Below are 115,343 nucleotides of genomic sequence, written 5' to 3' on the forward strand. Positions count from 1 at the left end.
GGCGCGGCATCGTCCATCTCACGCAACACCGGCGTCAGCCCGGTGGTCTGGGACGGGCAGGCGTTCCGCCTGGCCGGCGAACACGACTACCGGCACCTCCTGATCGACGGGGTGGAGTACACCGGCGAGAAGGGCCGGCTCATCGGGCACATCGGCCGCGCGGGTCTGCCCGGTCTGCCGCTGGAGCCCGAGCAGGCCACGCGCCTGCTGCTCCACTCGTCGGCGGTGGATTCGGCGTGGGTAGACGGCCGCCTGGTGGGCTACGTGCGGGCCTTCACCGACCGGGTGCGGCACGGCTACATCGACCTGCTCTACACCGCCCCCGGCTACGGCCGGATCGGCGAGGTAATGCGCCGCCGGATCACCGAACGCTTCCCGGGCGTGCAGTTCGAGGTTGTGGCCGGCGCGGCCGGCGAAGCCGGCGAGGCCACGGGGGACTGATTCCCAAGGAGTCCTGCGCAGGGGCATCACGAGCAGAACCCCGGAGCGCTCCGGGGTTCTGCGCGCGTATGGCCGTGCACGCAGCCGCCCTCCGTGGCACGAAAGCCCAGCGGCACAAGAGATTGCCACGCAGGGGCGGTTTGCAGGTCTGTTATACTAAATCGGTATGAATTTCACGTTTAAGGAGGTGGAGCCCATGTCGCATTCCCCCGACGCACAGCAGAGAAAGACAGGACAGTGGATCCGCAGGACGGTCCTGGGCCTGGCCCTCGTCATCGCCGTCTGGCTGCTCTACTGCGCAGGCTCCGCCGTTTACATGTTCACCACCCTGCCCCCGGTGGGGCTGCAGCCCGGCCGGCCGTCTATGGTCTACGCCTTCGACGGCAGCGAGATCGGGCCCCTCACCGGCGATGTCTACCAGGTGCCTGTGGACCTGGCCGGGCTGCCGCCTCACGTCCCCCAGGCATTTGTCGCGTCAGAGGACAGACGCTTCTACCAGCACCCCGGCGTGGACCTGCGGGGCATCGCCCGCGCCCTGGTCACCAACCTGCGGGAGCGCACCATCGCCGAGGGCGGCAGCACCATCACCCAGCAGGTGGTGAAGAACACCTTCCTCACGCCGCAACAGACCCTGACCCGGAAGATGCAGGAGGCCGTGCTGGCCCTGCTCCTGGAGACGCGGTATGAGAAGGACGAAATCCTGGGTCTCTACCTGAACCAGCTCTACATGGGCCACGGCACCTACGGGGTGGGCGCCGCCGCCGAGCTCTACTTCAACAAGGACGCCGGCGACCTGACGCTGGGCGAGGCGGCCGCGCTGGCGGGCATCGCCCCCTCGCCTGAGAACTTCAGCCCGCTGCGGGACCCGGAGGCCGCACAGGCGCGGCGCGACCTGGTCCTGGACCGCATGGTCGCCGCCGGCTACCTCTCGCCGGAGGAGGCGGAGGCCGAGAAGGCGCTGCCGCTGAACGTGGTGCAGGGGGAGCTGGACCTGAACAACCCCTACCCGTGGTATCTGGACCAGGTGCGGGCGGAGCTGCAGGAGCGCTACGGGCTTGACCCCCAGGTGGTCGCGCTGATGGGGCTGGAGATTCACACCGGGCTGGACCCGGCGCTCCAGCAGGTGGCCGAGGCGCGGCTGGCCGCCCGGATCTTCCCGGCCCACACCCCCGATGGGGTGGAGGCTGCGTTCGCGGCCGTCGACCCCCGCACCGGCGAGGTGCGGGCGCTGGTGGGCGGGCGGGAGTATCCGGTCGGCGGCGGCCTGAACCGGGCCACCCACGGCCGCATCTCCCCCGGCTCGGTCCTGAAGCCCGTCATCGTGTACGGCCCGGCAATCGAGTATGCGGGGCTCACCCCCGAGAGCACCGTGGTCGACGAGCCCATCGACATCAATGGCTGGCAGCCGCAGAACTGGGACTTCCGGTTCAGGGGCGAGGTGACCCTGCGGGAGGCGGCCCGGCTCTCGCTCAACATCCCGGCCGTCAAGCTGCTGGACCAGGTGGGCGTCGACCGGGCCAGGGCGTTCGCGGAGGCGCTGGGCATCCCCTTCGCCGAGGCCGATCAGGACCTGACCCTCGCCCTGGGCGCGATGGCCGAGGGGGTGAGCCCGCTGGAGATGGCCGGCGCCTACCAGGCCTTCGCCAACGGGGGTGTCTACCGGGAGCCGCACACGATCACCCGGGTGGTCGCGGCCGGCGGCCAGCTCCGGGGCCGGCCCGTCATCCAGCGGCGGGCCATGCGCCCCGAGACGGCGCATGCGGTCACCGACATCCTGCAGACCGCCGTCACCCAGGGCACGGGCACCGGCGCCCTGATCGACCGCCCGATGGCAGGGAAGACCGGTTCGGTGGAGCTGCCGCCGGGCCCCGCCTTTGAGGGCCTGGCGGGCAACAGCGCCGCCTGGTTCGTCGGGTACACGCCCGACGTGGTGGCCAGCGTGTGGGTCGGGTACGACCAGGTGGACCCCGACCACTACCTGCCGCCGGAGGTAAACGGCTCCACGTACCCCACCTGGCTCTGGCGCCAGGTGGTGGGCGCGGCCCTGGCCGGGCGGCCCGTCCTGGCCTTCCCCGGCCCTGACGGCGGCCCGCCCCAGGTGGTGGAGACTCCGCCTGCGGAGCCGGCAGAGCCGCCGGATTCCGCGCCGCCTGAGGAGCCGGCCCAACCCGCCCTGCCGGCGATTGCGGGCCTCAAAGCATCGCCGGGACCGCAGCCAGGCTCGGTCAACCTGACCTGGCAAACCGAAGGCGGCGACGCCGCCGGCGAAAACCTCCGGTTCCGCGTCCTGCGGGGCACCGATCCCGACGTGCCCGCGGACGACCAGCACACCATCGCCACGGTGGCCTCCTCCCCCTACCTGGACGTGCTCTCCGAGGCCGGCACCTACTACTACCGGGTGGTGGCCGTGGACGCGGCGTCGGGGGCGGTCGGCGAGCCGTCGGCGCCGGTTGAGGTGGTAGTGGAGCTGGAGGAGCCGGGCGATGGCGGCCCGGGCTCCGGCGATGAGCCTGGCGATGGCGAACCCGGCGACGACGAGCCCGGGTCCGGCGATGAGCCGGGATCCGGCGGCGAGCCCGGGTCCGGCGGTGAGCCGGGGTCCGGCGGCGAGCCTGGGTCCGGCGGCGAGCCTGGGTCCGGCGGTAAGCCGGGGTCCGGCGGTGAGCCGGGGTCCGGCGGTGAGCCGGGGTCCGGCGGTGAGCCGGGGTCCGGCGGTGAGCCGGGGTCCGGCGGTGAGCCGGGGTCCGGCGGTGAGCCGGGGTCCGGCGGTAAGCCGGGGTCCGGCGGGTCTGGATCCGGCGGTCAGCCTGAGGCTGGTGGAGAACCCGGTGAGCCGGGGGATGATGAGGATCCCGGCGACGGCGGATCTGCTTAAGCCGGGGAGGATGGGGGACCCGGCCCCGGCTCGCCACAAGGCTGCGAGGAGCTCCTCGATGCCGATGAGGATGCCGAAGACTACGGCTGCGAAAACCTGAAAGGGGCGATCCCGGCGGTGCACGATGCCGGGATCGCCCTTTCCTGTGTAGATCTGCGGGCCCCTACGAGCCGACAGGCCCCCGATTCCGTCACGCTTCAACCATCCGGCCCCTCTGCCGCCGACCAACTACGGCCAGTTTCCACTTCGCACGCGAGCCAAGTCGTAATCCGCCGCACTTCCCATCCGTTGCCCGACCCCTGTACGCCTCAACCACCCGGCCCGGACCGCCGCCGCCGGCCAACTGCGGCCAGGTTCCACTTCGCACGCGAGCCAAGTCGTAATCCGCCGCACTTCCCATCCGTTGCCCGACCCCTGTACGCCTCAACCACCCGGCCCGGACCGCCGCCGCCGGCCAACTGCGGCCAGTTTCCACTTCGCACTCCAGCCAAGTCGAAATCCGCCGTACTTCCCCTTCGTTGCCCGACCCCTGCACGTCTCAACCATCCGGCCTAGGCCACCCGTCGCCGACCAACTGCGGTCAGTTTCCACTTCGCACGCGAGCCAAGTCGTAATCCGCCGCACTTCCCATCCGTTGCCCGACCCCTGCACGTCTCAACCATCCGGCCCGGGCCGCCCGTCGCCGACCAACTGCGGTCAGTTTCCACTTCGCACTCCAGCCAAGTCGAAATCCGCCGCACTTCCCATCCGTTGCCCGACCCCTGCACGTCTCAACCACCCGGCCCGGGCCGCCGCCGCCGGCCAACTGCGGCCAGTTTCCACTTCGCACTCCAGCCAAGTCGAAATCCGCCGTACTTCCCCATCGTTGCCCGACCCCTGCACGTCTCAACCACCCGGCCCAGGCCACCGTCGCCGGCAGACTGCGGCCAATTTCCACTTCGCACACGAGCCAAGTAGTAATCCGCCGCACTTCGCGCCCGGCGCCACACCTCAACCACCCGGCACGGGGCTACGCAGCCGGTTGATCCCCGAAAGGTGATTCACTGAACCACGGCCCCGATACAACGCAGGGGGCCATCCCACGCGGGATCGCCCCTGTCCAGTATGGATCACCGAGATCCGTATCCCTACGGCCGGATCAACCCCCGCTCCGCCGGTTCACCCGCCTCGGCCTTCCACACGATCACCTTCACGGTGGGTTCCAGCCCCAGTTCCTGAACGGAGGTGAAGTCAATTTCCGGGATCACGAACTGCGCCTCGCTGAGGTCAACCACCGCTGTTCGCATGCCCCCCGCTTCGCAGATGTGGACGGAGACGGTGCTCCCGCGAACCAGAAGGTGGCTTGATCCCTCCCGGACCGCCGTTTCGATGAGGCCGGTGACATCGAGCGTCACCCTGACGTCGTCCGAGAGGTCGATCACACGCGTGTCCCGGGACGGCGCCGCCATGGCCAGCAGCGATGCCGCCGCCACGAAGACCGTCGCCATCACCATAACCCCGAGCAGGCCCTTTCGCACGGGTGCTGCCTCCCAACCTCGATCAGCCGGAGAAGTGCTTCTATTCTATAACCCTCCCCCGCAGCGATCAAGATACCCGGCTCCCCCATGCGGGCAACGGACTTGGTCAGGATTGAGGCCGGTTGCAAGCGACGGGACAGTGCGAGCGAGGTAGTTGAACCCCGAAGGGTAACCAGATGAGCCAGAGATACCCCCCCGGTGGCTCATCCGTTCACCATCTCAACCGAGTGCGGCGGCTCCTCCGAACGCCCATGGTGAGCCAATGAGCCAGGACCCCGGAACGGGGTGGCTCATTTCCTCACCACGAGCCGGGTCGGGCCCGGGAGACAGCGTAAGGGCTACCCGGTCAGCACAAGCTGCCCGGATAGCCCCTTCTGCGAGGATCCCCCACCGCCCGGACCGCCTACAGCAGCCCCACCCACTGCCAGTAGGTGGCGGCGAACAGCAGGATCATCAGGTAGCCGATGACGGTCAGCGGCACGCCGGTCCGCATCAGGTCCTTCGCCGTGAACGTGCCCGTGCCGTAGGCCAGCATGTTCTGCGGCGCGTTCACCGGCAGGATGAAGCCGAAGCTGACCACGAACTGCTGAATCAGCACCATCGCCAGCGGCGAGACGTCGGGCCGGTTCATCGACGTCATCATGGCGATGATCACGGGGATCAGGGTCGAGCTGAGGCTGGTGGCGCTGGCGAAGCCGAAGTGGATGACGATGTTGAAGATCGAGAGCAGGGCGATCATGGCCAGGACCGGCATCATCTTCAGTCCGGTGGCGCCGATGAAGGCGTCAGCCAGCCAGGAGGCGGCGTTGGTCCGGAGCAGCGTGGTGCCCAGCGAGATGCCCACGGCAAACATCACGATGGTTCCCCAGGGCACCTTCTCCTCCGCCTGCTTCCAGTTCATCACGCCGATGCCCGGCGTCAGCATGACCGCGACCGCCGCCAGGGTGGTGGTCGTGGTGTCCAGCGGGTGCAGCACGCCCTCGGTCGCCCAAAGGAAGAGCAGCGAGGCGGCGATGATGATCAGACGCTTCTCCGCCGGGGTGACGGGGCCCAGCGTCGCGAGCTGCTCCCGGATCATCTGCTGCCCATTGGGGATCTCCTCCACCTCCGGCGGCAGCACCCGGAGCATGATGAAGTAAAGGATGACGGTCATGATGAGGGCCCAGGGGCCCGCGTAGAGCAGCCACTGCCCCCAGGTCACGGAGATGCCGAAGGTCTCCTCCATGAAGCCGATGGCCACCATGTTCTGGGCAGCGGCGGTCTTCACGCCGATGTTCCAGATGGAGGCCGTCTGCACGGTCGCGATCATGAGGAGCGCTGCCAGGCGCGAGTTCTTCTCCATGCCAAACGCGGCCACCATGCCCAGCATGATCGGGACGATGGCGCCCACGCGGGCGGTGGTCGACGGGACGAAGAAGGCCAGCACGATGCCCACCAGAATCGATCCCACCAGGACCGCACGGGTCCGGGAGCCGACCCTGGAGAGGATCAAGAGGGCGATGCGCCGGTCGAGCCCGGTGACCTGCATGGCCACCGCCAGGAAGAGGGCGCCGGCCACCAGCATCGCCGCGGAGTTGCTGAAGCCGCCCAGGGCCCAACCCAGGGCCGCCTTGGTGCCCAGCAGGCTACCCGGGGCGTCCGGGTTGGGCGCGAGGCCGAGCAGCAGCGAGATCAGGCCGATGATCAGCGCCGCGCTCACCGGGTAAGAGACCGCCTCGGTCACCCACAGGATGACGGCGAAGGCGAGAATGGCCAGCGCGCGCTGCCCGATGACGGGGAGCGAGGCGGGAGTGGGCAGGAGCAGGATGCCCACCATGACCAGCGTCGCCACGACCAGCGGGATCCACTTCCGATCGAACTGCAGGGATACGGGTCTTGCCGGTGCGGGTCGGGTAACCTCCATATGTCCTTACCTCCGATCCAAGAAGATTCCCCTGTCGGTGCACCTTCTTGGCTCCGGCCTGCCCGGCAACCTATTTTTGATTCATTCCCCGCGCTGTTCCCATTCGAACTGTTTGTCCCATAAATTTCGCAGTGTGCCCTGCGCGGCTCAGCTGCCCACAGGCCGCGGCGGATCACTCCCCCCTCCTCCGGTAGCGCAACTCGGGCCGGCCCACCGACCCGTAGCGCGGCTCCACGTCGATCTCCCCCGTGCTCGCCAGGTAGCGCAGGTAGCGGTGCGCGGTGGAGCGGCTGACCCCGGCGCTTCGGGCCAGTTGCTCGCTGGTCAGCCCCTGCGGGTGCTGGTCGAAGACCTGGCGGATGCGCTGCAGCGTCACCGCGTCGACGCCCTTGGGCAGGTCCAGTTCTGCCGACCCGGCCTGCGGCCGGCCGAGCAGCCGGTCGATCTCGTCCTGACTCACCTCCGCCTGGTCCTCCCGCTCCAGCTCCGCCAGCCGCTTCTGGTAGGCCTTCAGCGACTCCATCAGCCGGTCGACCCGGAAGGGCTTCAGCAGGTAGTCCACGGCCCCCGCCCGCAGGGCCTCGCGCACCGTGTCGGGCTCCCGGGCGGCCGAGATCACGATGACGTCGGTGCCGAGCCCCGCCGCGCGAATCCGGCGGAGCACCTCCAGCCCGGGCACGTCCGGCAGGTAGATGTCCAGCACCACCAGCTTCGGCCGGTCCTCCAGCACCCGCTCGATCGCCTCCCGGCCGGTGTGGGCGACGCCGATCACGGCGAAGCCCGGCACCCGCTCCACCACCCGCCGGTGGACCATGGCGACGGTGCGGTCGTCCTCCACCACCAACACCGAGATCACGCTTCCACCTCCATCGGAATCATCACGCAGAAGCAGCTCGGATCCTGCTCGACGGTGATCTGCCCGCCCGCCTGCCGCACCAGCAGGTGCACCAGGGCCAGGCCGAAGCCCCTGCGGCCGCCCTGGCGGGTCGAGTAGCCGTCCTGGAAGATCCGGCTGCGCCGTTCCGGCGACACGCCGGGCCCGCCGTCGGTCACCTTGATGACCGCGGCGGGGCCGGCGTCGTGCACATACAGCCGGACCCAGCGGTCCGGCTCCGGCAGATCGGCCACCGCCTCGATGGCGTTGTCCAGCAGGTTGCCCACCACCGTCACCAGCATCTCCACCCCGAGCTCGGCCCGCGCCCGCTCCAGCCGGCTTTCCGGGTCCAGGTCCAGCCGCACGTGCAGCTCGGCGGCGCGGTGGTACTTGCCCAGGATGATCGCCTGGATCATCGGCTCCGAGATGGTGCGCACCAGCTGGTCCAGCAGGTCCTGCTCCTGCCCCTGCACCCGCATGATCAGCTCCAGGGCCTCGTCCAGGGCCCCCAGTTCGATCAGCCCGGCCACGGCGTGCAGCCGGTTGCGGAACTCATGCGCCTGAGCCCGCAGGGCGTCGCTGTACCGGCGGACGGCGGTCAGCTCGCCGGCCAGCTGCTGGAGCTCCGTCCGGTCGCGGAACGAGGCGACGGCCCCCATCGGCTGCCCCCGGTGGCGCAGGGGCATCTGGTTGACCACCACCACCCGGTCGTTCACGATGATCTCCCGGTCGAAGATCGCCTCGCCGCTGGCGAGAATCTCCGTGAGGCGGGCGGGCAGGACCTCGCCCATCGGCCGGCCCACCGCGTCCGCCGGCAGGCCGAGGATCGCGCTGGCCTCGTCGTTGATCACCGTCAGCCGGCCTTCGCCGTCCACGGCCACGATCCCCTCCCGCACCGCCTGCAGGATGGCCGTGCGCGACTCCAGCAGGGCCGCGATCTGCCTCGGCTCCAGCCCGAACATCTGCGCCTTGGTGTGGCGGGCCAGCAGCACGGCCCCGACGACGCCGATCACCAGGCCCACCACCGCCGCCCACGCCACCCGCTGAACGACGCTGCGGATCCAGAGGTCGACGGCCTCCAGCTGAAAGCCAACGGAGACCAGGCCCACCAGCTCGCCGCCGGGCCGGAACACCGGCGCCACGCCCGCCAGGGCCGGCGTGCGCCCCTCCTGCACCCGCGCGTAGAACGCCCGCCCTTCCATGAGGGCGGGACCGTAGTCCAGGCCGACCGTCGCCTTTCCCAGTTCGGTGGGGTCGCTGGCCGCGTAGCGGCGCCCCGCCCGGTCCATCACGATGACGAAATCGGCCCCTGTGGCCTGCCGGATCCGGTCCGCCAACGGGGCGATGGCGGCCACCGGGTCATCGCTGGCGAACCCGGCCTGCAGGGCGGGGCTCACGGCGAACGTCCTGGCGATGTCCCGGGCGCGGGAGCCCATCTCCTGCTCCAGGGTCTGCGCGACCAGGTACATCACCGGCACGGCAGTGGCGGCCAGCACCACCAGGACCAGCAGGGCCGCCAGCAGGATGTTCTGGGTCTGCAGGGACCCGCGCCACAGGGGAGGCTTCTCTGGAGCACCCCAGCGCCGCATCACAGCATCCCAGCGCCTCATGGCAGAATCCCAGGGCCTCATGGCAGAATCCCAGCGCCTCATTGCAGCACCCCGGCCTCCTTCAGGAAGCGGGCCGCGCCGGGATGCGGCTCGATGACCCCGGTCAGGCCCCGCATCGCCTCCTCCAGGCGGAGCTCCGCCGCGGGGTGGGCGGCCGCCAGCTGCGACGGGTCGCGGTAGAGCGCCTGCATCAGCCGGTAGACCAGGTCCTCGGGCAGGTCCGCACGGACCACCAGCACGTTGGCGACGGCCACGGTGCCCACCGACTTCTCCTGGTTGGGGTACGTGCCCGGCGGGATGACGAAGGGCTCATACCAGGGGTAGCGCTTCATGACCGCCGGGGCGTCCACAGGCAGCAGCTTCACCTCGCCCGACTCGAGCATGCGCACGACAGAAGGCGTCAGCAGCCCACCGGGAATCATGGCGCCGTCCACCTCTCCGGAAATGAGCGCGTCGGCGGCCTCATCGTAGTCGTAGTAGAACAGCCGGGTGTCGGTGAGCTTCACGTCGTAGAGCGACAGGATCTCCGCGGAATTGATCTCGGCCGCGCTCTCCCGGGGCCCGGGGATGTACCGTTTCCCGGCGATGTCGGCGGGGTAGTCGATGCCCGCGTCCTTGCGTACGACGAGGTGCATCACGTTGGGGTAGAGGTAGGTCATGCCCCTGAGCACGCGCTTCGTCTCGGCGCCGGTCACGGGGTTCACCAGCGCGTTGTAGAGCACTCCCGCCTGCACGAAGGCCAGTTCGGCCTTCCCTTCCTCGAGCAGCCGGATGTTCTCAGGCCCGCCCCCGGTGACCAGCACCTCGGGCGTGAGCTCAGGCAGCGCGTCGGCGAAGAGCTCGGCCATGCCCTTTCCCACGGGGTAGTACACCCCGGCCGTGGTCGCCGTGGCGATGCGCAACCTGCCGTCTTCCGCAGGATTCGGCGGTGTCTGCCGGGCCGCGCCGCACCCGCGGAGGGCCGCGGCCAGCAGCAGGACGCCGGCTGACAGCAGGACACAGGCTGTCAGCAGGAAGGCGACCCGTCTTCTGCGCACGTCGCCCCCCCTTTCCATGTCGCACTATCGAAGATTTCGGTCTTTGAAAGAAACTTCCCTTCTTAATTCTGGCGCGGATCCCACATCGGGGGGCTGCATCGTGACAACCTGCGGTTGGCGCGCCCGCTGAGATGAGCAAACGCGCAAAAAACCACCGCAGCGCGTGCGGTGGTTTTTCTTACTCTCGCGCCCAATCTTCCAGCATCGCCTTCACCGAACGGGACATCTCGATGCTGAAGTCCGAATCCCACTTCCGACGGCGGAAGGCGTCGATCCAGCGGGCCAGCTCCGGCCCCTCCAGGCCGCCCCGCGCGGCGATCATCGCGTACATATCCCGCGGCCGATAGCGGTTCTCGTGCACGATGTCCTCCACCCGGAAGCGGGGCGGCTTCCGCCGCCGCTTCTGCTGCTCTGTCGGATAGCCGAAGCAGAGCAGCGTCACCGGCGCCACGTACCTGGGCAGCCCCAGGAGTTCCTTGTGGATCTCGTAGCGCTCCATGATGTCGCCGATGTAGCAGGAACCCAGGCCCAGGGCCTCCGCCGCCACCACGGTGTTCTGCGCGGCGATCAGGGCGTCGCAGCAGGCCAGCAGGAAGTCGCCGTAGGAGGGCCGGCGGGTCAAGGGGTCCGCCTCCGCGAACACGCCGTACCACCGGCTGTAGTCCGCGCAGAAGACGAGCACCATCGGCGCCGTTGCGATGAAGGGCTGATTGTCGCAGGTCTCGGCGAGGGTCGCCTTCAGGTCGGGGTCCGTCACCTCGATGATGGAGTAGAGCGCCATGTTGCCGGCCGAAGGGGCCTGGAGCGCCGCTTCCAGCACGGCCTGCCGCACCTCGGGCTCGATGGGGCGGTCGGCGTACGCCCGCACCGACTTGCGGCTGTGGAGGGACTGCAGGATCGGGTTCAAGACTTCTCCCCCCCAAAATACAGCGAAAGGCGGTGCCCTGCACCGCGCTGACGCCGGCCCGCCTGGCGGGCCGGTCTCGCTCTTGTCGCTGGAGGTGGGTGTGGGATTCGAACCCACGAATAACGGTTTTGCAGACCGCCGCGTTACCACTTCGCCAACCCACCGGTTCTGGTGCGAGGGCCGGGATTCGAACCCGGGACCTCACGGTTATCAGCCGTGTGCTCTGGCCAACTGAGCTACCCTCGCATCAGGCCCCGCAGCTGTGCGGGGCCGGATCTCATCCGCAGGTTCTTATCATACCGGATTTCCGGTCATATTACAACCCCGTAATTTTCGCCAACCATAACTTTCGACAGCGTTACGCCGCCTGCCGCTGTGTCCCGGCACGCGGGCGCAGCGAGAGCGAGACCCCGGCGTAGAGCAGCAGGATGCCGGCGGTCTGCGTGAAGGCAAAGATCTGCGAGAACTCCAGCAGCCCGGCAGATGCCCCGCCGCTGGCAAACATGAAGACGCCGCCGGCGATGAGCAGCGCAAAGGCCGCCCGGGTGCGCACGAAGGAGATGATGGCCGTGATCAGGATGATCAGCGAACCGCCGATGTTCTGCAGCAGGAAGGGCAGCTTGATGGCCGCCGTGGGCGCCGACCGGAAGGCCTCGCTGGCTACCACCGCCGGCCCGGTGCCGGCCGTGAGCAGGGTCGCCGCCAGCACCCAGGCGCTGGTCAGGGCCGCAGCCGCCAGGACGACCTGGCCGAACCGCTGCGACATCAGGTACGCGCTGCCCACGCTGAGGAACGCCACGCAGCCGCTGGCCGTGGCCCAGTACAGCCACCAGAGCGCCGCAGGCACCCGCCCGGTCAGCTCGTAGAACAGCTCTGGGAATGCCGCGCAGGCGATCAGGATCAGGCCGACCCCGTACCAGAGCGAGTGGGGCCGCGGCCGCCTGCGGTAGTGCACCAGCAGCCGCCCGCCCAAGAGCAGCGACAGCACCACCAGGACCGAGTTGGCAACGGTCATCATCTGTCTGACTCCCCTCTCCCCCGAGCATTTCTGATCCTTATGTTTTGCATGTTAGCTTCCCGTGGGAGCGGTGTCAAACCGGCCCGCCCGGTATTTCCATCCGGCGTCCCGGGCGGCGGCACTAGGGTCGCCACCCGATCTGCAGGGCAGAAGATAAGCCCCCGACCCGGTGCGGGCGGGGGCCTGTGCGCTGTCTGCGTTTCAGTTGGCCTTGTTGATGCGGGCCGGACCCGGGTCATCGATCCCGAAGTACGCCGCGAACACGGCCCGGGCCGGCGGGGCCACCCACGACCCGTGGGCGCCGCCCTCCACGAAGACCGCCACTGCGATCTGCGGGTCATCGATGGGGGCAAACGCCACGGTGATGGCGTCGGAGTACGACTTGCCCGTCTCCGCCGAGCCGGTCTTCACGGCCACCGGGATCGGGAAGTCCTGGAACACCCAGTAGGCGGTGCCCAGCGGGTGCGAGCCGCCCTTGCGCATGCCCTCGAAGGTCTGGCGCCAGGCCTCGTCGGTGGCCTCCACCACCGACGCGACCACCGGCTCCCGCCGCTCGATCACCTCGCCGGCGCTGCTGCGGATCTCCTGCACCAGGTAGGGCTCGTAACGCACGCCCCGGTTGGCGATGGTGGCCGTGTACACCGCCAGCTGCAGCGGCGAGACCAGCACGTCGCCCTGGCCGATGGCCACCGAGTACACATGGCCCGGCTGCCACCGGTCGCCGTACGACGCCTGGGTGGGCAGAAGCCCGGCGTGCTCGAACGGCAGGTCGATGCCGGTCTTCTGGCCGAAGCCGAACTGGGTCAGGTACTCGGCGAGCCCGTCGATGCCGAGCCGGTGGCCGATCTCGTAGAAATACGGGTTGCACGACTGCGCCAGCGCCATGTCCAGGGCCAGGTGCCCTTGGTCCACCGGGTACCAGTTCTTCCGGGTGGGATCCCGGAAGTAGGTGGTGCTGCAGTGCACCGTCTCGTACGGGCCGATCACGCCGGTGCTGACGCCGGCGAGGCCCACGCCCATCTTGTAGGTGCTGCCCGGCGCGAACCCCTGAATCGACCAGTTGATGAGGGGCGAGCCGGGAATATTCACGTTCTCTTCATATTCCTGCGCGGAGAGGCCCACCGTCATCGCCTTGATGAACAGGTTCGGGTCGTAGCTCGGGGTCTGGGCCATGGCCAGCACCGCGCCGGTCTTCACGTCGAGGGCCACCAGCGAGGCCCGGATGGGCTGCGCCTCCGGGTCGTTCTGGGCCTTGATCCACTCCAGGTTGGCCACCAGGGCCTCCTCGGCCACCCGCTGCAGATCAAGGTCGAGGGTGAGCGTCAGGTCGTGCCCCGGCTCGGGGTCGATCTCCTCCACCATACCCAGCGGCCGCCCCGCGGGGTCGACCGCCTTCACCCGCTTGCCGTGCCTGGCCTGCAGGACGGCCTCGTAAGACAGCTCGATGCCGTCCTTGCCGACCACGGAGTCCGGGTGATACCCCTCGAAGGCCTCGCTCTCCAGCTGCTCCTCCGAGATCGGCTGCACGTACCCGATGACGTTGCCGGCCACCTTGCCGTTGGGATACCGCCGCACCGACTGCGTGACGATGGCCACGCCGGGGAACTCGCCCTGCCGTTCGATGAACTCGGCGACTGTGGACTGCGAGAGGCCCGTCTTGATCACCAGGTCCTCGGCCTGGCGGCCCCACTTCTGGTGCAGCCGCACCCGCTCCATGACGTACTCGCTGATCTCCTCGGCCAGGGCGGCGTCGCCGTCCGCCAGCAACTTGCTCAGCTCCGGCAGGATTTCGGCCACATGCTCGGGATCCTGATCATACAATAGGGCAGCATAGACCGGCTCGCTGGTCGCCAGCGGCCGGCCGTTGCGATCGAAAATCGCCCCTCTGGGGCCGAAGCTGGGCAGCTCAACGTAGTTCTGGGTGACAGCCCGGCTCGTCCAGGCTGCCGCCTCCACGACCGTCAGACGGTAGAGCCGGGCGCCCATCAGACCGATCGTCAGAACCATGGCCCCCAGCAGAATGAGCACACGCTTCTGCTCGCTGCGCATCTCCACCGCCTCCCTGATGGATCAGGGCAGCCACCCCCACGGGTCCACCGGCTCGCCCCAGACGAGGACCGTGAAGTGGAGGTGCGGCCCTGTGGAATTGCCCGTGCTTCCGGAGTAACCCACGAGTTCGCCCGCCTCCACCCACTGGCCCTCCCAGACGGCCACCTCGCTCAGGTGCGCGTACATCGTCATGATGCCGTCGCCGTGGTCCACCTTCACGGCGTAGCCGTACCCGCCCAGCCATCCGGCGGTGGTGACGGTGCCGGACGCCACCGCGGCCACCGGCGTGCCGGTGGGCGCGTTGATGTCGATCCCGTCGTGCAGGTGCCAGACCCCCGTGACGGGATGGGTCCGCCAGCCGAACCAGTCGGTGACCGAGTCGTAGACCGGCCAGATGGAGAAGCTGCCCGTGACCGCGGGCGTGCGGGAGCCCCCGCGGCTGGCCAACATGGTGCGGCGGGAGGGCGGCGTGCCGCCGGGCACGAAGAGGATGTCGCCCGGCTGCAGGGCGTCGGCGTTCACGTCCGGGTTGGCTGCGACGATCTCGTCGAAGTCGGCGTCGAACGCGTCGGCCACGCCCCACATGGTGTCGCCCTCGACGACGGTGTAGACCAGGGCGTCCATCGCCGGAATCAGGAGCTCCTGCCCGATCTGCAGGATGTCCTCAGAGTGCATGTCGTTTACGTACAGCAGGGTCTCCGTGGAGAGGCCGTGCCGCTGGGCGATCTCCTCGATCGTGTCGCCCGCGACCACCGTATAGGTGGTCACCTTCGGCCTGGGCTGCTCTTCCTCGGGTTCCGAATCGGGCTCCGCCGCGGCGGCAGCCGCCTTGTTCATCACGACAGTCTCGGCGCCCACCGGCAGGATGGGGCCGACAAATTCCTCAGGAGTTTGCTCCGCAGCTGCGTCTTCAGGTTCGGCCTGCTCCCGTGCGGAGGTGGGAACCGCCTGCGGCCGGGCAGCCATCCCGACGCCGCTGACCACCAGCGCAGCCAGGGCAGTGGCAAATACACGACGACGTAATACGGACGAGGGGAGGTGCAAAGAGAAGCCCTCCTTAGACAGGTCATCTCGCGAAAACACTTCTTAATTATAGCGGGTGAACCGGTCGCGCGGTATGGTCTTTCGACCCCATCTGCAACCTAGTTCCGGTGAATCGGCTGCAGATCGGGCCCGACCAGGGCTGTCCCCACCTCTTCGACGACGATGCGGCCCGCCGACGCTTCAGCCAATTCCTGGGTAACGGTGGCCTGGCCGTCCTGCAGTACCCGGAAGTCGATCACGACCTCCTCGCCGAAGTCGATGTTCAGGGTCAGGGCGCCGTGCTGCTGCAGCAGGTACTGCACCTTGCCCAGCAGGGCGTAGTCCACCCGCGCGCGCAGGTCCACGGCGGGAAGCGCCTCGGCCACGCCCGCGGCCTCCACCCCCGCCACAGCCGCCTGGCTGTAGGCCCGCACCAGCCCGCCCGCCCCCAGCAGGATGCCGCCGAAGTAGCGGGTCACGACGATGGCCGTGTCCGACAGCCCCTGCTTCTCCAGCACGTCGAAGATGGGCCGGCCGGCCGTGCCGCTGGGCTCGCCGTCGTCGGACATGCGCTGCACGTTGCCCACGGTGAAGGCGAAGCAGTTGTGCGTCGCCTGGGAATGCTCGGCGCGGATCTCGTTGATAAAGGCCCATGCCGCCTCCTCGGAGGCGACCGGGGCCACGTTGGCGATGAAGCGCGACTTGCGGATGACGATCTCAGCCTGACCGCGTCCGGCCACCGTTCGGTACGACACCACTTCACCCCTCAAGTCAAAACTCGACACCCAACAATTCTAGGAGTGCCCCGCACACACCTGCCTCAGACTAAATAGGCAATGGGAACACCTGCGGAGGGATGCCGGTTGCCCGAATCACATGACGCGTACGACCTGGAGCGGGGCAGCGAGCTGCTCAGGCAGGCGGCCGAGGCCTGCGGACGGCGGCTCACGCCCGAGGAGTACTGGTGGCTGGGCGTGGGGCTCGCAGCCACGACCCTGGCGGAGATGGACGGGAAAGAGTTCGCGGTGCGGCGCATCCAGCAGCTGCTGGACCGGCTGGGTCGCGCCGGCAGCGATGACGACTGGTTCGAACAGTTTCACAACGAACTGGCGCTGCTGGACGCAGAGGGGCTCCTCTGGCCCCTCTACCAGCGGGACGACCATGGGAAGATGGCGCGCACGGATGTGGCGGTGGCCGAGGGGTTCAACGCCGAGGCCGGCTACGTGCTGGCCCTGGCCCACCTCGCCATCGCCCGGGCGGTGAACCACGATGAGCCCGAAGCCATCGCCCCGCTGGCGGAGATCGTCGGCGACCTGGTGGAGGGCAGCCCGGCTACAGACCACCTGCCCCGCGTGCGGGCCGCGCTGGGGCTCGATCAAGAAGAGCCGTGACCGGAACTCGCGTCACGGCTCAGGCCTGTTTGCAGGCGTACATGCGCTCGTCCGCCCGGTCGAGCAGCTGCTGCCACTCCGACTGCGGCGCGGTGTCAACGCCAATGTCCAGGATCAGCCGGGGTTCGTCCTCCCCCTGCCGGGCGTTCCACTCGGCCACCCGCTGCTGGAGCCGTGCGGCGATCAGCTCCGCCTCCTTCCGGCCGGTATTGGCCAGCACCACCAGGAACTCGTCGCCGCCGTAGCGCACCACCAGGTCGCCGGAGCGCACGCTGCCTGTGATGAGTTCAGCGCACTGCTGCAGCACCCAGTCTCCGGTCAGGTGCCCCCAGCGGTCGTTGATCTCCTTGAACTTGCGGCAGTCGATCAAGAGCACCGAGACCTCGCGCGCCTCCCGGATGGCGTGCTGCGACCACTCGTTCAGGTAGTGCCGGTTGTAGACGCCCGTGAGCGCGTCCCGGCGGGCCAGCCGCTCCTCCAGCTGGGCCCGGGAGATGGCGTCGGAAACGTGCGCCGCCATCAGCTCCAGCAGGTGCAGATCGCTGAGCGCGTACTGGCCCACACCCTGCCGGTCCACCCGCAGCACGCCGTAGAGCCGGCCGTCGGTGATGAGCGGGACCACCAGAATCGACTCGTCCTCCCGCGGCGTGCCGGGCACCTGAACGGAACGGGGATCGCGCGCCGCGTCGTTGGTCAGGATGGACTGGCCGTGCTTCGCGACCCAGCCCGACAGCCCCACGCCCACCTCGACCGTCGTCGTCATGATGGCCTCTTTCTCCTCGGGCGGGAGCGGCGGTTCGCTGTAGAGATAATGCGGGCGGAGCACCTGGGCATCCTCGTCCAGCAGCAGCACCACGCCGGTGCGGCTGCCCGTGGCGCGCACGATGTGGCGCACGGCCGCCTGCACCACGTCCTCCACCCCGTGGGCCTTCAGCACCGGCAGCAGCTCCATCAGCCGCCGCAGGTGATCGGTCTGAATGGCCTGCTCCCGGAAGCGCAGGTAGATGGCGCGGATGATCGCGACCACGCCGACGAGCCCGGAAACGAGGAAGAGCAGGCTGACGGCGTCGGCCCCCAGGACCCACGCCCCGACCAGGGCCATCACCATGATCCAGAGGTGGGCCATCAGATACCATTTCCGGAACCGGCCGGCCACCACCGCGGAGAGCAGCAGGAGAAGCAGCGGCCCGAAGGGCGAGTGCGGGTCGGTCCAGTAGAGCGCGATGGCCAGCCCGTCCAGGGCGAGGAACGCCGCCGGCAGCCAGCGCAGGGTCGTATAGACCCGCCAGAACGCGGTGAAGGTGAGCCCGAAGGCCGCGGCGGCGCCGACTGCCGCGCCCCACCAAACCATGGACCACATCGGCGGGCGGTGGGTGAGAAGCCACCCGACGAAGGCCGCGGCCAGGGCGAACGCCGACAGGACGGCCATCACGACCCGTCCGCTCCAGTGCAGGCCGGTCACCGCACCCACGTCGTGCGGCTGTCTGTGACCCATGCCCTCACCCCCGATCCCGCAGCGGCGCTGTGGCACTTTTGCGCGGGGATTCGCCGCCTCGGGATGATTTTCCTGCTCTCCCCCCCGGGCTCCCAATGTCAAAGGCCCGGCCGCCGGGAAGCGGCCGGGCCGTTGTGGTGAATCAGTTTCCGCCGTCTGGGTCAGTTGAGCCGGGTCGGGGGCTGAACGGACCGGGTGGGATGTCATCTCTGAGCAGGGGAACGACCTTGCCGGATCGCCCGCCCCGGTGATTCGGCCGGGGGGTGCGGATCCGCCCGCTCAGGAGCTGCTCGAGACGGTGTACCCGGTAGATCAGGTAAAGCACCGCAGCGAGCAGGAGCAGAACCAGCAGCCGCAGCGTCTCCATCTGCAACGCCTCCCCGCGCCAGACTTCAGGTCGCAATGTCCACCTATTTATATAGACGTTCCGGGTCCCGGTTTCGTTCGCCCGTCCGTCGCTTCAGGATCTGCGGGCCGGACCAGGGCGCTGATCAGGCAGCGGGTGCACTGGCCGGAACAGCCCCGGGGCACCGCCAGGGCCTGGCCGCAGCGCAGGCAGCGGGCCTTGCCGGGGCCGTTTTCGTAACCGCAGCGGGGGCACTTGCCCGCAGGATCGCAGGAGGGCACGGCCATCGTCATCGCCTCCCCACCTACCAGACGAGGATGCGGTGGAACAGCCCGCCCAGCAGGATGGCCAGCACGATGTCAGCCAGCCAGATGGCGGCCCCCTGCCGCTTCCCCCGCTCCTTGAACATGATCATGATCGATGCGATGCACGGGGTGAACAGGGTGATGGTCAGCACGGCCACCATGGTCTGGTGCGCGTCGAGGGCCATGTTGAACAGGCCGGCTGCGCCGAAATCGCGCCGCACGAAGCCCATGATGAACGCCTGCGCGGCGTCCCGCGGCAGGCCCAGCCACCCTTCCGTGATCGGGGCCAGCGCGCCCGACATGGCCGCCAGGGCGCCGGTCTGGTCCAGGATCGAGATCAGCAGGGCGCCGACCACAAAGAAGATCCAGGCTTCGGCGAGGAAGCTCCTGGCCTTCAGGAACGTCTTCTGCAGCACGTTCTTCATGCGGGGCAGCCGGAGCGGCGGCAGGTCGATCAGCAGGTCAGACGACTCGCCGGGCAGAATGCGGTTCAGCACCGCCCCGGCCGCGCCGTAGACCAGCAGCAGCACGCCGATGAAGGTGAACAGGTAGGCCGGCCCCAGGGGCACCAGCATGACGGTGATCACGGCGAGCTGCGCCGAGCAGGGGATGGCCAGCGAGAGCAGGAAGGTGGCGATGGTCCGCTCCCGCTGGGTGCCCATGAGCCGGGTGGTCACGGTGGCCATGGTGACGCAGCCGAAGCCCAGGATCGTCGGGATGATCGCCCGGCCGTTCAGGCCCACCACGGTCATCAGCCGGTCCACCAGCACGGCGACCCGCGGCAGGTAGCCCGAGTCCTCGGCCAGCGCCAGGAACAGGTAGAATCCCAGCACCAGGGGCAGCAGGAGGCCCACCAGATAGGCGACCGTCATAGTCAGCAGGCCGAACTCGCCCACCAGAATCTGCCCAAGGAATGACTCCACCGGTATGAACCGGCCCACCAGATCCGTCATCCAGGGCACGTAGTACTCGCCCATCCAGATCTCCTCGGTCACCGCGACCACGTCCTGGGCCACCCAGACGCCCAGCACCTGGTACATCACCAGGAGAAAGGCGGCCATGAGCACCAGGCCCCCGAGGGGGTGCAGCGCCAACCGGCCCAGCCGCGCGGAGAGGCTGGCCCCGGCCGTGGTCTCCGAGATGACCCGCTCGGCGATCTCGTCCGCCCGCCGCCTGCGGGCCCGGTAAATCTCCTCCTGCAGGCCGGGCCCTTCCCGGCCGATGCGCGTGCACGTCTCCGGGTCGTCCTCCAGCCACAGCACGCCGTCCACCTGCGGCAGGTCCCCAGGCAGCCGGCTCGCCACCTCCGGCGTCGGCCGGCCCCGGCGCGCCCGCTTGATGGCCGCCTTCAGCTCGGCGATCCCCTCGCCCCTGACGGCGACGGTGGGAATCACCTCCACGCCCAGCTCCGCCGAGAGCCGCTCCACATCGATCGCGAGCCCGTTGGCCCTGGCCTCGTCCATGAGGTTCAGGGCCACCACCACCGGGAAGCCCATGTCGATGATCTGCAGCGTCAGGAACAGGTCGCGGTTCAGGTGCGCGGCGTCGACGACGTTGACGACGATGTCCGCCTCAAGAATCATCGCCCGGGCGACGCGCTCCTCCTCGTTGAAGCTGGAGACGCCGTACACGCCCGGGGTGTCATAGATTCCCAGATCGCCCATGCGGCCCGATGAGACGTCGACAGTGGTGCCCGGGTAATTTGAAACTTCTACATAAATGCCCGTTAGTGCATGGAAGACTGCGGACTTCCCGACGTTCGGGTTGCCGACCAGGACCACCTTGGTCGCCTGCTGGGGAAGGTCAACGCTGGGGTTAGGGCCGTGGCAGTGTGCCTGGGCCATCGCTTTATCCCTCCACCAACTCGACGGTGATGCGGTGCGCGAGGCTGCGTCCCAGCGCCATCTCCTGCTTTCCCTTGCGCACGACCACGGGACCGCCGGGGAGCACGGTCTGACAAGCCGCCCGGCTGCCCTCGGCAATGCCGAACCGGATGGCAGCCAGCCGGGCGCGGGGGTCATCAATGCTGCGAATGAGGAACGTCTGTCCAGGCTTCGTCTGATCCAGCGTCATGTGTACCCCTCCGCTAATGAGAATCGTTATCGTTTGTCAACATTGTCCCAGGTTTGTACATGAAGATTCAAGACCCCAAGAGGAGCATTTGCGGATAGGCTCATAGGGTGCTCAGACTAGTTAACCGGAACTGTGTCTACCCGCACCCATGTACATTAGCACTGGATTCCGGGGCCGAGACGGGCTGATCTACCAGCACCGTCTACATCGGCAATAGTACTTTTGTGCCTCCCTCATGTTTCATTCATTGGACTACAATGAAAAGACAAATGCGACGTCAGGAGGGAGACACGTGACATTCGGGGAAGCGCTCGTAGCGCCCGCCGTTGCGCTGGGCGTGGGCTTCCACCTGGCGGTCAGCTGGGCCCTGCTCTGGCGTTATTACCAGGCCCAGGAGCGCTCCCTGCTCATCTGGGGCCTGGGCTGGCTGGTGCTGACCATCCACGTGCTCGGCATGTTCCTGACCGAACTGGGCGTGCAGGGCGCGCCCCTCCTCAGGGACATCGCGCTTGCCGCGGCGGCCCTGGCCTTCATGGGCGGCCAGGTGGAGCGCAGCGGGCGCAGGACCGGCGTCATGCGGAGCCTGGCGCTGGTCTGCATGCTGTGTCTCGCCGCCGCCTTTGCGCTGGGGATCGCGCAGGGCGATCCGGTCGGGGTCACCGCAACGGCCGTGGTCATGATCGCGCTGGGGGCCGCCGGCTGGCTGGCCTACCCGGTCACCGCCGAGGATCGGCGCAGTCTCCCGCAGTGGCTCCTGTTCACCGGCTTCTGCGTGGGCGCCCTGCGGGCCGCCATCAGCGCGCTCCCCGTGCCGACCGTGACTCCGGAAATCGTCACCCATGCCCTCTTCTCGCTCCTGTTCTCCGCCGCCGTCACGTGGCAGTCGTGGGAGCATGAGCGGGCCGTCCGCCTGTTCTCGCGCACCCTGGAGCGACTCAACCGGCCGCTCAACCTGCAGGGGGCCCTGGACGAGGCCCTGCGCCTCGTGGCCGAGATGCTCCAGGTGAAGGAGGGCTGGATTCTGCTCCGCACCGAGGGGCGGGGCGGCGCCGAGGGGGCGTGGACCATCGGCGCGGCCTACGGCTTTCCGGAGTGGGCGCAGGTGGGCGTGCGGGCCCAGCACTTCCCCATCGACCGCTGCCTCTGCCTCAGGCACCTGAGCGGGCCGACGCTGGTCACCCAGGTGCGGGACCTGGCGTGCGTCCGCGCCACGGCGGAGGTGGGGCATCCCAGCGGCCGCCACATCACCATCCCCCTGGGGCAGGACGGAAAGGTGGCCGGCATCATGGTGCTCATGGTCCCCCCTTCCCGCTGGCTGAGCCCGTCCGACCGGGAGATCCTCACCGCCCTGGGCGAGCAGATCGGCCTGGCCATCGACCGGGCCCGGCTGTACGATCAGCTGGCCGAGAAGGAGCGGCTGCGGGGCCGGTTGCTCGCCCGGCTCATCACCGCGCAGGAGGACGAGCGCCGGCGCATCGCCCGCGAGCTGCATGACGAGATCGGACAGGCGCTGACCGCGCTGGTCGTCACGCTCGACTTCCTGGTGCGCCACCCGATGGGCGAGGAGCAGCTGCGCCAGCGGCTCTCGCAGGTGAAGGACATGGCGGAGACGGGGCTCGCCGAGGTCCGGCGCGTCATCCACGAGATGCGGCCGACCGCGCTGGATGACCTGGGGCTGGAAGCCGCCATCCGCTGGCTGGTGCGGCGCTACGAACACGCGGGGCTGAAGATTGACGTGGAGATTTCCGGGCTGGAAGAGCGGATGGCCGACCACATCGAGATCACCGTCTTCCGCCTGGTTCAGGAGGCGTGTACCAACACGGTGAAGCATGCCGCGGCCAAGACCATCCACATCGCGCTGCGGCGCAGAGGCAACTGGCTGACCGTTGAAGTGAAGGACGACGGCAAGGGCTTTGACATCAAGCGGCGGGGCGAGGGCATCGGCCTTGCCGGCATCCGGGAACGGGTGGGCCTGGCCGGCGGAAAGCTGACCATCGAGTCCAGCCCGGACAGCGGAACCCGGGTGTACGCCGAACTGCCTGTGGAAGGAGCGATGCAGCGTGACGATACGGGTGCTGATCTGCGACGACCACATGATGGTGCGCGAGGGCGTGCGCATGGTGCTGCAATCTGAACCCGACCTGGAGCTGGTAGGCGAGGCCGGCCGGGGCGAAGAAGCGGTGGAACTGGCCAAGTCGCTGAAGCCCGACGTGGTGATCATGGACATCTCGCTGCCCGACATGAGCGGCATCGAGGCGACCAAGCTGATCAAGGAGGCCGTGCCGGAGACCCGGGTCATCGGCCTCACGATGCACGAGGAGGAGCCCTACGTGCTGGAGTTCCTGCGCGCCGGGGCCGACGCCTACATCGTGAAGCGGTCTGCCGCCGCCGACCTGGTGGGGGCGATCCGCGCCGTGATGGAAGGCCAGGCCGTGCTGGACCCGGCCGTCACCCGGGCCGTGGTCTCGGGCTACGTCTCCCGCCCGGGCCGCGTCGCCGGCCAGCCGGAGGAGCCCTGCCCGCTCACCCCCCGGGAGCGCGAGATCCTCGTGCTCATCGCCGACGGGCTGACCAACGCCGAGATCGCCCGCAAGCTGTTCATCAGCGAGAAGACGGTGCAGACCCACCGCTCCAACATGCTGGATAAGCTCGGCATCCACGACCGCACCGAACTGGTGCGCTACGCGATCCGGATGGGCCTGGTGGAGCCGTAGCGGCGGCCCGGGCCTCGCTGGGGCCTCGATTGACAGAAGCCGCGGGGTGCCTTAGAATCAGTTGCGAAATCGGTTCGAACAGTTAGGGGTCGCGCATGGACTGGACCACCGAGATCATGGAAGCCTTCGGGTACCCCGGCATCATCCTGGTCATCCTGATCGAGAACCTGTTTCCCCCGATTCCGTCTGAGATCGTGCTGCCCTTCGCCGGCTTCATGACCACGCAGGGCAGCCTGACGCTGTTTGGAGTCGTCGTGGCGGCAACGATCGGCTCCGTGCTCGGGGCGATCGCCCTTTACGGCGTGGGCCTCTGGTTCGGCCGCGAGCGCATCTACTGGATCGTGCGCCGGTACGGCCGCTGGCTCACCATCACCGAGGCGGACGTGCAGCGCACGGAGGACTGGTTCGGGCGCTACGGCATGTGGACCGTCTTCTTCTGCCGCATGGTGCCGGTGATGCGCAGCCTCATCTCCATCCCCGCCGGCCTGGTGCGCATGAACATGGGGCTCTTCATCCTCTATACGGCCATCGGCTCGGCCATCTGGAACGTGCTGCTGGCCGGGGTCGGTGCGGCGCTCGGCGCCGCCTGGGACCGGGTGTCGCACTGGGTGAACCTCTACCAGGACGCGGTCATCGCCCTGCTGCTGATTGCGGCGGCTGCGTTCCTGCTCTACCGGCTGGTGCAGAAGCGAAAGTCTGCGTAAGAGGCTCGACGTGCAACGCCAGGGGCCGGTGCCGCAAACCGCGGCACCGGCCCCTCTCATGCTTCTTACAGCGCCTCAGCGCCTGCGGCGGGAAGGCCCCGACCGCAGAACCAGCTCAACGTTGCCGTCCTCGCCCACCTCGGGTGTGTAACGGTTTCCGTCGGAATCGCTCACCTGGAGCCGCTCGATGTACCAGGAACCCCGGCTCTCGACCAGGGCCTGCAGCTTGCTCACCACGTCCTCGCGGCTGATCGCAAGCGTCTTGCCGCCTCCATGCTCCAAGATCGACCAAACGTCCACCGGAACTCCCCCTTTCCCCACAGATCCGGCCCGGCCTGATGGAGGAACCCCTCCCCCGGCCGTCCTGCGGAATGCACGCGTCGCTAGCGTGACCGATGACCCCCCTATCTTACACCAGTCGCTGTGGCAAACACAACCCTGAGCCGCACCGCGGGGCGTCATTGCAACGTCTCAACGATAAGGAGGTGTGGGCAATGGTCGTCATCATCGGCGGAGACCATCTGGGCTCCATCGGCCAGAACCTGCGCCAGCTCGGCTTCAGCGCCATCAGGCACGTCAAGGGGCGCAACGAGCGGCGGGTCGAGATTCCCGCCGGCACGGAACTGGTCGTGGTGCTGATCGACTACGTCAACCACAACCTGGCCCGGTGGGTGAAGCAGCAGGCCAAGGCGCGGAATGTGCCGATCATCTTCTGTCGCCGGTCGTGGAGCTCCATCTGCTCCTCGCTGCGGGCCTGTGCGGACTGCCCGCACCGGGAAGGGTGTCTGGAGTCGTCAGCTGCGTCATAGCGCGAAAGAAGCCGCCGTCCCTGCGGGGACGGCGGCCATTTTCATGCGGTTCCCTCCCGGCACACCTGCTCGAGGCGTTCATGCGGTTCCCTCCCGGCGCACCTAATCGACGGCGGCCATGAACGTCTCCAGCGCCCCCGGGTCGAACATCTCCCGCATCGGACCCGCCATCATGGCCAGGGCCTCGGTGGGATGAATTCCCTCCCGGTAGACCCGGTCGGCCGTGAGGGCGTCGTACACATCCGCCACCATGCAGATGCGGGAGAACAGGTGAATCTGCTCGCCGGCCAGCTGGAGGGGATAGCCCCGTCCGTCCCAGCGCTCGTGGTGCTGCAGGGCCACCAGGGCCACCTCAGGCGGGAGGTCGGGCTGCTCCCGGAGCATCACCCACCCCAGGGTGGTGTGCCGCTTCATGATCGCGAGCTCCTCGTCGGTCAGCCGGTCGGGTTTGTTGAGGATCGCCGTCGGGATCCCGACCTTGCCCACGTCGTGCAGCAGCGCGCCCATCGCCAGGTCGACCAGGGCGGTGCCGCGGATCCCCATCGCGCGGCCGAGCATCGTGGACAGCAGGCAGACCTCCACCGAATGGAGGAGCGTGTACTCATCGGCCTGCCGCAGCTCCTGCAGGGGCAGGGCAGCCGCCGGGTGCGTGATCACCTCGCTGACCACGCGCACCACCGCCCGGCGGATGCCGCTGGTGTCCAGGTGCAGCTCGGGCAGCTGCACGGCCGCGGCAGACTGCTGCATGGTCCGCCGCAGGTTCGCCGTGAGCTGTCTCAGCTCGTTCGTCACCTCGCGGCGGAGCCTCCGGGAAACCTCCGGCGCGGGCGGGCGCGGCGGGGCCGTGTCCGGCAGATAGACGGCTTCCACGCCGTGCTGCGCGAGATGATCGATGTAGGTGCGCGTGAGCCTCACACCGGTCGAAAGGAGGATGCGTCCGTCTTCGCTCAGCACATCTCTTGCCACGAGATCACCGGGCTGCAGCTCCGTTACCGGTACCCGTCGGACTTTCGCCACGGCGCGTCCCTCCCCCGGGACGGTTCAGCTATACAGCCAGCTCCCGCATGTACTGATCGGCGTCTTCGTGAAGCTCCCGTATAATCTCCACGTGCCGCTCCCGGAACAGGTCGATCTCATAAGGCTGCGGTGTACGGGTTCCATCGGGTTCCAGCAGCACCCGCACCCGGGGCCGGTCCGCGCGGCCGCGCTCGGCGGCCACCACCACGGCCTTGCGCCCGCCGGTCAGCTCCACCATCGAGCCCACCGGCCACGGGGCGATGCAGTTGAGAAACGCCAGGAGAATGTGCGGATCGAAGAAGCCGTGCATCGGCCCCGAGAGCGATTCCAGGGCCATCACCGGACTGAGCCCCTTGCGGTAGATGCGGTCGGAGATCATCGCGTCGTAGCAGTCTACGATGGCGCACACCCGGGCGTACCGGTAGATCTGGTTGCCGGATAAGTTGTGCGGATACCCGCCCCCGGCCCAGCGCTCGTGGTGCTGCAGGGCGACCACGGCCGCGGTGGGCGGAATCTCCGGCTGGTTCTTCAGGATCTCCCAGCCCAGCACGGTATGCCGCTTCATGATCTCGGCTTCTTCGGCCGTGAGCCGGTCCGGCTTGTTCAGGATCTCCGGCGGGACCGCCACCTTGCCGATGTCGTGCAGCAGGGTTCCCAGGGCGAGGTCCCGCAGGTCGTGCAGCGGAAATCCCAGCTCGATGCCCAGCAGGGTGGACAGGATGCAGACATTGACGGAGTGGCTGAGGGTATAGCTATCGGCCGCCCGGATGTCCTGCAGGCTCACCGCCACCTTGGGGTTGCTGAGGAGTTCCGTGATGATCTGGTCGATGGTCTGTTTCAGACCTTCAGTCTGGATGGTCGGCGAGAAGTGGCGCAGGCCCGAGTGGGTCGCCTCGGCGACGGCCGCACGCACCTGCTCCATGGTCCTGTGCATCTGGTCCTGCAGCTGGATCCGGGTCTCGTCGGAGACCACGTCCAGCGGCTCCACATCGGGCGCCAGCTCGTTGACGATGTATACCGTCGTAATGCCATACGAGAGCAGAGGGCCGATGAATGACTCTCGCAGCACCGTTCCCGCTTGCAGCAGCACCTGGCCATTTGCAGCAAAGATCGTCTTCCCCAGTCTCATGCCGGCGCGGATGTCGGTGGTCGGGACCCGGTACAATGCGGACACCTCCGGATTGGAAGGACAGATGAGCGCCGCATCGCGGATGATGCACCGTCCGCCTCCCCTGTTGCATACACAAAAGGCGAAAACATATATGTATGTGTTATACGCAATCGCAAGCTAATCCTTCTCCAACCCGGACCTTCATGCCCTGCTTTACCGGATTTTTCTAAAGCGCCATCCCCTCCAGCCGCCCGACGCAGTCCATCCACCCGGCGCGGTGATTCTCGGCGACCGCCGCGTCGGCGAAGCCCTCGTGCCTCAGGACGAGTTCGGTGCCCCCCTCCACCTCCCGCAAGGTGAGCGTCACCAGGGTCTCCTCCCCCGACGGGTCGCCTTCCCAGCGGAAGGTGAAGACCAGCCGCTCGGGCGGGACGATCTCCCGGTACTCCCCCACGCAGACCATGGGTCCCCAGTCAAACTGCATCGACAGCCGGTAGCGGCCGCCGACCCGCAGGTCCACCTCCGCCTCCGCGCCGGGCCCCCACCAGCGCACAAGCAGCTCCGGCTCGGTCCAGGCCGCGAACACTCGCTCCCGGCCGGCCTTCAGGTGCATCCGAATCGGTTCCATCTCCACTGTGCATCCCCCCACGGTTTGTTCAGTTGGAGCAGGCGCCTCAGCCACTCTTTCCGCTCACGCGCTCGCCGCAACCTCCTTCAGGGCGGGCAGGCTGTCACCGTCTGCCCAGCCCCGGCGGTAGCTGTCGAACTCCTTCTGTCGGATCGCGACGGGAAGATTTTCGAAGCCCGAGTGCGTGATGTAGACACGCGTGCCCCGGCCCTCCGGCACGAGCTCGATCGTGATAATGAGCGGCTCCGGTTCGGGCCAGCCCGCTCCCTCCTCGGTCCACGAGAAGCGGAGGAGGTTCCGGGGAAGCACCTCCAGAACCCGGCCCCGCAGCCGACCGCCGTGCGCCTCAAGGGCCACCGGGCTCCCGACCTCCGGCCGAATGCGGATGTTGCCGGCGAACCAGCGGCGGAGCCCCTCCTGTGTGCTCACATGCGGCCACACCCGCTCCGGTGGGATCACCCGGGTGCGTCCGCCGGGAAGCGCCTCGAGACGCCACGTGACCGTGGTGGCCGGCTGCTCCAGCTCGAAGGCGCAGACGAGCAGCCGTCCCTCCTCGCGCCGCAGCTCCTTCCCCAGGGGAACCGTCAGCCACCGCTCCCGGACCGCAGGATCCACCAGAGCCGACCACACCCGGTCCGGCGGCGCGTCGATCTCCACGGCGCGCTCGACCACTGCGCCGAACGGCGGGCGGAAGGAGAAGCGCAGAAGCGCCTCCGCCCGCTCCAACCATCCTTGGAGCAGTCTGAGCCACAGCGCCCACATGCACTGCCAGCTCTCCTCGGGCCACCGGGCCGGCAGCACATCGGCCGGGATGCCCCGGTGATGGACGGCAACCCGCGTGAAATCGGCCGGCGGGTTGTCCACCTGGGGCACCGGCTCCAGGGTGATCTTCACCGTCGACACCCGGGTGCCGAGAGGCCACTCGAAGCGCAGGCCGCGCTCGCTGCGCTCCAGCAGCCGGCCTCCCAGGACCCGGTGGGAAAGCTCTCCCCCCGCAGGCGGTAATGAGACGCCGTCACCTCAGCCTCCGCGCCGCACCACCGGGCGAGTTGCGTCAGATCCGTCAAGGCCAGGAGCACTCGTTCAGGAACGGCCGCGATCAGTCGTGATGCCCGAACCTCCACCTTCCGCCTGTCCCTCCCCATTGCCCTCTTCGGACTCCACCAGCCGCTTCAGGTCGGCCAGGCGGTCGTCCCCAGAACCGCTGGTAGCGTGAGAGCCAGCCTTCCCAGATCTCCCGGAGCGGCTCAGGCTCCAGCCTGTAGATCCGCCGGCGCCCCTCCCGGCGCTCCCGCACCAGCCCCGCCTCACGCAGGACGGCCAGGTGCTGCGACACGGCGGGGCGGGAGATCGAGGGAAAATGGCCGGCGATCTCTCCCGCCGCCATTTCGCCCTGTGCAAGCAGGTCCAGGATGCGGCGGCGGGTCGGGTCGGCCAGGGCTTGCAGCGCCCGCTCCAACCGCCTCACCCCCATATGTAAGCCCGGACTTACATAGCTGAGTTTACATTTGTGTTGCATATCTGTCAACGCGGTGTTGGGGCCACTACGATGCGATACGCTGGCGAGGTGTGGTGTGGTTGCCCGGGGATCGCCGGGCCGGATTGGCGGCGCGCACGGGCAGTCGGGAGACTGTCGACTCGCCCCGGGCGTTGGTAGCAGTGTGCAGTTTCGTAGAGTCCAGGTACCATGCGGCATGCAGGGACTGCGCTACTGGAAACGCTTGTGGGACAAGGACCTGGGGTAAGTGCACATTCATTCGCGTGAGACCCGGCCATGGGGGCGGGGCTATGGAGGCCAGCCGGCAGCCTGGGGTGAGCCGGGGTTGCCCAGGCAGGTTGGCAGCGTGCAAGGCACTCGTGCTCCTATAGATCGCCGGCGGGCTGATCGCCACGTGGGTTGGTAACAATGTGCACTTTCGTAGAGTCCAGGTGCCATGCGGGATGCAGCGACCGCGACGCTGGAAACGCTTGCGGGACAAGGACTTGCGGAAAGTGCACATTCCTTCCCGAAGACGCCGCGCCATGAGGAGCGAGGCCACAAGAAGCAGCCGGCAGCCTGGGGTGAGCCGGGGTTGCCCAGGCAGGTTAGGAGCGGCAAGAGCAGTTGGTGGATTCGGGAGAGTGTCAGCTAGCTCACCGCCCCGGGCGTTGGTAACAATGTGCACTTTCGTAGAGTCCAGGTGCTATGCGGGACACGGCAATCGCAGCACCGGAAACCCTTGCGTGACAAGGACTTGCGGAAAGTGCACATTCATTCCCGTGAAGCCCCGCCATGAGCAGCGGGACTTCGAGAGGCAGCCGTCGGCCTGGGGTGAGCCGGGGTTGCCCAGGCAGGTTAGGAGCGCGCAAGAGCAGTTGGTGGATTCGGGAGAGTGTCAGCTAGCTCACCGCCCAGGGCGTTGGTAACAATGTGCACTTTCGTAGAATCCAGGTGCTATGCGGGACACAGCAATCGCAGCACCGGAAACCCTTGCGTGACAAGGACTTGCGGAAAGTGCACATTCATTCCCGTGAAGCCCCGCCATTACAACGCCGCAATCGGCGTTGCCCCTTGCCAACCGGAAGCCAGTGGAGTAGTCGTAGATACAGAGGCCCGCGACGACTGCGAGGAGGTACGCGCATGCGTTGTCCGCTCTGTAATGTACCGATGCGGGAGGTTGAACGCCGCGGCGTTCGCATCGATGTGTGCCCAGAATGCCGCGGCGTTTGGCTGGACGGCGGTGAACTGGACAGGCTGCTCGCCGCCGGGGAAGCGTGGGATGAGGAGTACGGATACGCTCCCCGCCCGCCGCATCACGACCGGGACGACCGCAAGTACAGCGATCGTGACCGGTATGACGACCGGGATTACCGGCGCAAGCGGAAGAGCTTTCTGAGTGAGATCTTCGACTTCGACATCTTCGATGACTGAGACACAGACAGGCCACACATGCAGGAGGTAAGGCAGGCTGTGCGGCAGGTTGACGTGGTCGGCGCAGTGATCGAAAACGAGGCCGGCGAGGTGCTCTGCGCCCACCGGGACCCGGAGATGGCCCGGGGCGGGCTGTGGGAGTTTCCCGGGGGCAAAATCGAACCCGGCGAGCGACCCGAGGAGTCGCTGCGCCGGGAGATCCGCGAGGAACTGGGATGTGATATCGAAGTAGGAGCTCCGGTGGCCGAGGCCACGCACCGGTACCCGGACATCACGGTCCGGCTGTTCACTTTCCGGGCGCGGCTCGTCGGCGGCCAGCCGAAGCCGAGGGAGCATGCGGAGCTACGTTGGGTGCGCATGGCCGACCTGGATCAGCTCGACTGGGCCCCCGCCGACCTGCCGACCGTCGCCCGGCTCCGGGCGGAGGCCCGCGGCGACGGCGAGCGCCCTCTCGACCCAGGTGGATGACGCCCATGCGGCGACGGCGAGCGCCCTCCCGACCCAGGTGGATGACGCCCATGCGGCGACGGCGAGCGCCCCCTCAACCCAGGTGGATGACGCCCAGGTGGACGGCGCCGCCGTCTTCCCAGAGGGGCCCCCTGAGCTCCTCGGGATAGACCGGCTCGTCCAGCGCGGCCACCTCTTCCCGCGCAAACCAGCGGCACTCCCGCACCGGCCCGTCCGGGTCCTGGATGCGCCACGCCTGCCAGGGCCGCGCCGCCGGCCCGGCGTGCTCCACCCTGCGCCCGCCGGCCGATGCGGCGGTCGGATGGGCGGCCGCGGCCTCCGCACGGAAAACCACCTCGACCACGTGCTCCGAGCGGCGGGCCGCGCGGAATTCCTGCACGTAGGCCAGGCCGCCGACCCGCACGGGCACCCCGGCCTCCTCTGCCGCCTCCCGGACGGCGGCGGTCTTCAGATCCTCGCCGGGGTCCAGCGTGCCCCCGGGCAGCACCCACGCCGACCCGTCCCGACTCCGGCAGAGCAGCAGCTCGCCGCTTTCGTTCAGCACCATCACCCGAGCGACGACCCGGATCTGTCTCACTCGCTCGCCCATCCTGTCATACACCCTCTTCTGCCCGTGATCAAATGTCCCAGTTGCTGCGCCATAATAGCACGAACTGCACGCGCCATCAAAGCACCAAGGCACGAACTGCACACACCATCAAGGCACCAATCGCCCGTGCCCGGCCTCTTGAAAGGGGGGGATCCGCCTGAACCCGCGCACGCAGCCCGACCTCGAACGGCTGAAGGCCGAGATGAAGGCCCACGCCCGGGAGATCGGCATTGACCTGGTGGGAGTGGCGCCGGCGGAGCCCTTCCTGCGGGAGCGAGAGCTGCTGGAGGAGCGGGCGGCACGGGGCCACGGGCCCAGCCCGTACGAGCACCCGGTCATCGCCGAGCGGGTCTACCCCGAGCAGTGGCTGCCCGGGGTGAAGGCCATCATCGCCTGCGGCATCTCCTACTACCACCCCGATGCCCCGCTGCCGCCCAACGACCAGCGCGCCTTGCGCGGGTGGCTCTCCCGCTACTGCCGGGGCCGCGACTACCACCAGATCCTGAAAGCGCGGATCGAGCAGCTCGCCGCCTGGCTGGAGAGCCGGGCGCCGGGCCACCGCCACCTGGCCTACGTGGACACCGGGCCGCCCCTGGACCGGGCGGTCGCCGAGCGGGCCGGAATCGGCAAGTTCGGCAAGCACACCAACCTGATCACCCGGGAGTACGGCACCTGGGTCTTCCTCGGGGAGCTGCTCACCACCCTGCCGCTGCCGCCCGACGAGCCCCAGCCGCCGGCCTGCGGGTCCTGCACCCTCTGCATCGACGCCTGTCCCACACAGGCGCTCACCGAGTGGCGGCTGGACGCCAACCGCTGTCTCTCCTACATCACACAGATGAAGGGGATCATCCCCCCGGAACACCGGGAGGCCATGGGCAACCGCCTCTTCGGCTGCGACGACTGCCAGGACGTCTGCCCCTACAACCGGCGGGCGCGCCCCTCCCCCCATCCCGAGTTCGCCCCGTCTCCCGAGTTGGGCTGGGGCGAGCCGGACCTGCTGAAGCTGATGGCGATGACCAAGGGCGACTTCCGCCGCTGGTTCCTGCCCACGGCCGCGGGCTGGCGGGGCAAGACCACCATCCAGCGCAATGCGCTCATCGCCCTGGGAAACAGCGGCGACCCGTCGGCCCTGCCGGCGCTGGCCGAGGCCCTGCAGACCGAGAGCGCCGTCCTCCGCGCACACGCAGCGTGGGCCCTGGGGCGCCTGGCGCGCCTCTCGCCCGCCGTTCGGGAAGACGCCCGGGCCGCCCTCACCCGGCACGCCGCGCGGGAGACGGATCCCGCCGTGCTGCTCGAAGTGAATGCGGCGCTGGAATCGCTGGGAGCCGATGAATAGGTCCGCCAGGTTCCGGCCAGAATAGCAGGCAGAGGCAGCCCATATTTCGGCGCCTCTGCTATGCCCATTCTTGGTAGCAGGGGGCCGTCCCAGCGGTGAGGGACGGCCCCCTGTCCGTGTTGTCAGTCCCCGGTCTGTGCCGCGCGCTGCGTTCCCAGCCGGCGCGCGACGGCCTGCGCCGACTGCTCGTCCGCGTGGTAGGAAGAGCGCACCAGCGGTCCCGATTCGCAGTGGGCGAAGCCCCGCTTCAGGGCCTCCTCCCGCAGGTGGTCGAACTCGGCCGGCGTGTAGAACTTCTCCACCGCCAGGTGGCGGGCGGTGGGCCGCAGGTACTGTCCGAAGGTCACGATGTCCACCCGGGCCGCGCGCAGGTCGTCCATCGCCTCGTACAGCTCGCTCATGGTCTCGCCCAGGCCAACCATGATGGAGGACTTGGTGGCGATGTGGGGCTTCATCTCCTTGGCCCGGCGGAGCAGTTCCAGCGAGCGGTCGTACTCGGCCCGGGACCGCACCCGGTCCGACAGCCGCCGCACGGTCTCGATGTTGTGGTTGAGGACGTCGGGCTCCGCCTCCATCACGACGGCCAGGGCGTCCCAGTTCCCCTTGAAGTCCGGAATGAGCACCTCCACGCCCGTGGAGGGGTTCTTGCGCCGGATGGCCCGGATGGTCTCGGCGAAGATGCTCGCCCCTCCGTCGCTCAGGTCGTCCCGGGCCACCGAGGTGACCACGACGTGGCGCAGGTTCAGCTGTGCGCACGCGTCGGCCACCCGCTCCGGCTCGGCCAGGTCGAGCCCCGTCGGCCTGCCCGACGTGACCGCGCAGAAGCCGCAGTTCCGCGTGCAGATGTCGCCCAGGATCATGAACGTCGCCGTGCGGCGGTTCCAGCACTCGAAGATGTTCGGGCACCGGGCCTCCTCGCAGACGGTGTGGAGCCCCTGGCTGCGCATCAGCCGCTTCAGCTCCACGAACTCGGGATCGGTATGCAGGTTGATCTTCAGCCATTCGGGTTTCCGGCTCACATCCGCCCGCGCGCGGCTGGGCAGGACGGGCAGCTCCAGCTCGGGGTCCATCCTGAACTCTGCCATCCTCTCACCTCGTCTTGCCCAAAGTCTACCCGGTTTTGCCCGGACGCGCAACGTGAGGAGAGCCGGCCCGGGCGCGCAAGAGGATGCGGCCGCCCATGGGAGCGGCCGCATCCCCTGCGCGCCCGGCAAAGCTAGAAAGGCGTGTGGGAACCGATGTAGCAGGCTATGCCCCTCTGCATGAACATCTGCTGCATGGGTGCGAGGTAGCCGAGCGGCATGGAATCGACATCCTTGTAGGCGTACTCCAGCCCCAGCTGGCTGTACTTGGAGTCGCCCATGCGGTGGAAAGGCAGAAGGTTGATCTCGTGCAGGCCCACGTCCTGCATGAAGTCGGCGACGGCAGCCATGTTCTCCATGTCGTCGTTGAAACCGGCGATCACGGGTATGCGCAGGACGAGCCGTCCCGGCCAGGAGGAGGCCGCCAGGGCACGGATGTTCTTCAGGGTGAGGTCATTGGAAACCCCGGTCCCGGCCCTGTGCTTCTCGGGGTCCATGTGCTTGACGTCGATGAAGGCGAAGTTCACGTACCGCAGCGCGTTCAGGAAGTGTTCGGTGTCGACGTACGCGCTGGTCTCGATCGCCGTGTGCACGAAGCCCTCCTGACAGCGCTTCAGGATCGCCACGATGAACTTCCGCTGCAGCAGCGGCTCCCCGCCCGTAAATGTGACGCCGCCCGAGTCACCCCAGTACTGCCGGTCGCGGTCGATGATCCGGTAGAGCTCCGCGACGGTCATCTCCTTACCCGCCACACCCAGCGCGTCCCAGAGGCACCCACTGGCGCAGTCGAAAGTGGTGCACGTGTCGCATAGGACACGGTCGATGGCCAGCTGGTTCTCCCTGTCGCCCGTAGGAGTCAGCGCCCCGTACGGACAGCGCTTCACGCACTGCATGCACCCATTGGCCACCTGTTTGCACCTGGCATTGAGGAACATCAGCCGTTTCCTCGGCTCCAGGCCCTCCGGGTTGGCGCACCAGGCGCACCGCAGGGGACAGCCGCTCAGGAATACCAGCGTCCGGCAACCCGGTCCGTCGTGCACCGAGTAGCCCTGAATGTCGAAAACGAGCCCAGTCTCTTGCTGCATGGCATCACCCCCGTGTCCCTGTGCTTACGCCGTCGGGGCGACCTCCTCTGCCGCCTCCGGCGCACCGGCGGAGCGCGGCAGGACCAGGGCGAACAGGGCGGAGGCCACATAAGCGCAGAGCGCGAAGATCACCGAGTTGGTGTAGCTGCCCGAGATGTCGTAGAGGAAACCGCCCATGAAGCTGCCGACCGCCGGGCCAATGCCCATGACGATCAGTGTGGCAAGGCCCCAGATCTTGCCCATGGACTTGCTGCCGTAGACAGCGCCTGCGTACCCGGCCACGCCTCCCGGCTCGATGGCCCAGTAGATCGCGAACAGGATGCAGGCGATTACGGCCATCACCATGGAGCGGGCCGACGCGAACAGGAACAGGCAGGCGAGGACGCCCATGGTCGGCGCGAACACCAGCATGAGCTTCCGGGCCTTGATCTCGTCCCCCGTCCGGGAGACCAGCCGGTCTGCCACGATCCCCATGATCGGCATGGTGAAGATGCCGGCGATGCCGATGACGATGTAGAGGTTAGTCGCCGTGGCCGAGTCGTACCCTGCGTTGATGATCCAGTAGCTTACGATCTGGCTCCAGATCAGGAACTCGGCGAGCATCGAGGTCAGGAAAGCGATGATCGCTCCCCAGATGGCGAATGTGGAAAAGGCCTCCTTCAGGGTCCAGTCCCGCAGGTTTCGGGCCGCGGCGCGGGTGTCCCCCTCCTTCAGCCCGAAGGGCTTAGCCCCGTAGTCACCCGGGTTCTTGCGGGCCAGCAGGCCGGCGATGATCAGCGCCACGAAGACCACGCCGGACAGGTACAGCATGGCCGCCCGCCAGTCCATGGTCTGCAGGACCTGTTTGACAATCTGGCTCAGCACGACCTGGGCGATCGGTGCGCCAGCGAACGCGATGCCCCACATCGTGGCATACACCTGGCCGACGTACCACTTGCGCACGGAGACCGTGGAAGACACCCAAAGCATGCCGGTGCCGACGCCGGCGAAGATCGCGTAGGTGGCCAGGTAGGCGGCGTAGCTCTGCACCCTCGACGTGAGCAGGAAGCCCAGGGCGCAGAAGACCGCGCCGAGCAGGTAGGCTGGCCGGGTCCCCCAGCGGTCGACGATCACGCCGCTGAAGAAGGCCGTGATCGCGTAGACGGTCATCATCAGCGAGTACCCGAGCGAGGTCTGCGCCGTGGTCCAGCCGGTAGCCTCCCGCATCGGGTTCAACAGCACGGAGAACGTGGACCGGAAGCCGAACAGACAGAACAGCGCCAGGAAGGCCGCTGCGACCACCATGTATCCGGTGCGCCGGATCTGCTGCTCAGTCAGCTGGGTCTGCATGGCTCGAATCCTCCTCGTGATGCCGAGCCCCGCCGGGCCCGCCGTCCAGCGGCCCCGGCGGGGCTCCGCTACCCCTACTTGTGCGTGTACCAGGCGCAGGTGACCGCCGTCAGCTCCGGATAGGTCCAGTGCTCGGTGGCCTCTGCCCTACAGGTGCCGATGTTCTCCTCGTTGCCTGCCACGTAGGCCGCGCAGTTCTTGCACTTGGGCAGTTCGATGAAGTGCTCGCAGGTGTTGGTATCGATCAGGATCAGGTCGCCGGTGCGGCGGCAGATCCCCTTGCTCACATCAACGGTCACGAAGTTGCGGCAATCGTTGTGCTTACGCAGCACTCTTCATCACACCCTTTCGTACTCAGTGCGGGCGATGACCTCGTCCTGGATGGCCTTGCCGATCTCGACCCAGTACTGCGTGAACCCGGCCACACGCACCATCAGGTCGCGGTACTCGTCGGGCTTCTGCTGGGCCTCCCGCAGCACACGGGAGTCGACGATGTTGTACTGGATGTGGAAGCCGCCCTTCCGCATGTAGGACCGGGTCAGGTCAAGCAGCTTGCGGGCGCCCTCCAGGCCCTTGACGGCCGACGGATGGACCTTCATGTTGAGCTGCGAATTCTGGGAGTTGGAGTGATCCCAGACCGTTGCCGAGTTGAACACGGCGTACGGGCCGTTGACGTCCGTGCCCGGGTACGGCGACATCGAGGCGTCGGCGTACGTCGTGCCGGCCAGGCGGCCGTCCGGCGTCGCCAGGGTTGCCGCGCCCTGCGGGGCGTGGGTCGAGACGGAGATCTGGCACACGTATAGCGGCTTGCCGTACAGCGACAGGAACCGCCGCGGCACCTCGCAGACGTACTCCTCGTACGCCGCGAGGATCTCGTCCACATACGGATCGTCGTTGCCCATCTTGGGCGCCATCAGGCAGTCGCCGTGGATGTCGTCGTAGGCCTGGCCGCCCTCCCGCTTCTCCTGCTGCAGCAGCGAGTAGGAGCCGACTTCCTCGGCGGTCTTGAAGCCGAAGTTGTTGAGGATGGCGTCCTTCATCTGCTCCAGCGTGTACTTCTTCTCCTCGAAGACCAGCTTCTTGATGGCTGCGAGCGAGTTGATGAAGTTGGCGGTGCCGCAGGTCTCGACGTTGAACGTGGCGTTGTAACGGTAGCCGCCGTTGCCGATATGCCTGCCGCGCTCCAGGCAATCGGGCTTCAGGATGGAATGCCAGACCGCCATGTTGTTCTTCCGCCAGATGTCGTGCTGGATGTTGTTGCACTTGTTGAGGACATCAATGGCCTTCTCGAAGTAGTCCTTCCAGATCTCGACCAGCGTCTCGTAGCTGTCGATCTCGCGGTTGTGCGGCTCGAAGACCTGCTCGCCGGTCCGCATGTCCTTGCCGTTGAAGAGCACGCACTCGAGGATCTTCGGCAGCGCCAGGAAGTGCACGCCGACCGAGGTGGGCTGGCCAGAGCCGCCCGGGATCCAGTAGGTCTTACCCCTCAGGGTGAGCGGCATCCAGGAGCCGGGCGAGGTTTCGAGGCAGCCGCCGATCGACCAGGCGCGGGCCTCCTCCACATTCATGCCCTCCGGCCCGTACTGCTTCAGGATGAACTCCATCGCGACCCGGTTGTTCATCCACGCCGGGTAACCCGTGCCGGTCTTCACGCACTCGATGGCCTTCAGCAGGAACTCCTCAGGCAGCTTCTCGTCGTAGAGGACCGACAGCGTCGGCTGCGGGCACGCACAGGTGATGCCGGCCTCGAGGATCAGCATCTCGAGCCGGTTGCTGGCCGGCTTGCCGTCCTTGGTCAGGCCGCCCACCGCCAGGTTGTTGAACGTGTTGCCCGACAGCACACCGCCGACGACACCCGCCGAGGCGAACACGTCGATGCAGGTGAACTTCACCCGGTGGCATTCCAGCAGCTCGAGGACCTCTTCCTCGGTGATCCGGCCGGCCTCGATGTCCTGCTCAAAGTACGGGTAGAGCACCTGGCCGATGCGCCCCGGGGACAGGCCCGAGATGGCGTCCTCGTTCAGCACGCCGATATGGATCGTGTACTGCATCTGGAGCGCCTGCCGGAAGGTCTCGGGCGGCTTGTGGGCGATGTGCTCCAGGACCTCGGCGATCTCCTCGTACTCCCTCCGCTGAACCGGATCCTCAGTGACCTCGACCAGGCGGCGGGCCTCCTTGGCGTAGTTCAGGATCCAGGCCTGGATGCCCTCGAGCACCAGCTTGGCCGCCTCGTAGAAGTACAGCCGGTCCATGCCGCTGACCAGGTCGCCGCCGGACTCGCCGGCCACCTCCGCCTTCTTCTCCTCGCACATCCGGATGAGGCCGTCGAGGCCGTACTGCAGCGGATAGTAGTAGTTGGTCACCTCACGGCCCTGGGGCAGGGTGAAGCCGGACTCGAACATACAGATGACCGAGCGCATCAGCGCCGTCTTGAACGGGTACCCGGGCACCATGGCCTCGTACTTGGCGGCCTCGTCCTCCACGGACTTGCCGACCCACCAGCGGGCGGTCTTCAGAAGTGCCGGCACCTCTTCCTTGCGGATGCCGAACTTGCCCGCCAACGAGACCACGTTGCCGAAGGACTGAACTACGTTGCCGCCGCCCTGGCCCCACTTGACCAGCTCGTCGGCCGAGGTGGAGCCCCGCTGCTTGGCCTCCTGGTACAGCTCGTCCTCCTTGGCCACGAAGAAGCTCTCAGAGAGCCACGGCATCGGGAAGGAGCCGCGGTAGTAATGGGTCTTGCCCATCACCAGCTTCTCGCCCGGGAAAATCATGGGGGTCAGGTGGGAGTAGGCTGCCTTCAGGGCCTTGGCCCGCCGGATGATCGGGACGTCGTGGATGTTGTCGGCGTACGTCCGGGTGTACCAGTAGGGGAACTCCATGTTGGCACTGGACAGGGTCTGGTAGTACAGGTCGCGGAGCTTCTTGGCGCGCGGAGTGGGCTCTTTCTTGACTTCCCGGTCGACCATGTCGGCCGGCGGCTCACCGCCGTACCGCTGCTCGAGGGATATGCCCTTCTCCTTCAGGATCTCGGCCAGTGTCACGGTCTTGCCCATAGAACTCCTATTCCCCCTTCGAAGCTGAGCGTATTGCCGCGGGCTGCGTCTCCCCGGCACCTCGAACGTACCAATGGCGATCCCCCCGCCGCATCGGCCGGGGGGATTACGACCAGTATGATCTTTCCGGGCAAGATCGACGAAAAGCAAGCGGCTCACCGAAAAGGACTAAGCCGGCTGACAGCGAGACTAGTCCTTTGGCCTGGTTTTCGTACTGCCGCCCTAGGCCCGCATGAACGGGGATACCGGCATGTGTTATACTTTGCGCGAAGGGGGGAGGGCCGATGGCATCCGAGCAGCAGATCCGCTGGCTGACGCTTCTGCAGCGCGTCCAGGATCAGTTGTCGCGCTACCACGACTTCGCCCTCGTCGTCCTGGACAGCGAGTGCGATGAGGTCACCGTCCCCTCCGGTCTGCCGCCCATCTGCAACACGGTGAACCCCGATCGTTCCAACCGCTGCTGGACCCTGCGGCGCCAGGCCATCGCCCGTATCGTGGGAACCCGCCAGGCAGTGAGCCTCCCCTGCCCCAACGGGCGCTGCTGCTTCGTCAGCCCGGTGGGCGTGGGTGACGACGACTATGACACCCCCGTGCAGTACGTCGTGGCGGGGAGCGGCCCCCCGCACGCCGCGGAGAGCGTCCGCATGATCCAGGATATCTTCCGGCTGGTGTGCCCGCCCGCGGCGGTAGCGCCGGAGGACCGGCCGGCGGCGCCGGCGGCTGTGGTCACAGCGCCGCAACCGGCTTCGGTGCGGGGCGCGTACGGCACCCTGACCAAGCGGGAGATGGAGGTCCTCGCCCTCATCGGCGCCGGGCTCTCCAACCGGGAAATCGCCGAGCACCTGCACGTGTCGCAGTCCACCGTAAAGACCCACATCACCCACCTGCTGCTCAAACTGGGGTTAAACAACCGCACCGAGGCAGCCCTGTACGCCCTCCGGGAGTCCATCCGGCCCTCGCCCACCCCACGTCGCCGCTGAACCCCGCGCACCGCAAGGGAAGGCAAGCCAGATGAACGAAAGACTGCCATCCATTCAGCGCAGGCTCCTGTCAGCTTTCGCCCTGGTCCTTCTGACCCTCTCGCTCCTGCTCACGGTCACATCGGCGCTCATCAGCAGCCGGCTCTCCCAGAGCAACCTCGTCGACCGCATGCAGATCGCCATCCAGGTGGCGTGGGACGCCTACGACGAGGGGCCGAACCGGCTGGCGGCGGCCATGGAGTCGCTGGCCAGGCTGGAGCCGGCCGCGGGTCTTCTCGATGCGCAGGAAACGGCAGCCCCCCTCCTGCGCGCCCTCCCCGGCGCCGATTTTGGCCTGGTCGCCAGTCCGGACGGGCTTGTGCTGGCGCACACCGCCGATGCGCAGGTGGGGCAACCGGCTCCGTGGCAGCATATCGCGGCAGAGGCGCTGCGCACAGGCCGTGTCCGGTACACCACCGAGTTGGTCGGCCCGGACCTCGTCGGTGCCCACATGCCGGACGATCTCGATCGGCTGTACCTGCCTGAGGGCTGTACGCCGGGTGATGAGGGGTGCGCCAGCATCGGGCTGGTCCAGGTGGTCGCTGTCCCGGTGCGCCGGGATGGCCTCGACCGGGTGCTGATGGCGGGCATTCTGCTCAACAATACCGATGACGTCCCTCGTGCGGCTTCGGAACGCATTCCTGGCGCGTTCCTCTCGGTGGCCGGCGGGGGCATTCGCGTCTCTACCAACATCTGTACCCGTGAACTGGGGCGAATCGAGACCGGCGGACAGCAGAGCATGCAGCTCCGAACCACCGTGCAGCAGGGCCAACGGTACTATGGAAAGGTCCCGGTGGGGAAGGAGATGCACTACATCGCCGCCGACCCGATTGTCAACGCCAGGGGCGAGGTGATCGGCGCCCTCAGCATCGGCCTGCCGCCCAGCAGCTTCAGTGCCTACAGCCGCGGCGCGCAGCTGCTCATGCTCGTGTTCAGTGCCGTCGCGGTGCTCGTCAGCCTCGCGATCGCCCGGGCGATGGCCCGGCGGCTGGCCCGGCCGATCATCGGCCTTGAGCGGGACGTCACCAGCCTGACCTCGGCTGCCCGCTCCCACGACCTGGCGCGGGCCACCCAGCTGATCGACCCGCACCCCGTCCTTTACAGCCGGGAGGTGCAGAGTCTGCACACCGCGTTCCGCACGCTGGCCGAGGCCCTGGTGGACCAGACCCGCAAGACCGAGACCTACCTGCACCAGCTGGAGGACGAGCGGGCAGAACTGCAGGCGATCACCCTGGAGCTGCAGCAGACCAAGGCAGCCCTGGAAACGGAGGTCGACCAGCGCACCCAGGAGCTCAGGCAGGTGGTGTCCCAGCTGCGCGAGGCAAACAAGCTGAAGAGCAACTTCCTGACGATGATCAGCCACGAGCTGCGCACGCCGCTCAACTCCATCATCGGCTTCTCGGAGATGCTGGTAGACGAGCTCGCCGGGCCCGTGAACACGCGGCAGCGGGAGTATCTGGAGCACATTCTCTCGTCCGGCCGGCACCTCCTCCAGCTCATCAGCGATCTCCTGCAGTTGTCCCGGATCGAGCAGGGCCGCCTGACGCTGGAGTTCCAGGAGGTCTCCCTGCAGCAGCTCATCGAAACCACCCGGCAGCGGCTGCTTCCCCAGGCCGCATCCGCGGGTCTGACCCTGGAGGTAAGCTGCGACGAGACCGTGCCGCTCATCCAGGCCGACCCGACCCGGGTGAAGGAGATCCTGGACAACCTGCTCTCCAACGCGATCAAGTTCACGCCGGCTGGGGGCACCATATGGATCCGGCTGCGGCGGACCGAGGACATGGCCCTGATCGAGGTGGAGGACACGGGTATCGGCATGCGTCCGGAGGAGCAGGCGACCGTCTTCGACGAGTTCGTCCAGGCGGAGTCGGGCTACAGACGCCGCCACGAGGGTGCGGGGCTCGGGCTGCCGCTGTCCAAGAAGCTGGCCGAGATGCACGGCGGGAGGATCGCGCTCTCCAGCCAGCTGGGCGTCGGCACGCTGGTGCAGGTGTACCTCCCGCTGCAGAGAGGAAGTGAGCCGCAATGGCCGCGCGAATCCTGATCGTGGAGGATAACGCCCTGAACATGAAGCTCGTATCTGACCTGCTGTCCATCCACGGCTACGAGGTCATCCAGGCCAAGGCCGGCGAGCAGGCGCTGGACCTGGCGACGACCCTCAACCCCGATCTCATCCTCATGGACATCGCGCTGAAGGGTATGACCGGGCTGGAGATCACCCAGCGGCTGAAGGAGGATCCCAGGACGGCCGCCATCCCCGTCGTTGCCCTGACGGCCTACGCCGGCGAGGAGGACCGGCGGCGCGCTCTCCTGGCCGGGTGCGATGGCTTCATCGCCAAGCCCATCAACACCCGGGCGCTGCCCCGCCTGATCGCCGAATATCTGAAGGGAGGATCGGCCCGTGGAATCGCGTCAGAACGCACGGATCCTCATCGCTGAGGACGACCCCTCCTCGGCCCGGATGTTGTCCGAGATGTTGGCGGCCGCCGGGTACGAGACCACGGTCGCTCCCGACGGACAAACCGCTCTGGCGATGGTGGCCGCCCACCGGCCCGACCTGGTACTGCTGGACGTGCGTATCCCCGTCCGCAACGGCTTCGAGGTGTGCGACGAGATCAAACGTTCGCCGGACACCCGGCACATCCCCGTCCTGATGATCACAGGACTCAGCGAGGACCGCTGGCGCCTCCTCTCCATCGAAGCCGGCGCTGATGACCTCCTCACCAAGCCGGTCAACCGCCCCGAGTTGTACGCCCGGGTGCGCGCCCTGCTCCGTACCCATCGGCGGTTCCTGGAGCTGGAGCGCCCAGAAGACGTGGTGAACAGCCTGTTCGCCCTGATCGAGTTGAAAGATCCGGAGCTGGCCGAGCACTGCCTGCTGGTGTCCACCCTCTGCGGGGGAGCGGCCCGGGCGCTCGGGCTGCCGCCCGACGAGGTGGAGCTGGTCTCGCGCGCCGGACTGCTGCACGACCTGGGCAAGGTCGTGGCGGCGGAGCCCGTAACGGCGCACCCCGAACACGGGGAGCAGGTCCTCCGCCGCCTGGGTCCCCTGTCCCGGCTGGCCCCTCTGGTGCGCGGCCACCACGAGCGCTGGAACGGCACGGGCTGGCCCGACGCGCTCCCGCCCCAGCAGCAGTCCACGGCGCTGCAGCTGGTCGCCCTGGCCAACGGCCTCGCCCATCTGCTCGCCGAAGGAAAGGGCCCGGAGGCCGCAGGGGAAACCCTGCGCCGCCAGGCCGCCATGGGCTGGTGGAACCCCGCGCTGCTCGCGCCAATGCTCGGGGCCATCCCGCGCTGAGTGAACGCCCCGGGGGCCCGCCGCCTCAGCGCAAGGCTCGCCACCACCAGCTCCACCAAAGGAGAAGACCATCCATCCAATTATTACCCGTTTCGAATTTCTATTCATAATTCCGGTCAGCATGGAACGACGCGGCGGGTTCCGGCTGCGCCGCCTCCCCCTCGGCCCCCGGGTCTTCCCGGTCCCGGCACCACTCCTGCACGGTCTCCACCAGCACGTCCCAGGCCCGCTCCACGATGACCGGGTCGAACTGCGTGCCGCTGCACCGGCGCAGCTCGTCCAGCACCTCCTCGGCGCTCATCGGCTCGCGGTACCGGCGCCTGGCGCACATGGCCTCCACCGCGTCGGCCACCGCGAGGATGCGGCTCATGTACGGCGTCTGCTCGCCGATCAGCCCGTCGGGGTAGCCCTTCCCATCCCAGCGCTCGTGGTGGTGGCGCACCACCTCGGCGACACAGGCCATGCCGGCCACCTCGCCCAGGATGCCGGCGCCGATCACCGCGTGCTCCTGCATCTGCAGCCGCTCCTCCGCGGTAAGAGGGCCCGGCTTCAGCAGGATGGACTCGGGCACGCCGATCTTGCCGATGTCGTGCAGGTTCGCCGCCAGAATCAGCCGGCGCTGTTCGGCCTTGCTCATGCCCAGGGCCCGGGCGATCTTGCCCGCCAGCTCGGCCGTGCGGTTGCCGTGGCTGGCCGTCATGCGGTCCCGGGCGTCCAGGGCCTTGGCGAGAGCCGCAGCCGTCTGCTGAAACGAGGTCTCCAGGGCCTGGTACGCCTGCGCCAGCTCCTCCGTGCGGACCGCAACCTCCGTCTCCAGTTCGGCCCGCTTGGCCAGGGCCCGGTGCCGCACCTCCATGAACCCGGCGGCCTGCTCCTCCAGCTCCCGGACCCCCTGGTACGCCGCCGGGTCAAAGACCACCGGCTCCTCCCAGCGCACCACCGCCGAGCGCAGCCGCTCCAGCGGACGGGTCATGCGCGCCGTCACCCGCCAGGAGACCAGCGTGGTGATCGCCGTCGCCAGAACCGTGATCAGCAGGACAGCCTGCACCCAGGGCCGCAGCAGGTCGGCGCCGAAGGAGCGGAACACGGCCACCTCCACCGTGCCCAGGTGCTCGTTGAAGTACCGGACCTGCGCCTGCTCCACCCAGACCAGCGCCGGATCGATGGCCGGGTCGCCCGCGCTGAACCGCAGGCTGCCGCTGGGAAAGCGCACCTTCACGAACGCGACGCCGGGCTCGCGCGACGCCAGGTGTACCGGCGTCTCGATGTGCGGGGTATCCTCCCACTCGGAGGCGATCGTCACCGCCAGAGTGGACGCGACCGCCTTGGCCATGGCCCGCACCTGCCCCTCTGTGCGGACGGCAGTCCACCAGAGGAACAGGGCCGCCGCGGCCCAGACGATCAGCATCGACACGACCCACATCGCGCTCCCGAAGTACACCTGCAGCGACAACGAGCCCCGCTTCATCACGAGTTCCCCTGTCTCACCCACGTGGACCACTGCTGGTACGCCCGCTTCTGCGCCTCGCGCCCCAGCGTTTCCGTGATGTTCTCCCATTCCTCGGCCGCCTCCCGCAACGCCTCCTCGGCCGCGGCCTCGCCCCGAAAGACCTTCAGGACGGCCCGGTCGAGCGCCTGCGTGTACTGCCAGCCGCCGGGGATGGTCAGGTCAGCCACCGGCCGCTCCAGCGAGCGCAGCATGATCGCGTACAGCTCCTCCGCGATCGCAGGGTCCGGGAAAAGCACCTGGTGTTCCGGATGGGCAAAGTGGCTGTACCGGTACGGGTCGTTGATCGTGTCGGCCCGGGTGATCATGTGGCCGCTCACCTCGGGACTGGTGACGTACTTGGCCACCGCGGCCGCCACCTCCGGCTGCCGGGACTGGGCCGCGATGACCAGCACCCGCCCGAAGAAGATGCCGCCCCTGGGGGCTCCCTCGACCCCGCCGGGCACCTCGCCCCAGCCCAGCCGGCCGGCCACCTGGGAGTTCCAGACCTCGGAGTCATAGGAAAACCGGGCCGTGTCCGAGAACTGCACCGCCATCGGCACGGTGCCGGCAAACAGGGCCCGGTTCAGATCCTCCCAGTCGTACAGGGCCTCGGGGGCCACCTCCTGCTGCAGCGCGGCCAGGTCGCTCAGGACCTTCACCCCGAGCTCACCGTGGATGAGCGGCCGCATCTCCTCATCGAAATAACTGCCGCCCAGGCTGGCATACCGCTGGGCGAACCACATGTACGACTAGTTTTCCCGCCCGATGAACGCGGTACCGTACCGGGTTCCGCCGGGAAGCGCCTCCGACTGCGCCAGGGCCCGGGCCGCGTCATCAAACTGCTCCCACGTCTCGGGGAACGGCAGGTTCAGCTGTTCGAACAGGTCTTTCCGGTAAAACAGCAGATGGAGGTCGCCGTCGTACACAAATCCGTAAAACCGATCGCCGAACCGCATGTAGAGGTTGCGGTAGACCGGAAGGATGTCGGTGTACCACGGATCGGTGGTGTCGATCCACGGGTCGATCGGCTGGATCAGCCCCTGGGAGATGAACAGGTCCAGGTGACGGGGCGGGATGATGACCAGGTCCGCCTGGTCCTGCGCCTCGGACACAAAGCGGTCCAGCTCCGTGGCCAGGTGGGGCGGATGGCGCAGCACGGGGCGCACGCCGAAGCGCCGGCAGATCTCCTCCGCCTCCAGTTCGAACGACCGGGTGGCCTCTGCGGAGTCGCCCACGATGTAGAGGGGGGTGCAGGGAGCCAGCGGATCTGCGGGGCCATTCGCCGGGTCCGCTGACGCTGAGGGGCCCGGGCTGGCGGGACGGACGCCGCCGCAGCCGGCGCAGACCGCCAGCGTCAGCGCGAGCGCCAGCCCCAGCGCGGATCGGTGTCGCATGCTCGTCACGCCTCCTCGGCTTTGACAGGGGGCCTGTACGACACACCAGAATGTTCGTGGGGCCAAGTTTATATTACCATACCGTTCATGCGAAATTACCTGTCCGGGCGGCCCTTGCGGGCGGCCGCCCCCCCGTCACCGGCCGCTGCAGCCCGGCCCGCTGCTGTGCCGAACAATTTCGTCCGCGAATTATCAGCTTCTCCAAATGGATCTGATTTCCTGCCCCATTGGGGCCGGGCGGCAGCCCAAAAGGAAGGACCCGGGTGGGCCCCCGGGTCCTTCCGCCTTCTCCTAATACAGCTGCACCGTTCCTGGGCCGTACGACTCCAGCCGGCGCTTCACCGCCTGCAGGAACCTGCCGCAGACCAGCCCGTCCAGGATGCGGTGATCCAAGGACAGGCAGATGTTCATCATCGACCGGATGGCGATGGCGTCGTTCTCCAGCACCACCGGCATCTTGGTGATGGCCTCAAACGACAGGATGGCGGCCTGCGGGTAGTTGATAATCGGCGCCGACATGAACGAACCGAAGGCGCCGGTGTTGTTGACCGTGAAGGTGCCGCCGGTCACGTCGTCCAGCGTCAGCTTGCCCGCCCGCGCCCGCTCGGCCAGGTCGGCCACCGCGTGGTTCAGCCCGGCGATGGAGAGCCGGTCGGCGTGCTTGATCACCGGCACGGCCAGGGCGTCTTCTGTCGCCACGGCGATGGAGATATGGATGTCCTGCTTGATGACGATCCGGTCGCCTTCCCACGTGGAGTTGAGGATCGGGTACTCCCGGAGCGACTCGACCACGGCCTTGATGAAGAACGGCATGTACGACAGGGTGCGACCGGTCTTCGCCCGGAACTCGGGCCCCACCTGCTCCCGCAGCTTCACCAGATTGGTGACGTCGACCTGCATCATCGTCCAGGCGTGCGGGGCCTCGTGCTTGGACTGGACCATCTTGGCGGCGATGCGCCGGCGCACCGGGTCGACGGGGATGATCCGGTCGCCGGGCGCGGCGGCGACGCCGCCCGCCGCCGCGGGGGCCGAAGACGGCGCGGGGGCGGCAGCGGGTGCGGGCGCCTCTGCCCCCGCAGGCGCAGTCACCGGCGCAGTCGCAGGCGCGGTCACCGGCGCAGTCGCAGGCGCGGCCGCACCCCGGGCGGCGATGAACGCCTCCACGTCCTTTCGGGTGACCCGCCCGCCGAGGCCGGTGCCCTTGACCTGGCTGAGGTCAATGCCGTGCTCCTGCGCCAGCCGGAGCACCGCCGGGCTGTACCGCCCGGCGCCGGCCTTCGGTGCGGCGGCGGACGGGGCGACCACGGCAGTAGCTGTACCGCCGGCAGACGGCGGCGCACCACCGGGCGTTGCGGCGCCGGCAGATGCTGCGGCCGGTGCCGGATGGGCCCCTGCGGCCGGCGGCGCGGCCGCAGGCGCCTCCCCCGCGCCCTCCCCCGCAACCTCCATCGTCGCGATGCGGGCGCCTACCGGCACGGTGGTCCCCTCCGGCACGTCCAGCGTGAGGATGCGCCCGTCCGCCGGCGCCGGGATCTCCGCGTTCACCTTGTCCGTGATGACCTCGGCGATGGGCTGGTACTTCTTCACGACGTCACCGGGGGCTACCAGCCACCGGTTGATCGTCCCTTCCGTCACCGACTCGCCCAGCTGCGGCATGGTGATTTCCAAGGCCATAACCCCCCTCGCCTAGAACTGCGCCAGCTCACGCATGGCCGCGAGGCACTTCTCCGTCGACAGCATGTAGAACTTCTCCATCGGCCCGGCGTAGGGCATCGCCGGCACGTCGGGGCCGCACAGCCGCTGGATCGGCGCATCCAGGTCGAAGAGGCACTCCTCGGCGATGATGGCCGCGACCTCGGCGCCGACGCCGTGGGTCTTGCCCGCCTCGTGGGCGATCAGCACCTTGCCCGTCTTGCGGGCGGCCGCGACGATGGCCTCCCGGTCCAGCGGCAGCAGGGTGCGCAGGTCGAGCACCAGCGCGGAGTACCCCTCCTGCGCCAGCAGCTCCGCCGCCTCGAGGCAGAAGTGCACGACCTTGCCGTAGGTGATCACCGTGATGTCGGTGCCGTCCCGCTTCACCTCGGCCTTGCCGATGGGGATGACGTAGTCCTCCTCGGGCACCTCGCCCTTCACCGCGCGGTAGAGCCCCTTGTGCTCGAAGAAGAGCACCGGGTCGGGGTCGCGGATGGCGGCGGTGAGCAGCCCCTTCGCGTCGTACGGGGTCGACGGCACGACCACCTTCAGCCCCGCCGTGTTGGTGAAGTACTGCTCGACGGACTGCGAGTGGTAGAGCCCGCCGTGCACGCCGCCGCCGAAGGGGGCGCGGATCACCATCGGCACCGTCCAGGCGCCGTTGGAGCGGTAGCGCATCTTGGCCGCCTCAGACACGATCTGGTTCATGGCCGGGAAGATGAAGTCCGCGAACTGGATCTCGCAGACGGGCTTGGTGCCGTAGAGCGCCGCGCCGATGCCCACGCCGACGATGGCCGACTCGGTGAGCGGCGAGTCCTGCACCCGCTGCGGGCCGAACTCGTCGTACAGCCCCAGCGTCGCCCCGAAGACGCCGCCCTTCCGGCCAACGTCCTCCCCCACGATCCAGACGTCGGGATCGCGCCGCATCTCCGACCGCAGCGTCTCGCGCACGGCCTCCACCAGGTTCATCACCGCCATAGGCTCACCCCTCCTCGTACACGTGGCGCAGGGCCTCTTCCGGCGCTGCGTAGGGCTGGGCCTCGGCCCAGTCGGTGGCATCGTCCACCACCGCCGTCACCTTCCGCTCCAGCTCCTGGTGGCCCGCCTCGTCCAGCAGGCCGTGGTCCATCAGATACTGGCGCGCCTTCAGGATGGGGTCGCGGGCCTGAACGGCCGCGATCTCCTCGGGGTCCCGGTAGCGCCGCTGATCGTCGTCGGACGAGTGCGACGTGATGCGGATGCACTTGGCCTCGATCAGGGTCGGCCCCTCGCCCCTGCGGGCCCGCTCGTGCGCCGCCTTGACCACCTCGTAGACCGCCAGCACGTCCGTGCCGTCCACCTCGATGCCGGGCATGCCGTACCCCTGCCCCCTGGCGGCCACCGACCCGCCTGCCACCTGCTGGTCGAGCGGCACCGAGATGGCGTACTCGTTGTTCTGCACCATGAAGATCACCGGCAGCTTGTGCAGCCCCGCCCAGTTCAGGGCCTCGTGGAAGTCGCCCTGGTTGGAGGAGCCCTCGCCGCAGGCCGTGTAGACCACCACGTCGTCGCCCCGCATGCGGGCCGCCTGCGCGATCCCCACCGCGTGCAGGAGCTGCGTCGTCACCGGGCTGGAGCCCGAGACGATGTTCAGCGGCCGGTTGCCCCAGTGCGACGGCATCTGCTTGCCGCCTGAGGCCGGGTCGGCCCCCCGGGCGAAGGCGCTCAGCATCACCTCACGGGGCGTCACCCCCACCACCAGATTGACGCCCAGATCGCGGTAGTACGGCGTAAACCAGTCCTGCCGCTTGCGGAAGGCGTAGGCCGCACCTACCTGCGCAGCCTCCTGCCCCTGCGGCGAGATGACGAACGGGATCTTGCCCCCCCGCTGGAGCAGCCAGAGCCGCTCATCCAGCCGGCGGGTAAGCAGCATGTAGTAGTACATCTCGCGCATCTGGTCCGCCGTCAGGCCCAGGGCCTCGTGCCGGGCCACAGTCGCCTCCGTCATCGCTCTCCCCCTCCCGTATGCGTCCTCGCTGCCCTGCAGCGAAACCGCCTGCACGAGCCGGCGGCCGCTCCCCCGCCTCTGCGGGCGCGTGCCGCCCGGTCCGGACGCCGCCGACCGCCGGCAGGCCGGGCTTCTGCAGGGAATCGCCTACATGTGAATCGCGCGCCCCTCCACCGCCAGGGCCGCCTCCCCGAAGATCTCGGAGAGGGTCGGGTGCGGGCGGATCACCTGGCCCAGCTCCCACGCCGAGGCGTTGAGCGTCAGGGCCAGCCCGGCCTCGGAGATGAGGTTGGTGGCGTCCGGCCCGATCAGGTGCACCCCCAGCACGTCGCCGGTGGCGCCGTCGGCGACGATCTTGGCGAAGCCGTCCAGCGAGCCGTGCACCAGCGCCTTGCCGATCCCCCGCCAGGGGAAGGTGCCCACCCGCACCTCCCGGCCCTGCTCCCGGGCCTGGGCCTCGGTAAGCCCCACAGACGCCACTTCCGGCCGTGTGTAGACGCACCGCGGCACCCGCGCCGGGTCGAAGGGCTCGGGGTTCAGCCCGGCGATGTGCTCCATCGCAATGATGCCCTGGTGGGACGCGACGTGGGCCAGCCCCCCGCCGGCCACGTCGCCGATGGCGTAGATCGCCGGGTCGCCGGTCCGGCCGAAGCCGTCCACCTGGATGAAGCCGCCCGGACCGTAGGTCACGCGCTCCCGGTTCTCCAGCCCGAAGCCCTGCGTCACCGGTTCGCGCCCCACCGCGATCAGGAGCGCCTCGGCCTCGAACGCGCGGGTCTCGTCGCCCACCCGGGCCTGAAGCGTCACGCGCCCGTCCGCCACCTGCACCGACTCAGGCAGCACGGCGGCGCCGGTCACGATCTGTACCTTCCTGCGGCTCATCAGCTTATGCAGCTCGGCCGCCACGGCCTCATCCTCCGTGGGCAGGATGCGGTCCAGGAACTCGAGCACGGTCACCTTCACGCCGAAATCCGCGTAGAGGCTCGCCCACTCCATGCCGATCACGCCGGCGCCGATGATGATCACCGACGCGGGCAGATCCGGCCGGGCCAGGGCCTCGTCGGACGTCATCACGTGGGTGCCGTCCACGGGAATGCCCATGGTCTTCGGCCGGGAGCCGGTGGCGACGATGATCTTGTTGAACTCCAGGAGCTCCTGCTGGTCGCCGACCATCACGGAGACCAGTCCGTTGGGCGAGAAGATGGACGGCGGCACCAGGGCGCCCCGGCCCGGGAAGACTGCGACGCCGTTCTTCTTCAGCAGCCCCTGGATGCCCTTATGCAGGTTGTTCACGATCTTGTCCTTGCGCGACCGGACCGCGGTGAAGTCGAGGCCGGCGCCCTCGGCCAGCACGCCGAACTCCCGGGACTGGCGCAGGGTGTGCAGCAGCTCCGCGCTGCGCAGGTAGGCCTTCGTGGGAATGCAGCCCCTGTGCAGGCAGGTGCCGCCAACTTTCTCCTGCTCCACCAGGGCGACCCTGAGCCCCAGCTGGGCGCCGCGGATCGCCGCGACGTACCCGCCGGGCCCGCCGCCGATGACGGCGACATCGAAGGAGTGACTCATGGCAGATCGCGCCCCCTTTCGCGGCCGCACGGGCCCGATGCCCGCGCGTACCGAGGTACCAGACAGGTGATGCAACTTTCGTGCCAGTGTCATGGCACCTTTGGCGCAGCCGCCAATCCGCGGTCTCTGCAGGGCGTTGCAGACCGTGCAAGTGGTTGCAGGCACTCTGGTGCAGGTGCCGAAGCCGGAGACCCGCCGCCGCACTTCCTATAGAGGGACTCGATAACCCGCATCGGGATGATCGATTAGCATGATCACAATTGGCGTGCTATGGTGAAATCGATGGCACTTATGGACTACGGGGCCCCGAGCCCCGCGGCAGGAGGTTTGATGAAGTGAAGGCGAACGTGGCGATCAACGGCTTCGGACGCATTGGCCGCATGGTCTGCCGCAGAGTTCTCACCCATCCTGACCTCAACCTGGTCGCCGTCAATGCGTCGTATCCGGCCGAGACCCTTGCCCACCTGCTGAAGTACGACACCGTACACGGCCGGCTGGATGCAGAGGTGCTCGCGGGCGACGGCGAGATCCTGGTGAACGGTCGCGCCATCCGCCTGGTTTCCGAGCGGGATGCATCCAAGCTTCCCTGGCGGGAGCTGGACATCGACATCGTCATCGAGGCGACGGGCAAGCACAAGGAGCGGGAACGCGCCGCACTTCACCTGGCATCCGGCGCGCGGAAGGTCATCATCACCACGGCCACCAAGGACCCCGACGTCACGGTGGTGATGGGCGTCAACCAGGGCGACTACCGCCCCGACAGGCACCACGTCATCGCCGCCGCCTCCTGCACCACCAACTGCCTGGCGCCGGTCGCCAAGGTGCTGCACGAGGCCTTCGGCATCCGCACCGGGCTCATGACCACCGTCCACGCCTACACCAACGACCAGAACATGCTGGATAACCCCCACCGCGACCTCCGGCGGGCCCGGGCGGCCACCGCCTCGATCATCCCCACCACCACCGGCGCCGCCCGCGCCGTGGCCCAGGTGCTGCCCGAGCTGAAGGGCCGCCTGAACGGCTTCGCCCTGCGGGTGCCCACGCCCGACGTCTCCGTGGTCGACCTGGTGGCCCAGCTGGAGCGGCCGACCACCCGCGACGAGATCAACCAGGTCTTCCGCGACGCGGCCGCCGGGCCCCTGAAGGGCATCCTCGCGTACAGCGAGGCGCCGCTGGTCTCCGCCGACTTCATCGGCGATTCCCACTCGGCCATCGTCGACGGCTCGCTGACCATGGTCGGGCCCGACAATCTGGCCAAGGTCATGGCCTGGTACGACAACGAGTGGGGCTATTCGTGCCGGGTCGTGGACCTCGCCGCCCTGGTGGCGCGGGAGCTGACCGCGGCGCCGCCCCTGACGGGCGCGGCGGATTAACCGGCTGTCCGGCCCCGGAAAATCGCGCAGACTACCCCGCAGGAGGTGATCTGCGTGGGCCAGGGGCAGCCGCCGCGGGGCCGCACGGGCGAGAAGGTCATCGAGTCGGGCACCTACCAGTGCGAGGACCAGACCCGCTGGACGTACTTGGCGGGCGACCGGTTCCGGGAGTGCCCGTCCACCGGCAAGTCCACCGTCTGGGAGAAGACCGCCGAACCCGACCATGCGGACAGCCGCTGAAGAACCCAGGACGCGACAGAAGGCGGCCGTGCGTGAGCCAACAGGCTCCGCACGGCCGCCGTGTTTCGTTTGACCGCAACCGCTGACCGGACGCGGCCGCCGACGGCGCTAGTAACCCCGCTCCCGGTCCACCGCGCCGCGCAGCGGCTCGCCCTGCTCGAACCGCCGCAGATTCTCCGCGAAGTACGCCGCCACCTCCTCGGGCCGGCTCGGGCCGCTCAGGTGCGGCGTGACGGTGATGCCCGGCTCCGTCCAGAATGGGTGGTCCGCCGGCAGCGGCTCGACGGCGAAGACGTCCAGCACCGCCCGGATGCGGCCGCCGCGCACCGCCCGCAGAATGGCGCCCTCGTCGATCGTGGCGCCCCGGCCCACGTTGATGAGCAGCGCACCCGGCTTCATCGCCTCGGGGTCGATGAGCCCCCGGGTCTCCGGCGTGTCCGGCAGGGTGCTGACCAGGTAGTCCACCCCGGCGGTGAAGACATCGGCCTCGGCGGGGGTGAACATGCGGTCCACGTGCGCCCTCGGCCCCGGCGTGCGCGCCAGGCCCCAGACCTCCATCCCGAAGGCCCGGCCCCGGGCCGCCACCGCCCCGCCGATGGACCCGACTCCGGCAACGCCCAGCCGCTTGCCCCAGAGGGTCTCCGCCGTGAAGGGCTCCCAGCGGCGGGCCGCCTGGGCGGCGTAGAGCCGCGGCAGCTGCTGGGCGTGGGCCAGCATGTGGGCGAAGGCGTATTCGCTCATGGCCGCGCCGAAGAGCCCCTCCACCCGGGTGACCAGCACCCCTTCCGGCACCGGCGCCGCGACCAGGTCCTCCACCCCCGCGCCCATCGCCTGGATCCAGCGGAGGCGGCGGGCCCGGGGCAGCAGGTCCGGGGGAAACCGCCAGCTGAAGAGAATGTCGGCCTCCCCGATGGCGCGGGCGGCCTCTTCCCTTGTGTTGCAAGGAATCAGCGTGTAATCGGCCGAATTGGGGATCAGGCGCTTCAACAGGTCTGCATACGTAGCGGCACGCGTTGCTTCGTAGATTAGAATCACCCTGGCGATACCGATCCCTCCTTCTCAGTTTCCCGGCGGGTCTGCGCCACAACCTTCCGGCGCATCCGGTCCGAGGCGACGCCAATGCCCGCGCCCAGGGCGAGCACACACGCCACCGTGATCGCGATGTACCGCCCTCCCGGGTTCCAGGCGAACATCGCCGCAGGGCTCTGCCCCCTCAGCAGCTCGATGCCCATGAAAACCAGGGCCAGCAGGACCCAGCCAGCCAACGTGATCAGGAAGCCAAGCAGTCCCCCACGCACAGGTCATCCCCCCTGCTGGCTGAAAATTCGCCGGACGCCGGACCCTCTCCTGTTCCGTTCACGGTGAGATTCCAGGCAAGGGGGAACGCGCATGTCGGATCCGCTCACCCTGCTGCTCCTGACCCTCTTCGGTTACGCCGGACTGCCCACACTGCTGGCGCGGACGGGGTTCAGCCGTGTGCTGAAACGGCTGCCCGCCGCCCTGCCGCAGGTCGCGCTCACCTTCGATGACGGGCCCGACCCGGTCTGGACCCCGCGGATACTGGAGATCCTGGACCGCTTCGGCGTCCCGGCGACGTTCTTCATGCTGGGCAGCCGCGCCGAGGCGCACCCCGACCTGGTGCGGCAGGTGGCCGACGCCGGCCACGAGGTGGGGGTGCACGGGTACCGGCACCGGGTGCCCGCCCTCCAGGGCCTGCGGGCCACCCTCACCGACGTGGGGGCGACCGTCCGGATCCTGACCGATATCCTCCAGCGGCGGCCCCGTTACTACCGGCCGCCCTGGGGCATCTTCAACCTGTGGACCGGGCTCGCGGCCCGGCGCCACAACCTCATCCCCGTGGTCTGGTCTCTCTACGTGGCCGAATGGTCCCGGTCCACCACGGCGAACTCCATCTACGTGGACGCCATGCAGAGCGCCGGACCGGGCACCGTGCTCCTGCTGCACGACGCCGCGGGGCCGGGCTCACGGCCCGACGCGCCGGCGGTGGTGGCGCAGGCCCTGCCCCGGCTCATCACGGGGCTGCGGCGCAAGGGGCTCTCGCTGGTCAGTCTCTCAGAATTGCTCGCGCCGGCGGGAAGGGGGCTGTCGCATGCGCCGCCTGGTCAGAACGTGGGATCGCATCGTCCGTAGGTTTCTCGGCATCCGCCCCGCCCGCCCGGAGGGCGTTCTCGGCTACGCCCTGCGCCGCTACCGCGGGCGGGGCATCGTCGCGCAGGATGGCGCGGCCCTGCGCCCCGGCGACCTGGTGCTGGAGCTGCACCTGGACAGCCGGCGCCTCGCCGAGACGACGGCGGGCGCCAGCCCGCACCGGCGGATCCTCTGGCTCCGGCGGGCGCTGCTGGCCGACCTGCGCGCGCTCGCCCGGGCGGCGGAATCGGATCCCGCCCTGGCGAAAGCCGCCGGCCTCTGGGGGCTGACCGTGCTGCACCGCGGGCTCGACGCCCTGGGCTTCGCGGTGTCCGCGCCCGCCTCCGGCCCCTTCGGCCGGCTCGCCACCTGGTACATGCGCCGGCTGCTGGCCGCGTACCATCCCGACGGCGCCGGCCGCCTGCAGCAGCGCGACGAGGCGCTGGTCGCCCGCGAGATCTTCCTGCCCATGGCCCGGCTGCGGGCCATGGCGCGGCCCGCTAGGTCAGCAGAGCCAGCAGAACCGGGGGCAGAACGATCTTCACCACCATCGCCACCGGATACACCGTAGCGTACCCTACGGTGGGCAGGTCGTTCCCGGCCTGGTCCAGGGCAAACCCCAGGGTGGCCGACTGGGTCTGCATGCCCGCCACCATGCCGGTCAGCAGCCCCATGGGGATGCGCAGCCACCGGTAGCCCACGTAGAGCATCGCCCAGGCCACCAGCACGATGACCGCCAGGCTGGCCCCCAGGATCGCCCACCCGCGCACCTGGGTGAGCATCTGGGCGAACTCGTAGCCGGACCGCGTGCCCACGGCGGCCAGGAAGATGGTCAGCCCCAGCTGCCGGAGCAGCAGGTTCGCGCTGTACGGCAGCACCCACACCAGGGGGCCGGTCCGCTGCCGCGCACCCAGGAACAGGGCGACGATCAAGGGCCCTCCGGCCAGCCCCAGCCGCACGGTGATGCCCCCGGGCAGCGGGATGGGCACGAGGCCGAGCCCGATGCCCAGGGCCATGCCGAACCCGAGGACGGCGATGTCGATCTCGGAGATGGCCCGGTACGAGTCGCCCAGGTACTCGGCCACCTCCTGCTGGCGCTCACGGCGGGACAGCACCCGCACGCGGTCGCCCAGCTCCAGCGGCATGTCGGCATAGGGCAAGAGCTGCAGGTCGCCGCGCCAGACCCGCGACACCACCGCCCCGAAGCGGTTGGGCAGGTTGAGCTCTCGGAGGGTGCGCCCGGCGACGTCGGGGTTGGAGACGAAGACCTCCCGCATGTCCACCTCGGAGCGGTCGAGGTCGGCCTGAATTTCGCTGACGGGGCCGATCACCTCCACGGCCCGCTTCAGCTGTTCTTCCGTGCCGACGGTGGTGACCAGGTCGCCCTCCTCCAGGTGGCTCTCCCAGCTCACGACCTCGGCGTGTTCGCCCCGCCGGATCCGGCCGAACACCACGTCCAGCTTGTGCTCGGCCACCAGGTCGGCGATCGTCCGCTGAACCGCCTCGGGCCGTTCCACCCGCAGCGTCCAGCAGGTGATGTCCGGCGACACGCCCGGAACGTCCTTCAGTGTGCGGGCCTCCGCCTGATAGTCGATGCGGAAGAACCGCTCGGCCAGGTAGATGGCCAGGATGACCCCGAGAACGCTCGCCGGGTAGGCGATGGAATAGCCCACCACCGGATCGGCCACCTGCCCTGCCGCCCCGGTCCGCGCCAGATACTCCACCGCAGCCGCCAGGGCCGGCGTGGTGGTGAGCACGCCGGCAAAGACGCCGGCCGTCTCGGCGGGCCGCATGTGCAGCAGGTAGTGCGGAATGAGCAGCAGGAGCGCAGCCAGCAGGATCGCGCCCACCGACAGCAGGTTGTAACCTATGCCCTTCCCCCGCAGCGAACGGATGAAACCGGGGCCGCTGCTGAGACCGACGCAGTAGACAAACAGGGCCAGTCCGAACTCGTAGACGATCTCCGGCAGCTTCAGGTCGGGGTCGAGCGCGCCGAAAAAGAGCCCGACGAACAGGACCGCGGCCACGCCCAGGTGCACCCCGCCGATGCGGACGCGCCCCAGCGGATAGCCGATCCCGGCGACGATGAAGAGCAACAGTAGCGGATTCTCTTGCAGAATACTCAGCATTGCGAATGGAGCCTCCAGGGGAATCATGATTACTTCGGGTTGCGAACCACTAACTTAGACACCGGCTCCCCCTTCTTCCTGCTCCATCCACGTCAGCAAACCCGGTCGGGTGTGCCCACGCCTCACTGAAGCCAGGGGGGCGATCTTACATGAGAACAGACTGCCGGCTCGCCAGGAAGTGCAGGTAGGCCTCCTTCACCGGCCGGCCGAGTATCTCCTCGACCGCCTGCCGGTAGAAGCGGATCTGGGTCACGTAGCGCCGGGCCGCCTGCTCGGGGTCGCGCCGGTCGGTCTTGTAGTCCACCAGCACGTACCCGTCCTCCTCCGCCAGCAGCAGGTCGATCATCCCCTGCACGATGACCACGTCGTCCGCGGCGACCTCCGGCGGCAGGTCGTTGTAGACCTCCCTGGCCGGCACGGCCAGGGTGAAGGCCAGTTCCCGGCTGATCCGGCCCGGCGCCTGCAGGATGCGCCTGCCCAGAGGCGACGCGAAGAAGTCCGCGATGGCCTCCACGTCCACGACGTCCGCCTGCTGCCGGGTTAGCAGATCCCGGGCCTCCATCTCTGCCACCTGCTGCCGCACGCCTTCCGCATCCAGCGGGCGGGAGAGATCGAGGTGCTGCATGACCAGGTGGGCCACGGTGCCCCGCTCCGCGGGCGAGAGCGTCCGCCGGTCCTCCTGCAGGAACCGGGGGCGGCTCGTGAAGCCGGTGGCCGGCGCCTCCTGCCCAGCTGGGGCGCCTCCCTCGTCCTGGGGCACAAGCTGCTCCCCGGGCGCCTCGGCGTCCGGATCGAAGTAGCCCTTCAGTTCGGTGACCGACAGCTTGCCGAACCGGCGCACCACCGGCTCGAACGGGTAGCGCCAGCCGAAGCGGCCGCGCAGGGCATCGCCCAGAGCCTCGTCCAGGGGCCGGTCCAGCGGTTCCGCGGCCCCGATGCGCGCCCAGTCCAGGGCCGGCGGCGCCTCCTCCCCCGCAGGCTGCAGCAGCTGCTGGAGCGACCCCTGGTCCCAGATCGTGACCGCCCAGCGGGAGGCATCGCCTGCGATCTCGGGGTTCAGGCCGGCCGCGCCGGTCCCGGCGGCATCGCCGGCGAGATCCCTGAGCGGTTCGCCGCCCGCGTGGCGCATGACGGCCGGGCCGATCCAGTCCAGATACCCCTCCGCTGAGAGGAGGAGCGATTCGGGCAGGGGCCAGCCCGGCGCCGCGGTCCCCCGGGCCCAGCGCGCACAGCGGGCCCGCAGACTGTCGACGCTGCCGACGAGCACGAGGCGCTCCCGCGCCCGGGTGAGGGCCACGTAAAGCACGCGCAACTCCTCCGCCAGGTTGGCGAGGCGGGTGGCCTCCCGCACCGCGTGGTAGGCCAGCGTCGGGTACTTCAGCCGCGTGTCCGGATCCACCACCTGGGGGCCGAACCCCAGCCCCCGCTCCAGCAGCAGGTCGCCCCGCAGGTCCTGGTCGGAGAACCTGCTGCCCAGCCCGGCCACGAAGACCACCGGGAACTCCAGCCCCTTGCTCTTGTGAATCGACATGATCCGCACGACGTCCTCGCCCTCGCCGAGCGCGGGGGCGGTGCCCATGTCGGCCTTCTCCGCCTGGAGCCGCTCGATGAAGCGCAGGAACCGGAACAGCCCCTGGCGGGCGAACTGGTCGAACTCCCGGGCCCGCTCGTACAGGACCAGGAGGTTCGCCTGCCGCTGCGCCCCGCCGGGCATGCCGCTCACGTAGTGCAGATAGCCGGTCTCCTGGAAGATCTGCCAGACGACCTGGCTGAGGGGCCGCCGGCGGGCCAGGGTGCGCCAGCGGTCCAGGGCCGCGAGGAACCCCGCCAGCACGCGTTCCAGCCCCGACGCAGTCTGACCGGCCGCGCCCGGGTCGGCCAGGGTCGCTTCCGCGGTGGCTGCAGCCTCGCGCCATTCTCCGCCCGCCACCGAGGTCGCCGCCGCGGGTTCCAACTCCGCCGCCGAACCCGGTGCCGATGCCGGGGCCGCAGCAGGCGGCCACTCCGGTGCCGCCGCCGCCACGAGGGCGTCGTAGAACGACCCCCTGGGCGCCGCCAGACGGATGCGCGCCAGATCTGCAGCCGACAGGCCGACGATGGGGGAGTGCAGCACAGCCGCCAGCGGGATGTCCTGCCGGGGGTTGTCGAGGATCTGCAGCAGGCTGAGGAAGACCTGCACCTCGGTGGCCTGGAAGTAGCCGGTGGCCATCTGGCCGTAGGCGGGAATGCCGGCCTGGCTGAGCACCTCGATCACCGTGTTGACCCGGCCGGTCGTCGCCCGGAGCAGGATGACGATGTCCCGGTACCGCAGGGGCCGGTACGTCTTCAGCTTCCGGTCCCACACCTGCACCGGCGGCTCGCCGTCGGTGCCGTCCACCATCGCCCGGATGCGGGAGGCGATGAACCGGGCCTCCCGCTCCATCGCCGTCAGGTCGGCGAGCTCGGCCGCGGCAGCCGCGGCCGGGTCGCCGGACGTGCCGTCATCATCCGCCCCGGCGCCGGCAGGGAACGCCTCACCGTCGCCAGCCGGGGCGTCCTCCTCCCCTCCGGCCAGCGCTTCGCCATCCAGCAGGTGCAGCTCCACGGGCGGCTCCGCAGCCTCCCCGGACTCGCCGCCGGGCAGTGGCGGGTAGCCGGCCCGGTAAACGAGCTCGGCGTCCTTGTCGTAGTCGAGTTCGCCGGCCTCAGCGGTCATGATCTGCCGGAAGATGAAGTTGACGGCATCCACCACGCCCTCCCGGCTGCGGAAGTTCGCGCCCAGCACGATGCGGGCGCCGGCCCCGCCGGGATCGGGCGCTCCGCACCAGGGCCTGTACGCGGCGTACTTGGCCAGGAACAGGCCGGGGTCGGCGTGGCGGAACCGGTAAATGGACTGCTTCACGTCGCCCACCATGAACCGGTTGGGCGGCCCCTCCTCCCCGCCGCGGGCGACCAGGGTCAGAATGGCGTCCTGAACCCCGTTGATGTCCTGGTACTCGTCCACCAGGATCTCCCGGTAGCGCAGCCGCAGATCCCGGGCGACGTCGGAGGGGACCAGCCGCCCGGGGGTGGATGCGGGATCCCGGAGGAGCTGCAGCGCGAACCGCTCCAGGTCGTTGAAGTCGATGGCGGACTGGGCGGCCTTCGCCTCCCGGAAGGCCTCGCCGAACTCCCGCACCACCTCGCCCAGCGTGCGCAGGTGCGGCGCGACGGCCCGCAGGTCGTCCAGCCACTGGTCGGCCGTCCGGCAGAACCAGCGGTCCTGCACGGTGCGCACCGCTTTCTTCGCCTGGTCCCGCAGCTTGGAGACCGCCTTCTTCAGCTCCTCGTCCACCTCGCCCCGCTTCGTCCCGGGCAGCCGTTCGAAGGCGATGGCCTCTACCGCCCGGGCCAGCTCCTGGTAGGAAGCGGTCTGCGCGCCCGCGGCGGCGGCCCGGATCGCCTGCTCCTCGGCGGCCAGCACATCGGCGTACGCGGCGGGGCCGCCGGGGCGGCCGGCCAGCTGCCGGGCGGCGGCCAGCGCGTCGGCCGCCAGCTCCAGCTCCAGCCGAATCCGCCGCTGCAGCGGCGGCCACCAGGGCAGGTCCTCAATGGCCGCGCCCGGCGGCACGTCAAACCGCGCGAGGCTCTCCGCGAGCCATTCCTCGGGCCAGGGCAGGGCCTGCATGTGGTCGTAGATGGCCAGAACCAGCTTCCGCAGCCCCTCGTCGTCCCGGCCGCCCCCGTAGCGGTCCACCAGCGCGTGGAACGGTCCGTCCTCCTCCTCATCGAAGCGGCGGGCGAACAGCTCGTCCAGCACCTCGTGGCGCAGCAGAAGGGCCTCGTGCTCCCCCATCACGGTGACCGCCGGATCGAGCCCCAGGCGGTAGAAGTACTGGCGGACGAGGCTCAGGCAGAAGCTGTGCAGGGTGCTGATGGCCGCGCGCCCCAGCAGCGCCAACTGCCGCTGGAGCCGCTCGTTCTCGGGATCCCTGGCCAGGGCTTCCTGAAGCGCGGCGCCGATGCGGTCCCGCATCTCCGTGGCTGCCGCCTCCGTGAAGGTGACCACCAGCAGCTCGTCCACGTCGAGGGGGTCGCGCTCGTCCACCAGCCGCCGGATGATCCGCTCCACGAGGACGGCGGTCTTGCCGGAGCCGGCCGCCGCCGCCACCAGGACGTCGGTCCCGCGGGCCGCGATCGCCTGCTCCTGCTCCGGGGTCCAGCGCACCTCAGACATCGCCCTCACCTCCCGAGGCCGCCACCCGCTGCCAGACGGCGGGGGCGTCCATCTTCTCCAGCCGCCGGTACTCCTGCGCCTCAACGGCCGGATCGAACTGGCAGACCGGGTGGAACGGGCAGTACGCGCAGGCGGTCTGCTGGCCCAGCCGGAACGGGGCCACCCTGGCCTCCCCCTGCAGGATCTGCTCGCCGCACGCCCGCACGACCTGCTTCAGGTGGGCGAAGAGCAGGCCGAACTGGTCCTGGCTGGCCACCGGCGAGTTCTTGCGCACACTGCCGTCCTTGTTCAGCTTCGCCGGGATGAGCCCCAGCCCCGCGACGTCCATCGCCCGGATGACGTCCGGGCTGTCGCTCACCAGCCCCCGGGCCTGGAACCGCTTGCGCCTGAGCCGGCGCACCTCATCCGGCGGAATCGGGGCCGGGACCCGCTCCAGCGGGTCGTACACCGGGAAGTAGAGCGCGCCGGCGGGGACCCGCGTCCCGGGCAGCAGGGGCTCACCGCCCTCCACCACCGCCAGGAGGTAGAGCAGGAGCTGCAGGGCCAGGCCGTGGTAGAACTCGCCCAGCCTGAGGTCGTGCCTGCTCGACTTGTAGTCAATGACCCGCACGTACCAGCGGCCGTCGGGGGCCTGCAGCGCGTCCACCCGGTCGATGCGGCCGCGCAGCAGCACCCGTTCTCCGCCCGGCAGGTCGACGGCCACCGGCGGCAGGCCGTCGGTCCCCTCGCCGAAGGGAACCTCCACGGCCACCGGGCGGAACTCCCCGTGAATCACGTGCTCGCCCAGGTAGGCCAGCGACGAGTGCAGCGTCCGGCGGATCACCCTGAGCAGGTAGCGGTGCTGGGGGCTGGAGAGCAGGATCTCGCCGGAGAGGCGCGGCGCCAGCCGGTCGATGATGCCGCTCATCCGCTGCAGCGCCTCATCTGGGGTCAGTGTGTCCCACTGCAGCCCTTCCGCTTCCAGTTCCCGCACGAACAGCGAGAGCGCCGCGTGGTAGAAGAGGCCGAACTCCGGCGCGCTGACGGTGAACTCCGCACGCTCCTGCAGCCGCAGGGCGTAGCCGGCGAAGTGGCGGAACGGGCACGCCAGGAACGACTCCAGGCGGCTCACGCTGGTGACCAGCCGGTCGCCGTACAGGAGCCGGGCCAGGTCAGGCCCCAGCGGCGCCCCGCGGCGGCGGAGCCACTCCTCGTAGCCCACGGCGGCCAGGATGGAGGCGCAGTCCTCCTGGAGTTCCGGGTCGCTGACGATCCACTGGTAGAGGTCGAGCCAGTAAGGCTCGACGGCATAGCCCGACCGCGCCTGCCGCAGGGCCCTGGCCACGAGGGCCGCAAGCTGCCGCGGGGTCGTCACCAGTTCGACCGCGGCCTCCGCGTCCGGCGCCGCCGGCACGGCCGGGAGGGGCCTCAGGTCGGGGAACAGCCGGCGCAGGCGGCTGATCACCGGCGAAGGGGCCGTCGCCCGGCCGTCCTCATCCGCCAGGGGGTGGCTGATCCACAGGTAGTCGGACCCGCGGGTCAGCGCGACGTAGGTGAGGAACTGCTCCTGGAAGAGCCGTTCCAGGCTGGTGGGCCCCACGTCGAGCCCGTCCCGCTTCAGCTGCTCCCGCTCGCGGTCGGTGAAGATGGCGTCCTCCGCCGGCTGGGGCGGGAAGTCCTTCTCGGTGGCGCCCAGGATCAGGGTGGCCCGCACGCCGGCGTGGCGGCTGCGTTCCACCGTGCCGACGATCACCTGGTCCAGGCCCGGGGGGATCAGGCCCAGCTTCAGGCCGTCCAGCCCCGCGCTCAGCACCTGCAGGTAGACCTTCGGACTCAGCACCTGGTCGCCCAGCCCCTCCACGATCTGGTCGAACAGCTCCAGCACCCGGGTCCAGACCTGCTCGTGCTCCCGGGCGGTCTCCAGGTCCCCGCGCGCTTCGGCCTCGGCCTTCCACGCCTCCAGCTGGCGGGCAACCTTCAGGTCCGCCAGGAGCTGGAAGAGGAAGGTGGTGAGCTCGCGCACGGTGGGCCCGGGCCGGCCCCGGCGCTCGATGCGGCGCTGGAAGGCCAGCAGCGGGGCCGTGACCCGGCTGCGGATGCGGTGGATCTCCTCCAGCAGGGCCTTCTGGCCCGGGCCGGCGACGACGGTCTCCTCCTCCAGCGTGTACCGGCGCAGGTACTGCCAGGGATCGGGCTGCTGCCAGGCGCGGCCGCGGATCCCGTGTTCGATCACATAGTTCTCCAGCAGGTCGATCTCGGCGCGGGCGGCGCCGGCCAGGTCGGTCTTCAGGTACCGGAAGACGGGGCCGTACGCCCAGTCCTGCAGCACCACCTCCAGGGCAGACCTGAGCAGCTCGACCAGCGGATGGTGCGCCACGGTGCGCCGCCGGTCGATGAACGCCGGGATGCCGTGCTCGGCGAAGATGGTGGCCGCGAGGTCGCCGTAGCCGTCCAGGTTGCGTGCGATGACGGCGATCTCCCGGTAGCGGAGCCCCTCCTCCCGGACGAGCCGCAGGATCTCCCGGGCCGCCGCCGCCACCTCCTCCCGGCGGTTCTGCGCCTCCACCAGGCGGATGCGGGCAGGGGCGCCCTGCCAGGCCTCAGCCGACCGCCGGAACAGGTACTTCTCGACGTGGGCCAGTTCCGGGGCGTGCCGGAACCGGGGCGCTTCGGTCAGCAGAAGGGGCGGATCCACGGTGACGCCGCTCTCTTCCGCAAGCTGCACCAGCTGGTCGTACGTCGTCAGCACCGGGTGGAACAGATCCGCCGGGGAGTGATGCCCCCCGGCTTTGTACAGCTGCCCGGGCGCGATGCAGAGGGTGATGTGGACCTGCCGGGCCGAGCGCATGACAGCGCCGAGCACCGCCAGCTCCTGGGGCGTGAAGCCGTTGAAGCCGTCGACCCAGACCTCGGCTTCCTCCAGGAGCCGGCTCTCCTCAAGCCGCGCCGCGAGGACGGTCAGGTAATCGTCGGGATCCGTGAACTTGCCCTGAATGTATGTCTGCAGCTCGCCCATCACCAGCGCGAGGTCGTGCAGCTTCGCCCCCAGCGCGGTCTCGCCCAGCCCCTCGGCCTGCAGCTGGTCCAGCTGCCGCCGCAGGCTCTCCGGCCCCTGCCGGAAGCTGCGCAGCTCCCGGATGGAGCCGGCCACCCGCTCGATGAAGCCGGGCTTGTCCGCCACCTGGTGGAAGAGGCGGAGTTCTTTCCGGTTCTCCTCCAGCAGTGCGCGCAGCACCATCTGCTTGCCCAGGTCGCTGAGCGGCGGCAGGCTGAGGCCGCCGACCTTCAGGGAGACGCGCCAGGCCAGCCGCTGGAACGAGAGCACCTGCGCCCGCATGATGCCGCGCAGCCGTCCGCTGCCCAGCAGGGCCTGTTCCACCTGGAACGTGGCCTGCTCGGGCACCAGCAGGATCAGCGGCGGGCCTGACGGGGCTGCCTGCGCCGCCTCCGCGAGCTCGTCGAGGCAGCGCTGACTCTTGCCCGAGCCGGCACTGCCGATGATGAAGCGCACGCCCATGGTTCGGACCTCCTTCGCGTCGTGCTGCACGGTCCCTACGCCCGCTCCAGGCGCAGACGGCTGCCGCGACCGCCGGGCTCCGCCGGCTCCACGATCACCCGGCGGTGGAGCCGGTTGCGCAGCTCGGCCACGTGGCTGATCACCCCGACGTTCAGCCGGTCGAAGTGCAGCCGCTCCAGGGTCGAGATGACCACGTCCAACAGCTCCGGGTCGAGGGTGCCGAAGCCCTCGTCCAGGAAGAAGAACTCCAGGGGATAGTGCCCGTGCAGCTGAATCTGGGCCGAGAGCGCCAGGGCAAGCGACAGCGAGGCCAGGAAGGTCTCGCCGCCGGACAGCGTGCTGACCGAGCGGAGGGCGCCGCCGTTGGTCTCGTCCCGGACGAGGAAGCTGCCGTCGGGCGCCGTCTCCAGGGCGTAGCGGTCCCGGGTGAGTTTCCGCAGACGCCGGGAGGCATCCAGCGCCACCCGCTCCATCTTCTCCTGGGCCATGAAGTTCACGAAGGCGTTGCCCTTCAGGACCTTGCGCAGCTCTTCCAGATGGCCGAGCTGCGTGGTGAGGTCGAGCCGCTGCTCCTCCAGCTCCTGCCACCGCTGCTGCTTGGCGAGCAGGTCGTCGCGGATCTGCATCGCCCGCGCCCGCTCCTCCCGCTGCCGGGCGGCGATCTGGCGGGCCTGCTCCAACCGCTCCAACCAGCCCTGCCAGGCCTCGGGGCTGAGGCTCCGCCCGGCCAGCTGCTGCTGCAGGGCCGCCTGCCGCCCCTTCAGCCGCTCCCCCTCCTGCTCGTAGCGCCGAATCAGCCCGTCGAGCGCCGCCTGCCGCTCTGCAGGGCGGAGCGCCCCTCGGGCCTCCTCCGCGGAAGCGAACCCGGCTGCCGCCAGGGCCTCCGCCAGCGCTGCGTCGGTCTCCACGGCCCGCCGGCGGGCCATCTCCAGCTCCCTGCGGGCCGCGGCCCGTGCCGCCTCGGCCTGGCTGCGGGCCCGCTCCGCCCGCTCCCGTGCGGCCGCCGCCTGCTCCTCATCCTGCTCCAGCCTGGCCAGGGCCGCCTCGACGGCAACCAGCTGGGGCGCTGCCGGCCGGCCGCCGGACAGACGCTGCCATTCCGCCGCGGACGCTTCGTACTGCTGAAGCGCCTGGGCGTACAGGACCTCGATCCGGTGCAGCTGCTCGGCAAGCTCGGTCGCTTCCTGGCGGAACTGCCCCACCATGTTCTCCACATCGTGGTACTCGGTGCGGATCTCGATCAGCCTCCGCCGCCGGACCGCCAGCCGCTCGTCTGCCTCCCGGATGCTCTGCACGGCGGCCTCCACGCCCGCGGCATCCAGATCGCCCCGCGCCGCGTCGAAGTCGCGGGTGCACCTGTCAACGGCCGACCGCAACGCGTCCGCTTCGGACCGGACATCAACCAGGGCCTGCTCCGCATGGCTGACCGCGGCCTGCCGCTCCCGGGCATCGCTGGCCGCAGCGTAGAGCGCATCCCTGCATTCCTGCCGCTGCTGCCGCAGGCTGTCCACCTGACGCCGCCACTCGGCAAAGCGCCGGGCGCGCGCATCGTGGTCGGCTGCGTCCCGGGCGAGGGCATCCTCCAGTTCCGCCACAGGCAGGGCGCGCCAGGCCGCGGGCAGCCGCTCCCGGGCGCCCTCCAGAACCTGCCGGACCTCCGCCAGAGCCTGTTCGGCGTCGGCGCGCCGGCGGGCTGCTGCAGCCGCCTCCTCCTCGGTCGCGAGCCGCCGCTCCGAAGCCCGGCCCAACGCCGATTCGGCTGCCCGCAGGCGCGCGGCCGCCTGCTCCAGCTCCGTCTCCTCAGCCTCCAGGTCGGTGGCAGCCTCCACGCCAACAGGATGGGGGTGCTCCCGCGATCCGCAGACCGGACAGGGCTGGCCCGGTTCCAGCGCCCTGGCCAGCGCCGCCGCGTGCGCCCGCTGCCGGGCCGCGGCGACGGCGGCCCTCGCCGATTCCCACGCCTGCTGCGCGGCCGCCAGCGCTTCCCGCTGCCGCTCCTCATCGGCGACGGCCTGGCGGAGACGGGCCGTCGCCTCCTCGCACTCCCGTGTGCGGGCATCCAGCTCGGCCTGCCGCTGGGCGCACTGCGCCGCCAGCTCCATCAGGGTGCGGATCTGCTCCCCGGCCCGGCCCAGCCACGCCCCGTGAGCCTGCAGATCGGCCTCGTCCGCCGGCGGTTCGGCCTCCAGCCGTGCGAGCTCGGTCTCCACCTGCTGCAGCCGCTGCTCGGCCTCGGCGCGCATCGCTTCAGCCCGCTCGGCCTCCCGCTGGGCCCGGGCCAGCTCCTCCATCCGCTGCCTGAACCGTTGTTCAGCCTGCTCCAGGGACCGCTCGGCCTCCCTCAGCCTGTCCAGCATGCGGTGCGCATCGGTGACCCGGTTCCGCAACTCGGGCGGAACCTCCAGCTGGGCAACCCGTTCCTCCAACTCGGCGATCTGTGTGCGCATCGTCCCCAGGCGCGCCTCGCCCTGTTTGATCTCGTGGTCGATCCTGTCGTACCTGGCCCGCATCTCGGCCACCTGAGCTTTCCCGTCAGCCAACTTGCGGCGCGTCGGCTCCAGGCCGCCCTCCAGTTCGACCGCCCGCTGCAGGTCCGCCTGCCTGCGGGTGAGGGCCGGAGCCTCCTCCAGGCGGCGCTGGCGGGCCGCCGCGTACGCCCGGGCCGCGCGGGCGACCTCCGCCTGCGCATCCTGCAGCCGCTGCTCGGCCAGCGCGGCGCCCTGCTCAGCCTGATGGGCCGCGGCCGCGGCCTGATCGCGGGCATCCAGGTGCGGCCGCACCGCATCGGCCCGCCGGGCGGCGTCCAGCTCCGCCCGGGCGGCATCCGCGTCCGGCGCCTGCGCCTCCCACCGGGCCAGCTCCTGCGCCACCTGGGCCAGCTCCTGCTGCTGCTGCCAGACCCGCTCCCACACCTTCACCTGGGCTTCGGTGTCGGCCAGATGCCGCTCGGCTTCCTCCAGGGCCTCCGCGACCTGGCGCAGGGCCTCCTCGGCCTCGGCCACGGCCTCAGCCGAGGCGTCGCCCAGCCCTTTCTGCTCGCCGTTCACCGCCTCCAGCTGGCGCTCCACGGCTTCCACCCGCCGCTTCAGCCGCTGGTTCAGCACATCGCCGTACTGGGTGAGGGCGAAGATGCGCTGCAGCATCTCGGTGCGCCGGGCCCCGGTCAGCTTCAGGAACTCGGCAAACTGCCCCTGCGGCAGGACCACGGCGCGGGTGAAGTCGTCCAGCTGGAGCCCCAGAAGGTCCGTGACCTGCTGGGTGACGTCCCGCTCCCGGTCGGCCATAACCTCATCGCCTTCGGGGCGCACCCGCACCAGCCGGGCGTGCTCGCTGCGGATCGACGGCGTGTCCTTCTCCCGCCGGTAGCTGCGCTCCACCCGGTATTCCGTACCGCCCAGGGCGAAGGTGAACTTCACCCAGAGCCGGTTCTCGTTCTGGTTCATGATGCCCATGGTGCCCCGGGTCCGCTCGACGCGGCCGTACAGGGCCAGGGTGATCGCGTCGAGGATGGTGGACTTGCCCGCCCCCGTCGGCCCGAAGATGCCGAAGAGGCCGGCGCCCATCAGCTCGCCGAAGTCGATCTCCTGTGGTTCCCGGTAGCTCTGCAGCCCGGCAAACTCCAGCCGGATGGGCCTCATGCCTCCACCTCCTCGTCCTGGTCGTTCACCAGCTCGAGGAAGAGCCGGACGAGTTCAGGCGCGGGCGGACCGCCCCGCACCTGCGTGTAGAAGCGGGCGAACTGCTCGTCCACCCCGAGCCGCTCGGTCTCCCGGGCTGCGGCCACCTCGGCCTCCGCCGGGAGGACCGCCCGGATGTGCACGAACTCCGGCCGCATCGTCCGCAGGCGGTGGACCTGCTCGAGGGTGAGGGGGTGCTCCACGTGGACGTCCAGGGATATCCACGCCGCGGGGTCCCTCCCCTCCTCCACCCAGCGCTCCACCTGGGCCAGGCCCTCCTCGGCGATCCAGCGCACCAGCGGCCGGCCGGCGGAGATGGGCACCTGCCGCACCGCCGGCGCGGGATCGCCCGGCGTCACCTCCACGATGGTCACGCCCTTCACGTACCCCGTCTCGTGGAAGGAGAAGGAGAGCGGCGACCCCGAGTAGCGCGTGACGGCCGGGGCGCCGTGAATCTCCTGCGGCCGGTGCAGGTGGCCCAGGGCCACGTACTGCGTCCCGCCGGGCACCGCGCTGGGGTAGACCGTGTAGGCTCCGCCCATCTGGATGGGCCGCTCAACCGTGTCGGACTCCTCGCCGCCGGCCATGTAGAGGTGGCTGGCGACCAGGCGCACGGCGTCCGGCCGGAACCGCTGCGAGGCAGCGGCCAGCCAGCTCTTCACCTGGTCGGAGTAGGAGCGCTGAAGCTCCTCCTCACCCAGGGTGTCCGCGATCAGCTGCTTCAGCCGGGACTCCGAGGGGTAGGATAGCGCCAGGATCACCGCCGGGTGGTCCACCCCCGGCACGGTGAGCTCCGCCCAGCCGGGACCCGCCGCCACCCGCTGCACCCGGTCGGGCCCGGGGGTATGGATGCCCGGGTTGTCGTAAGGATAGCCGAACAGCGTGGCGCCGTGCCGCTGGGCGAGGGGCTGGACCGCCGTGAGCCGGTCGGGCGAGTCGTGGTTGCCGGCGATCACCACCACGGCCCGCCGCCCGTTCTCGCCCAGCCGGGCGAGCGCGTCGAAATAGAGCTCCTCGGCGGCCGCCGAGGGGTTTCCGGAGTCGAAGACATCCCCGGCGATGAGCACCAGGTCGATGGCCTCATCCCGCACCAGGGTACAGAGCTCGTCCACAAACTTCTCGTGTTCTTCCTGCCGACTGCGGCCCTCCAGGGTGCGGCCCAGGTGCCAGTCGGCGGTGTGGAGGATTCGCACCGATCCATCCTCCTTCTGACCAGCCTGATGGAGCTGGAATATGTGTTCGCTTCGGAACGCGCGTTCTCCTCTCACCCGCGCGGGTGAATGGCGGGGTGATCAATGGAAACCGGCCAGCGTGCGCCGGCCGAAATGGTGGGTCTCGCAGTTCCTGTTCGCTTGACTTCCCTGGGCGGGGTGGCGAATCCTGCTCGCCGGTGTCATCCCCCCACCGCGATGCCCCGCTGGTGCGCCGCCGCGACCAGCCGGTCCAGCAGCTCGGCGGTGGCCCGCACGTCATCCAGCGCCCGGTGGTGCCTGTCCACCGGGATCCCCCAGTAATCCAGCAGCGCCGCCAGCCTGTGGCTGGGCAGTCCGGGAAAGAGCCTGCGGCTGAGCTGCATGGTGCAGAGGAGGGGTCCGCCGAAAGGCGCCATCCCCGCCCGGGCCAGCTCCTGGTTGAGGAAGCGCAGGTCGAACGAGGCGTTGTGGGCGACGAGGAGCGGGTCGTCGTGGAGGATCTCGGCCATCAGCCGCCTGATGGCCAGAGTGGTGGGCGGGGCGCCGCACAGGTCGGCGTCGGTCAGCCCGGTGAGACCCCGGATGAACGGCGGCAGCGGGCAGCCGGGATCGCACAGGGAGTGGAACTCGATGGTTCGGCCACGCTCGAAGCGGACGGCCGCAATCTCGATCACGCGGTCGGATGCAGCGAGACCGGTGGTCTCGAAGTCCAGCACGACGTATGGACGGTGCAGCAAGGGGCAGCCTCCTCCCGGATCTCGCAGTCCCGTTTCGGTTGACTTCCCTGGAAGTGGCAGCGATTCCTGCCGGAAACGGGGAGACCCGCATCCCCCGTCTATCTCACAGAGAGGAGGAGGGACCATGCGCAAGACGCTTGCAACAGGGCTGCTGGGGCTGGTCCTGCTCACCGGCTGCGGCGGCGCGGCAGGAGGCGACGTCCCCATCCCCGCGCCTGCGCCTGCAGAGGCGCCTGAGGCGGGCGGGCCGGGCCCGGACGTGATCCCCGCCCTGCCGGAGCCGTCGAACGAGCTGCACAGCGCTGCTCCGGCGGATGCCCCGGCACCGCACCCTGATCAGACTGTCGCGTCGCACCCAGACGGCTCGACCACGCCGGCCGAACCTGTTGCCGGTCCCGCAGGGGATAGCCCTTCGGGCGCGGCGGAGCCGGGTAGCCCGGGTGAGGAAGCGCCCGCCACGCCGCCTTCCAAGCCCGTACCGGCGCCTGTGGTGCCGGTGCCGGCGGTGCCGGAGCCCGTCCTGCCGGAGGATCCCCCTCTGCCCGTGAAGCCCCCGACGCCCGTCGCACCGCCCCGGCCCATCCGGCCACCGCTGGAGAGGCTGCCGGGCCCGGAATTGCCTGAACCGGGGCCGCCGGAGAACGGCGTCCGACCCGGCGACCCCCTCCCGGACGAGCTGCGGGGCTTTGCCGAGGATGATGTTCTGTCTCTGGAAGTGGTCGCCGTCAGGGAAGAGGCCGACACGTATCGCGTGAGGGCCACGCTTACCAATAAGAGCGGCGCCGGCGTCGAGTTGCTCTTCGACTGCGGATCACTCGTGCACGTGCGGTTCCCCGGCGAGAGACCGGACCCCGGGCGGATCTGCCCGGCCGTGCACTCCATGCTCTTCCCGGCCGGGAAGACGATTGAGCGGGAGTTCGTCTTCGATGCGCAGGAGCGGGGTTTCCCGCAGTTCGCCGCCGTCTACGCGGCACACGTCAACGGATCCGGCCGCCTCGAACTGCGGGTGGTGCTGGAGCCGGTTGGAGAGGAATAGCGGCCGCAGAAAGGGCCCCGGATCCGCCAACGGCATCCAGGGCCCCGCACTGTGTCACCCAAGAGAGCCCGGGCTTCTGCCGCCCGGGCTCTCTCCATGTTCCTCCCCCTACTGCGTCGTCCGGTTGTAGTCCTCGATCCCCTTCGTAATCTCCTCGGCCGCCGACGTCAGCGCCTCCGCGGCGGTAGCCTGGCCGAGGATCACCGACTCCATCGCCGCCTCCACGATCTGGCGGGCCTGCGGGAACGTGCCGATGACCGCGCCCTGCGTCACGGTGCTCAGCTTGGAGGCCCGCAGCTGCTCGATCGCGGTGGTGAACTGCGGCCGCTGGGCGTGCCATTCCTGCAGGGCCGGCTGGTCGTAGGCCGCCAGGCGGATCGGGAAGTAGCCGGTGGCCATGGACCACTCCGCCTGCACCTCAGGGGTCGTCAGCCACTTGACGAACTCCCAGGCGGCCCACTGCTCCTTCAGCGGCTTGGTGTTGGTGATCCACACCGAGGCGCCGCCGATGATGACCCCGCCGTCCACCCCCTCGGGCCGCGGCAGGAAGGCGGTGCCGACCTCGAACTTGTCCCCCACGCCGTTCAGGATCGGCGCCAGGGCCGCCGTGGAGTCCAGGGTCATGGCGATGCGGCCGGCGGCGAAAGCGGCCTGGGTCTCGGCGGTCCTGCGGCCCAGGTTCTCCGCGGAGCCCTCGTCCACCATCTCCTTCAGCCAGTTCACGAAGCGCTCGCCCTCCGGCGAGTTGATGATCGCCTTTGTGGCCCGTGCGCTGCGGCCGTTGTCGTTGTCCACGTAGTGGGCCCCCTGCACGGCCAGGAACTGCTCGAAGAACCAGCCGTAAAGGGCGATGCCGGCGCCGTAGCGGGTCTGGCCGCCCTGGGTGACCGTCAGCCGGCGGGCGTACTCCTGGAACTCCTCGAAGGTGCGGGGCGGCCGCTCGGGATCCAGCCCCACCTCACGGAAGGCGTCCTTGTTGTAGTAGACGATGGGCGTAGAGGTGTTGAACGGCATGGAGTACAGGCGCCCGTCGAAGGTGTAGTAGCCCAGGATGTTCGGCTCGAAGTCGTCGGTGGAGAAGCCGTCGGCGTCGATGAAGTTCTGCATGGGCGTGATCATACCGGAGTCGATCATGAACCGGCTGCCGATCTCATAGACCTGCATGATCGTCGGCCCCTCGGGCCCGGCAGCCTTCAGCTTCTGCAGCGCGTCGTCGTAGGTGCCCTGGTAGGCGGCCTCCACCACCACTTTATCCTGCGAGCTGTTGAACCGGTCCACGAGCCGCTGCACCGCCTCGCCGGCGGCCCCGCCCATCGCGTGCCAGAAGGTCACCTTCACCCGCTCGCCGGGCTGAATCTCCACCTTCTGAAACTCGCCGCCCGACTGGGAACCGCCCCCGCGGGCGCATCCGGCCAGCAGGGTCACGATCAGGACCAGGGCCCGCAGCATCCATACCGGTCGTCTCCGCGCACGCACGTAGAGAATCCTCCTCTGTTTTCGTTGTCCTCCTATCCACAAGCCGCTACCCCTTCACGCTGCCGGCCATCAGCCCCCGCACCAGGTAGCGCTGCCCCAGCACCAGGATCAGCAGGGCCGGCGCCATGCAGAGAACCACTCCGGCCATGATGCGGTGGTACTGCATGCCCTCCTCGTTCATAAGGAAGCGCACGCCGATCTGCACCGTCCGCATCAGCCGCGAGTCGGTGACCAGGAGCGGCCACAGGTACTGGTTCCAGGTGCTGAGGAACGTGTAGACGCCCAGGGTGAGGAGACCGGGCCGGGCCAGGGGCAGGGCGATGGACCAGAAGAAGCGGAACCTCCCGCAGCCGTCGATGCGGGCGGCGTCCTCCAGCTCCCGGGGGATCTGCAGCAAGAACTGCCGGAGCAGGAACGTGCCGAAGGCCGTAGCCAGGAAGGGGAGGATCATCCCCGAGTAGGAGTTCAGCAGCCTGAGCGAGCGGATCGTCAGGTAGTTCGGGATGAGCGTGACCTCCCAGGGCACCATCATGGTGGACATGAAGAGCGCAAAGAGGGCCGCCTTTCCCCGGAAGTTCATGAAGGCGAAGGCATAGCCCGACAGGCTGGCGGTGGCCACCTGGCCGAGGGTGACGGCGCCGGAGATGATCAGGGAATTGAGCAGATACCGCCCCACGGGCACCGACCGGGCGACCTCGGCGTAGTTGGACCACTGCGGCGCGCTGGGGAGGAAGCGGGGCGGGAAGGTGTTGACCTCAGCCGGCGGCATGAGGCTGATGGAAACCGCGTAGAGGATGGGGAACACCATGACGAGCCCCGCCATGCAGAGGGCCGCGTACAGAAGCAGCCGGGTGAATCGGGAGGAAGCGCTCACTGGTAGTGCACCCGCCTCTCGCCGAGCCTGAACTGGATGTAGGTGAGGATGACCATCACGATGAACAGCAGGATCGCTTGGGCGCTGGCCGAGCCGAACTCGTACTGCCGGAAGGCCACCTGGTAGATGCGGTAGACAACCGTATTGGTGGCGTCAGACGGGCCGCCGGCCGTCATGATGTCGATCTCGGCGAAGACCTGGAAGGCGTGGATGACCCCCACCACCGCCGCAAAGAAGAGCGTCGGCGAGATCATCGGCACGGTGATGTGGCGGGTCTTGGCCCAGAAGCCCGCGCCGTCCACCATCGCCGCCTCGTGCAGCTCCTCCGGCACGTTCTGCAGGGCGCTCAGCATGAGGACGAAGTTGAAGCCCAGCCGCAGCCAGATGCTGACCATGCCCACGGCCGGCAGGGCCCAGCTGGGGTCGGTCAGCCAGCGCACAGGGGACAGCCCCACCAGGCTCAGCAGGTAGTTCACGATGCCGGAGACCGGGTTCAGCATCATCACCCAGATCGTGCTGCCGATGGCCGCCGAGATGGCCAGCGGCGAGGAGAAGACGAGTTGGAAGAACCGGGTGCCCTTCAGGGGCTGGTGGGCGAGCAGGGCCAGGGCGAGGCCCAGCAGCAGCCCGACGGGCACGGTGTAGAGCACGAAGAGGAGCGTGACCCCCATGCTCTTCAGAAACGTGGTCGTAAGGGCGTTGGCGTAGTGCTCGAGGCCCACGAAGACGCGGGGCTCGCCCAGCGGGTTGGTGAGAAACAGGCTGAGGTAGAGCGAGCGCACAATCGGGTAGAAGGTAAAGATGATGAGCAGCGCCAGGCTGGGGGCAATGTAGAGATAGGGCTCCACCCTCTCCGCCCAGCGAGCCCGCCATTTCGGCGAGGACACGCGCGTTCGGGCGGCTGTCGCCCGCGCGGGTTGGCCGGCCAAGGACGTTCCTCCCTTCGCGATGGTGTGGGGTATAATTCCATCCGCGGGCACAGACTCCTGCCTCTTTATCTGAATCTTATCTAAATCCAAATAAAACATTAACCGGCTTAACATTTCGTCAACCTTCTGTTAACGTGGGGGCTTGAAGGAATCCCCCAAAGCAGGGCGAATAGGTGGATTTCAATACGTTAAAGGGGTGAGAGAGACATGCCAGCCTTCCGCCGCATTCTGGTCGCAAACCGGGGCGAGATCGCGATCCGCATCTTCCGCGCCTGCACGGAACTGGGCAAACAGACCGTCGCGATCTACTCGGAACAGGACAGCCTCTCGCTCCACCGCTACAAGGCCGACGAGGCCTACCTCATCGGCGAGGGCTTGGGTCCCGTCGAGGCGTACCTCGACATGGAGGGGATCATCAGGCTGGCACTGGAGCACGAGGTCGACGCCATCCACCCCGGGTACGGCTTCCTGGCCGAGAACGCCGCCTTCGCCCGGCTCTGCCGGGATAACGGCATCGCGTTCATCGGCCCGGATCCGGAGCATCTGGAGATGTTCGGCGACAAGGTGGCCGCGCGGCAGATCGCGCGGGAAGCCGGGCTGCCCCTGCCCCGGGGCACCGATGGGCCCGTCACCTCGGTGAAGGAGGCGCTGGCCTTCGCCCGGGAGGTGGGCTATCCGATCATCATCAAGGCCGTCCTGGGCGGGGGCGGCCGGGGCATGCGGGTGGTCCGCTCCGACGCCGAGCTGAAGGACGCGCTGGAGCGGGCCCGCTCCGAGGCGCAGGCGGCCTTCGGCTCGGGCGCCATCTATCTGGAGGAGTTCGTGGAGCGGCCCCGCCACATCGAGGTCCAGGTGATGGCCGACCGGTACGGCAACGTGCTGCACCTGTACGAGCGCGACTGCTCCATCCAGCGCCGGCATCAGAAGGTGGTCGAGATCGCGCCGTCGCTGGCCCTCACCGACAGCCAGCGGCAGGAGATCTGCAGCGCCGCCGTCCGCCTCATGGCCCGGGTGGGCTACGTGGGGGCGGGCACCGTCGAGTTCCTGGTGGCGCCCGACGGCCGCTACTACTTCATGGAGGTCAACCCGCGCATCCAGGTGGAGCACACGGTGACCGAGGAGATTACGGGCCTCGACATCGTGCAGGGCCAGATCCGCATCGCTGAGGGCGCCCGGCTGGACGAGGCGCTGGGGGTGGCCTCGCAGGCGCAGGTTCACCGGCACGGCTACGCCATCCAGTGCCGCGTGACCGCCGAGGACCCCGCCAACAACTTCCTGCCCGACACCGGCCGCATCCTGGTCTACCGCTCCGCCGGCGGCCCCGGGGTCCGGCTGGACGGCGACGCCGGCTTCGTGGGCGCCGAGGTCACCCCGCACTACGACTCGCTGCTGGTGAAGCTCACCACGTGGGGGCTGACCTTCGAGGCGGCGGCCTCCAAGATGGTCCGGGTCCTCCAGGAGTTCCGCATCCGGGGGGTGAAGACCAACATCCCCTTCCTGCTGAACGTCGTCCGCCATCCCCGCTTCCTGGCCGGCGACGTCGACACCAGTTTCATCAACGACACGCCGGAGCTCTTCCAGTTCACGCCCCGGCGCGACCGGGGCACCAAGCTGCTCCGCTACATCGGGAATGTGGTCGTCAACGGCGGGCCGGGAGTCCCCCCGGGGCCAAGCCCCCGACCCGGACCCACGTCCCGATCCCCAGGGCGGAGGGGCCCGTTCCCCCCGGCGCCCGCCAGGTGCTGCTGGAGCGCGGCAGCGAGGGGCTGGTAGAGTGGATCCGGTCCCAGAAGCGGCTCCTGGTGACCGACACGACCATGCGCGACGCGCACCAGTCGCTGCTGGCCACCCGGGTGCGGACCCGGGACATGCTGGCCATCGCCCCGGCCACCGCCCGGCTGGGGGCGGGGCTCTTCTCGCTGGAGATGTGGGGCGGCGCGACCTACGACACGGCCCTGCGCTTCCTGAAGGAGGATCCCTGGGAGCGGCTGGAGCTCCTCCGCAAGGCCATTCCCAACATCCCCTTCCAGATGCTGCTGCGGGGTGCCAACGCCGTCGGGTACGCCAACTACCCCGACAACCTGGTGCAGGCCTTCGTGAAGGAGGCCGCCGCAGCGGGCATCGACATCTTCCGCATCTTCGACTCGCTCAACTGGCTGCCCAACATGGTGCCGGCGATCGAGGCCGTGCGCAACGAGGGCAAGGTGGCCGAGGTGGCCCTCTGCTACACCGGCGACATCACCGACCCCGGCCGCACCAAGTACGACCTGAAGTACTACGTGGAGCTGGCCGGCGAGCTGGAGAGGGCCGGAGCGCAGATCATCGGCATCAAGGACATGTCGGGCCTCTTGAAGCCCAGGGCAGCCAGCATGCTGATCGCCGCGCTGAAGCAGGAGGTCGGCGTGCCGCTGCACCTGCATACCCACGACACCGCCGGCACAGGCGTGGCGACGCTGCTGGCCGCGGCGGAGGCCGGGGTGGACATTGTGGACGCCGCCATCTCCTCCCTCTCCGGGCTGACCTCGCAGCCGTCGCTGAACACGCTGGTGGCCGCCCTGCAGGGGGGCGAGCGGGACACGGGGCTCGACCTGGCCGCCCTGCAGCAGCTGGCGGACTACTGGCAGGAGGTCCGCCGCTGGTACGCCCCCTGGGAGTCGGGGCTCAGCGCCACCTCCGCGGAGACGTACCTGCACGAGATGCCCGGCGGGCAGATCTCCAACCTGCGGCAGCAGGCGGTCTCGCTCGGCCTTGGCGGCCGCTGGCACGAGGTGGTCGAGGCTTACCGGACCGCCAACCTGGCCCTGGGCGACATCGTCAAGGTCACGCCGTCGTCCAAGGCAGTCGGGGACCTGGCGCTCTTCATGGTGCAGAACGGCATCCGCACCCCCGAGGAGCTGCTCGAACGGGGCGAGACACTGGCCTTCCCCGAGTCAGTCGTGCAGATGCTGTCCGGCTACATGGGGCAGCCCCCCGGCGGCTGGCCGGAGGAGCTCCAGCGGGTGGTGCTGAAGGGCCGGGAGGCCATCACCGTGCGGCCCGGCGAGCTGCTGCCGCCCATCGACTTTGAGGCGAAGCGGGCGGAGCTCTCGGAGAGGCTCGGCCGGCCCGCCACGCAGCGGGAGGTCCTGTCGGAGATCCTCTTCCCGGGGCTCGTGGAGGAGTTCGCCCGGCACCGTGCTGAGTACGAGAACACGTCCGTGGTCGACACCCCCACCTTCTTCTACGGCCTGCGCCCGGGCGAGCAGACGGCGGTGGAGATCGAACAGGGCAAGACGCTCATCATCAAGCTCATCGACGTGCGGGATCCGAAGCCCAACGGCATGCGGGAGGTCCTGTTCGAGCTGAACGGCTCGCCCCGGGAGGTCGAGGTGCCCGACCACCGGATGGCCGACGCCGTCGTCCGGCGGCCCAAGGCGGCCAAGGGCGATCCGTGCCAGCTCGGGGCCTCGATGCCGGGCAAGGTCATCAAGGTGCTGGTGGCCCCGGGCGACGAGGTCGCCAAGGGCGTGCAGCTGGTGGTGACCGAGGCAATGAAGATGGAGAACGTGCTGACGGCGCCGCGGGACTGCACGGTCAAGGACGTGCTGGTGAAGGAGGGCGACCGGGTCGAGGCCGGCGACCTGCTGGTGGTCCTGGAGGGGTGAACTCGATCAGAGGCGGTCGCGTCAGAATGTTGCGCCTCGTCGTTCGATTGTAGTACCATGGCGGAAGACGGGTGAAAGGTGGCCGGCTCGTCTCGGCCGTCTCCTGGCCGATGACCCGACTGAGCCCTCGCTGCTCTGGAAACTGGCAGGTTACGCCGTGCTGGGGTTTTTCACCTTCAGCTTCAACGAGTTTCAGTTTCCGGTCGGGTACGGCATCGCGCTCCTCCTCCGCCTGCGGGCCGAGGTCAACCAGAGGGCACGGCTTGCGTCTGCGACGACGACGTTCGTGCTGTGGCTGCTGGGGATCCTGTTCGGATAAACGGCAACGGCCGGGGGCCACGTCTATCGTGGCCCCCGGCCGCGTCTGCACACAGGCATCTCCATCGGCAGGCCGGCCGCCCCCGCCATCAGCTCGGCTGCAGGTCGGGTCGGCGTCTCATTCACGACCGCCCAGCAACCGCGCCTCCAGATCATCCACAAACTGCCGGGCGGTCCGGCCCGAGAGCCCGTTCTGCCACAGCGCCCACCGCCGGGCAGCTTCCCGCAACTCCTCCCGCCCGATGGGCAGGTTGCGCCGGGCGGCCAGGTGCTCCACGATCCGCAGGTACTCCTCCTGATCCGGCCGCAGGAACAGGATCGTCCGCCCGAACCGGTCCGCCAGCGAGAGCCGCTCCTCCAGGGCGTCCTGGCCGTGCACCTCGGCATCCTCAGGGCTGTTCCGGTCCGACCAGCGCTCGGGCACCATGTGCCGGCGGTTCGACGTCACGTACAGCACCAGGTTCGGCGGGGTCCGCTCCAACGCCCCCTCCAGCAGCGACTTGAACGCCCGGTAGTCGGCGTCGTCCGCCTCGAAGCTGAGGTCGTCGAGGAAAAGCACGAACCGCTGCGGATACCGGCGCACGGTGCGGTACAGGCCGCCCAGGGTGCCGAGCCGGTCCCGGCCCACCTCCACCAGGCGGAGCCCGGCCTCCCCGTACCGCAGTGCCAGCCCGCGCACCAGCGAGGACTTCCCCGTGCCCCGCGGGCCGTACAGCAGCAGGTTCTGGCCGACGCCGCCGCGCAGGAAGGCCTCGGTGTTCTCCAGCACCGCCGCCTTCTGGTCCTCCAGTCCCGCGAGGTCGTCCAGGTCCAGCAAGTCGGGCTCCTCCACGGGCTCCAGCCCGGCGCCGTCCCACGTCAGGAACCAGGTGCGGGCCACGGCGCCGAAGCCCTGGGCGCGGTGGAAGGCCGCCAGTTCGTCCACCAGGGCGGCCCAATCGTCGGAACCGGCCAGCCGGTGCGCCATCGCCCGGAAGGCGTCGGAGACGAACGGCCCCGCCGCGTCCGAATCGGATCGGCCCGCCCAGGTCGGGAGCTGTTCATCGGGCACCCCGCCCCCCAGCAGCGCCAGGCACCGCAGGCGGGAGAGCCGGAAGCACTGCTGCAGGTGCATCAGGTCCCACCCGGCCGCGGCCCGCAACCCAGGACTCACGCTGCCCGCAGAGGCGGCCCGGGTGAAGGCGTTGTCGGCGCTGAGCACGCGGTGGATCACGTAATCCTGCCAGGCGTCTCCGGCAGGACCTGGTACGTCTTCGGCCAGGTACAGCGCGCGCACAAGGTCCAGGTAGGCCCGCCGCGCGGCCCCGCCGCCCTGGGGCAAGGCCTGCAGGAAGGCAGCCATCGCCGCGCCGGGTCCAGCGGTGAACAGATCCTGGTACAGAACGAGCGACTCCGGCTGCGGCCACACGGTGTCAAACATCGAATTTCTCCCCCCTGGTAGGGGGTTATTGGCTGCTGAAAGGTTGATTCCTGTCACGTCAGCCCGATGCCGGCCCGTTCTGCTGCTGCAGGTGGTAGATCTTCTCGTCCAACTCCAGCCACTTGTGGCCCAGGTACTGAAGGCGCTCCTCGATGCGGCGCAGGCGCTGATCGAGGGCGCTCTCGCCCGTGCCGCCGCGACCGCCCATCTCGCTGCCGCCCCGGAAATCGTCCGCACCGCCCTTCCCGCTGCCGCCCCCGGATTCGCCGGAACCACCGCAGCCGGCCTCGCTGCCCGAGCCGCCGGGGGCGTTCACCGCGCCCTCGCCCGCGGAGATTCCATTCCCACCATCGCCGCCCGAGGCCTCACCCCCGGGCTGACCCGGTCCGCCGCCCTCACCGCCGCCCGACTTCCCTCCCCCTTTCAAGGCCGCCCGCAGCGACTCCAGGTCGCCCTGAACGTTCTTGACCTTGTACCGCAGCTCCCTCACCTCGCCAATCAGCCCCTCCAGCCGGTTGAAGCTGGCTTTCAGGAGCTCCTCAGTCCTGTCCATCCAGACACCCCCGCGCCGGTAGTATGCCCTGCGGGCGCAGGAGAGTCGTGCCCACGCCGCCACGGGGCCGCGATCCCCGGCCGCACACCCCGGTCGGCACGGCGGCTGCCCAACCCCGGCGACTAGTGTCGATAAATTCTTGATTTCACATTCTTCGATGTAGAAGGATAAGTCTGTCTGGCGTCGTAACCATCTAGCCAACCCGGTGACGACTGAGTCAGGAATCAGTGCAAGCCGGCAGCATAAGGTCATCATGACGCACCTTTTGACGTGACACATGATTCAGGCGTCAGTCTCACGAGAACGTCGCCACAGGGGAGTGAACGCATGTGCTGCAGTCCCAGAACCGGGCCGCGGCAGCGCCCGACCGTCGGCCCATGGGCATGCGCGAGAGGGGTGAGATGACCCGCGACCGGTTGCTGGAGGCCGCCGAGGAGGTCTTCGCGGAGCAGGGCTTCTTCCGCGCCTCCATCGCCGAGATCACCCGGCGCGCCGGCGTGGCCCAGGGCACCTTCTACCTCTACTTCAAGGCCAAGGAAGAGATCTTCCGCGAGCTGGTGCGCAAGATGAGCCACGACCTGCGCCGGACCCTGCAGGAGGCGACCGCCCCCATCCTCGACCGGCGCGACGCCGAACGGGTAGGCCTCGAGACCTTCCTGGAGTTCGTCCTCCAGCGGCGGAACCTCTACACCGTGATGCGGGAGTGCGAGTTCGTCGATCCGGAACTGCACCGCTGGCACTACCAGCGCCTGGCGGAGGGCTACGTGCGCGGCCTGCGGGTGGCCATGGCGCGGGGGCAGGTGCGGCAAATGGACCCAGAAGCCCTGGCCTACTTCCTCATGGGCGCAGCCCACATGATCGGCATGCGCTGGACCTACTGGGAGAACACCCTGCCGCCGCGCGAGGCCGTGGAGACCATCGTCTCGGTCATGCTGTACGGCATCGACCCCACCGGCCGCGGGCCGGATCCCGTCCCGGGCGCGGGCCCGGAGGAAACGCCGGGGCACGACCACGACAAAGGCGAGAACGCCAGCGCAGACCCGGGCCCGAGCAACAGCCCCGGCCAGGACCCAGCCCCAGACGCAGATCCCACCCCGAATCGCAGCCCAAGCCCAGACCCCGATACCGATCCGAATGCGAGGTGAGCGGTGTGTACGAGATCAGCTACTGGATCGAAGCCCAGGCCTGGATGCGGCCCGACAAGGTCGCCCTGGTGGGCAGCCGCGAGCGCTGGACCTACCGGGAGCTGCACGATCGGGTGGTGCGCCTGAGCCGGGCCTTCCGGAGCCGGCTCGGCCTTCAGCCCGGCGACCGGCTGGCCGTCTACAGCACCAACTGCCTGGAGTACGTCCTGGTGATCCTGGCAGCGTCCCGGGCCGGCGTGATCCTGGTTCCCCTGAACTGGCGGCTCACCCCCGGTGAACTGGAGTTCCAGATCCGGGACAGCGGCGCCCGGCGGATCCTCTGCAGCGCCGAGTACGCCGCCACCGCCCTGGAGCTGACCAGCCGGATCGGCCTCGAGCCGCCGGTGCGCATCACGCCTGCGCCCAACACGGCGCCCGAACCGGATGCGCTGCTGGACCTGGCCGGGCTGCTCGCCGCCGAGCCGGCCGGGGCGGAGCCGCCGGGCGAGCGCGATCCCCAGCCCTGGGACCGGCCCCTCCTCATCGGCTACACCTCCGGCACCACCGGCCGGCCCAAGGGCGCCGTGCTCAGCGGCATCAACATGTTCTTCAACGCCGTCAACGACCTGCTGACCGTCGACCTCAGGTCGGATGACGTCACCATCACCCTGCTGCCCATGTTCCACATCGGCGGGGTCAACCTCTTCACCCTCCCCACCCTCTTCGCCGGCGGCCGGGTCGTGCTGCCGGACCGGTTCGATCCCGACGAGGCCGTGCGCCTGATCGAGGACGAGCGGGTCACCATCGTCTTCGGCGTGCCCACCGTGCACCAGCGGCTGCTGGAGGCCATCGACCGGCTGAAGCCCGACCTCTCCCGCGTCCGCATGTTCTACAGCGGCGGCGCCCCGTGCCCCGTGCCGCTCATCCGGGCCTTCCACGAGCGGGGCTGCAAGTTCGGCCAGGGCTACGGGCTCACGGAGACCTCGCCCACCGTGTTCATGCTGCTCGAAGAGGACTTCGCGCGGAAGGCGGGCAGCATCGGGCGGCCGGCGCCCTTCAACCGGGTGCGCGTCGTCGATCCCGTCACAGGCGAGCGCGTGCCCCCGGGCGGTGTGGGCGAGATCACGGTCCGGGGACCCAACGTCTTCACCGCCTACTGGCAGAACGAGGCGGCGACCCGGCAGGCCATCCGCGACGGCTGGTTCCACACCGGCGACCTGGCCCGCATCGACGAGGAGGGCTTCGTCACCATCGCCGGCCGGCTGAAGGAGATGATCATCTCCGGCGGCGAGAACATCTACCCGGTCGAGGTGGAGCAGGCGATCCAGACCCACCCGGCGGTGGCGGAGGCGGCCGTCTTCGCCGTGCCGCACCCCGAATGGGGCGAGGTGCCCCACGCGGCGGTCATGCTGAGGCCCGGGGCGTCGGTCACCGAGGACGAGCTCAGGGCCCACTGCCTCACGCGGCTGGGCAAGTACAAGATCCCCAAGCGCTTCTTTATCCTGGACGAACTGCCCCGCAACGCGGCGGGCAAGGTGGTCAAGAGCCGGCTCGCCGACCTGACCCAGGGCATGTGACCGATACCCGAGAGGAGGCACGCGCGCATGGACAGACCGACTGCAGCCGGGCCCGAGGGCGCGGCGGTCAGCCTGCTCGGGGTCAGCATCTACATGCCCGAGCAGGTGGAGCCGGCGGAGGCCATCGCGGCACAGGCGGGGCTGCCGCGGGCGGTGGTCGAGACGAAGTTCGGTCTGAAGGGCAAGCGCAAGGCCGGCCCCGACGAGCACGTCTCCGACATGGCCGTGAAGGCGGCGCGACCGCTGCTGGAACTGGTGGACCCCTCCACCATCGATGCGGTCATCTACTTCGGCAGTCCGCACAAGGACTACTACGTCTGGCTGGCGGCGCCCAAGATCCAGTATGAGCTGGGGCTCACGGCGGCCACCGCATTCGAGGTGTCGGCCGTCAGCGCAGGCTGCCCCATCGGGCTGAGCGTCGCCCGGTCGATGCTCGCCGCCGACCCCTCCCTGCGGAACGTCCTGCTGGTGGGGGCGAGCCGGGAGTCCTACCTGATCGAATACAGCAACGTTCGCTCCCGCTTCATGTTCAACTTCGGCGACGGCGCCGCGGCGGCGCTGCTGGGCCGGGGTCCGGGCAAGGGGCAGGTGCTGGCCACCGCCGCCATCTCAGACGGCTCCTTCCACGAGTTCGTGCGGGTGCCGGCGGGCGGCTCCCGGCATCCGGCCAGCCCCGAGACCATCGCCGGACGGATGCACTACCTGGACGTCACCGACCCCGCCGCCATGAAGGAGCGGCTGGACCCGGTCTCGGCGCAGCGCTTCATCCACGTGGCCCGGGCCGCCGCCGAGCGCAGCGGCTGCCGGCCCGACGAGATCCGCTTCATCGGCATGCTGCATACCAAGCGCTCCCTGTTCGACCAGGTAATGGCCGCCCTTGGCATCCCGCCCGAGCGGCAGGTCTACCTGGACGAGTACGGCCACATGTCGGCCATCGACCCCCTGGTCGCCCTCTACGAGGCCGAGCGGCGCAACCTGCTTGCGCCCGGCGACCTGGCGGTGCTCCTGAGCGCCGGTACCGGCTATACCTGGGCGGCCACCGCCATCCGGTGGGGCCCGTAACGATCGCATTCAACCCTTTCACGGAGGTGGATCTTCAATGCGCAAGTCCCGGCTTTCCCTGGGCGCGCTGGCCCTGGTGCTCCTGCTGCTGGTGTCGGCCTGCGGCTCGACCGGCTCCTCGGGCGGTGACGGCGGAGGTGACGGCGGAGGCGCCGCCGGCAGCTCCGGCGCCAGCCCGAGCCCCGGCGGCGACACCGGCGGCTCCACGCAGGCCCCGGCCGAGCCCATCAAGATCGGCGTGATCACCTCGGTCACCGGCCCCCTGGCAGGCTACGCGGACCAGGAGATCAAGGGCTTCCGGCTGGGCATCGAATATGCGACCGGCGGCACCAACGAGGTGCTGGGCCGGCCCATCGAGATCATCATCGAGGACGACACCGGCAGCCCCGACGTCGGCAAGCAGAAGGCCATCAAGCTGCTGGAGCAGGACGGCGTCCACATCCTGCAGGGCTCCGCCTCCACGCCGGTGGCGCTGGCGGTGGCCGAGCAGGCGAAGCTGTATGAGGTCGTCTTCATGGTCGACCCGGCGGCGGGCGACCAGCTGACCACCACGGATTTCAACCCGTACATCTTCCGCACCGGCGGCAACACCACGCAGGACGCCCTCACCGGCGCCAAGGCCGTGGTGGAGAACCTGGGCAGGACGATCGTGCACCTGGCGCCGGACAACGCCTTCGGCACCTCGTCCCAGGACGCCTGGAACCCGCTGTTCGAGCAGAACGGCGGCACGATCCTGCGGAACATCAACGCCCCGCTGGACGCCAAGGACTTCGCCACCTACCTGCAGCAGGTGATCGAGCTGGAGCCCGATGTGCTCATGGTCACCTGGTCCGGCGGCAACGCGCTGAAGCTCTTTCAGCAGATCGGCGAGCTGGGCCTCTTCGACAAGATGAAGGTGACCACCGGCGTCGGCGACCGGGCCAGCCTCATCGGCATGGGCGACGCGGCGGTGGGCATGACCGGCGTGGTGCGCTACTTCTACACCATCCCCGATAACCCGGTCAACGACTGGCTGGTGAAGGAGCACACCGAGCGCTACGGCGAGCCGCCCGACCTGTTCACCGCAGGCGGCATGGCGGCCGGCATCGCCATCGTGGAGGGCATCAAGAAGGCCGGCTCCGCCGACGCGAAGGACCTGATCCCGGCGCTGGAGGGCATGAGCTTTGAAGGGCCCAAGGGCACCTACACCTTCCGGCCCGAGGACCACCAGGCGCTGCAGCCCATGTACTTCGTCGAGCTGGTGAAGGATCCGGACCACGACTATCCGATCCCCCGGCTGATCACCGAGGTGAGCCCGGAGGACAGCGCGCCGCCGGTCAACGTGCCGGGCAGGTAACGTGAGGAGGGTGCGCGGTGGAGCCTGAGATCATCCTGGAGACCGTGGACGTGGCGAAGTCCTTCGGCGGGCTCGCCGCGAACCAGGGGATCTCCATCAAGGTGCCGGCCCGGACCCTGCGCTCGGTCATCGGGCCCAACGGGGCGGGCAAGACGACCCTGTTCAACCTGATCAGCGGCATCTACAAGCCCACCGCGGGGCGGATCCTGTTCCGGGGGGAGGACATCACCGGCCTCCCCCCGCACCAGATCGCCCGCAGGGGCATCGGCCGCTCGTTCCAGATCACCAACCTGTTCCCCGAGCTCACCGTGGTGGAGAACGTGCGGCTCGCGGCCCAGGCCGGCGGGCGGCACAGCTGGCACCTGTGGCGCTCGGCGGAGTCGCTCCGGGAGTACACCGAGAAGGCCGAGCAGGCCCTGGAGACGGTGGGGCTCACCGGCCGGGCCCGCGCCCTCGCCCGGGAGCTGGCCCACGGCGAGAAGCGGAAGCTGGAGATCGCCATCCTGCTGGCCACCGACCCCGTGGTCATGCTGCTGGATGAGCCCACCGCCGGCATGAGCCGCGAGGAGGTGCCGGGCATCATCGAGGTCATCGAGCGCATCAAGGCCGAGCGCAGCCGCACCATCCTCATGGTGGAGCACAAGATGGACATCGTGCTGGGCATCTCGGACGCCATCACGGTCCTGGCGCAGGGGCTGGTCATCGCGGAGGGCACCCCCGCCGAGATCACCGCCAACGAGGACGTGCAGGCCGCCTACCTGGGGGCCAGCCACGGCTACACCCTGGCCGGCTCGGCGGCCCCGTCCCGCTCGCCTGCGGCCGATCCGCCCGTTGCGCAGGGCCAGTCGTGAGGAGGTGAAGCCCGTGTCGCTGCTGGAACTGGAAGGGGTCGAGACCTACATCGGCGAGTACCACATCCTGCAGGGCGTCTCCTTTGCGGTGCATCCCGGGGCCATCACCGTCCTCCTGGGGCGGAACGGCGCCGGCAAGACGACCACCCTTCGCACCGTCATGGGGCTGAACCCCGCCCGCCGGGGGCGCATCCGGTTCAGGGGACAGGACATCACCCGCCTGGCGCCGCACGAAGTCGCCCGCCTGGGCATCGGGTACGTGCCGGAGGACCGGGGCCTCTTCGGCAGCCTGACGGTGGCCGAGAACCTGCGAGTCGCCGTGCGGGGCGGCGACCTGGACTGGCAGGTCCGCCGACGGGGGCCCGAGGCCGCCACCGGCCGGCTGGAAGAGGTGCTGGAGCTGTTCCCGGACCTGAAGCGGGCCTGGAACCGGCCCGCGGGCACGCTCTCCGGCGGGCAGCAGCAGATGCTGGCCATCGGCCGGGTGCTGCTCAACGACAACGATCTGCTGCTCATCGACGAGCCCAGCAAAGGGCTGGCGCCGGTGGTGGTGGAGCAGCTGGGCGAGGCCCTGCTGAAGATCGCGTCACGGACGACGGTGCTCCTGGTGGAGCAGAACTTCGGCCTGGCCGAGGCGGTGGCCGAGAACTGCGTGGTCATCGACGACGGGCGCACGGTGCACCAGGGAAGCATGGCCGACCTGCTGGTCGACCCGGTGCTGCGGCAGCGCTACCTGGGGGTGGCATGAGATGGGTCTGATCGCGTGGCTCGCGCTCCAGGGGCTGACCGTCGGGCTGCTCTGGTTCCTCATCGCCTCGGGGCTCAGCCTGATCTTCGGCCTCATGAACGTGCTGAACTTCGCCCACGGCGGGCTCTACATGCTGGGCACCTACGGGGCGCTCACCATCTACATGGCCACCGGCAGCTTCCCCCTGGCGCTGCTGGGCGGCGCGCTGCTGGGGGCGGCGCTGGGCGCCTCGATCGAACTGCTGGCGATCCGCCCGCTCTACGGCCGCCCGCTCTTCCAGGTGCTGATGACCCTGGGCGTGATGCTCATCTTCGACGAGGCGGTGGAGGCGCTCTGGGGGCCGCACCCGCTCCCCTTCCAGACGCCCGCCCTCCTCACGGGCACCCTGCAGGTCTTCGACCGCCCCTTCCCGGTCTACCGGCTGTTCATCATCGCCGTGGGGCTGGCGGTCTGGCTGGCGGTCCACCTCTTCCTCACCCGCACGCGGCTGGGGGTCATCGTCCGGGCGGGGGTGGAGAACCGGGAGATGGTGCAGACCCTGGGCGTGGACATCCGCAAGGTCTTCACCGGGGTCTTCGCCCTGGGCGGCATGCTGGCGGCCCTGGGCGGCGCCGTGGCCGGCCCCTTCGAGGGGGCGCACACGACGCTGGCGGCCGAGAACCTGCTGCCCGCCTTCATCGTGGTGGTGGTGGGCGGGCTGGGCAGCTTCACCGGCTCGCTCCTGGCGGCAATCCTGGTCGGGCTGGTGCAGGCCTTCGTGGGGTTCTACGCGCCGCAGTTTGCGCTGGCGGTGAACATCGCCCTGATGGCGGTCGTGCTGGTCCTGCGGCCCCAGGGGCTGCTGGGCGAACAGAGGGGGTGACGTGGAGATGCTGCAGCCGCGCAGTTCCCTGCTGGGGCGGATTCTGCCCTTCGTGATCATCGCGGTGCTCTACGCCCTCCCGTTCCTGCCCGGGGTGGGCCGGAACCGCTACCTGCTCTCGCTGCTGATCGGCGCCTTCGTCTTCGCCGTCTTCGCGATGTCGTTTGACGTGCTCCTGGGGTATACCGGCATCGTCTCGTTCGGTCATGCGCTCTTCTTCGGGGCGGGCACCTACGCGGCGGCCCTGCTGGCGAAATACTACGGCGTCGGCTTCTGGGCGTCCATCGCCCTGGCCCCGGCCATCGCGGCCGCACTGGCCCTCATCATCGGCGGGCTCTCGCTGCGGGTGCGGGGCGTCTACTTCGCCATGGTCAGCATGGCCTTCGCCGAGTTCTTCCGGGTGGCCGCGGAGAAGTTCAGCAGCATCACCGGCGGCAGCGACGGCCTCAGCGTGCAGGTGGCGCCCGACTGGGCCTACGGCCCCCGCAACCGGGTCGAGCTGTACCTGCTCACCCTGACCCTGGCGGCGGTGGTCTTCCTGGTGCTTCGGCGCATCATCGGCTCGCCCTTCGGCCGGGTGCTGGTGGCCATCCGGGAGAACGAGCAGCGGGCCGCGGCCATCGGCTACAACGTGTTCGCCTTCAAGCTGGGCGCCATCGTGCTGGCCGGCGCCGTCGCCGCCGTGGCCGGGGTGATGTACGCGGCCACCGAGAACTTCGTGGTGCCGACGGTGCTTTCCACGGAGACGACCGTGAACGTGCTCCTGATGACCATCATCGGCGGCGCGGGCACCCTCGGCGGCCCGGCCCTGGGCGCCGGCGTCGTCCGCCTGGCGGGCACGCTGCTCTCTTCCTACACCGAGCGCTGGCGCCTGGCCCTGGGGCTCTTGTATGCGCTGATCGTGCTCTTCCTGCCGCAGGGCATCGCCGGCGTGGCCCGCAGCCTGCGGCGGATGACGCTGGCCCGGGCCGGAGCGGAGGTGCGGGCAGCGCGGTAGGGTGGTGGGCGGTGAATTGTGCTGCGAGCAACGACCGGCCCCGCCGTGACTCACCCATGAGTCCGGCGGGGCCCATCATCTCGAGGCGCAGTATGACGGCCGGGAAGCACAGAGAGCCTCCGGCGGTCCTGAACCCGCGTAACCTGCCCCAACTCGCTGGCCCGGGTCCCTGAGGCAACTGGCTGTCTCGGGAAGCTCGGGGCGCTCCCGCCGCACGTCGTGCCCGTGGCCCGACTTTGAACGCCTCATCGACTCGGCCCACGGCGGCATCGCCGGCCAAGTGCGGCCAATTTCCACTTCCCCACCACCAACAAGTCGAAATCCGCCGCAGTTCGCACCCCGCACCGAGCTCCAAACACCCCAACACGCCGGCCCACGGCTGCGCCGCCGGCCAAGTGCGGCCAATTTCCACTTCCCCACCACCAACAAGTCGAAATCCGCCGCAGTTCGCACCCCGCACCGAACTCCAAACACCCCAACACTCCGCCCCTCGGCTGCGCCGCCAGCCAAGTGCGGCGAATTTCCACTTCCCCGCCACCAACAAGTCGAAATCCGCCGCAGTTGGCACCCTGCACCGGGCTCCAAACACCCCAACACTCCGGCCCACGGCTGCGCCGCCGGCCCAGTGCGGCGAATTTCCACTTCCCCGCCACCAACAAGTCGAAATCCGCAGCAGGTCGCCACCTGCACCGGTCTCCCAACTCCCCATCACCCCGGCCCACGGCGGCGCCGCTTGCCCAGTGCGGCGAATTTCCACTTCCCGACCACCAACAAGTCGAAATCCGCCGCAGTTGGCACCCTGCTCCGGGCTCCCAATACCCCATCAGCCCGGCCCAGGGCCGCGGAGCCGGCGCTTGTTCGCCCCCAGCACCCGACTCCAAACACCTATACCCCCGGCCAGATCAATACGCACGGGGACCCTCACCCGGATTCACACGGCTCCCGAAAAAACTCGAACCCGGACGCTGGGTCACCAGCGTCCGGGTTCCTGTTCATCACCGCCACTCGCCCGGGGCCACCTTGTCCAGCAGCCGCTTGATCACCGTCGCGGTCTCGGCGCGGGTGGTGTGCTCCTGCGGGGCGAAGGTCGTGTCGGAGCGCCCCATCATCAGGCCCTCGGCCACGGCGTAGCGCACGCCGTCCTGAGCCCAGGGGGCGACGTCGGTCCAGTCGGCCATCCAGGTCAGCCGCTCGGCCACCTCGCGGTCGATGGAGCCGGGCAGGTTCAGCCGGTCGGCCATGCGGCTCAGCACCACGGCCAGCTCCTGCCGGGTGACCGGGAGGTCGGGCCGGAACGTGCCGTCGGGATAGCCCATCATCACGCCGGCCCGGATGGCGCCGCCGATCTCGCCCGCCATCGGGTCATAGGGCGAGATGTCGTGATAGATGCGGGCGAACCGGTCGTCCTCGCCGAGCTTCAGGGACCGGGCCAGGATGGCGGCCAGCTGCCCCCGGGTGATGGGCCGGTCCGGGGCAAACTCGGTGGGCGAAACGCCGCGCAGGACCTGGCGTGCGGCCATCTCGTGGACGATGCGGTAGGCCCAGTGGCTCGGGGGCACGTCGGAGAAGCGGTTGTCGTAGGCCAGCAGCACGGTGATTCCCGGCGCCGCCTGGGCCACCTCGATGCGGTCCCCCTCCGCCGACAGCCTGCCGCCCAGCGGCTCCAGCTGCGCCCTGTCGGACACCTGCGTGAAGACCGCTGTCGTGGCCGCCTCGATCTCATCCACAGCGTGGACGGGGTGGCTCACCACCACCGGGGCGGGCCAGGCCGTGAGCGGCCTGGGCACGCCGGCCGGGTCGATGCGGGTCAGGGTCAACGCCAGCGGCTCGCCGACCACCCGGTAGCCGCCGACGCCCAGCCAGGGCTCCACGTAGCGGGAGTCGATGTCACCCTCCGTCAGGGTGACGGCCAGCCGCTCGTCCTGGGCCAGGCTCAGGTTGGCCATGAACGCCGGCGTCAGCGTCACGCTGCCCCGGGCAGACTCCACCTTCACGGCGACCCCCCAGCCGGCCGCCCGCTGCAGCGCCTGGGCGTCCAGGAGCGCAGCGCCGTAGGGTTCATCGCCGAGATGCACCGTCACCGCCGGCTCACCAGGAACGGCATCCGCTTCCTCCCCGGCCAGGACCGCCGCCACCGCGGCGCCCATGTCCAGATCGGTCACGCTGACGACCGCCGTCCGATGCGGATCGGCCCCCCCGGGCAGCACTGCGGTCACCAGGGACTCATCCCGGGCGGTCGCCGGGCAGTGCAGACGACCGTCGGGCCCCACCTCGCAGGGGCCGGTGGCCTCCGGCGCCTGCGTCCGGAAGGAGCTGACCAGTTCGGCGTCGGGGCCGTTGGTGCGGGTGGCGTGGATGCGGAAGGTGTACCGCGTGGCCGGCTCCAGCCCGGTCAGGGTCACCCCGTGCCGATAGCCCCGGCCGGCGTACCGGCTCAGCTCCGTGCCGCCGTCCGGGCGGTAGAAGACGGTCACTTCCGCCGAGGCGTCGGTTTCGAACCGCAGGCTGGCCCACTCGGCGCCGGTCTCCACCTCGACGTCGCCGATCTCCATCGGCCCGTACTCGCGCGTCAGGTTGATCGTGTACACCTTCTGCTCGCCGTTCTCCGCCGTCACCGTGACCGTGATGCGGTTGAGGCCGACCTTCAGATTCTGGTGCCCCTCCACGTTCACCTTCGTCCAGGCGTCGCCGGCGACGTAGTTCACGGTCACTTCCGTGACCTCGTGCGGGACCGTCGCGGAATAGGTGGTGCGATCGGGCTGGAACTCGGGCTGCAGGCGCCCGGGGTTGATGGAGAGGTCGACCAGCTCGGTCACGGTCGACTTGGACCGCACGAAGGTCAGCAGGTACGACTTGGATATCCCGGTGACGGGGGAGTACACCTCCACCTCCACGGAGCCGCCGCTGTCATCCAGCGTGATCGCCGGCGACAGCCTGCCGCTCTGGGCGTCCCGCCACTCGTCCAGCGTATCCGAGCGGCGGATGCGGAGGCGCACGTCGTCATCCTGGGTGGTGGCCGTCACGTTCACCTGGGGCAGCCAGCCGGAGTAGACCACGGTGTAGCCGAGGATGTAGGGGTCGAAGGTCGGCGTCATGGTCCCCTGCGACGGCTCCAGCCCGCTCAGCCACAGGTTGTTGACGACCAGGTCGAACTGGTGCGTGGTCGTGGCGCCGTCTCCGTCGTCGACCTTGACGGTGATCCTGGCGGTGCCGATCTTGCCGTCCACCGGCCTTAGCCGCAGCTTCCACTGCCCGGGAGCTTCCTTGGTCAAGATGATGTGCTCCGAATCGTTCGGCACCAGGGCCTGATTCCCCGACGTGACGACGGGATCCGCGAACTGGCTGACATCAGAGTCCACGTCGGTCACGATGATGGCGATCTCGGGGGACACCTGCCCGATCTCGGTGCCGATCGACGGGATGTGTTCGATCACCGGCGGGTCGTTGACCGGCTGGACCCTGATGCGGAACGTCTGCTCGGGAGATGTGTCCTCGCCGCCGTTGGCCGTTCCGCCGTCGTCCACCAGCCAGATCGCCACCACCGCCTCGCCGTACTGGTCCTGGGCGAGCGTATAGGTAAGCGTGCCGTCCGGCGTCACTTCGGGACCCTCGGCGAACAGTCCCGCCCCAGATTCGACGCGCAGCTCAAACCACACCGTCTGGTGTTCCTCAAAGGGCCCGGGCGAGATCTCAGTGGCCCAGCCGACGACCTGCTGCGGGGGCGCATCCTCGTCCACCGTATGGATGAGATCCTTCAGCACGAAGGACGGCGGGTCATTCACGGGCTCCACCGTCAGCCGGAAGCTACGGCTGGACGAGTCCTCGCCATCGGAGATGGTGAGCGTGATGATCGCCGTGCCGTACCGATGCGTCGCCGGCAGTGCGGCGACGTCCGCACGGCCGTTGCTGAGGACCACCGACATGCTGCCGTCCGGCAGCAGGTCCGGGTTGTCGGAGGCGATGGTCGCCGTCAGGCTGCTCAGGGGCGAGTCCACATCCCAGTAGGTCAGGGAGATGCCGGTGAGCGACTCGCCTTCCAGAATCGTCACCTGCGAGTAGTTGAACTCGCCGAGCTCAGGCGGGTCGTTGACGGGGTTGACCGTCAGCGTAATCGGATACTCGGCCCGCACGTCGTCGTCACGGCTCCAGGTGTGGATGAAGATGGTCGCAGTGCCGCTCTCATCCCGCGCCGGCTCCACCACCAACCGCCGGTTCTTGCCCGTCCCCTCGAGCCTGACGCCATCCGCAGCCAGCAGGTCGGGGTTGGCCGGGTCGACCACGAACGTGACGTCCACTTCCACCTCGCTCATGGGCGAATCGGGGTCGTAGACCTCCACGTCCCGGATGAACGTCTCGTCCTCATCGATGGTGATGTGGTCGCCGATGCCGATGATCCGGGGCGCATCGGGCACGGAGTGCACGACCACCTCAATCGGGTCGGACGTGACCTCAGCCGAACCGTCGCTGAGCGTCACCCACACGGTGGCCTCCCCGAACTGGTCGGCCGCCGGGGTGATGACCAACTCCCGGTGGAGACCCGTACCCCTGAAGGTCAGGCTCCCGGACGGCAGAAGGGTCGGGTTGTCCGTTGTGGCCGACAGCTGCAGCCGGTCGAGGGGGGTCTCGACGTCGAAGACGGACAGACCTATGACAGCCGTATGGTCCTCGTCCATCTCCACCCGGCCGGCGTGTACCGTGAGCTCCGGTGGGTCGTTGATCTCCCTGACGTTGATGATGAACACCGCGGACGCCACCTCGGCGGCGCCGCTCACGACCGTCAGGTGCACCTGAATCGGGCCGCTCTTGTTCTGGATGGGCCTGACCATCAAGCTGTACGTGTCGACCCAGTTCTCGCTCCGCACCAGCGACACCTGTAGCTGCTCGGTGTCGGTTGACTTGGCATCCAGCCGGGTCCCGCCCGGGCCGTCCACGTCCTCAACCACGATCTCGAAGAACGCCGTGGTGTCCTCATCCATGGTGTTCGAGGCGGGCAGCTTGATCACCGGCGGGTCGTCAACGGGATCGACGATCAGTTCAAACTGGGCCGTGGCGATCGCGTTGCCGCTGTCCTGCACGGTGACCGTGATGACGGTGGACCCGTGCGCGTCCTTGAAGGGGGTGATGTGCAGCGTCCAGTCGGTCCCCGCGCCCTCGACGATGAGGTAGGGGGCATACGGCGGCACCAGGTGGTCATTGCTGGACTCGAAGTGGAACGTGAAGTGGTCAAACGGGTCGGGGTCGTACAGGTACAGCGGCACGCTGAGCCTGACGTCTTCCTTCGTCCGCTGCGGAGAGGGAATCGGGTCCAGGACCGGCGCATCGTTGACGGGGTTGACCGTCAGCGTCAGGTAGTGGGTGGTGACCATGCCGTAGTCATTCTCGGCCTCCACCACCACGACCACCTTGCCGAACTTGTCGGGCGCGGGATCCAACTGCAGCCGGTACCGGCCCGGGCCGACCCGGTCGAGGGCCACCCTGTCCTGGGGAAGCAGCACGGTATCCCGCGAAATCACGCGCACTTCCTTGATCTTGTCGTCCGGCGTCACATCAAAGTGGAAGACCGCCGTGCCGTCCTCATCCATCACGGCCTGCTCCGGCAGATTGTCGATCTCGAGACGCCGGGCAATCACCACCCGGAACTGCGCCGTGGTGGTGTCCTCCTTGTCGGAGGCCGACACGGTGATGAACGTGCTGCCCTCCCGGTCGCGCCGGGGGATGATCGTCAGCCGCCAGCGGTCGGGGCCGATGTTCTGCACCAGGATGTTCTCGATGAACAGCGTGTCCTGGGCCGTGGCCGTCACCACGAGGCCGCTGGCCGTGCTTTCCACGTCGGTGATGCGCACCGTGACGTCGATCTGCGTGACCCCGATCTCGCGCAGCACATCCGCAATGGGTTCGATCACCGGCGGGTCATTGACGGAGTTCACCTTCAAGGAGAACCGGTGCTCCGCGCGCTCGCCCGCGCGATCCACCACCTGCACGGTGATCTGCGTCTGGCCATGCTCATCGGGACTCGGCTCGAGGGTGACCTCCCACCAGCCGGGCCCCTTCTGATCGACGGTGATGCGGCCCGTGGGCAGCAGCTTCGTGTTGCTGCTCAGGACGTGAAGGGTGAGTTCGTCCCCCTTGTCCGGGTCCTCCGCCTCTACCTCGAACCGATAGACACCATCCTCATCGATCTGCTGCTCCACGGTGGGCAGGGCACGGGTGAAGCGGGGCGGATCATTCTGCGGCCGGACGTCGACCGTGAACGCAGCCTCGGTCTCGCCGCCGTCGAGATCCCTCACGACCACCCTGATCGTGGTCGTGCCGTGCGCGTCGGCGACCGGCTGCCATGTCACCGTCACACTGCCCTGATCGTTGACGACCTGCGCGTCGGCGTCCCTGAACAGGTCCTGGTCATCAGCCGTCACCGTGACGGTCAGGTCCTGGGCCGGGGTCTTGTCATCGGAGACCGTAAAGTTAAACGTCAGTTCACTGTCCTCATCGATGGTACGCTTCGGCAACGGATCGGGCTGGATGCGCGGCGGCTCGTTCACCGCCGTCACCGTGACCGCGAACGTATGCGCCACCGTCGCCTCGCCGTCGCTCACGGTCACCGTCACGCTGGCCTTCCCGCTCTTCCCCACCACCGGCAGGATGCTGATCTGCCGGTTTGCGCCGGTCCCCGTCACGGCCACCGACAGCAGGTCAGGCGAGTCGGTGGTCACGTCCACCGTCAGGTCGTCGCCGTCGGGGTCATCCGCCCAGATCATGGGGCCGGCCTGCTGCAGGCTGATGCCGCCGGGGGTCCCGATCCGCACCGGGATGGCGATCGGAGTGTCCTCCGGGGTTTCCAGATCGCTCACCTGCGCGTGCAGCTCAGGCTCATCGTTCACGGGCGTGACCGTCAGCTGCACGGCGGTGTTGGTGTAGAGGTTGTCCTCGTCGGTCGCCGTCACGATGATGGTGCCCGTGCCGTGCGCATCCGGCACCGGGGTGATCGTCAGCACCCGGTGGGCGCCCGTCCCGCTGACCCGCAGGCCGCTGTCGGCCACCAGGTCCGGAGTGGTGGAGTAGGCCGTCACCCGCACCGCAGTGGGGTTCTCGTCGTCCACCTGCAGCGGCAGCTGGTAGGTGCCGTCCTCCTCCATCTCGACCGCGTCCTGGACCACGATTGCAGGAGGAAGGTTCTGCTCGGTCAGCGTGATCTCATAGGCAAAATCGAACTCGTGGTGCGCCCGCCAGGCCCCGGGCTGGAACTCCAGCAGCGCATGCCCGGGCGCCGCGTCGGGGTTGTCCACGTCATACCAGTAATAGGCCGTGGGCTGGTCAGGATTGCTCTCGCCCGCCGTGGTCACCACCAGGGCGTACTCACCGCCCTGAGTCAGCCGCTGACCCGGTTCGGCCGCCAGCGGCACGTCGACCCACACCGGCCACGCGCCCTGCGGGGCGGGCCTCAGCTGGCCCTGGGCCAGGATCCGGTCTCCCAGGCGCCCGCCCGAGACCGTGCGCACCTCCACCCGCAGGTCGGCCGTATCCCCCTCCCAGCGCAGCGGAAGGCTGACGCGCTCGACCACGCCGGTGGTGTCGGCCGTGAAGACCTGCGCGCAGGCATACCCCGCCCGGCACTCCTGCGGCGGCTCTGACGGGTCGAACTGATCCTGGACAAGGGTTCCCCCGAGCGCCAGGGGAGACCACAGGTCAGATAACAGCAGCAGGCTCAGGGCAACTGCAATCCGCTTGACTCTCCACATGCGTCGTGATCCTCCCGCTTTCCCCCACCTCACGCCCGGCGTCGGGCGACGTCCGCATAGGGGTTAAACAAGTATTGCCTAAAACTTGTTCGCCTGAAAGGCTCAGATTTCCTCTCAGCGAGCACCGCCGCCACGGCGCGCAAAGGGGAATACTGATCGGGAGGTGAGGTGCCATGGGGAAGAGTTTGAGCAGGCCGCGGATCGGGCTCGCCCTGGGCGGCGGCGGCGCCCGGGGAGCGGCCCACGTGGGCGTGCTGCGGGCGCTGGAGGCGGCGGGCATTCCCGTCGCCTGCGTCGCCGGCACGTCGGTCGGCGCGATGGTGGGAGCCGCGTACGCCGCCGGACTCTCCACCGATGACATCGAGCGCGTCTTTGCCGCGGTGCGTTTCCGCGACCTGTTCCGGCCCATCTGGGCGCGCGACGGCTGGCTGGACAACTCGCCCCTCGCCGCCTCCTTCGAGCGGGTGGTGGGACGGCTGAAGGTTGAGGACCTCCGCATCCCCTTCGCCGCCACCGCCACCGACGCCGACACCGGCGAGCCCGTCACGCTGCGGAGCGGCCCGCTGGGCCCGATCCTGCGCGCCTCCACGGCGATGCCCTGCATCGTGCGGCCGGTGCAGCTGGGCGACCGGCGGCTGGTGGACGGCGGCGTGGTGCACAAGGTGCCCGTCGCGCAGGCGCGGGCCCTGGGGGCGGACATCGTGATTGCCGTCGACCTCTCGGTTCCCTACCCCTGGAGACGAAAAAAGCCCAGGCATCCCCTGGTCTTCCTCATGCGCATGCTGGAGATCATGGATCAGCACCTGGTGGCCGCACAGCTGAACGGGGCGGATGTGGTCATCCGCCCCTGGGCCGACTGCGGCATCTTCGAGTTCCACCGCTACCGGGCGCAGGTCCTGAGCGGCGAGGCGGCCGCGGCCGAGGCGATCCCGGCCATCCGGGCGTGCCTGGACGCCTTCGGCGCCGACCGCCTTCCCGGGGCTGACCGCCTCATCGGCAGCGACCGGCTGCCGGGCAGCGACGTCGCCACGGGGCGCGAGCCCGGCGGGGCGCCAGCGGCCGCACCCCCGGCCCGGCCCGCGCCCTCCCCCCAGCCGGGGCTCCTGCCCCTCACCGCCTCCCGGCCTCAGGCCTCGTCCCCGTAGCTCTGCCGGGCGTACTGGTCGGGAATCCAGCCCCAGCCCCAGATGGGCGTGGGCTGGCGCGGCACGTGGCCCAGCACCTCAAGCGGGTCGAGGTTGGACGAGAGCACCTCGCACTGATGGTGCCAGTTGGCGCCAAAATCAAAGATGTACGTAAACCGCTCCCCCCGCTTCACCTGCGCCCCCACCCGGACCTTCTCGTAGTCGACCACCTGTGTGTCGTAGTCCTCATCGGGTATGCCGAAACAGCGCCCGTCGGGGAAGCGGAACTCGTGCAGGTGGCTCAGGTCCCACCGGGCAAAGCCCAGGTCGATGGCGGTCGCGAGATCGAGGAACGTATGTGAAGGCCCAACCAGGAAGATGCGACCCGGCTGCGGCGCGAAGTGCAGGCCAGCGCCCGAAACAAGGTCCACGCGAACGGTAAACCACCCTCGTACTGCCACCTCAGTGCCCCCTCTGCTGACGCGCATCGTGCTGCATGGCACTACTGCTTCGCAAGAGGCCGGGTGATCTCCTGCACGAAATCGCCATTAATATGCAGAAAGCCCCCGTGCCAAACGGCACAGGGGCTTTCGGTATGCGCCCCGCTTTACGCCGACTCTGCGACGTCGGGCTGATCGGCCGCCAGCCAGCCCCGCACCAGCACGAAGCCCAGCAGGTGGCAGAGGTAGCCGACCGCCAGCAGCGTGTTGATGAGCGAACTGGCGTTGTCGCCCAGCGCGATGGTCTCGTTGGTCGTGCCGACCATGTAGTAGAAGGCGGCGTAGAGCAGGATCGTGCCCAGGGGCACCCACAGGGCGTGCGGGCCGTCGCCCTTCCTGGACATGAGCCAGATCGGGCCGCCCAGCAGCACGGCTCCGCTGGGGATGACCGTCATCCACATGAGCGTGTTCTGCCATACCTCCGCCGTCACGGCGCCGTAGTGGGCCGCCACCGCGTACCCGAGAATGCCCACCATGCTGTAGGCCACGAAGTAGGGCGTGATGCGGCGCCGCTCGTCCATCAGGGCCAGGAACCCGGTGGCGTAGAGCACCGCGGCCAGGAGCGCCATGGCGCCCACGAAGGGATCCAGCGCCAGCTCAGCCTTGCGGCCCACCAGGAAGACCACGATGAGCGACACAATCGAGCCGCCCAGGAAGGCGCCGTGGTGCAGCTTCACGTAGCGGCCGCACGCGTGGTGCAGGACCCACAGGAAGAGGATGAAGCCGAAAGCCATCGCCATGCTGTCCATGTACTGCAGGAAACCACCACCGCCGCCACCTGGCATCAGTTGCGCCCCCCTTCCACAGTCGCCGCCTCAGGCCGCCGGTCCGAGATCAGCCGGCGCACCCAGCTCACCAGCAGCTCGTCCACCGAGCGGCCGAGCCGGACGGAGAGCAGCAGGCCCGCACCAGCCAGCATGAAGAGGCTGCCCGTGAGCACCAGCGGCTTCGCCATGATCATCGCGTAGTTGACGCCGTCGAAGACGTGGCTGGAGCCCACGCCCCAGGGCGAGAGCGCCGTGAACAGACCGGCCACCATCAGGGCCAGGCCGCCCGGCGTGCTGTAAGGACCGGTCCTGCCCAGCGGCCGGTTCCAGTCCACCTTGTTGCGAATGGCCGGGATCTGGGTGATCAGCATGTACACGAGGGTCACGATGGTGATGTAAAAGCGCACGTTGGTCGGCGCCGTCCCACCGCGGATCATCAGGGAGTACCGCATGCGGATGTACGTAATGACCAGGCTGAAGGCCATGAGGCCTATGGCCGTCCACACGGCCCAGCGCTCACCGCGGAACATGGCATAAGTCAGAATGACGAAGACGAAGCCGAGGATCATGACGGTGATGGTGATGGGCTGGTAGATGTGCTGATACGGGATGTACGGCATGGCCGGCCGGTAATCGGGTCCGCCGAACGAGACGCAGACCGCGCCGATGCCGCCGATGATGTGAAACACGGTCGTCAGGGTCATGAGCAGAACAGCTGCGCCGCGCACCAGAGGGGTTGGGTCTTTCGTCATAGTCATCCTCCTCGCGCTGTCTGTCGCGACCGGAGAATCCCCGGTCAATTCACACATAACAAAGCGCTCGGCGCAAAACATTGACCTGGATCACATATACGCTAAATATAGATAGTTTGGTTATGTCCAAATCGCCCCCCCGGCGCGTTAGTGCCAGGCGGCCCTGGTGCGTCCAAATACTTATGGAAATGTGCCCAAAATGGGGCATTCCGGCGGGTAGAACGAAAGCGGCGGCTCCCGCAATGTTATTTAGGAAGGGAGGTGACGGCATGTCCACACCGCAGCCGAGGGAACGCTGTGCGGACTGCCCGGTGCGGGAGCGCGGCGCGCCCTTCTGCTGGCGCGACATGCGGGATGAGCTGATGCTGCTGCGCCCTCTGGCTACCCGCCGCGAGCTGGCACGGGGCGAGATCCTCTTCAACCAGGGCGACCCGGTCGTGGGCTGGTGGCTGGTCACGCGCGGGCAGATTCACGAGTACGTGGTGGATGCGGAGGGCCGTGAGCAGATCATCCGCATGGCGCCGCCCGGCGCGCCTGTGGGGCTGGCCGGCCTGCGCATGACGCCCGCGTACTGCTACGGCGCCCGCGCCGGCCGGCAGGGCGCGGAGGTCTACTTCGTCGAGCGCGACGCGACCTGGCGCGCGATCCAGAACAACCCCGATCTGGCCTGTGCGCTCATCTCCGGCCTCTCCGAGGAGCTGACCCTCAGCTACATGCGCCTGCAGCACGTCTCCACGCTGCCGGCCCGGTCCGTGGTGGCCAGCATCCTGCTCATGACCACCGAGTGCCGCGACGGCACCTCCTTCGTCTCCCTCACCCGGAGCGAGATCGCCTCCATGTGCGGGCTGGCGGTGGAGACGGTCGTGCGGGTGCTGGGCGAGCTCAAGAGCCAGAACCTGATTGAGGACGCCGGCTACGGCCACATCGAACTGCTCGATCCGTGCGAGCTGCACCGCATTTCCCTGAATCTGGATGAGGCAGCGCTTGAATCGGTTTGATTGACTCAGGTCAATGTTCCGCCGCCTCCCCGCTGGTAAGGTGAAGGTGACAGGGATCCGCCAGGGAGGGAGGCACCATGCAAAGTCGTCTGCACTACCTGTTCCGTTCCACGCGCGGCCTGTGCCTGCTGGCCATCGGCCTCGTTGCCCTGGTTACCGCCATCTGGATGACGCTCTCCGGCCCCATGGTCGAGTGGGGCGTGCGCGATGTGACGGTGAACCTGCTGGGCATGAAGCTCGAGCCGGTGCAGCGCGAGGGTCGCATCGTCAGCCTGTACCATTCCATCGCCTTTGCCGTCGTCGCCGTCCTCGTGTACCTCATCACCGACCGGGTGCCCATGAAGCCCCAGCAGCAGGCCAACATCAACACGGTCACCACGGTGGGCTACCTGCTGGCCATGTTCAGCGGACTCATTTTCGGGTACTTCGGCCAGAACTGGGTCTTCCACGGGCTCTTCCTGGTGGGCCAGGCCCTGCTGTTCTACGCCGGAATCCTGCTGGCGGTGGCCCTCTGGCCCTTCGGGTCCGAATACCGCCAGCGCGACCCCAGTTACGCGCGCACGCGCGGCGGCATCGACCTGGAGCGCGCCGCTTTCTTCACCATGGCCGTCTGCACCCTCATATCCGCCATCTTCGGGGCGATTCCCGGCGCCTTCTTCGGCAACGGGTTCGTCTCGTTCTTATCTGAAGACGTGGTGCGCGACCCGGTGCGGACCGTGCTGCAGAGCTCGATCATCGGCCACCTGCACATCATGCTCACGCTCATCGCCGTGGCCACCTGTCTCCTCATCTGCAGATGGTTCGACTTCAAGGGCACTCTGCACAGGCTGGCCATGCCGCTCATGATCTTCGGCACCATCGTGACCAGCTTCGGCGCCTGGTCCGTCGTGTTCACGGCGGCCGCCCACACCATCATCTACGTCGGCTCCACCTTCATCCTGCTCGCGGCGCTCTTCCTGGTGATCTACGCCTGGGGCAGGCTGATCAGCGACCGGCTGGCCGAACAGGGCATCGAGAAGGCCACCTTCGGCCAGAAGCTGAAGGCCCTGGTGCACGACCCGCTCCGCTTCGGGGCGACGTGGCAGATGGTCTACATGAACTTCTGCACCACCTTCGTCGGCATCTTCATGGCCGTGAAGCTGGACGATCTCATCCGCACCATGCCCCACCGTGAGGAGCGCATCACGCTCGCCGGCCACTGGCACATGCTCTCGGCCATCGTGGCCACCATCATCCTCTTCTACTTCGCCGACATGATCGGCCTGAAGGGCAAGGTGCGCCGCTGGTTCGGCTGGATCGTGATCATCGGCTCCGACCTGGCCTTCGCCGGCGCCACCATCTTCAGCCTGAAGCGGCTGTTCGTCAGCGAGTACTACCAGCAGGGCATCGTCAACAACACCATGCTGATGATGGACATCGGCCTCGGGGCCGTGCTCATCGTGCTGGGCATCTTCATGCTCTGGCTGCTGGTGGATCTCTTCCGACCAGGCGGCCGCTGGAGCAAGATGACGACCACCATCGCGGCGCTCATCGTGGCCTCCTCGCTGCTGGCGGGCTGCGGCTCTCCGCCCACGCCCCCGCCCGGGCTCAGCCAGTTCACCGAGGCCGGGGCCAACCCGGAGGCCTGGGTCACGGTTCCCGCCGGGCCCTTCCCCATGGGGCGCGATGAGATCGAGACGATGGTCGACGAGTTCGAGATCATGGTGACCCCGGTGACCAACGCCCAGTTCGCCGCCTACCTCGAAAAGGCGCTTGCAGACGGCACCCTGCGGCGCGACGGCGACGTCATCGTGGCGCACTACCCCGGAGATGCGTTCAACCACGGCCGGCACGAGAAGGAGTACCCGCCGGGCGACTACCCGCACTTCTTCCTGGGCGATCCGGCCAACCGCATCGTGGAGGACGGCGGCGGCTTCGCCGTGCTGCCGGGCTACGAGAACCATCCCGCCACCATGGTGACCTGGTTCGGCGCCAGGGGGTACTGTGAGGCCCACGGCTGGCGGCTGCCCACCGAGGCGGAGTGGGAGAAGGCCGCCAAGGGCACGTCGCAGCGGGCCTATCCGTGGGGCGACGAGATCACCCCGCAGCACGCCAACTACTACCACAGCCGGGATCCCTTCGAGACCGCCGAGGGGTTCAGCGACACCACGCCGGTCGGTTTCTACAACGGCCAGCGCTACGGCGACTTCCAGACGGTCGACGCGGCCAGCCCCTACGGCGTCTACGACATGGCCGGCAACGTCTCCGAGTGGACGGCCGACATCTACCCCATGATCCACTACCGCTACCTGCGGGGCGGGAGCAAGGCCGACTACGCCTACGACCTGCGCACATGGAGCCGCAATAACGTTGAGCCGGAGTACAAGAGCCCCAGCATCGGTTTCCGGTGCGTGCGGTGAAGTACGACGGGCCAGGAAGGTGACTGCAGATGATTCAGTTCCTGCAGGATCTCTGGTCGCTGATCAAGAGCAAGCAGACCGCGCTCCTGCTCTTCACCGGTGTGGCCGGCTACGCCAGCGTGGCGGAGCCGCTGCGGGGGGGATGGGTCCCGCTCCTGGGGGCGCTCTTCCTAAGCATCAGCGGGGCGACGGTGCTGAACATGGTGTATGACCGCGACATCGACGCGCAGATGGCGCGCACCAGGCACCGTCCGCTGGCCGCGGGCCGCCTGTCGCCGGGGCCGGCCCTGGCCCTGGGGACGCTGCTCACCGCGGGCGGCCTCTTCTGGGCATTCCTGACGGACCTGCTGTTCGGCCTGGTCGTCCTCGCCGGCTGGCTGCTGGACGTCGTGGTCTACACGGTCTGGCTGAAGCGTCGCACCCCCTGGTCGGTCCTGTGGGGCGGCATCTCCGGCGGCATGCCCGTGCTGGCCGGTCGGGCCCTGGCCCTGGGCCGCATCGACCTGGTCGGCGCGCTCCTGGCCCTGGCCGTGCTGCTCTGGATTCCCACTCACATCATGACCTTCAGCATCAAGTACGCCAAGGATTACGCCAGGGCGGGGGTGCCGGTCTTCCCCAACGTCTACGGGCAGGACGTGACCCAGAAGGTCATCAGCGGCTCCACCGTGCTGGCCGCCCTGACGATGGTGGCCGTCACCTGGCTGCTCTCGCTGCCCTGGGGCACCCTGGGCGTCTCCTTCTGCCTGGGCGCCGTGCTGGTGGGCCTCTCGGCCAACGCCCTGATCCGCCCGTCGGTGGCGGTGAACTTCCGGCTCTTCAAGTTCGCCTCGGTCTACATGGTGGCCGTGATGGCCCTGATCACCGTGAGCTGAGTACGCTGCGACACAAGCCCCGAACCCAGGACGCCACGCCGGTGGCGTCCTTTTTCTCTCGCGCGGGACGGGTAGGGATAATGTCCCACTGGGCATGAATAGGATTCTTTCCATGAATGGCTTTGACACAGATACACAGAGCAGAAGGAGGGGGCGCTGTGCGTGAGAAGGCGCGACCGCAGAGAATCGCCCGGCGGGCGCTCCTGAAGCAGGCAGGCGCCGCGGCGGCGGCCGCCGGCCTGCTGGGAGGCGTCCGGATCAGGCGACGGGCGCGGCTGGCCGGCCGGGCGGAGGCCGCGGAGCCGCCGCCCGCAGCCCGGGGTTACCGCCCGCCGGTGATGCAGACCGTGACGCTCACGGTCAATGGCGCCGAGTACACGGTGGAGGTCGACACCCGCGACACCCTGGCGAACCTGCTCCGGGAGCGGCTCCGCCTGACCGGCACGCACGTCACCTGCGACCGGGGCGAGTGCGGCGGCTGCGGCGAGAACCGCGTCCGGCTGGCCGCCCTCACCGCCCTGGACGAGGGCCGGCCCGCTCTGGAGGAGATCGACCTCCTGGACGATCCCTCCCTCCCCGACGGCGCCGTCTGCGGCGGGGTGATGGAGGTGCTGATCGAGCCCTTCGGGCGCTGACGCGGTGAGAACCGGGTTTCCCCGGCGGGAACCCGGTTCAGCGCGAAGTCTGGCCTTTTTCACACCGATAACCTAACATATTGGGTGTAGTACTATTACGATTTCAAGGAAAGAAGGCCTACTTCGTGACCCGCATCCAGAGAGGAACCCGTGAGTACCGCCTCGTCACGCTCGCCCTCTTCCTCGGCGCCCTCTCGGTCTACGCCAGCCTGTACGTCCCCCAGCCGATTCTCCCCCTGCTCTCCGCGGACTTCGGCACCACCCCGGCGCAGGCCAGTCTTGCGCTCTCGGTGGCCACCATCAGCATGGGGATGTCTCAGGTGCTGGTGGGGCCGGTGGCCGACTCTCTGGGCCGCAAGCCGATCATGACCCTGGCCGTGCTGGCCGCGGGTGTGATCGGCCTTATCGCATCCCGCATGACCAGCTTCAACTCGTATCTGCTCGTGCGCTTCCTGCACGGCCTGGTGATGGCCGGTCTGCCCGCCACGGCCATGGCTTACCTGGCCGAGGAGATCGACACCCGTCACCTGGGGGCCGCCATGGGCCTCTACATCTCAGGCAACTCGCTGGGCGGGCTTGGCGGCCGCATCATCTCCGGCACCGTCGCCGAGTTCTGGGGCTGGCGGGGGTCCACCGTCGTCATCGGCCTCGTGAGCCTTGTCTGCGCCCTCTGGTTTGCCCGCACCCTGCCCCCGTCGAAGCACTTCCGGGCGCAGCCGCTGCAGCTGAGACGGCTGGCCCGGTCGCTTCTGGGCGCCTTTCTCGACCCGCTGCTGCGCTCCCTCTACTTCGTCGGCTTCCTGACGATGGGCTCCTTCGTCGCACTGTACAACTACGTCAGCTACCACCTCATGGCGCCACCGTACAATCTGAGCCCCGCGCTGGTCAGCTGGATCTTCCTGCTGTACCTCGCGGGTACCATCAGCTCCGCGTTGATGGGCCGCCTCTCCGACCGGTACGGCCGGGCGCCGATGCTCGCCCTCGGCCTCGGCATCCAGCTCGCCGGGGTGACGATCTCGCTGGCCGGACTGCTGCCGGTGAAGATCGGCGGCATCGCCGTGTTCACCTTCGGCTTCTTCGGCGCGCACTCCATCGCCAGCAGCTGGGTGGGGCAGCGCGCCATGCGGGACAAGGGCGCCGCCTCGGCGCTCTACCTTTTCACCTTCTATATTGGCGCCAGCATCGCCGGCACGGTGGCCGGCCTCTTCTGGATGCGCTTCGGCTGGGCCGGCGTGGTGGGCTTCATCGCCCTCCTCCTCGTCGTCGCCCTGGGGCTGGCCGCACTCGCCCGCCGGCTGTCGGCGCGGGGTGAGGATGTCGCGGTCGCCGAGTAAACCAGACCGCACGCCCCGGAATGCGGCGCAGGCCGGCGGGCCACTGCTCTGGCGCTCAGTCGCCCGCATGCAACGCCCGGGCCCTGCCCCTGTTCGCTTCGCCCTTTGCGGCTCTGCACGGGATCGTAGGCGCGTGAAGCATTCGGCCCCAGGGAGCGAGCAGCGGCGGATGTCCACTTCGCCGGAGGGTGAAGTGGAAGTTGACCGCACCGACCTGGCTGCGCAGCCCCGGGACCGGTCGTACAAGCGTGAAGCTTTCGGACCCAGGGAGCGAGCTACGGGCGGATTTCCACTTCGCCGGCGGGCGAAGTGGAAGTTTGCCGCACTTACCTGGCTGCGCAGCCCCGGGCCCGGTGGTACAAGCATGAAGCATTCGGACCCAGGGGGGCATTCGGCTCGGGAAGTTCAGACATAAAGAAACCGTCGCACGGGTTGGCTGTGGGGACACCGGGCAGCTCTGGTGTGAACAAGCCTAACGCACGCCGGCGGCACAGAATGCGTCCGGGGCTCCGCTGCATGCGGAGCCCCGGACACATTTATATGAACCTCTCCCGCAGCGGGCCGTCACGCACGGATCTCCCGCCGCATGAAGAGGATGTACGAGGCGGCGAAGCAGACCGCCGTCAGGGCCACCAGCCCCATGGCCTGGGGCCAGATCAGCGCGATCGACTGGCCCACGGGCAGCACGCCCTCCAGCGCGCCCAGCACCTGCTCCAGCGTCACCGGGCCCAGGCTGCGCACGATCGGGTTGAGCAGGGTCACCATCGCTTCGGTGTACAGGTACCCCGGCGAGACCCGGCTGAGCCAGAGCCCGAGCCCCACCGGGTCGTCGCCGGCCGCCACGCCGACGATCATGTCCCAGAACACGCTGAAGAACAGCCAGACCGCGATCGAGGCCAGGGCCGAGGTGGCTGCCTGCCGGAAGACGACCGAGAACAGGATGGCCAGGGCCAGCCAGAAGGCCACATAGATGACAGTCAGCACGCCGTAGGCCACCAGCCGCAGGGCCTCGTCGCCGGTGGGGGGCACGCCGATCATGATCAGGCCGAGGGCGCCGACCCCCAGCAGCAGCGCCGTGAGGGTGACCACGATGGCCAGCAGGCCGGCCAGGAACTTGCCGTTGATCACCGCGTCCCGGTGGATCGGCTGTGCCAGGACCCGGCTGAGGGTGCGCCGACTGTGCTCGCCGCAGATGGCGTCAAACCCCAGCGCGATGCCCAGCAGCGGAGCCAGGAACGAGACGAAGGCCGTCAGCGACGGCAGCCGGCTGCTGCCGCCGGTGAACAGCCGCAGGAAGACGAAGTCCGGCGTGGCCGCCGTGGCCTCCACCACGCTCCGGATCGTCTGCGCGGCGGTGTACAGCGAGGCGATGCCGGTGACCAGGAGCAGCAGCACCAGGATCACCATGCGCCAGCTGTTCACGTGGTCCGCGAACTCCTTGCGCACCACCGCGGCCAGGCCGCCCACCGGGGCCGCCTTCGCCTGCGCCTCTGCCGGCCGGGCCCGCAGCCGCTCCAGCCACACCTTAGGCTGCACCTTCGGAAGTACCGCCACCGGTCTCACCTCCGTCGGCGAAGTAGCGCCGGTAGATGTCGTCCAGGCTGCGCCCCGCCTGGCTCAGGTGCAGCACCGCCGCGCCGTGGGAGGCGGCCAGCCGGCTGACCTCTGCGCGCACGTCCCGCCGGCAGACCAGCTCCAGGCGGAGAGATTCACCCGAACGGCTCGCGGCAGCCCCGCGAGCGAAGTCCCCCGGCGCCGTCCCCGCCGGGCCGTCGCGCCGGTGCACCTCCACAAGGCCCTCCAGCCGCTCCAGGGCAGACAGGAGCTCCTCCGTACAGGGCGCCAGCTCCAGCTCCAGCCGCAGGGGCTCCCCGGCCAGGGCCTGCTCGGCCAGCTCGTCCACCGGGCCGCAGGCGATCATCTGGCCCTTCACGAAGATCCCCACCCGGTCGCAGACCGCCTGCACCTGGTGCAGCAGGTGGGAGGAGAGCAGCACCGTCATGCCCTCGTCGGCCAGCTGCCGGATCAGCCGCAGGAACGTGCGCGCCCCCTCGGGGTCGAGGCCCAGGGTCGGCTCGTCCATGATCACCACCCGGGGCCGCTTCAGCAGCACGTCGGCCACCCCGAGCCGCTGCCGCATTCCCCGGGAGTAGGCGCCCACCCGGGTGTCGGCGGCGTCGGCCAGCCCCACCCGGGTCAGCAGCCGGTCGATCTCGGGGGCCGCCTCCCGCCTGGGGATGCCGTTCAACTCGGCGGTGTAAAACAGATTCTGCCGGCCGGTCAGCTCGTCGTAGAAGCCCACGTTGTCGGGCAGGTAGCCGGTGAGGCGCTTCACGGCGATGGGATCCCGCACCGGGTCGTGGCCCAGCACCCGAATCCAGCCGTCGGTGGGCTCGGTGAGGCCCAGGAGCATCAGGATGGTGGTCGTCTTGCCGGCCCCGTTGGGGCCCAGCAGGCCGAAGACCTCACCGGCCCGCACCTCCAGGTCGAGGCCGTAAACCGCCGTGAAGTCGCCGTAGCGCTTCACCAGACCGCACGTTTCGATGACGGTTTCCGCCACCGGCCTCACCTCCGGCCGAAGGTGCGGAAGACCCACCAGAGCCCCCCGCCCACCGCGGCCAGCACGCCCACGCCCGCCAGACCCCACAGGGTCGGCGTCTGCACCGCCACCCGGAACTCGGCGAAGTCGGTGGCCCGGCTGCCGTCGCTGCGGGCCCGGAGCGTGAGCAGGTAATCGCCCGCCAGCGCCTTGCTGTTGGGCGTGACCTCCACGGTCACCTGGCGGCTCTCACCCGGGGCCAGCTCTTCGATGATGTCCGGGGAGAACGTGGCCGTCCAGTTGGGCGGCAGGGTGGACGAGAAGTTCACGCCCGTAAGGGGCATGGTGCCCGTGTTCTTCACCTCGAGGGTCACGCCGTTCTTGCGCCCGGCCACCGCGTCGAAGGAGAGCCGGCCGTCCGGCGTGGTCACCTGCATGGCATACTTGCCCAGCACCTCCAGCGTCAGGTCCAGGCTGGCCTCGCCGGACGCGGAGCGGGCGTGGACGGGCACGGTGTAGGTGCCGGCCTCCAGTTCATCGGGGACGCTGATGGACACGTCGATCGTCTGGGTGCTGTTGGCCTCCACCGGAATCGTGCCCACCTGCTTCCCGCTGACCCGGAAAGTCACGTCCCAGCCCTCGGGCGGGGCCGCGGAGAGGGCGAACGTCTCCTCCACATCGCCGTCGTTGCGCAGCCGCACCTGGAAGCTGTAGGTCGTGCCCGCCTGGGCCTGGATGGACGGGAAGTCGGTCTTCAGACTCGCCCGGCCCGTGGCGCCGGCAGCCACCGTGATGGAAAGCGGCAGCTCGGCGACGTCACCGCCGCTGGAAGCCGACAGCACAACCCGGTAGGTCCCCTCGGCGGCCCGGTCAGGCACCTTGAGGTTCAGCGTGACTGTCTCGTCGCGACCCGGCGCCACGTACACCTGGTTCACCGGATAGCCCGATCCCCGGAACGCGGGCTGCTCCCACCCCTCCGGCAGCTCCAGGACCGAAAGATCCGCCACGCCGCCATCGCCGGACAGGTTGAGGGTCAGGCTCAGCGATTCGCCGGGCTTGACGACGATGCCGGGGTAGCGTGTCGAGAAGCTCAGTTCTGCCGCCTGCGCGGGCGCCGCCACCGCAAACAGGGCGATGACGGCCGCCGCCAGGGCAGTTCCCCAGCGTAGAGTGCGACACGACATCGATTCCTCACCTCACAACGATGTTTGGCATCGCTGCGCACCGGGGCGCGACGATGCCTTGCGGGGACCCGATGGCCCCACATCGATGGTGGCAGAGAAAGATGAAATGAGGCTTACAGGAACCTGAAAACAGGTTTAGAATCGACCGGAACTGGAAGAAGGGAACCATTTAGGTCGCGACGAAATTTGGGACGAGTCCAATTACTTATGACATGGTTAAAACTGGAGGCCATTACCGTGCAGCGCATCACTCCCCGTCTCCTCAGCATGCTTCTGGCCACGCTCGTTCTCTTCTCCAGTGGAACCATCGGCGGAGCCGCCGCTGGGCTCCGCGGCGACCCCGTTTCCGTCTCCGACCCCGCCCCTGCCCCTGCGTCTGCGTCTGCGTCTGCGTCTGCGTCTGCGTCTGTGTCTGTGTCTGCGTCTGCCCCTGTCCCTGCGTCAGCTCCTACCTCTGTCCCTGCCTCTGCCCCTGACCCTGACCTTGATCCTCTGCCCCCCGGACCCGAGGCCTTGCTCGCCCTGGAGCAGGTGAACCGGTACCGCGCCGCCGCCGGACTGACGGCGATCGCCTACGACCCGGCCCTGGGCGCGGCGGCCCAGGCCCACGCCGAGTACCTGGCCGCGAACCCCGACCAGTGGGCGCGCGACGTCCACGGCGAGGTCCCCGACGCCCCCGGCTTCACCGGCCGCAGGCCCGCCGACCGGGCGGCCCGCCACGGCTACCGGGGCGGCGCGGGGGAGATCATCCACTTCGCCGGCCCCGCCGAGAAGGCGGTGGACGGTTGGATGGAGACGCTCTATCACCGCCTGCCGCTGATCAGCCCCAACACTGCGGAGATGGGATACGGCACGGGGATGAGCCGTGACGGCCGGTATGTGAACGTCCTGAACTACGGCGTTGCTCCTGCGGACGGGCCGCAGGAGGTCGCCTGGCCCCACCCGGGGCAGACCGACGTGCCCACCGGCTGGGACGGGCGGGAGGTGCCGGATCCCTTCCGCCTGCACCCGGGTGCAAGCGGGCCGGTGGGGTACACCATCACGCTCACCTTCGGCGGGCAGGTCCGGTCGCTGCAGCTGACCGAGGCGACCCTGCGGGGCCCGGAGGGCGAGGCGGCGGCGCTGCTGTTCGATCCGGTCACCGACGACCGGCTCACCGACACGGTGGCCCTGATTCCGGCGGAGCCGCTTCTGCCGCACAGCCGCTACACGGTGCAGATGCGGGGCCTCGTGGACCGGGGCGCGGGCCCCGAGCCCTTCGACCGGTCGTGGTCCTTCACCACGGGGGCGGCGCGCCGTGCCGCCCGGGTGCAGAGCATCACCACCTGGATGGACGGGATCCGGCTGGCCGGTGAGGGCCTCGGGCCGGACATGGCGGTCTTCGCCGGCGGCCTGCCCGTGGAGGGGCTGCAGGTGGCGGACGACGGCTCGGTCATCTTCCGGCTGCCCGTCTGCCGGAGCGATGCGTCCGAGCTGCTCCTGGTCAGGCCGGACGGCAGCGAGACGGTGGTGCCGCTCTTCGCCGGGTGCACCGGGCGGCCGGGTGCGGGCGAACCGTTCCGGCCCGTGCCCGTGCGGGTGGGGGGCATCGCCCTGGACCGGCCCGCCCTGGTCGGCCCCGGCGGCACGGTGCTCCTGCCCGAGGAGGCCCTGGCGGCCCTGGGGGCCCAGCAGGAGCCGCCGTCGGCCCTGGGCCGGACGTACTGGCGCCTGGGCGGGCGCACCGGCCACTACACACTCGGCCGGGTGATGGCCCGGGCTGCCGGCGAGCCGGTGCAGCTGGCGCTGCCGGTGCAGCAGCACGGCGGCGCGGTGTACGTGGACAAGTCCTTCGCGGAGCGGCTGGCCGGAGTGGAGAGCCGGCTCATCGACGGCACCCTCCACCTGGGCGGATCCTGATCGCAGGCGCGAAAAAGAGGTGGCCCGGCCGTGCAGGCCGGGCCGCCTGGCGTTTCGATCAGCTCACACCCCCGTCAGTACAGCGGATCGCCGGTGAAGGCATCGATGGCCAGGACCGGCCACCAGGTGCCTGCCTCTCACCCTCGTCGGTCTCCGGATCGAAGAAGTAGCGGTACTGGAGGGTCATGCCCAGATGCGGCCGCAGGGCGGCATCGACCCGGGCCCGCTCGCGGACGGCCCCGGGCGCGGCGAAGGTGCGGCCGTGCCGCCACGTCAAACTGTAGTCGGTCAGGTCGCCGCTGCGGGCGTCAATGGCGATGGCGCCCCCCTCGCCATCCACCGGGCGGCCCTGCTCCATCCGCTCCCAGTAGAACCGGTACGTCGCGTCGCCGAAGTTGCCGGCGGTCAGCGGCACGTCCACGAAGCGGAGGGCGTCCCCCAGCTCCGCGGGCACCAGCTTCCTGTACCCGTCTTCGGCCAGGCCCAGGGCCTCGCCGCGCGTGTAGGTGAGGGCCTGGGGCCCAGGCCTGGTGGTCCAGATGCTGCAGCCGGTCACCCAGCCGGTGACCGTTCGGCTCGATCTGAATCTGCGTTGGCTGAGGCGCCACCTGCGGGACCGGGTCACTTGCCCCCGCCTCCGTCGGGATGGCCAGCAGGCTGACGGCGAGCAGGGTCGCCAGCAGGCCGTTCCGGTTCCGAAACGTGGCGATACCCCCTTCCAGAGGTTGGACGGGGGTATCGGCCGATTCGTTTCTCGATTCAGGCAGTGCGCGCTTCGCACCGGGGCGCTGCGCGCAGCCCGCATCTGCATCATCCCGGTCGGTCGATGACCGCTTCGATCGTCACGCGCTTGGCGGCGTTGGCCCTTCGGGTGTGAGCTGATCGGGCGCCACGCCCCACAGGGGCACGAGAATCCGTTCACGAGGCTTCTCGCACCTGTAGGACAGGCCCCCGTCCGACACCGCATTACACCGCTGCGCTAATCGTCCTCCTCGTCATCGTCGTGATCATCGTCGTCGTCGTCTTCGTCTTCGTCATCATCATCGTCTTCATCGTCATCATCGTCTTCGTCTTCATCGTCGTCCTCTTCATCGTCATCGAAGTCGTCCCCGAAGAGGTCGTCGTCGTCATCGTCGTCGTCGTCATCGTCGTCGTCGCTGTCGTCCTCGTCACCGAGGTCGTAGTCGTAGTCGTAGTCGAAGTCATCGTCGTCGTCCCCGAACAGGTCATCGTCATCGGGGTCGAATTCCGCGTCGAGCAGCTCGCTGTCCACCGCCGCCAGCTCCCACGGCCAGGGCTCCCACTCCAGCTCGCTGCCTTGCAGATCGGGCTCAGCCCGCTGCAGCTCCCACCAGCCCTCCTCGTTGCGGACGATCCGCCAGTGGCCGGCCGGGTCGTGCTCCTCCAGGAGGTTGACCATGTAGCGCGCCTGCACCAGGTGCTTGCCATCCTCGTCGTCGATGGGGTCGATGTTCGCGATCCTGAGGGACTGGACGGCCCTGAACGCCAGCGTCATGATGAGGGCCTCCTCCAGCGCCTCTTGTTCACTCAGGTCGTCGGCGTAGGCCAGGAACCTGAGGATCGCCCTGCCGGAGCGTGTGAGCCTGATACCCTTGCGAGCCTTCACGGCGTACCCCTCCTCGCCTGGTCTCATGGCTTGATTCGGCAACAGAATCGACGTTCCTCTTGGTCATTTTGCGCCATTCGGCCCGGTCCCGAAGACATGCTGCGGCCCGGAAGGCAGAAATTGCCTGCCTTCCGGGCCATCACTCACTGGTCGATCTGATGCCTGGCTATTGAGGCGCCCCGATGCACTTCTCGTCTCCCCCGGGTCCGGCATGGATCACCGCCCAGGCGCCGCCAGGTGGCACGCCGCCCGATGGCCGGGCGCGATCTCCACCTCCGCCGGCGGCACCGCCGTACACCGCTCCTGCCGCACGGGGCAGCGGGGGGCGAAACGGCACCCCGGGGGCAGGTGGATCTGGTCCGGCGGCTCCAGGTCCACGGTGATCCGCTCACGCACCAGGTCCGGATCGGGCACCGGCACCGCGGAGAGGAGCAGCTGGGTGTAGGGATGGGCCGGCCGCGTCATGACCTGCTCGGTGGGCCCGTACTCCACCACCTTGCCCAAGTACATGACGGCCGTGGTGTCACACAGGTAGCGGATGGTGGAGAGGTCGTGCGAGATGTAGATCACGCTCAGCTCCATCTCGTCCCGGAGCCGCCTGAGCAGGTTGAGGATGCCGGCCCGGATGGAGACATCCAGCATGGAGACAGGCTCATCCGCCACCAGCACGCGGGGCTTCAGCACGATGGCCCGGGCGATCGCCACCCGCTGCCGCTCCCCGCCCGACAGCTCGTGGGGGTAGCGGTCGATGTACTTCGCCGCGGGGCGCAGCTCGGCCCGCTCCATCGCCTCGACCACCGCGGCCTGCCGGGCGGCCCGGTCACGGACCCCGTGGAT

General features: G+C 69.0%; 92 protein-coding genes, 2 tRNA genes and 1 pseudogene (2 of these 95 running past the window's edge). 36 read left to right on the top strand and 59 right to left on the bottom strand.

Annotated elements, in window-relative coordinates; all coding sequences use genetic code 11:
- Both ACZ45O_RS07485 and ACZ45O_RS07490 read left to right on the top strand, forming a co-directional pair.
- On the top strand, nt 1-441 hold the 3' end of the coding sequence (locus ACZ45O_RS07485) for a histidine phosphatase family protein (RefSeq protein ID WP_464857063.1). It extends 465 nt beyond the left edge of the window; only the last 441 of its 906 coding nucleotides appear in the window; its start codon lies off the left edge, out of view; its stop codon occupies nt 439-441.
- Between the two features lie 196 nt (nt 442-637).
- Nucleotides 638-3,316 (top strand): transglycosylase domain-containing protein, encoded by a 2,679-nt coding sequence (locus tag ACZ45O_RS07490; protein WP_464857065.1) that lies wholly within the window; start codon nt 638-640, stop codon nt 3,314-3,316.
- Nucleotides 3,317-4,443: 1,127 nt separating this feature from the next.
- Here ACZ45O_RS07490 and ACZ45O_RS07495 read toward each other — a convergent pair.
- The 12 genes from ACZ45O_RS07495 to ACZ45O_RS07550 form a co-directional block, all read right to left on the bottom strand.
- Entirely contained in the window at nt 4,444-4,833 is a 390-nt protein-coding gene (locus ACZ45O_RS07495; RefSeq protein ID WP_464857067.1) for a hypothetical protein, read from the bottom strand.
- 403 nt (nt 4,834-5,236) lie between these two features.
- Nucleotides 5,237-6,736: a DASS family sodium-coupled anion symporter gene (locus tag ACZ45O_RS07500; protein ID WP_464857069.1), complete on the bottom strand. Its 1,500-nt coding sequence runs from the start codon at nt 6,734-6,736 to the stop codon at nt 5,237-5,239.
- A 172-nt stretch (nt 6,737-6,908) separates the two neighbouring features.
- Nucleotides 6,909-7,592, bottom strand: a complete 684-nt coding sequence (locus ACZ45O_RS07505; RefSeq protein ID WP_464857071.1) for a response regulator — start codon at nt 7,590-7,592, stop codon at nt 6,909-6,911.
- Nucleotides 7,589-9,220: an ATP-binding protein gene (locus ACZ45O_RS07510; RefSeq protein ID WP_464857073.1), complete on the bottom strand. Its 1,632-nt coding sequence runs from the start codon at nt 9,218-9,220 to the stop codon at nt 7,589-7,591. Before ACZ45O_RS07510 ends, ACZ45O_RS07505 begins: the two co-directional genes overlap by 4 nt.
- 38 nt (nt 9,221-9,258) lie before the next feature.
- The gene (locus tag ACZ45O_RS07515) at nt 9,259-10,257 is read right to left on the bottom strand and encodes a TAXI family TRAP transporter solute-binding subunit (RefSeq protein WP_464857075.1); all 999 of its coding nucleotides are present in this window, start codon (nt 10,255-10,257) and stop codon (nt 9,259-9,261) included.
- Nucleotides 10,258-10,435: 178 nt separating this feature from the next.
- Nucleotides 10,436-11,164 carry a nitroreductase family protein gene (locus tag ACZ45O_RS07520; RefSeq protein WP_464857077.1) on the bottom strand — a complete coding sequence of 243 codons (729 nt, stop codon included), beginning with the start codon at nt 11,162-11,164 and terminating at the stop codon, nt 10,436-10,438.
- An 89-nt stretch (nt 11,165-11,253) separates the two neighbouring features.
- Nucleotides 11,254-11,328: transfer RNA gene (locus tag ACZ45O_RS07525), tRNA-Cys, on the bottom strand.
- Between the two features lie 5 nt (nt 11,329-11,333).
- Nucleotides 11,334-11,410: transfer RNA gene (locus ACZ45O_RS07530), tRNA-Ile, on the bottom strand.
- A 112-nt stretch (nt 11,411-11,522) separates the two neighbouring features.
- Entirely contained in the window at nt 11,523-12,182 is a 660-nt protein-coding gene (locus ACZ45O_RS07535; RefSeq protein WP_464857079.1) for a hypothetical protein, read from the bottom strand.
- A gap of 201 nt (nt 12,183-12,383) precedes the next feature.
- Nucleotides 12,384-14,231: a penicillin-binding protein 2 gene (gene mrdA / locus ACZ45O_RS07540; RefSeq protein WP_464857081.1), complete on the bottom strand. Its 1,848-nt coding sequence runs from the start codon at nt 14,229-14,231 to the stop codon at nt 12,384-12,386.
- A gap of 21 nt (nt 14,232-14,252) precedes the next feature.
- On the bottom strand, nt 14,253-15,275 hold the full coding sequence (locus ACZ45O_RS07545; RefSeq protein ID WP_464857083.1) for a peptidoglycan DD-metalloendopeptidase family protein: 1,023 nt from the start codon (nt 15,273-15,275) through the stop codon (nt 14,253-14,255).
- 98 nt (nt 15,276-15,373) lie between these two features.
- Entirely contained in the window at nt 15,374-16,009 is a 636-nt protein-coding gene (locus ACZ45O_RS07550; RefSeq protein ID WP_464857085.1) for a YigZ family protein, read from the bottom strand.
- Nucleotides 16,010-16,117: 108 nt separating this feature from the next.
- Here ACZ45O_RS07550 and ACZ45O_RS07555 point away from each other — a divergent pair, with 108 nt between their 5' ends.
- Nucleotides 16,118-16,645 carry a hypothetical protein gene (locus ACZ45O_RS07555; protein ID WP_464857087.1) on the top strand — a complete coding sequence of 176 codons (528 nt, stop codon included), beginning with the start codon at nt 16,118-16,120 and terminating at the stop codon, nt 16,643-16,645.
- A 19-nt stretch (nt 16,646-16,664) separates the two neighbouring features.
- Here the strand turns inward: ACZ45O_RS07555 and ACZ45O_RS07560 are convergent, their stop codons facing one another.
- The 5 genes from ACZ45O_RS07560 to ACZ45O_RS07580 all read right to left on the bottom strand — a co-directional run bounded on the left by ACZ45O_RS07560 (nt 16,665) and on the right by ACZ45O_RS07580 (nt 20,864).
- Nucleotides 16,665-18,140 carry a GGDEF domain-containing protein gene (locus tag ACZ45O_RS07560; RefSeq protein WP_464857089.1) on the bottom strand — a complete coding sequence of 492 codons (1,476 nt, stop codon included), beginning with the start codon at nt 18,138-18,140 and terminating at the stop codon, nt 16,665-16,667.
- A 142-nt stretch (nt 18,141-18,282) separates the two neighbouring features.
- A complete protein-coding gene (locus ACZ45O_RS07565; RefSeq protein ID WP_464857091.1) occupies nt 18,283-18,507 on the bottom strand; it encodes a hypothetical protein in 225 nt (74 codons plus the stop codon).
- 47 nt (nt 18,508-18,554) lie between these two features.
- Nucleotides 18,555-18,779 (bottom strand): hypothetical protein, encoded by a 225-nt coding sequence (locus ACZ45O_RS07570; protein ID WP_464857093.1) that lies wholly within the window; start codon nt 18,777-18,779, stop codon nt 18,555-18,557.
- A gap of 11 nt (nt 18,780-18,790) precedes the next feature.
- The gene (gene feoB, locus ACZ45O_RS07575; RefSeq protein WP_464857696.1) at nt 18,791-20,572 is read right to left on the bottom strand and encodes a ferrous iron transport protein B; all 1,782 of its coding nucleotides are present in this window, start codon (nt 20,570-20,572) and stop codon (nt 18,791-18,793) included.
- Between the two features lie 67 nt (nt 20,573-20,639).
- Nucleotides 20,640-20,864, bottom strand: coding sequence for a FeoA family protein (locus ACZ45O_RS07580; RefSeq protein ID WP_464857095.1), 225 nt, complete (start codon nt 20,862-20,864; stop codon nt 20,640-20,642).
- A 292-nt stretch (nt 20,865-21,156) separates the two neighbouring features.
- Between ACZ45O_RS07580 and ACZ45O_RS07585 the strand changes: the two genes are divergently transcribed.
- The 3 genes from ACZ45O_RS07585 to ACZ45O_RS07595 all read left to right on the top strand — a co-directional run bounded on the left by ACZ45O_RS07585 (nt 21,157) and on the right by ACZ45O_RS07595 (nt 24,282).
- Complete coding sequence (locus ACZ45O_RS07585; protein WP_464857097.1) at nt 21,157-22,998, top strand: sensor histidine kinase; 1,842 nt, start codon at nt 21,157-21,159, stop codon at nt 22,996-22,998.
- Complete coding sequence (locus ACZ45O_RS07590; RefSeq protein ID WP_464857099.1) at nt 22,925-23,578, top strand: response regulator; 654 nt, start codon at nt 22,925-22,927, stop codon at nt 23,576-23,578. The genes ACZ45O_RS07585 and ACZ45O_RS07590 overlap by 74 nt, the downstream gene beginning before the upstream one ends.
- 95 nt (nt 23,579-23,673) lie before the next feature.
- A complete protein-coding gene (locus tag ACZ45O_RS07595; protein WP_464857101.1) occupies nt 23,674-24,282 on the top strand; it encodes a DedA family protein in 609 nt (202 codons plus the stop codon).
- A 75-nt stretch (nt 24,283-24,357) separates the two neighbouring features.
- Here the strand turns inward: ACZ45O_RS07595 and ACZ45O_RS07600 are convergent, their stop codons facing one another.
- Nucleotides 24,358-24,582 (bottom strand): hypothetical protein, encoded by a 225-nt coding sequence (locus ACZ45O_RS07600; protein ID WP_464857103.1) that lies wholly within the window; start codon nt 24,580-24,582, stop codon nt 24,358-24,360.
- A 194-nt stretch (nt 24,583-24,776) separates the two neighbouring features.
- Here ACZ45O_RS07600 and ACZ45O_RS07605 point away from each other — a divergent pair, with 194 nt between their 5' ends.
- Complete coding sequence (locus tag ACZ45O_RS07605; RefSeq protein ID WP_464857104.1) at nt 24,777-25,091, top strand: DUF2325 domain-containing protein; 315 nt, start codon at nt 24,777-24,779, stop codon at nt 25,089-25,091.
- A gap of 102 nt (nt 25,092-25,193) precedes the next feature.
- On the opposite strand, the gene ACZ45O_RS07610 is transcribed toward ACZ45O_RS07605, so the two are convergent.
- The 5 genes from ACZ45O_RS07610 to ACZ45O_RS07630 form a co-directional block, all read right to left on the bottom strand.
- Nucleotides 25,194-26,108, bottom strand: coding sequence for an HD-GYP domain-containing protein (locus ACZ45O_RS07610; RefSeq protein ID WP_464857106.1), 915 nt, complete (start codon nt 26,106-26,108; stop codon nt 25,194-25,196).
- A gap of 28 nt (nt 26,109-26,136) precedes the next feature.
- Complete coding sequence (locus ACZ45O_RS07615; RefSeq protein ID WP_464857108.1) at nt 26,137-27,273, bottom strand: HD-GYP domain-containing protein; 1,137 nt, start codon at nt 27,271-27,273, stop codon at nt 26,137-26,139.
- 172 nt (nt 27,274-27,445) lie between these two features.
- Nucleotides 27,446-27,847 (bottom strand): SRPBCC family protein, encoded by a 402-nt coding sequence (locus tag ACZ45O_RS07620; RefSeq protein WP_464857110.1) that lies wholly within the window; start codon nt 27,845-27,847, stop codon nt 27,446-27,448.
- Between the two features lie 63 nt (nt 27,848-27,910).
- Nucleotides 27,911-28,741, bottom strand: a complete 831-nt coding sequence (locus ACZ45O_RS07625; RefSeq protein WP_464857112.1) for an SRPBCC family protein — start codon at nt 28,739-28,741, stop codon at nt 27,911-27,913.
- A gap of 205 nt (nt 28,742-28,946) precedes the next feature.
- Complete coding sequence (locus tag ACZ45O_RS07630) at nt 28,947-29,306, bottom strand: ArsR/SmtB family transcription factor (RefSeq protein ID WP_464857114.1); 360 nt, start codon at nt 29,304-29,306, stop codon at nt 28,947-28,949.
- Between the two features lie 1,188 nt (nt 29,307-30,494).
- Between ACZ45O_RS07630 and ACZ45O_RS07635 the strand changes: the two genes are divergently transcribed.
- The gene (locus ACZ45O_RS07635; protein ID WP_464857116.1) at nt 30,495-30,758 is read left to right on the top strand and encodes a TFIIB-type zinc ribbon-containing protein; all 264 of its coding nucleotides are present in this window, start codon (nt 30,495-30,497) and stop codon (nt 30,756-30,758) included.
- A 39-nt stretch (nt 30,759-30,797) separates the two neighbouring features.
- The gene (locus tag ACZ45O_RS07640) at nt 30,798-31,226 is read left to right on the top strand and encodes a (deoxy)nucleoside triphosphate pyrophosphohydrolase (RefSeq protein ID WP_464857118.1); all 429 of its coding nucleotides are present in this window, start codon (nt 30,798-30,800) and stop codon (nt 31,224-31,226) included.
- A 73-nt stretch (nt 31,227-31,299) separates the two neighbouring features.
- Here the strand turns inward: ACZ45O_RS07640 and ACZ45O_RS07645 are convergent, their stop codons facing one another.
- Nucleotides 31,300-31,803, bottom strand: a complete 504-nt coding sequence (locus ACZ45O_RS07645) for an NUDIX domain-containing protein (protein ID WP_464857119.1) — start codon at nt 31,801-31,803, stop codon at nt 31,300-31,302.
- Nucleotides 31,804-32,017: 214 nt separating this feature from the next.
- Between ACZ45O_RS07645 and queG the strand changes: the two genes are divergently transcribed.
- Nucleotides 32,018-33,151 carry a tRNA epoxyqueuosine(34) reductase QueG gene (gene queG / locus ACZ45O_RS07650; protein WP_464857121.1) on the top strand — a complete coding sequence of 378 codons (1,134 nt, stop codon included), beginning with the start codon at nt 32,018-32,020 and terminating at the stop codon, nt 33,149-33,151.
- A 122-nt stretch (nt 33,152-33,273) separates the two neighbouring features.
- On the opposite strand, the gene lipA is transcribed toward queG, so the two are convergent.
- From lipA to hpdB, 5 genes are all read right to left on the bottom strand, one after another.
- On the bottom strand, nt 33,274-34,236 hold the full coding sequence (gene lipA / locus ACZ45O_RS07655) for a lipoyl synthase (RefSeq protein ID WP_464857123.1): 963 nt from the start codon (nt 34,234-34,236) through the stop codon (nt 33,274-33,276).
- A gap of 131 nt (nt 34,237-34,367) precedes the next feature.
- Nucleotides 34,368-35,318, bottom strand: coding sequence for a 4-hydroxyphenylacetate decarboxylase activase (gene hpdA / locus ACZ45O_RS07660; protein ID WP_464857125.1), 951 nt, complete (start codon nt 35,316-35,318; stop codon nt 34,368-34,370).
- Between the two features lie 24 nt (nt 35,319-35,342).
- Entirely contained in the window at nt 35,343-36,647 is a 1,305-nt protein-coding gene (locus tag ACZ45O_RS07665) for an MFS transporter (protein WP_464857127.1), read from the bottom strand.
- Between the two features lie 74 nt (nt 36,648-36,721).
- The gene (hpdC, locus tag ACZ45O_RS07670; RefSeq protein WP_464857129.1) at nt 36,722-36,979 is read right to left on the bottom strand and encodes a 4-hydroxyphenylacetate decarboxylase small subunit; all 258 of its coding nucleotides are present in this window, start codon (nt 36,977-36,979) and stop codon (nt 36,722-36,724) included.
- A gap of 6 nt (nt 36,980-36,985) precedes the next feature.
- Nucleotides 36,986-39,703 carry a 4-hydroxyphenylacetate decarboxylase large subunit gene (gene hpdB / locus ACZ45O_RS07675; RefSeq protein ID WP_464857131.1) on the bottom strand — a complete coding sequence of 906 codons (2,718 nt, stop codon included), beginning with the start codon at nt 39,701-39,703 and terminating at the stop codon, nt 36,986-36,988.
- A gap of 284 nt (nt 39,704-39,987) precedes the next feature.
- Between hpdB and ACZ45O_RS07680 the strand changes: the two genes are divergently transcribed.
- From ACZ45O_RS07680 to ACZ45O_RS07695, 4 genes are read left to right on the top strand one after another with little or no spacing between them, the layout of a single operon-like run.
- Nucleotides 39,988-40,683, top strand: a complete 696-nt coding sequence (locus ACZ45O_RS07680; RefSeq protein WP_464857132.1) for a response regulator transcription factor — start codon at nt 39,988-39,990, stop codon at nt 40,681-40,683.
- Nucleotides 40,684-40,714: 31 nt separating this feature from the next.
- Nucleotides 40,715-42,766: an ATP-binding protein gene (locus tag ACZ45O_RS07685; RefSeq protein WP_464857134.1), complete on the top strand. Its 2,052-nt coding sequence runs from the start codon at nt 40,715-40,717 to the stop codon at nt 42,764-42,766.
- A complete protein-coding gene (locus tag ACZ45O_RS07690; RefSeq protein WP_464845326.1) occupies nt 42,748-43,161 on the top strand; it encodes a response regulator in 414 nt (137 codons plus the stop codon). The genes ACZ45O_RS07685 and ACZ45O_RS07690 overlap by 19 nt, the downstream gene beginning before the upstream one ends.
- Nucleotides 43,124-44,020: a response regulator gene (locus ACZ45O_RS07695; protein WP_464857136.1), complete on the top strand. Its 897-nt coding sequence runs from the start codon at nt 43,124-43,126 to the stop codon at nt 44,018-44,020. The genes ACZ45O_RS07690 and ACZ45O_RS07695 overlap by 38 nt, the downstream gene beginning before the upstream one ends.
- A 100-nt stretch (nt 44,021-44,120) precedes the next feature.
- Here ACZ45O_RS07695 and ACZ45O_RS07700 read toward each other — a convergent pair whose 3' ends face one another.
- The 7 genes from ACZ45O_RS07700 to lpdA form a co-directional block, all read right to left on the bottom strand.
- The gene (locus ACZ45O_RS07700) at nt 44,121-45,488 is read right to left on the bottom strand and encodes an HD-GYP domain-containing protein (protein ID WP_464857138.1); all 1,368 of its coding nucleotides are present in this window, start codon (nt 45,486-45,488) and stop codon (nt 44,121-44,123) included.
- A complete protein-coding gene (locus ACZ45O_RS07705; RefSeq protein WP_464857140.1) occupies nt 45,488-46,252 on the bottom strand; it encodes a hypothetical protein in 765 nt (254 codons plus the stop codon). The genes ACZ45O_RS07700 and ACZ45O_RS07705 overlap by 1 nt, the downstream gene beginning before the upstream one ends.
- Before the next feature lie 6 nt (nt 46,253-46,258).
- Nucleotides 46,259-46,903: an ABC transporter substrate-binding protein gene (locus ACZ45O_RS07710; protein ID WP_464857142.1), complete on the bottom strand. Its 645-nt coding sequence runs from the start codon at nt 46,901-46,903 to the stop codon at nt 46,259-46,261.
- Between the two features lie 291 nt (nt 46,904-47,194).
- Nucleotides 47,195-48,577: a dihydrolipoamide acetyltransferase family protein gene (locus tag ACZ45O_RS07715; RefSeq protein WP_464857144.1), complete on the bottom strand. Its 1,383-nt coding sequence runs from the start codon at nt 48,575-48,577 to the stop codon at nt 47,195-47,197.
- A gap of 12 nt (nt 48,578-48,589) precedes the next feature.
- Nucleotides 48,590-49,573, bottom strand: coding sequence for an alpha-ketoacid dehydrogenase subunit beta (locus ACZ45O_RS07720; protein WP_464857146.1), 984 nt, complete (start codon nt 49,571-49,573; stop codon nt 48,590-48,592).
- Between the two features lie 4 nt (nt 49,574-49,577).
- Nucleotides 49,578-50,582 (bottom strand): thiamine pyrophosphate-dependent dehydrogenase E1 component subunit alpha, encoded by a 1,005-nt coding sequence (locus tag ACZ45O_RS07725; RefSeq protein ID WP_464857148.1) that lies wholly within the window; start codon nt 50,580-50,582, stop codon nt 49,578-49,580.
- A 147-nt stretch (nt 50,583-50,729) separates the two neighbouring features.
- Nucleotides 50,730-52,145: a dihydrolipoyl dehydrogenase gene (gene lpdA / locus ACZ45O_RS07730; RefSeq protein WP_464857150.1), complete on the bottom strand. Its 1,416-nt coding sequence runs from the start codon at nt 52,143-52,145 to the stop codon at nt 50,730-50,732.
- 335 nt (nt 52,146-52,480) lie between these two features.
- On the opposite strand from lpdA, the gene gap reads away from it, so the two are divergent.
- The gene (gene gap / locus ACZ45O_RS07735; RefSeq protein WP_464857152.1) at nt 52,481-53,518 is read left to right on the top strand and encodes a type I glyceraldehyde-3-phosphate dehydrogenase; all 1,038 of its coding nucleotides are present in this window, start codon (nt 52,481-52,483) and stop codon (nt 53,516-53,518) included.
- A 54-nt stretch (nt 53,519-53,572) separates the two neighbouring features.
- Complete coding sequence (locus ACZ45O_RS07740; protein WP_464857154.1) at nt 53,573-53,758, top strand: hypothetical protein; 186 nt, start codon at nt 53,573-53,575, stop codon at nt 53,756-53,758.
- Nucleotides 53,759-53,866: 108 nt separating this feature from the next.
- Here the strand turns inward: ACZ45O_RS07740 and ACZ45O_RS07745 are convergent, their stop codons facing one another.
- Both ACZ45O_RS07745 and ACZ45O_RS07750 read right to left on the bottom strand, forming a co-directional pair.
- Nucleotides 53,867-54,745 (bottom strand): D-2-hydroxyacid dehydrogenase, encoded by an 879-nt coding sequence (locus tag ACZ45O_RS07745; RefSeq protein WP_464857156.1) that lies wholly within the window; start codon nt 54,743-54,745, stop codon nt 53,867-53,869.
- Between the two features lie 44 nt (nt 54,746-54,789).
- Entirely contained in the window at nt 54,790-55,056 is a 267-nt protein-coding gene (locus ACZ45O_RS07750) for a hypothetical protein (protein ID WP_464857158.1), read from the bottom strand.
- Nucleotides 55,057-55,147: 91 nt separating this feature from the next.
- Here ACZ45O_RS07750 and ACZ45O_RS07755 point away from each other — a divergent pair, with 91 nt between their 5' ends.
- On the top strand, nt 55,148-55,909 hold the full coding sequence (locus tag ACZ45O_RS07755) for a polysaccharide deacetylase family protein (protein WP_464857160.1): 762 nt from the start codon (nt 55,148-55,150) through the stop codon (nt 55,907-55,909).
- Nucleotides 55,869-56,477, top strand: coding sequence for a YkoP family protein (locus ACZ45O_RS07760; RefSeq protein ID WP_464857162.1), 609 nt, complete (start codon nt 55,869-55,871; stop codon nt 56,475-56,477). The genes ACZ45O_RS07755 and ACZ45O_RS07760 overlap by 41 nt, the downstream gene beginning before the upstream one ends.
- Here the strand turns inward: ACZ45O_RS07760 and ACZ45O_RS07765 are convergent.
- The 6 genes from ACZ45O_RS07765 to ACZ45O_RS07790 all read right to left on the bottom strand — a co-directional run bounded on the left by ACZ45O_RS07765 (nt 56,407) and on the right by ACZ45O_RS07790 (nt 71,333).
- Entirely contained in the window at nt 56,407-58,035 is a 1,629-nt protein-coding gene (locus ACZ45O_RS07765; protein ID WP_464857164.1) for an aspartate:alanine exchanger family transporter, read from the bottom strand. The genes ACZ45O_RS07760 and ACZ45O_RS07765 overlap by 71 nt on opposite strands.
- Nucleotides 58,036-58,180: 145 nt before the next feature.
- Nucleotides 58,181-62,230 carry a UvrD-helicase domain-containing protein gene (locus ACZ45O_RS07770; protein ID WP_464857166.1) on the bottom strand — a complete coding sequence of 1,350 codons (4,050 nt, stop codon included), beginning with the start codon at nt 62,228-62,230 and terminating at the stop codon, nt 58,181-58,183.
- Nucleotides 62,223-65,726, bottom strand: a complete 3,504-nt coding sequence (gene addB, locus ACZ45O_RS07775; protein ID WP_464857168.1) for a helicase-exonuclease AddAB subunit AddB — start codon at nt 65,724-65,726, stop codon at nt 62,223-62,225. The genes ACZ45O_RS07770 and addB overlap by 8 nt, the downstream gene beginning before the upstream one ends.
- 35 nt (nt 65,727-65,761) lie before the next feature.
- Nucleotides 65,762-69,364 carry an AAA family ATPase gene (locus ACZ45O_RS07780; RefSeq protein WP_464857170.1) on the bottom strand — a complete coding sequence of 1,201 codons (3,603 nt, stop codon included), beginning with the start codon at nt 69,362-69,364 and terminating at the stop codon, nt 65,762-65,764.
- The gene (locus ACZ45O_RS07785) at nt 69,361-70,596 is read right to left on the bottom strand and encodes a metallophosphoesterase family protein (protein WP_464857172.1); all 1,236 of its coding nucleotides are present in this window, start codon (nt 70,594-70,596) and stop codon (nt 69,361-69,363) included. The genes ACZ45O_RS07780 and ACZ45O_RS07785 overlap by 4 nt, the downstream gene beginning before the upstream one ends.
- A gap of 200 nt (nt 70,597-70,796) precedes the next feature.
- The gene (locus ACZ45O_RS07790; protein WP_464857174.1) at nt 70,797-71,333 is read right to left on the bottom strand and encodes a 3'-5' exonuclease; all 537 of its coding nucleotides are present in this window, start codon (nt 71,331-71,333) and stop codon (nt 70,797-70,799) included.
- Nucleotides 71,334-71,457: 124 nt separating this feature from the next.
- On the opposite strand from ACZ45O_RS07790, the gene ACZ45O_RS07795 reads away from it, so the two are divergent.
- Nucleotides 71,458-72,369 carry a hypothetical protein gene (locus tag ACZ45O_RS07795; protein ID WP_464857176.1) on the top strand — a complete coding sequence of 304 codons (912 nt, stop codon included), beginning with the start codon at nt 71,458-71,460 and terminating at the stop codon, nt 72,367-72,369.
- 108 nt (nt 72,370-72,477) lie between these two features.
- Here ACZ45O_RS07795 and ACZ45O_RS07800 read toward each other — a convergent pair whose 3' ends face one another.
- Genes ACZ45O_RS07800 through ACZ45O_RS07810 form a run of 3 tightly spaced genes read right to left on the bottom strand, consistent with a single transcriptional unit; the run spans nt 72,478 to nt 75,606 of the window.
- A complete protein-coding gene (locus ACZ45O_RS07800; RefSeq protein WP_464857178.1) occupies nt 72,478-73,845 on the bottom strand; it encodes an ABC transporter substrate-binding protein in 1,368 nt (455 codons plus the stop codon).
- A gap of 46 nt (nt 73,846-73,891) precedes the next feature.
- A complete protein-coding gene (locus ACZ45O_RS07805; RefSeq protein WP_464857180.1) occupies nt 73,892-74,719 on the bottom strand; it encodes a carbohydrate ABC transporter permease in 828 nt (275 codons plus the stop codon).
- Nucleotides 74,716-75,606: a carbohydrate ABC transporter permease gene (locus tag ACZ45O_RS07810; RefSeq protein ID WP_464857182.1), complete on the bottom strand. Its 891-nt coding sequence runs from the start codon at nt 75,604-75,606 to the stop codon at nt 74,716-74,718. Before ACZ45O_RS07810 ends, ACZ45O_RS07805 begins: the two co-directional genes overlap by 4 nt.
- 249 nt (nt 75,607-75,855) lie before the next feature.
- On the opposite strand from ACZ45O_RS07810, the pseudogene ACZ45O_RS07815 reads away from it, so the two are divergent.
- Nucleotides 75,856-79,292 (top strand): annotated as a pseudogene (locus ACZ45O_RS07815) (pyruvate carboxylase).
- A gap of 157 nt (nt 79,293-79,449) precedes the next feature.
- Nucleotides 79,450-79,611: a hypothetical protein gene (locus tag ACZ45O_RS07820; protein WP_464857184.1), complete on the top strand. Its 162-nt coding sequence runs from the start codon at nt 79,450-79,452 to the stop codon at nt 79,609-79,611.
- A gap of 117 nt (nt 79,612-79,728) precedes the next feature.
- On the opposite strand, the gene ACZ45O_RS07825 is transcribed toward ACZ45O_RS07820, so the two are convergent.
- Both ACZ45O_RS07825 and ACZ45O_RS07830 read right to left on the bottom strand, forming a co-directional pair.
- Nucleotides 79,729-81,030 carry an ATP-binding protein gene (locus ACZ45O_RS07825; protein WP_464857186.1) on the bottom strand — a complete coding sequence of 434 codons (1,302 nt, stop codon included), beginning with the start codon at nt 81,028-81,030 and terminating at the stop codon, nt 79,729-79,731.
- A 58-nt stretch (nt 81,031-81,088) separates the two neighbouring features.
- On the bottom strand, nt 81,089-81,583 hold the full coding sequence (locus ACZ45O_RS07830) for a hypothetical protein (RefSeq protein ID WP_464857188.1): 495 nt from the start codon (nt 81,581-81,583) through the stop codon (nt 81,089-81,091).
- Nucleotides 81,584-81,912: 329 nt separating this feature from the next.
- Here ACZ45O_RS07830 and ACZ45O_RS07835 point away from each other — a divergent pair, with 329 nt between their 5' ends.
- The 8 genes from ACZ45O_RS07835 to ACZ45O_RS07870 are packed head-to-tail and all read left to right on the top strand — an operon-like array spanning nt 81,913 to nt 90,140.
- Nucleotides 81,913-82,728 (top strand): TetR/AcrR family transcriptional regulator, encoded by an 816-nt coding sequence (locus ACZ45O_RS07835; RefSeq protein WP_464857190.1) that lies wholly within the window; start codon nt 81,913-81,915, stop codon nt 82,726-82,728.
- Nucleotides 82,725-84,284: an o-succinylbenzoate--CoA ligase gene (locus ACZ45O_RS07840; protein WP_464857192.1), complete on the top strand. Its 1,560-nt coding sequence runs from the start codon at nt 82,725-82,727 to the stop codon at nt 84,282-84,284. Before ACZ45O_RS07835 ends, ACZ45O_RS07840 begins: the two co-directional genes overlap by 4 nt.
- A gap of 27 nt (nt 84,285-84,311) precedes the next feature.
- Nucleotides 84,312-85,346 carry a 3-oxoacyl-ACP synthase gene (locus ACZ45O_RS07845; RefSeq protein ID WP_464857193.1) on the top strand — a complete coding sequence of 345 codons (1,035 nt, stop codon included), beginning with the start codon at nt 84,312-84,314 and terminating at the stop codon, nt 85,344-85,346.
- 37 nt (nt 85,347-85,383) lie between these two features.
- On the top strand, nt 85,384-86,682 hold the full coding sequence (locus ACZ45O_RS07850; protein WP_464857195.1) for a substrate-binding domain-containing protein: 1,299 nt from the start codon (nt 85,384-85,386) through the stop codon (nt 86,680-86,682).
- A gap of 17 nt (nt 86,683-86,699) precedes the next feature.
- Complete coding sequence (locus ACZ45O_RS07855; RefSeq protein WP_464857197.1) at nt 86,700-87,533, top strand: ABC transporter ATP-binding protein; 834 nt, start codon at nt 86,700-86,702, stop codon at nt 87,531-87,533.
- A 13-nt stretch (nt 87,534-87,546) separates the two neighbouring features.
- Nucleotides 87,547-88,281: an ABC transporter ATP-binding protein gene (locus tag ACZ45O_RS07860; protein ID WP_464857199.1), complete on the top strand. Its 735-nt coding sequence runs from the start codon at nt 87,547-87,549 to the stop codon at nt 88,279-88,281.
- 1 nt (nt 88,282) lies between these two features.
- Nucleotides 88,283-89,143, top strand: coding sequence for a branched-chain amino acid ABC transporter permease (locus ACZ45O_RS07865; protein ID WP_464857201.1), 861 nt, complete (start codon nt 88,283-88,285; stop codon nt 89,141-89,143).
- 7 nt (nt 89,144-89,150) lie between these two features.
- A complete protein-coding gene (locus ACZ45O_RS07870; protein WP_464857203.1) occupies nt 89,151-90,140 on the top strand; it encodes a branched-chain amino acid ABC transporter permease in 990 nt (329 codons plus the stop codon).
- A 995-nt stretch (nt 90,141-91,135) separates the two neighbouring features.
- Here ACZ45O_RS07870 and ACZ45O_RS07875 read toward each other — a convergent pair.
- The gene (locus ACZ45O_RS07875; RefSeq protein ID WP_464857205.1) at nt 91,136-97,876 is read right to left on the bottom strand and encodes a tandem-95 repeat protein; all 6,741 of its coding nucleotides are present in this window, start codon (nt 97,874-97,876) and stop codon (nt 91,136-91,138) included.
- 173 nt (nt 97,877-98,049) lie between these two features.
- On the opposite strand from ACZ45O_RS07875, the gene ACZ45O_RS07880 reads away from it, so the two are divergent.
- Complete coding sequence (locus ACZ45O_RS07880) at nt 98,050-99,021, top strand: patatin-like phospholipase family protein (RefSeq protein WP_464857207.1); 972 nt, start codon at nt 98,050-98,052, stop codon at nt 99,019-99,021.
- Here the strand turns inward: ACZ45O_RS07880 and ACZ45O_RS07885 are convergent.
- The 3 genes from ACZ45O_RS07885 to ACZ45O_RS07895 form a co-directional block, all read right to left on the bottom strand.
- Nucleotides 99,003-99,461 (bottom strand): IS1096 element passenger TnpR family protein, encoded by a 459-nt coding sequence (locus ACZ45O_RS07885; protein WP_464857208.1) that lies wholly within the window; start codon nt 99,459-99,461, stop codon nt 99,003-99,005. The two genes, ACZ45O_RS07880 and ACZ45O_RS07885, sit on opposite strands and share 19 nt — an antisense overlap.
- Nucleotides 99,462-99,607: 146 nt before the next feature.
- A complete protein-coding gene (locus ACZ45O_RS07890; RefSeq protein ID WP_464857210.1) occupies nt 99,608-100,285 on the bottom strand; it encodes a hypothetical protein in 678 nt (225 codons plus the stop codon).
- Nucleotides 100,285-101,019 (bottom strand): DUF7144 family membrane protein, encoded by a 735-nt coding sequence (locus tag ACZ45O_RS07895; RefSeq protein WP_464857211.1) that lies wholly within the window; start codon nt 101,017-101,019, stop codon nt 100,285-100,287. The genes ACZ45O_RS07890 and ACZ45O_RS07895 overlap by 1 nt, the downstream gene beginning before the upstream one ends.
- Nucleotides 101,020-101,288: 269 nt before the next feature.
- Between ACZ45O_RS07895 and ACZ45O_RS07900 the strand changes: the two genes are divergently transcribed.
- The 5 genes from ACZ45O_RS07900 (at nt 101,289) to ACZ45O_RS07920 (ending at nt 107,257) form a co-directional block, all read left to right on the top strand.
- Nucleotides 101,289-102,017 (top strand): Crp/Fnr family transcriptional regulator, encoded by a 729-nt coding sequence (locus ACZ45O_RS07900; protein ID WP_464857213.1) that lies wholly within the window; start codon nt 101,289-101,291, stop codon nt 102,015-102,017.
- A gap of 77 nt (nt 102,018-102,094) precedes the next feature.
- Nucleotides 102,095-104,416 (top strand): formylglycine-generating enzyme family protein, encoded by a 2,322-nt coding sequence (locus ACZ45O_RS07905; protein ID WP_464857215.1) that lies wholly within the window; start codon nt 102,095-102,097, stop codon nt 104,414-104,416.
- Nucleotides 104,417-104,445: 29 nt separating this feature from the next.
- Nucleotides 104,446-105,288 carry a heme o synthase gene (cyoE, locus tag ACZ45O_RS07910; RefSeq protein WP_464857217.1) on the top strand — a complete coding sequence of 281 codons (843 nt, stop codon included), beginning with the start codon at nt 104,446-104,448 and terminating at the stop codon, nt 105,286-105,288.
- A gap of 158 nt (nt 105,289-105,446) precedes the next feature.
- Nucleotides 105,447-105,923 (top strand): hypothetical protein, encoded by a 477-nt coding sequence (locus ACZ45O_RS07915; protein WP_464857219.1) that lies wholly within the window; start codon nt 105,447-105,449, stop codon nt 105,921-105,923.
- Nucleotides 105,924-106,048: 125 nt separating this feature from the next.
- Nucleotides 106,049-107,257 carry an MFS transporter gene (locus ACZ45O_RS07920; RefSeq protein ID WP_464857221.1) on the top strand — a complete coding sequence of 403 codons (1,209 nt, stop codon included), beginning with the start codon at nt 106,049-106,051 and terminating at the stop codon, nt 107,255-107,257.
- Between the two features lie 564 nt (nt 107,258-107,821).
- Here the strand turns inward: ACZ45O_RS07920 and ACZ45O_RS07925 are convergent.
- From ACZ45O_RS07925 to ACZ45O_RS07935, 3 genes are read right to left on the bottom strand one after another with little or no spacing between them, the layout of a single operon-like run.
- Nucleotides 107,822-108,811: an ABC transporter permease gene (locus tag ACZ45O_RS07925; RefSeq protein WP_464857223.1), complete on the bottom strand. Its 990-nt coding sequence runs from the start codon at nt 108,809-108,811 to the stop codon at nt 107,822-107,824.
- Complete coding sequence (locus ACZ45O_RS07930) at nt 108,783-109,817, bottom strand: ABC transporter ATP-binding protein (RefSeq protein WP_464857225.1); 1,035 nt, start codon at nt 109,815-109,817, stop codon at nt 108,783-108,785. The genes ACZ45O_RS07925 and ACZ45O_RS07930 overlap by 29 nt, the downstream gene beginning before the upstream one ends.
- A 5-nt stretch (nt 109,818-109,822) precedes the next feature.
- Complete coding sequence (locus ACZ45O_RS07935; protein ID WP_464857226.1) at nt 109,823-110,980, bottom strand: COG1470 family protein; 1,158 nt, start codon at nt 110,978-110,980, stop codon at nt 109,823-109,825.
- A gap of 513 nt (nt 110,981-111,493) precedes the next feature.
- Here ACZ45O_RS07935 and ACZ45O_RS07940 point away from each other — a divergent pair.
- Nucleotides 111,494-112,879 carry a CAP domain-containing protein gene (locus ACZ45O_RS07940; protein ID WP_464857227.1) on the top strand — a complete coding sequence of 462 codons (1,386 nt, stop codon included), beginning with the start codon at nt 111,494-111,496 and terminating at the stop codon, nt 112,877-112,879.
- 58 nt (nt 112,880-112,937) lie between these two features.
- Here the strand turns inward: ACZ45O_RS07940 and ACZ45O_RS07945 are convergent, their stop codons facing one another.
- The 3 genes from ACZ45O_RS07945 to ACZ45O_RS07955 form a co-directional block, all read right to left on the bottom strand.
- Nucleotides 112,938-113,435 carry a hypothetical protein gene (locus tag ACZ45O_RS07945; RefSeq protein ID WP_464857229.1) on the bottom strand — a complete coding sequence of 166 codons (498 nt, stop codon included), beginning with the start codon at nt 113,433-113,435 and terminating at the stop codon, nt 112,938-112,940.
- Between the two features lie 423 nt (nt 113,436-113,858).
- The gene (locus ACZ45O_RS07950) at nt 113,859-114,506 is read right to left on the bottom strand and encodes a hypothetical protein (RefSeq protein ID WP_464857231.1); all 648 of its coding nucleotides are present in this window, start codon (nt 114,504-114,506) and stop codon (nt 113,859-113,861) included.
- Between the two features lie 216 nt (nt 114,507-114,722).
- Nucleotides 114,723-115,343, bottom strand: partial view of an ABC transporter ATP-binding protein gene (locus ACZ45O_RS07955; RefSeq protein WP_464857233.1) — the 3' portion only. It continues 378 nt past the right edge of the window; 621 of the gene's 999 nt are visible here — the last part of the coding sequence; its start codon lies beyond the right edge, outside the window; it ends in the stop codon at nt 114,723-114,725.

The organism is Symbiobacterium turbinis, from assembly GCF_055383075.1.

Coding starts and splice junctions, on each gene's coding strand:
- ACZ45O_RS07490 (WP_464857065.1), top strand. CDS start 638: ATGTCGCATTCCCCCGACGCACAGCAGAGAAAGACAGGACAGTGGATC.
- ACZ45O_RS07500 (WP_464857069.1), bottom strand. CDS start 6,736: ATGGAGGTTACCCGACCCGCACCGGCAAGACCCGTATCCCTGCAGTTC.
- ACZ45O_RS07510 (WP_464857073.1), bottom strand. CDS start 9,220: ATGAGGCGCTGGGATGCTGTGATGCGGCGCTGGGGTGCTCCAGAGAAG.
- ACZ45O_RS07535 (WP_464857079.1), bottom strand. CDS start 12,182: ATGATGACCGTTGCCAACTCGGTCCTGGTGGTGCTGTCGCTGCTCTTG.
- mrdA (WP_464857081.1), bottom strand. CDS start 14,231: ATGCGCAGCGAGCAGAAGCGTGTGCTCATTCTGCTGGGGGCCATGGTT.
- ACZ45O_RS07560 (WP_464857089.1), bottom strand. CDS start 18,140: ATGGGTCACAGACAGCCGCACGACGTGGGTGCGGTGACCGGCCTGCAC.
- ACZ45O_RS07565 (WP_464857091.1), bottom strand. CDS start 18,507: ATGGAGACGCTGCGGCTGCTGGTTCTGCTCCTGCTCGCTGCGGTGCTT.
- ACZ45O_RS07570 (WP_464857093.1), bottom strand. CDS start 18,779: ATGACGATGGCCGTGCCCTCCTGCGATCCTGCGGGCAAGTGCCCCCGC.
- ACZ45O_RS07580 (WP_464857095.1), bottom strand. CDS start 20,864: ATGACGCTGGATCAGACGAAGCCTGGACAGACGTTCCTCATTCGCAGC.
- ACZ45O_RS07595 (WP_464857101.1), top strand. CDS start 23,674: ATGGACTGGACCACCGAGATCATGGAAGCCTTCGGGTACCCCGGCATC.
- ACZ45O_RS07605 (WP_464857104.1), top strand. CDS start 24,777: ATGGTCGTCATCATCGGCGGAGACCATCTGGGCTCCATCGGCCAGAAC.
- ACZ45O_RS07620 (WP_464857110.1), bottom strand. CDS start 27,847: ATGGAACCGATTCGGATGCACCTGAAGGCCGGCCGGGAGCGAGTGTTC.
- ACZ45O_RS07635 (WP_464857116.1), top strand. CDS start 30,495: ATGCGGGAGGTTGAACGCCGCGGCGTTCGCATCGATGTGTGCCCAGAA.
- queG (WP_464857121.1), top strand. CDS start 32,018: ATGAAGGCCCACGCCCGGGAGATCGGCATTGACCTGGTGGGAGTGGCG.
- lipA (WP_464857123.1), bottom strand. CDS start 34,236: ATGGCAGAGTTCAGGATGGACCCCGAGCTGGAGCTGCCCGTCCTGCCC.
- hpdA (WP_464857125.1), bottom strand. CDS start 35,318: ATGCAGCAAGAGACTGGGCTCGTTTTCGACATTCAGGGCTACTCGGTG.
- ACZ45O_RS07665 (WP_464857127.1), bottom strand. CDS start 36,647: ATGCAGACCCAGCTGACTGAGCAGCAGATCCGGCGCACCGGATACATG.
- hpdB (WP_464857131.1), bottom strand. CDS start 39,703: ATGGGCAAGACCGTGACACTGGCCGAGATCCTGAAGGAGAAGGGCATA.
- ACZ45O_RS07680 (WP_464857132.1), top strand. CDS start 39,988: ATGGCATCCGAGCAGCAGATCCGCTGGCTGACGCTTCTGCAGCGCGTC.
- ACZ45O_RS07685 (WP_464857134.1), top strand. CDS start 40,715: ATGAACGAAAGACTGCCATCCATTCAGCGCAGGCTCCTGTCAGCTTTC.
- ACZ45O_RS07690 (WP_464845326.1), top strand. CDS start 42,748: ATGGCCGCGCGAATCCTGATCGTGGAGGATAACGCCCTGAACATGAAG.
- ACZ45O_RS07700 (WP_464857138.1), bottom strand. CDS start 45,488: ATGAAGCGGGGCTCGTTGTCGCTGCAGGTGTACTTCGGGAGCGCGATG.
- ACZ45O_RS07705 (WP_464857140.1), bottom strand. CDS start 46,252: ATGTGGTTCGCCCAGCGGTATGCCAGCCTGGGCGGCAGTTATTTCGAT.
- ACZ45O_RS07710 (WP_464857142.1), bottom strand. CDS start 46,903: ATGCGACACCGATCCGCGCTGGGGCTGGCGCTCGCGCTGACGCTGGCG.
- ACZ45O_RS07715 (WP_464857144.1), bottom strand. CDS start 48,577: ATGGCCTTGGAAATCACCATGCCGCAGCTGGGCGAGTCGGTGACGGAA.
- ACZ45O_RS07720 (WP_464857146.1), bottom strand. CDS start 49,573: ATGGCGGTGATGAACCTGGTGGAGGCCGTGCGCGAGACGCTGCGGTCG.
- ACZ45O_RS07725 (WP_464857148.1), bottom strand. CDS start 50,582: ATGACGGAGGCGACTGTGGCCCGGCACGAGGCCCTGGGCCTGACGGCG.
- lpdA (WP_464857150.1), bottom strand. CDS start 52,145: ATGAGTCACTCCTTCGATGTCGCCGTCATCGGCGGCGGGCCCGGCGGG.
- ACZ45O_RS07755 (WP_464857160.1), top strand. CDS start 55,148: ATGTCGGATCCGCTCACCCTGCTGCTCCTGACCCTCTTCGGTTACGCC.
- ACZ45O_RS07760 (WP_464857162.1), top strand. CDS start 55,869: ATGCGCCGCCTGGTCAGAACGTGGGATCGCATCGTCCGTAGGTTTCTC.
- ACZ45O_RS07765 (WP_464857164.1), bottom strand. CDS start 58,035: ATGCTGAGTATTCTGCAAGAGAATCCGCTACTGTTGCTCTTCATCGTC.
- ACZ45O_RS07770 (WP_464857166.1), bottom strand. CDS start 62,230: ATGTCTGAGGTGCGCTGGACCCCGGAGCAGGAGCAGGCGATCGCGGCC.
- addB (WP_464857168.1), bottom strand. CDS start 65,726: ATGGGCGTGCGCTTCATCATCGGCAGTGCCGGCTCGGGCAAGAGTCAG.
- ACZ45O_RS07780 (WP_464857170.1), bottom strand. CDS start 69,364: ATGAGGCCCATCCGGCTGGAGTTTGCCGGGCTGCAGAGCTACCGGGAA.
- ACZ45O_RS07795 (WP_464857176.1), top strand. CDS start 71,458: ATGCGCAAGACGCTTGCAACAGGGCTGCTGGGGCTGGTCCTGCTCACC.
- ACZ45O_RS07825 (WP_464857186.1), bottom strand. CDS start 81,030: ATGTTTGACACCGTGTGGCCGCAGCCGGAGTCGCTCGTTCTGTACCAG.
- ACZ45O_RS07830 (WP_464857188.1), bottom strand. CDS start 81,583: ATGGACAGGACTGAGGAGCTCCTGAAAGCCAGCTTCAACCGGCTGGAG.
- ACZ45O_RS07845 (WP_464857193.1), top strand. CDS start 84,312: ATGGACAGACCGACTGCAGCCGGGCCCGAGGGCGCGGCGGTCAGCCTG.
- ACZ45O_RS07850 (WP_464857195.1), top strand. CDS start 85,384: ATGCGCAAGTCCCGGCTTTCCCTGGGCGCGCTGGCCCTGGTGCTCCTG.
- ACZ45O_RS07865 (WP_464857201.1), top strand. CDS start 88,283: ATGGGTCTGATCGCGTGGCTCGCGCTCCAGGGGCTGACCGTCGGGCTG.
- ACZ45O_RS07870 (WP_464857203.1), top strand. CDS start 89,151: ATGCTGCAGCCGCGCAGTTCCCTGCTGGGGCGGATTCTGCCCTTCGTG.
- ACZ45O_RS07875 (WP_464857205.1), bottom strand. CDS start 97,876: ATGTGGAGAGTCAAGCGGATTGCAGTTGCCCTGAGCCTGCTGCTGTTA.
- ACZ45O_RS07880 (WP_464857207.1), top strand. CDS start 98,050: ATGGGGAAGAGTTTGAGCAGGCCGCGGATCGGGCTCGCCCTGGGCGGC.
- ACZ45O_RS07890 (WP_464857210.1), bottom strand. CDS start 100,285: ATGCCAGGTGGCGGCGGTGGTGGTTTCCTGCAGTACATGGACAGCATG.
- ACZ45O_RS07895 (WP_464857211.1), bottom strand. CDS start 101,019: ATGACGAAAGACCCAACCCCTCTGGTGCGCGGCGCAGCTGTTCTGCTC.
- ACZ45O_RS07900 (WP_464857213.1), top strand. CDS start 101,289: ATGTCCACACCGCAGCCGAGGGAACGCTGTGCGGACTGCCCGGTGCGG.
- ACZ45O_RS07905 (WP_464857215.1), top strand. CDS start 102,095: ATGCAAAGTCGTCTGCACTACCTGTTCCGTTCCACGCGCGGCCTGTGC.
- cyoE (WP_464857217.1), top strand. CDS start 104,446: ATGATTCAGTTCCTGCAGGATCTCTGGTCGCTGATCAAGAGCAAGCAG.
- ACZ45O_RS07935 (WP_464857226.1), bottom strand. CDS start 110,980: ATGTCGTGTCGCACTCTACGCTGGGGAACTGCCCTGGCGGCGGCCGTC.